Origin of the sequence: Pedobacter miscanthi, assembly GCF_003315595.1 — a bacterium.
GTDB classification, from domain to species: Bacteria; Bacteroidota; Bacteroidia; order Sphingobacteriales; family Sphingobacteriaceae; genus Pedobacter; species Pedobacter miscanthi.
Map to the genome: position 1 here is coordinate 1 of NZ_QNQU01000007.1, position 115,343 is coordinate 115,343.

Here is a 115,343-nt window from a genome sequence, read left to right on the forward strand (position 1 = left end):
CATTCCCCTTCAAACCCCGGAAATCTCAAATTTGGAACATTAGCTACGGTTTTTCTTTTTACTTTCATTTTAATATTTTATATCTTACCAGAATACATTGAGGATTGAGAAAGCTAAAAAACTAGGCCAAGCTCTTTAAAATATTCATTAATTTCCTTGTCCAATTCTGCACGTTTTGCCTCCAACAGTTTAATCTCGGACATTACTGTCTGTATATCGATTTCTTCTTCAGCTTCATAGGTATCAACATATCTTGGGATGTTTAAATTGTAATCATTTTCTTCAATCTCTGTTAACAATGCACAATAGCTATACTTTTCTATCACGGATCTGTTATGATAGGTATCCACGATCATATCAATATGTTCATCCCTGAGTACGTTTTGGGTTTTGACTTTCTCAAATCCTTTACTCGCATCAATAAACAAAACATTATCAGGATGTTCCTTACATTTTTTAAATACCAAAATACAAGTTGGAATGCTTGTACCATAAAAAATATTAGCAGGTAGCCCAATTACCGCATCGAGATAATTTTTCTGCTCAATTAGGTGCTTCCTGATATGAAGTTCAGCAGCCCCCCTAAACAGAACACCATGGGGCAATACAACAGCCATAATACCATTCTCAGCCAAGTGATAAATCATGTGCTGAACAAAGGCGAAATCAGCTTTACTAGAAGGTGCTAATTTACCATACTGGCTAAAACGGTCATCACTCAGGTGAAGTGGGTTTGCACTCCACTGTGCAGAAAACGGTGGATTGGCAACAATGGCTTCAAACTTGTGATCGATGTGCTGGGGATATTCCAAGGTATTCTCCTGTTTAATATCAAACTGCCTGTAATGAACGCCGTGAAGGATCATGTTCATCCGGGCAAGGTTGTAGGTTGTTCTATTCATTTCCTGTCCATAAAACATAGCAACATCCTTCACCTCCCTGGCCACACGGAGCAATAACGATCCGGACCCACATGTTGGATCGTAAACGGATTTTAGTTTATGTTTTCCTGTGGTTACGATTTTCGCAAGTATTTTGGAAACTTCCTGCGGAGTGTAAAATTCACCTGCTTTTTTCCCGGCACCACTGGCAAATTGTCCGATAAGATATTCGTATGCATCGCCAAGAACATCAAGTTCGGAATGATCAAGTTTGAAGTCAATTTTATCCAAATGACTTAACACTTTTGAAATGATAGTATTTCTAGCTTCTGCAGTCTTACCTAGCTTAGTACTGTTAAGGTCCATGTCTTCGAAGAGGTTGTCAAAATCCTCTTCACTATCTGTTCCCATAGTGCTCAATTGTATATTGATCAACACTTTCTGAAGATCACCAAGTATAAAAACAGCATTGGTTTCTTCGAAAATCTCATCCTCATATACTCCGCCCATGCCTCGTTTTGCCAATTGCCCGAACAGCTCTTCTGGTTTAAGAAAATAACCTAGCTTTGCTAACGCCTCTTCCTTTATCGCTTCTATATACTCATCATATTCCTTTAATTTTGAAGAAATATCCTTGAAAAAAATCTTATCCTCTTTTAAAATTTCATTGGCAAAGATCTCCATTTTCTCGCTCAGGTATTTATAGAAGATAAAACCTAAGATATAATCCCTGAATTCGTCAGCATCCATCTTTCCACGGAGTGTATTGGCAATATTCCAGAGCTGCTGTTCGAGTTGTTTCTTCTGATCCTCAGACATATATACGGTTAATATTATTAAAAATTATTTTAGCTAATATGCGACTTTTAATATCGATTAACATACTCTTTTATTCCAAAATCTTCCGGAAATATTTAAGACATTAAGTTTATAAATTAAATCTTCTTAAATAATTGGAAAAGCGCTCTGATCGTTATTCACCTGCTGCCACACCGATGATACAGGCCGCGATACGTTTGTCAATATCTTTACCAAGAACACAACGCTCAAGCATACCTAAAAGCTGTGGCACATCAAACTCCATATTCCTATATTCACCTTTTAGATTGGCAAGATTAAGAATCGTTCTCTTTCTCCTGTTATTTTCCCTTTTAAGTTTGAGCGCCGGTTGCAGAATCTGAATCCACTCCTCGGCCAGCCTTTCATAATCAACAGCCTCATCAGAACTGCCATTCATAGCACCGATCATTTCCTGATAGGCCGACCCTTCTTCACTGTCGATCTTCTTATTTTTCAGTTTCATGGTCAGAATATATTCCGCCACCTCCAGCGCACGCCTTTTTTTTGGTGGCAACAGTTCGCGCTCCTTACTTTGAAAAAGACTGACATAATGCTCCAAACTATTTTGATCCCACGATAACCCCTTAGATTCCCCCATAATATTGTCCCTGAGCTTCTGGCAGACATCAGGATAATCCGTATGGATATCACCCAGCTCGTCAATAAAGTACCATCGGGGACTTTTGTTTTTGTCCCCCCGTAATGCAATAAAACACCAGTTGCGCTCACCTTGGATAAAACTGACCTTTGTTTTAACCGCTGAAGATACATTCGTAAACTGATCATAAAGTTCTTCTTTAATAATTGCAGTTTTCCCTTCCTTTAAATTGATTACAAACTGGAAACTATCATGAATACCAGTCCAAGATTCGTCCTTATCAACAAATTCCTTGAATTCCTTTATTAATTCCTTCGTACTCGACAGCTTCTCAAATTTCCTTCCCTTAAGCTCCTCCGGCAGGTCAAAGTTTGCACCATATATCTGCTCAACAATATTATTGGTTTCAAAAAGCCGTTCATCTGTTTTCATGGCATATTCATCGGAATCTACCGCCCAGTAAATATCTATAAACTCATGCATGCTATCCATTCTATCCGCCCTGCCGATACGCTGCTCGACAACCCTTAGCACACTGGGCGTATCCAAAAGAAATACGCATGAAGCCCGTTGGAGGTCAACACTCTCCGACATTTTATCCGAACACAGTGCAATACATTTCCCGCCGACATCCGAGTCCAGTCTAAAAATATCAAGTACCTTGCCGCTACCAGCGTCTGTCTCACTCCCTGAGGCTACCAGAATCTTACTGGCCGGGTAATTTTCTTCAAACAGCTTCCTCAGATAGTATAGCGTAATTACCGCACTGTCAAAAGCCAGGATATTTTCATGGACGGCGGAAATACGGATCAGCTCTTCAACTTTCCCAAGCTCGCGGTTATTGGACAACCGCTTTGCCAATTGGGAGATTTTTTCATAAACACCATATTCCTGCCGGCACGCCAATTGATAACTTTCCATGTCGGTCAGCCATTCCGGAAAATATTCACTTTTGAATTTTTGATGCCGGAAGGGAAGCTTCCCAGACTCCATGATCCTTTCTATACTACCCAGTTTATCTCCCGAGTCATTGCTTTTTCCCTCAAAGCCAAATTCATCCATGGCCTTTTTTGTTCCCTCTATATGCTCGATCAATGCCACCTTCGATGACCTTAACCTCGCCCTTACCGTGTAGATTGATAATTGTTTACCACCGTGAAGCCTTTGATCTATTATAGACTTAAGGCTTTCATCACTTGACACCTCATAATTCGGAAGATGGAATTTAGTCAGATAAGTAATCCCTTTAATCTGTTTTGCCAGCTCATTTATCTCTTTTACTATTGCTTTATCCTTGTCGGACTCCTTGGTAAAATAGATTTTTTCCTGTTGGCGCGGAAACTTGCAGGTAGCTCCAAGCCTGTTGAGATATTTTTTTTCATCTTTTTCGATCTCCCTGTTCAATGCCTTTTTTGTTCTTCTGACCGTAAATTTGCTGATAAATTTCCTGAGGCTTTTGATGTTTTCAGGCCTGTTCCCCAGATAAGGCTTGAGAACCAATTGCTGATAGATTATAAAATCCTCATCTGTGAGATTATCAACATCCAGCAGGTCGATGAGCCTCAGGATATCTTCAACCTTCCTGCTTATCGGAGTTGCTGTCACCAATATTTTATAGTCCGCCTTATTATCTTTGATCAAATGCGTGCGGTTTGAATCAGCCGAAAGGTAGTTATGGGCCTCGTCTATGACCAAAATATTGGCCAGATTAAGATCTTCAATAAGTTTTTTCCTATTCTTTCCCGATGAGTTACTGAGTAAACCATGTGAAATCTGGGCGTGGTTGATCCTATTGAAAGCTTTGAATTCCGAAGCCCATTTATCCAACACCAATGGAGGACAGACAATCAGTGATTCAGTCCTGTAATTTCTTCCGATATCATATAGCCAATGTTGCAATGACAATACCAAAGAAGTACAAAGTTTGGTTTTCCCAGCCCCCGTTGGATCCGCGATAAGCACATTGGAATGGCTCTGAAGTATGGAAATTGCCTGGGCAAGCCCTTTCCACTGAGTCGGCCAAAGTTTGGTAAGCTCCAGCTTACTGATAATATCCTTGTATTCATTAAGCCAGCTGCCTTCCAAAACCTCAGCAATCGCGCGTGCCAATGCCTCCTGCCAGCTCACCTCGTTGATCAGATCTTTTAGCAGCTCTATTACTTTTTCATTATACGGCAACGAATCATCATAGTAGCTATCTGCGATCAGCTTGATATCACGATATTGCTGTTGTTCAAAAGGATTTTTATCATCATTTTTTACCCGTATGTTTGCTTCCTCCTGGGTTGTTAGTCCATTATGGCTAAAGTTCGATGAACCCAGCATGGCATAGTTATCACCTACATAAATCTTGGCGTGAAGTTTATCCCTAAAGCGGAATGCTATTAGCCCGCGGTTGATTTTATCAATAAGATGCATTACTGCACCTCCTTGCATAATGGAAAGGCCATGTTTTAACCAATAGTCTTTAATTTCTTTGTCAAGGCCAAGTCTCTGATATTTCTTGCGCCCCTTTATGTTCGGCTCAAATCCTATAAGTACTCTTACAAGACGGTTATTTTTGAAATCTTTGCTACCGAACAGGTCAATAAGATTTGAGAGGGAAGTGAATCCTGTAACAATGATATATTCCGCGCTGTCTTCAATATCTGGGTATATAACATTCCGCACAGTCCTTGACGGTGACTTAAGATTCAATGGAAATACATCCTGATCAGGCCATTTTGGCTTGTCAAAATCCATCGTAAACTGTAGGGTGTTTTGACTACCATCTAAACTCGGACACATACTTTGAGATTAATTATAGATATATAAATCTAATAAAAAACTTTAAATACACCTACGCACGCGAAGAAAAAGCGGGCACCATATGTTTGCACCAACAGTAACTTTCACCTAAATTTACAAAAGATAAAAATGCTCAAATCCAAATACACCAGGAAAGAAGTAGACAAAGTGTCCCAGTTCCTCCAAAACTACATGGCCCAATCAGCTATACATTCCTTAACTGCCGATCAGGCAGCAGAACTTCTCGCCAAAAACTCCGTCCTAAGAAACGATATCGGACCAAAACCGGGGTTTAACTTCAGAGAAATGCTCCGCCAGGGCCGCGAGGGGAAAATTGAAAAGGTTGCTGGAGCTTTCCAGCTTCGACCTAAAACTAAGTGGACAATCAATCTGATTGACAAGTCAACATTAAATAAAACAATTCCAACCAGATGACCTTTCCCCTCCCCCAACGTCCCGGACTTCCGATCGCTCTACTGGCTGCGAGTTTCAACAACACCTCCGCAACCTATAAATATTACTGGCTGTTATCCATCCTATCCGAACTGGAAGAAGGAAACACCGTAATACCAAAACACCGCCTTTTTGCAGGCATGGTTTCATCCGCTTGATATACAGTAAATTATTTTCATATATCTTTTGGCAAACAGGACCAGCTGCAGCGTGCCATCAGCCAGATCCGAGAGCTGGAAGGGATTACCATCGATGAAAAACAGCAGGCCGTTAAACGTAAAATTATCGGCAGCCTAAATCCATTAACAGCCAAAGCAATCCAATATTTTGACAACGAAGTTCCCCACCGGCACCTAAGTCCATGGTTTCCAGAATCCAAAGGAAACCGTTCAGAAATTCACCGACGTTCGACAAATTTCGAAAACAACTGCCCATACGCCCTGGATGAACAGCAACTAACAATAAACCCGCTCTGGCAAGCCTACCTCGTGGAACATGCAGGTATTTTAAAGGCATTCTGTTACTGGCACCTCAGCCTTTACCTCCAGAAACACAATCCCAATGTTCCAGACATCCCCAATAAACTGATCAAACCAGCAAAAAGGAACAGCCTATTGAACCAGCGCAGGTTCTGGAACATCGTTATTGACCATACCGGTCCCCTGAATTGCATCTATACACAAAAAAAGCTTATCCATGGCAACTTTGCCATCGAACATTTTGTTCCCTACGCTTTTGTTTCCCATGACCTCATCTGGAACCTGATCCCAGCCGATCCATCTTTCAACAGCCGCAAGAATGACAGGCTTCCAAGGATTGAAGATTACTTTGATGGATTTTATCAGCTACAAAAAACAGCAATCAAAGTGATGAGTAAAAATTATCCCAAAGAACCAATAATGGATGATTACCTAAGTATATTTCCAAAAGCCAATGCCCATCAATTGTCTGAAACAGATCTGAAAGGAAGATTTTTAGAGAATATCCAGCCGCTGCTTACCATAGCGAACAATAATGGTTTTGAGTACATGAGAATACATGTTTCTTAATTCGAGTAAGAATAAAAAATATATTTTCTCCCCATGTCAGGAAGAGCCGCGGCATCATTTTGGAACAAAAGGTACAGAAGGTGATCCGATCCATAGGGAACAGCTAAAACAAAAAAAAATCCATTTGAACTTATCTTTGCTAAACATTCTAAAGGAGTTGCAAGATTAAATTGCCCACCATCCCATGATCAACCCGGCATTACTATCATTGCCTTTCTATCTGGATGGTCTAATAGATCACGATCATTAGTGACTATAATCCATCCATTTTCATTACTCAATTCTAAAGTATGATTATCAAAAAATTCGGCATGGAAACAATTTTTCAATATGTTATTCAAATTAATTGTTTCAAATTTATCTTGTTGTGGAGTGGCTATCTCACAGATTTTACCAATAGTTGATGTTATAAATTCGATACTTTCCTTATATTCATTCGTAGGCCGATAATCTTTTTTGATCTTAAAGGTTGAAGAAGATTTTTGTTCCCTAACCCAATCATCAAAACTAAATCCTAGAGTAACATGAAAAAACTCCGCTACTATAAAAGATGTTATAACAAGCTTTGCATTTACCCTCTGACAATTTTCTATAAACTTCCCTATTGACTCCTGAAGTTTTAGCTGGGTAGAACCAATTGGTGAGAATAGATAAACCCACATATTAGTATCAATTATATATGAGTGGCTTCCCTTTGGTTCGAAATCTTTGAGAGCAGTAAAATTTTTAGCCATTTATTCTTTCGTTGATGTTTCCTTCAAAGTCTGCCGGATTAGCAAAATATATCTTGGCCGTATCCGTAACTTTTTTCAAAAGCACAGCATCACTTTGGGATATCCACTTAATCTTTAATTTGTCACGAAGAAGTTCGGTAGAAAACTCAGCATATAATTGTCCGATCGCTGAATTTAAAAATGCAGTAGTCATCAATTCCATGCCGGTAAAATCTAAAATCACTGTCTCCTGATCAATGAGCGCCTGTTTAATCTTTTCGTGAACACTTTCCCCCTTTGATGGCGCAATTGCTGTGTTGCCATCTATCACTTGACTAATCATTAAATCCATATCACTAACTTAGTTAAAAAATATCATTTATATCAATTTCACTTGATAATACGTAAAAATTAGAATCTTTGAGCCTAAGCTTGATTGTTACTATAGTTCCTGGGAAATAACCATCTAGCTCATACTCTTTATTATAGCCATCTAAAAACTCAACAAATCCATCTCCTGAGACAATTTGTAAGCTCCCATGATTGAGAACAACTAACGATTGTAATAGTTTTAGCCCAATCCCTCCTGTTGTATTAACTTTTGTAGTATTACCATCTTCCAGCGCCCATAAAATAGTTTTATTACCCGACAAGTCAGCTTTTAAAAACGCGTTCACATTTGCTCCTATTGTCCGTCCCATATCTGAAAATGTCACTGAAACTTCAGGTATCTCTTTATTCGGGAAAATCTGGCCACAAACATACACATTTTCACATTCTCCATGTGTCAACGCATTTACACAAACTTCAAAAAGAGCAACAAGAACTCTCTTTCTTGCTTCGTTGCTCATCAAGGGCATATCCGGTTTATTGAACAATTGATCGTTGAAAAAGTCTTTCGCTTCTTGTTCATTCTCATTAATACCTATTTTTTTATAGGGTATAGTTAATGAATCTTCAGATATTGGTATATCACCGAATGTGTCTAAAAATTTATTTTTTGTGAACGCCTGATGTACATGGCGTTGTAAATTGCGTAAAAAAACTGTGTTTCTGCGAGCTTTTACGTCGTCCAGTATGGTTCCTAAAGCGGAGCATAAATTTCCATCAAACCATTTTGTATCACTAAAGTCCAGTATTACACTGCTATCTTCAAGAAGATAGGTGTCCAAGGCTAAGTTAGATATGAAATCATAACCTAACGTATTACCACGAACCCGAATTGGTACCTTTATAACATACGGCTTATCAGTGATTTTCATTAATCTTTAATTTATCATTCATCTGAAACTTTCGCGTTCCGTCAATATATTTAATATATTAAAATGTTAGAACTTAATTATCTAAGTTCGCTAAAAACCGGAGGACAACATGAACATGATTAATGGTAGAAAATAATTATAATATTTCCTAAAGGAGAGTGATCTTCCAGCTCTATTTTGTTAATAAACTTCTACAAGTTCGTTACAAATCACGTTTATCTATGTATTAAAATGTCATCTTTTCGATGCTTATTACCGCTTTCTCTTTCATTGCTTTAGAATATTCAAAATCTAAACAACTACTAATCGATCTACATCTTAAAACCTTACTTCCGATATCACTACCCAAATTCTTTCCTACTTTTGATTTATTGCAAACTTATCTCCCCATACCTTTTGCCAATTTGTGTTGGATGTTGATTGTCTAGTGAACTTAAAGTAACTCTTTTGGAAATACTTTCTTAATAATATCCTTTGCCTTTTCGTTCGAAGCTAAATGTTTTAAACTATAATCGGTAAGACTCTGAATTTTCATATGCCGACTGGTCAACTTTTTCAGTCCCTTGTTGTTGTAAATACTGATGGCACGGGAATAATCCTTGCTTATTATGATATTCTCGATCAAAGACAGTCTTTCGCTAAACCATGCTTCTATCTCAATCTTAACCTTGAATTCTTCGTAGTTAGCATGCACCTCTTTCATATTCTTCCCATCGTGAATATGCGAATCTTTAAAATAATCATTTATCCTACTCGAAATATATTTTGACGCTTGCATAATTTTATCTTTTTCAAGTTCATTCAATACACTTTCCTTTAATCTTTCCAAATCTGCATTATCAACATAAAGTTTTTCAGAAATATCTTTTAGGAAATCCTCTTGCAGAAATATGTTTTCAATTTCTGCCATTTGAAAGCTATAGACATCGTATTTGGCGTATCTGCCTAGTACCTCTGGATCGTGGTAATCGGAATCAATAATCCCATATGCACGGGTATTGACAATGGGAATCTTATTATAAGCTTTAGTAAAATTTATTACGTTACGACAGCTCTCTACTGGTACTATTGTGTACTGAGGAAACAAAATCTTAAACACTTTTTCATCTATATGACCTTTTTCGCTTTCACAAAAAAGAATGTTCTTTCTACTGCCTAAGAGCTCAAAAAAAAGACTTTCCGGAATTTCATTATTTGGTATTTCCTGTATGTCCCATTTAGATGGATAAGCAAAAGATTTAAGCCAGACTTTTTTTGCATCTGTCCGGCTTGTTGCAAAGTCCAAGTCATGGGTCAGATAAATAAAAATGCAGTCCTTTCTACATGCTTCCAGTTGATCCCAAAGTTTTGTGATGACAGTTTTGTGAAGGTACATTTCAGGTTCATCAATAATCACAAAACCATCCTTTGGTGCTTGAATGACCTGACAAATTAAGTATAGAGAAGATTTTTCCCCCTCACTCATTTTGATTGGTTCATAGGTCTGATCATTTTTCACGTGTACCCTCAGATTAAGATCCTCACTCAATTCCAATGAACGGTAGTCAAATATTGTGTTCCAGATTTTAAGTGCTGTTTCTAGCTCAGAATGACATGAATTTACAAAACTTTGACCGCCAACCGAAGTTTGATAATAATTCAGCGCATTTTTGTAATGTTTTGCGATCAAGTTTCCTAACACGTATCCAAACTCTTCTTTGATTTCAAGGAAATCTTCGAAATCCTTAAAGGTTCTGGATTTTTTGTTCATAGCAACCCACTTCTCTTCAGCAACTTTATGGGATGGCAAACTGTCAAGCTCGGGAATAAACAGAACTCTTTGGGCGGAAATAACCAGGCCATTGTGATTCAGATTTTCTCTCAGGCTATTAGCAAGTGAAGTTTTACCGCTACCATTAGCGCCGATTGCTACAATGTTATCGCTAAAATAATTAAGTTGTCTAAAAAAATTCAGGTTGAATTCAAGTTTTTCAAACGCACTTTTGGCTTCACTGATGGTAGCGTTTAGGAGGCTATCGATGAAGGTCTGACTTTCCAATTGGTTTTCTGTCATCTGAGGCACTAGTTCGATAAACTCATGAAAACTAGACTGAATAGTCTTCATATAGTTATAGTTATTGCCCTGTTTATTTAAAACGATAAAGTAATCTACGCAGAGATTATTCCAGTTTTGTATATCTTCTAAGTATGCATGTAGTGGGTCGGCATGATATAACAGATCGTAATATTGTTTTATTCTATTGCGTGCGATGGTTAGGTCAATTGTCATATTGAGAGGTAATAATTGCTAACATACCGATTTTAATTCGCATAATCAAAGTCTTAAAAAGCGGACAAGAATTTTGAGTTTTTCTATTTTAATCTGTTGTTAAAATGTGCTTTATCGACAAAGAAGATGGATCATATGGCTTGATTTCCGCTTTGGTGTATTCGGTAAGCTCATATTCTCTTTTTTTTCTTTACTCAAAAAAGTATTTATATTATTCTATCAGAACTTTTATATGTCTCTTATAAATATTTCATTATGTTACTACAGCTTCATTCCCTCCAAACTTGATTTATCAAAGACTGCTATTCAAATTATCTTTTGAAATGACATCAAGCTTCCCTGTCAGGGACAGACGCGGCATCCTTTTGGAACAAAAGATATAGCAAATGGCCCGGCCCGCAGGGGACAGCCAAAAACAATCTAAATTCGTTCCTATTGGAACAAACCCAACTACTAATCCCATGAAACCCGCCAACCTAGTCCTCACCTCCCCCTATTCCTCCACCGCATAAAATCCTCAAACTCCTTCCTCCGCCTCCTCCCCTTATCCCTGTTCCAAAAGACAGCAACCACAAAAAGCACCCAGCACCCTTTAGCCATAAACACCAATAAAATCGAAACCGGGTACTTAGCCCCAAACGAACCGAGCATACAGCAGAAGCTAACAAAAACAGTCAATATAAATTTCCCGAACCAGTTCATAATAATATGAATTAAACAAAATCAATCAACAGGGAATCTATCCCATTTACTCCAGCCGAAGAAATTAACCAACCAAAACCAAAACCCCAAGTCAACGTGGTGAAACAGGTGATTACCGTGGTGAAATGGATTCCGGGCAGCATAAATAATTGCCATTTAATAAAAAAACTCTTTAACCCACAGTCTGGATACCCAACAAGGGCAAGCAGGCATTAAATGACCGCCCTTCAGGAAACCGATTGCATCAAATCAAACCAAATCCCGCAGTATGTGACAATGGCCACGGAAAGCAGGCCAAAACCCGCAGTAAACCTGTTAAACAAATAAAAATTAGCCGCAGTATCCTATATCTTCACCTAACAGATTACAAATGCTGAAAACACCAAACCAAATGAAAACAACCAACAGAAAAAAAAAATAACCCAAATAAAAACAAACCGGTTTGTTTTTATTTGGAAATAATTTAAATTGCATCGTCAAAACTTACGAACGCGACTGTTTAAGTTTACCAGGTTATCGATTTCGAAAATAAGGACCGGCTTTTTTAATATTACAGCCAAAGATTATTAATGAGCCACCTGCAATGCCGTAAGCCCGCTACCCACCTTTTTAGAAGGTCAAGGAAAAATAACGTACCGGCCGGTCACACTTTTCAAAATCATATCCCACCGGATAATCCCGAACAGCCCAGCGTAAGTAGAGATATTAAAACATTTACAAAAGATAACTACCTAAAAACATGAAAAAAAAGTTCCTTTATTACTCATCGCTATTGCTGCTGTTTACCTCCGGTTGTTATAAAGATGTACCGGTCGATGTTATTATAGATCCCCAGGGCGCGGCCCAGGGAGACGTTGTCGGAAAAGTAACCGTCGGGTACCAGGGATGGTTCTCTGCCCTGGGAGACTCATCACCTTTTAATCAATGGTACCATGGCAACCTGGAAATGTGGCCGGATACCCGGGAATACCAGAACCTGTACACCGGAACGTATTTTGGACAGGACGGGGTACAGGTCGGACCTTTTTACGGAAACCTCGGAAACGGCCAGCCCGCCAAGATGTTCTCCTCCTATGACCAGTCCACGCTGAACCTGCACTTCAAATGGATGCAGCAGTATGGGATCGACTGCGCAGCACTGCAGCGTTTTGGTAATGAAATCGCTCCCGGCGAAGTACTAAAAGCGCAGCGTGACGGCGTTGCCCTGCGCCTGAAAAATGCTGCCGAAACCTATGGACGTAAATTTTATATCAATTATGATCTCTCCGGAACCACGGACCTGGCCGCAATAAAAGCGGATTGGACAAACACCATAGTCGGCCAGCTGAAACTCACCGCTTCAAATGCCTATGCCCGTCAGAACGGCAAAATCGTGGTCTCCATCTATGGGCTCGGATATGCCAGGCACACCACGTCTCCGGCTGATGCGCTGGACCTGGTCAACTGGTTCAAAGCCAGGGGCTGCTATGTGATAGGCTCCTGCCCGGGACAGTGGCGGACCGGAACGGGTGACTCAAGAGGTGACTTCTTAAATGTTTACAAGGCATTCAACATGATATCGGCATGGCCTGTAGGCCGTGCGGTAGATGCCAGTTATGCACCCTGGGTAGAGGGTGACAGGGATTTCTGTAAGGCAAATGGGATAGATTACCAGCCCTGCGCCTACCCGGGCACCGCTTATTCGAACAGCAATGGACAGAACGTTTCACCAAGGAACGAGTTTGCGAGAAAACATGGGGATTTCATGTGGTCACAGTTTGCGGCCTTCAAAAAAGCAGGTGTTCCAAGTGTCTATGTTGCCATGTTCGATGAGCTGAATGAGGCCACCTCGATATTCAAGGTAGCCGAAGATGCATCGATGGCACCGGCCGGAAAATATTTTCTAAACCTGGATGCAGACGGTGTACATGTTTCCTCGGATTTCTATTTAAGGTTAACCAATGACGGTGTAAAAATGATCAAGGGCCAGATTCCCTATACCGAACATGAACCTACCCCTTTTACCGTAAACTAATCTACAGACGCTTAATAGAGCAATTTATCAAAAGCCTTTCAGTACCTGAGAGGCTTTTGATATTTCCACATTGCCCAGGCCCAACGATATTACCCCGGGCTGGCATGGGATCGCAGGAATTTAAAAACACAGCTAGCGGGATAATCCCTGAATGGCAATGCCCCGACCAAGGTCAGTCCCAGGGGGTATCAATCATTGCAGCCAAATTAAAAAAAGGGGCCATAGCAATCTAATATCCATAGCCATTGGCCATTTCCTCCCCGGGATATTTAAAATCACTTTGTCATTGGTGCAGGCGGTCTATCAGGCGATCGGCATGACAAAAAGCTCCCCATTTACACCCTCCGGTGGGATAAGTCCAAATCCTTTTGTTTCATTATCAACATTCACTTTACCCGGTGCCATAATAACTGCTTTCCACCAGGCTGCTGATTACGCAGGTTATTACAAGAAGATCTAAAGCCCCTTAGTGCTCTCTAAGGCGGCTTGATATGAACAGCTCCGCGGAATAATATGCCCTGAACCCATCCGATAGCAACCCTTCCCGTATACCAGTTTCCGGGCAATATTATAGGATATTCCTTAAAGGACAAATCTTCGCCGTTCCGCCATTTTGATTACAGGCTAAAGTATAAACTGTTCCCATACCCTGACCAAACACAAAAGCCCGTTCCAAATTAAAAGGCCAGGCGTTAAGGTAGCCATGCCGCAATTTCAATCGTTGTAAATCAACGCCAGGGGCGATTATACATTCTATCCATAAATGAGTATGATTAATAATACCATATTTAATATTTTTGACAACTTTTAGTCAAGTCAAGTCGTCTATTCATGGAAAAAAAACTGTCACTCTTAATGGGTGTACTGGTGTGCATATGCACATTTTACCCGGTCGAAGGATCCGCCCAGGGTTCAGCTACCGGATGTTATCTGTCATCTACTAAGCGCGTATACACGTTCAATGTTGCCGGAAGCGGATATTACCCGCAGAGTTTTAACACCCCTCTTAGTCCGGACTATTGCAGCTGGACACCTGCTACCGGACCCTCCTGCACAGTTTGCGGTACCGGCGTATCTGTTGTCAACGGGGTTGGATCCTGTACAGGCCCGTCCCCGCAGGTACTTGGGATCGGGGTAAGAAATACATTTACAATGGTACCCTGTCCAATAGATAGGGAAATCCCGCTTATCATGATTGCAGCAACACTTCTTGTAATTTCCCGAAAACGGATGTCCGTGGGAAAAAGGGATAAAAAATAAGGAGTTTTTATTCCAGATGGTTTATACCTACGGTAAACCAACAGGTACTGTAACCCTACAATCGGGTAAAGGAGGAGCACATTCCCTGGATGGCATTTTACCTGAATGAAACGTATGGGACAGAACTAAAAAAGTCCGGTCCGTAATGAATGTCGCGGAAGATAAGCCTGGTTCTGAGCTATACTGATAAAAAAAAGACATCATTCAAAGCCGGCTGCCAGCGAAAGAATGACCGGACAGCATTTTCTGTCCCGAAATAAAATAGTGCAGGAAGCTGAAACTTCCTGCACTATACCTTAAGCCCTGAAGGGATTATACCAATTTCACATTTACGGCGTTAGGCCCTTTTTTGCCATCCTGGACATCAAATGTCACTTCGTCGTTTTCCCTCACATCGTCTTTGAGACCTGAGATATGGACAAAAAACTCCTTGCCTGTTCCCTCTTCCACCACAAATCCGAATCCTTTTGATTCATTAAAAAATTTTACTTTACCTGATGCCATAATAACTGTTTTTCTTAAAGGTGTTTATTCTGCAAGTTATTAAAATAACTTGTAAGTACGTTCCCATTGCCCCAGATTACCTTAACGGGAGGTCAAATAAACAAGGAGGTGATGAGTGGGTGTCAAAATCACGTGACAACCGAAATAAAAGCCGGATTTAACCCAGCTTATTTTTTGAAATATTTAATTTCGTGTATGCTTAAACACGTTTTTTTAGCACTCCTTCTATTTTTCACATATATAAAGGCGGACGCGCAGCTGCGTTACAATAGATTGGCAGATAGCCTGTATGCTGCAAAGGCTTACGATCTGGCAGCACGCTATTACCAGCTTTCGGGAAAGGCAAGTGATTTTTCCCGGGCAAAACAAGAAGCTTTTTACAATGCGGCATGTTGTTATGCTTTGCAGGGAAAGGCAGATAGTGCAATGTTACTGTTGAAACTATCCGTCAAACTTGGCAATGATAATGCCGGGCATATCAAAGAAGATTCCGATTTGTACCAGCTGCACAAACGTGCCGATTGGCAAAAAGTGATTGCAGGTTTGCATCCACGGATAAAAAGCACCCATGATCCGGCCAAGGCCCGGTTAATCACCTCCGACATCCACCGTTTTTGGGATGCTTACGACCGTGCACAGAAATATACAGCCAACCGTTTAAACATCTACCGCAAATATTATATCCAGCCCGGCACACCAGGCCTGCAGGATTATTTTACCTATAAGATATTTGAACTGAAATATTTCGTTATGGGACATGATAAGCGCCCAAATTTCTATGCAGCCATCCGCAAAAACACCTATGCGGTAGAGCAACAGAAACCACAGATGATGGCCAGCTTCATCAAACTGAAAGAGGTCTACAGCAAAGCTACATTTCCCGATGTTTATTTTATTATCGGTGATTTTTCATCCGGCGGCACTTCTTCAGATAACGGTCTGCTCATTGGACTTGACCAGGGCGTACGTACACCGGATATCCCCACCAATGAGCTGAACCTATGGCAACGCAACAACTTCAATAACCTGGTTGATCTGCCCCATCTTATTGCACACGAGCTGATACACTTTAACCAGAATGGCATGGCCCGGGATACTACCCTGCTGCGCTCTGTTTTAATAGAAGGAATGGCCGATTTTCTAGGCGAACTGATTTCAGGGAAAACCGTCAATGAACGGCTCCACATTTGGGCCAAGGGTAAAGAGAAAAAAATCTGGACGGATTTTAAAAAGGAAATGTACTTAAACCGGGCCAAAAACTGGATTGCAAACTCCGACCAGGAGGCAGCCGATAAACCTGCTGACTTAGGCTATTGGGTAGGTTATCAGATATGCAAATCTTATTACGATCAGGCAACCGATAAAAAACAGGCAGTAGCTGACATGCTCAATATTAAAAATTACGCCGCGTTTTATGGCAAAAGTGGCGCTGGCAAAATGTATTAGTACAATGGAACAAAGGAGGAACCCTTGGAGAAATCATAAGGGGTTCAGGAGAATCAGGGTCACAACAAACACAGTAACATTACCCATAACATAAGACTGAAGAGAACGAAGAAAACATCCCTGGAGAAATTACAAGAGATTCCGGAGAATCAGGAACACAAGAAACACAGTAACATTACCAATATCAGTAGACCAAACAGAACGAAGAAAACATCCTTGGAGAAAGTATGAGGGATTCTGGAGAATCAAAGCCACAACAAACATGGGAACATTACCAATATCAGTAGAATAAAGGGAATGAAGAAACGATCCTTGGAGAAAGTGCGAAGAATTCTGGAGAATCAAAGACACAACAAAGATAGGAACATATTCTTCTGCCCATTAAAGAGATATGCCAAAAGCGCGTGAGCGGTTGCAGCGGCATCCTCCCGCAGGGAGATATAGCGGAAGACGCGACCCTTCAGGGGCACGCCAAGAGAAAAAACGTAAAGCGATAATTTTAGAAAACAACTTTAGCTGGGGATTTCGCTAAAAGTGTGCAGTGATTCTCATTCCAAACTGTACACCCCGTTTTTTACCATCTGGTCTTGATGGTATCCTAAAGACTGACCCAAATATATCCAATCCAGCCCAATCTGACTTGGTCATTTTTCAAACAGTATTCGTAATTGTTGGTCCACTAAGACTCCGCCTGATTCCTTAGAAGACAATAATCAGCGTCTAAAAGGACATTTTAGACTTGGACTAACAGAAAATTACCTTCGATAAAAAATACTCCAACAAAAGATTTATAAGTTTCGATTTTAAGGCCTTTACCGCATCGACAATTTAATTTCTCCATACAAAACAATCAATGAGTACGGTCAGGCTTTCGGAAAGCATAAAACCGGTTAAAATGAGCCGAGTGGGCATTTTGGAGCGAAATAGAGTGAACAATATAGACCGAAAAAGCTGGCCACTATGCGCGAAAACAGGTGGATACTATTGCCGAAATCCCCACTCAGATATTGCCCTGATGTTTCCTTTGTTGGAAATCTCTGGCTATGAGCGTACATTTGCCAATTTAGTACCAATTTACTTTTACAGGCTACATGAAAATAACGACTATTATATCAATAGGCAACTTCAGTACGATATCGAAATGGAAATAAGAAAAAAAACGCCCTTAAAACCCGCTATTTCTTTTAATTGATAATCAGGTTGCTCTTTCAGGGGATATACGACCCTATGATATTAAGCTTATTAACAATAATTTAAACAACCCGCTGGGTGATCAGTCTTCCATACAATTGCCAATAAATTGCCGCTTAATTCTCTTGGGTACCAAATATTATTTTATCATGACATGCAGCAATACCCCATTGGATTTTGGTAATGATTTTTAATTAAATAACAAACTAAGTCCTATTGGAATCAAAAATGCTTGATTCTATCAATATACATCATTTCTGCCCACTCCATCTTTCTCTAATAACCTGAAAAGCCTTTTTCAACACCAAATCTTCCCGATTTTCAATTGACTTCCTAGATTGACCAACATGAATATCCGGCAAAACCCCATTTAGGTGATGCTTGCTGCCATCAGAATTTTTAAACAACATCCCTGAGAAGTACACAATCAAGTTACCCGGGAGATACGCTATATTTACATCTCCATTTGTACCTGCTGTCTCTTCCCCTATAATTGTCCCGAGTTTAAAATCTTTTATCAGTCCCAATAAAGATTCCGATGCACTTATGGCTGATGCGTCGGTCAAAAATATTACTTGTTGTGTTAGTCTATTTTTAATGTTAGGAAGATATGTTTCGGGGCCCGGATGGAAACTTAGATGCTCAAGATCAGGATATAAGATTTTGGGGTTAAAGAACCGCACGGTACTGAGGGTATCCCTTAATAGCGCAGGAACCAGATCTGTACTGATTGTCTGATCGAAAACATATCCCCGGAGATCAAAAATTATTGACTTGGCAGTCTTTAAAAGCTCAAAATTCTGATCTGTCAAAGAATTTCTTGTGAGATCAAAATAATAAGTACCAGGTGCAGCCCAGCCATTTTCCTTTTGTAAATAACCTGCATTCCCTGCCGTATAATCTTGGGCCACCTTTGTCCTTTCAATTTCAATCTTATGTGTATCTTCATGCCGAAGTAAAGTAACCTCTACTTTCTCATTTTTTTTCCCATTAAGCAGGCGGTTCATCGTCAACAGATCTTTTTTTTGCTTTGATCCCGATACGTATTGAATTAAGGTATCAACCTGTTTGCCGACAGGAATTCCGTTGACCTTGAGAATAATGTCACCTGGAAAAATGCTATCCATGAGCCTTTTATCAGAAACATCCTTAACTACAATTTTATTATCTGCCCGAATTAGAGAAATTGGGATAGTATAAGAAGGTTCCATCCCCTTAATTGAAATAAACATATGTGCATCGTTATAAAATGAGCACATTCTCTCTATCACCTTTATATATGTTGTATGGGTTTTAGCTGAACTGGCTTCTTGAAGTATTTTGGCCAGAAGATGTTCCTGGTTAATTTTTACATCGTCCATATATGGAAAGGAATGTTTAAGTATGTTCCAGAGCATAATTACATCAGCAATCCTTATTTCATTATGTTCAAATGCCGAAATCCTGTTATAGTTTAGATCGGTGCTACCATTCACTTTACCCCCCGCAACAGGGTAAGTGGAAGACCTGTTACCCAATAGAACAAGAGGCATTACAATACTAACGCCCTTAACCACTTCTTTATCGAGGTACTCACCGAATTTAAGTTTTTGATCATAAAGGGCATAGTTTGGATCTATTATTTCAAAAGTAACCTTTCTTAGTTTGCCAGATGCTTTCTTGGTTGCAGTTGAAATTTCCTGAGGGCTTAAGGATTTTTCTCCATCAATAATCTTAAAAACAGGTTTATCCACCGAAAGTGGAATACTGGGATCTGCAGCGAGTTCAAATGCGATCAGTTCAGCTGAACTGTTTATAGTGCCCGTGAAATGATGAACCTCAGTTTCCGTGGTTTTAAGTTCTATCGAATCCTTTCCGCTTACTATTTTTAATTCGGTGGGTCCGCCATCTTTTCTCTTTACACGTGTTGTGAGGCTAAAGTCGTATTTCAGTCCGCGGTAAGCCGATACATCATACGTGCCGGTCAACGGAATCTGCATATTGCGATCATTTCCTACAACCGGAGTACGATTTAATCTAATGCTTTTATAAGGTCTTTCTGAGATACCGCTGTATAGATTAAACCCAAGATGCTGCCATGATATCTCTTTATAGCCATCAGAGATATCCGGCTTTAATCTATCTATACTAAAACTTTCTTTTTGACGGGTTAAAGTAATTCTGATAGTGGGAGCAATCGGAAGAAATATTTTTCTCAGTTCAACAATAAGTTCATCATCATTATCCACCTTCATCATGGATTTACTTCCGTTTATCGCCACCCCTTCCCATATTTCCAGTTTGTTTTCGTCTGAAGGATGAAAATATTGGACGTAGCCATAGATTTTGGCAAATGCCGTTAAATTCCTGATCTGGCGGTTATTCAACTGTCCTAGCACCAAAAGTGGGAACAGTAAAAGAAATAGGATTAGTGTTTTCTTTATGAGCATATAAATTTTAAAATAACGTTCTTTAACTTTTTTTCATCTTCTTCAATACTCTTGTTCATTGAAGGCATCGATTTTGTAACTCCTTCACTTGAAGCTGATAATATCGGTATCTGGTTTGGTTCACCTGTCCGATCATCAATTGAACTCCGGGTACTTATAGACTTGCTCCAACTTTTTTCCAGCTCTTCTGCGCTTTGATCGAAGTCCGAGATCAAGATACCTCCTTTTTTAATTAAACCGGCAATTTGCTCGTTTTTCAACCATGTTTCATTATTTCCATATATTACAAGATCAACGGCTAATCTGGGGATTTCGGTAATAGTAGACACCAGATTCCGTTCCAAACTGTGCACCCGGGGATTTACCCAATTTGGAGAAGGGCAAGCTAAGAAAAGGCCCAAATATATTTATTCCTGCTAAAACCTGGGAAATCCAGATCCCAAGTGTTTTTATCCTCCAAACTCCCAGGCTTTGGCCAAATTGAACTCCAAATCATGATTTGGAGCTGAAACAAGCTCCCGAATACCATATTCCACACCAGAAAACTGATTCTGAAAATCAGATTAACAACTCTGAAAAAAAATTCTAATTTAAGGTGCTTAGGGCTTCTTTAAATAGTTTATCCGACAGGAAACACCCATAGAATCCAGCCACCATTAAAAACGGCTTAAAACCACTTAAAATCAGCCGAGTGGCCATTTTGAAGCAAAAAAAGTGATCAGTTTAAGCCGAAAAAAGTGGCCATTTTAATGTAAAACAAGTGGCCACTTTTTGGATAATCTCCACATTAATGGTAGAACGATAAGTACTGATTGATTTTGGCCGGGTGCCCTTGGCAGCGTGATATTCCTCAAATTTGGCGAATCCCTCTTTCAGGCTAATACCAATAATTTCTTTCTTGAGTTTGATATTGGCATTTTGATCTAATAGGTTCCAACCGCTTTCTAGCGCTACCTTATAGGCCTCACAAAGGTTACTGAAGTGTCGTTGTTTTTCCTTTGGATCTTTTAATCGGTTAAGTTTTTTGGTCACCCGGATTCTTTCCATTCTCTCAGATAGCGGACTAAAATAAAAAAACTCCACGTACCAACGTTGCTTGGTCTCATTCTTCGGGGTCGCAGCAATACTTAAGGATTTTTTTCTGCCCTTTACAATGCGGGGTATTGTATAAGGTAACTCAGGAATCGCCATAACATCCAAAGTTATGGGAGCAATATTTTTTATAGCACTATCACGATAGGGCTCCTCAACGATTTTAACCTTATTATTATCTGAAGGATCCGTCTTTCTTCTTGCGTGACGGCGATTTTGATGGATAATTTTCTTATCCGGTGGCAGACTTTTGGCAGACTTTGCTGCTGACAAACAGCTATCTAGCTGTTTGTCAGACTGTTGAAAGTTTAGGTGGAGAATATCGGAATTTCACCAATATTTGGTTGAATTCTGCAAACCAAAAAGACACCCTGTCTGTTAACCATTCCTACCGATTGACTTAACTTAAAGGAAAAACATGGACCAAAATGAATTCAGCCTGATTGCAGACAAACATGCCAGTGCCCTCCATAACCATGCAATGAAATTCACCCATGATGAAGACGAAGCAAAGGATCTTGTACAGGATACCCTGCTAAAAGGGGTGCGTTTCTGCGCAAACTTCGATAGTGGCACCAATGTAAGGGGCTGGCTTTATGTAATTATGCGCAATACCTTCATCAATAACTACCGCAAAGACCAGAAGAAACAAAGCCTGATCGTGCAGGAAGAAGAACTCTCAAGTCCAAGGCTGATGAAAAGTTCCACCCGTAATGCATCAGGATCAACCTTTATGATGGAAGATATCCGAAAGGCACTTGCGAGCGTGCCCAAAGCCTATAGTTACCCCTTCCAACGTTATTTTGAAGGATATAAATACGAAGAGATTGCCGCTGAACTTGATATTCCACTCGGCACGGTAAAAACCCACATACACCAAGCAAGGCTTATGCTAAAAAAATACTTAAAAAATTATCAGGACGGAATTGGAGATTAATGGGGTCCATTACACGTGTCGCCATAAAAACAGCATTCGATCGATACCATTAATTTCAATTTAGCCATTTTTTTTTGTAAAAAAAAACAGAACAATATCAGCTTAAAACCTACAAGAGCGCCCCGAAAAATATGGCTGCCAGCGATGGAAGCTAACCAGAAACAGATCAACGGCACTCAGTCAAATATTGCAATTAAGCGCCCATAGAAAAACCTTTTATCGGATTTTTGCGTATAATTGTATTGTAGGGGGTGAGAGCCCTACATCCGGCGAGAGCCAGAGAGCGTTAATTTAGATTGAGGGTAACCATTAATTTGGTTACCCTTTTTGTATACTACAACTTTAGTAGTTATGTATTCTAAATCGCGCAAAAGATAACGTGCTTAAGCGAAATGTAACCTAAAATAGTTACAAATTCCAGGAACCAAATAACAGATTTCCAATCAATTTCCAGCAGAGAATGAAAATGAACTTGTTGATGTACCTTAAAATTTACCAATGGACCGCGGGTTTCAGTACTTCTTGGGTTAACTTATTTTGCATAGTTAAATAATTTCCCCAATCCAGATAACTATGGCAACTTTTCTTTCTGCCATTCGTGCAACAGGACTACTCAATACTGAGTAAAAACTACAGATCATATATCAATGTTATTACAAAGACATTCCTCTATAGAATAGTGAGTATCTTGATTATATCTAATCAAACATACCATGAAAAATCCCACCCCCTGTATCATCATAGATGATGAAACAGGAGCCATCCGTACCATCAGCGACTATGTCAGGCAGATGCCGTGCCTTTACCTGATTGAAACCTACACAGATCCTTTAAAAGCCCTGGCCGATATTTCCATTTTAAAGATTCCGCATCTGATCTATTGTGACATAGACATGCCCGGATTCACCGGCATCGATTTTGCTGAAAGTCTCAGGAGCGGCCCACACCACATTATATTCACAACCTCTTATGAGCGTTATGCGCTCAGTGCTTTTCCTTTACGTATACGAAATTACCTGTTGAAGCCATTCGGTCTTGCAGAATTTGTCAAAGGAACAGAAGTAGTACTCAAAGAGTTTTTTTCACAGCTCGAACTGGAATACGAAACAGAGGATTCTTTCTTTTTCCGTACAGACCCAGAAAAGTATGCCCTGACCAGGGTAATGAAAGGAGATATCAGCTATATCCAAGGTTCGAACAACCATATCCACATTTATACCCAACAAAATAACTATTCCGTTTACATGACTTTTACAGAGATAGAGGAAAAGCTATCCAGAAACACGAATTTCTTCCGTGTCCAGCGTTCCTATATCATCAACTCCAGCCATGTCAAGGGAATTGCGGGCAACATGGTCAACATCGGAAAATACGATGTGTTGATGTCCCCGAATTATAACTCCCTATTTATGAACTGGGTCAATAGCATGTGGCTAAAGACCAGCAGAAAGTAGTGCTACTGATTACCTGACTGGCTTGTATGGGAGGTTGTGATCAACGTGATCGTATCGGTTGTGGGGTCAGTAGTCAGATTACTCTTATTTGCTGAAGAGCGGAAGACAAATACCGTTTTCCTACTCAATTTGGGGCTTTTTTTCGTTTTCATGAAAGGAAACTAGCCCCAGAAAAAAACTAAAAAGACCGCCCGTGGCCAAATGCCAGATTACCGTGGCCAAACCTAAAACCGTCAAGGAAAAAAATGAAAAAATTTATCAAATATTACTGGTGGCACCTTATTCTCTGGTTTTCTTTCATTGTGTATGAAACCCTCGCAATCTGGACTGTCAGAGGGAAATTCTCAAATACGGAAAACTATCTTTTTCACTATCTCATCAATATCCCAATATCATATCTTGTTTCCGGAATGATACTTCCCTGTACGATCAAACCAGGCCGGCGGAACATCCCGCTACTGATGTTGCTGATCCTGTTGACCATTTTAATTTTCCTGATATTCAGCAATTTTGCAGACCGGCTGTTGGCAATGATTAACGGAAGAACCTTTTTTGGGGATTTTGAACTTGATCACATTTTTGTAGGCGCAACGATGTGGAGAGGTATATATTTTATGGGAATTGGTGTAACCTTATTCTTATACCAATATAGCAAAAGGAGCGACCAAAAATCTGCAAGACTTGAAAAACAAACCATAGAAAAAGACCTCCATCAATCCCAGCTGGCATTAGAACTGGCAGAGGCAAAGAATGCTTATCTCAGGGCACAGATCAATCCACATTTTATGCTTAGTACCCTTAGCTTCATACATGATAGTACAAGAATTACCGACCCAAAAGCTGGCCAGGCAGTACTTCAGCTTTCCAAGGTCCTTCGTTATGCACTGGATACAGAACGGGGTTCTGAAAAAACATTATTACGGGCAGAGATCGAGCAGGCAGAAATCCTGTTGAATATCACCCGGATCAGAAAAGAAAAGACATTTATTAACTTACTCTACGATGAAAAAGACTGGGGTATAAGGCTCATTCCTTTCATCCTCCCCTCACTGACAGAAAACATGCTTAAACATGGTAATCTCAGCATTTCCTCCGATCCGGGAGAAATAAATGTAGCAGTCCGCAATAATTGGCTTTTTATTGAAACCAGAAATCTTATCAGCACCGGAATAAACGATAGTGGATTGCACACTGGTCTGGTAAATATAGAACAAAGACTGCGGCACAGCTATGGTGAGCGGGCCAATATCTCCTATCGAAAACAGGAAGACAGACATTTCACGGTAAATGTATGCTTACCCATAGAATAAGACCTAAAGTCCATTCTGTTTTATTCCATGCATAACCTTATATCGTAAACATGCAATAAATTCCATGCATCCCAACTTATTTAAAACAAAACAGCAAAGAAACCCAAAATTTAATCTTTGAATTAAATATCATTTAAGGAATTCCTGCTTGTTTGTTCTTTTGGTGCAAAAAGATTTCAACCACTTCCATGGTAAGCATCGAATAAAAAATTTTCTGGCCTAACTTATATTCCTCTATCTTTGTATCAATGAGTCTACCCATGCGCATCAACTTTGAGAACAAAGATTATATCTATAATATTCTTACCAAGGCAATCAGCAAAGATACTATAGAAATAAAAGTCAGCTTACTGGGAGAAGAATTCACGCTGGTCCGTACGCTGGACAAGGAATGGGATGTCTTTGATAAGACAATAATGGATAACCCTGGCCTGCTCAGGGCTATTGGAAAAAATATCGCCTTACGCTACCGCCTTTGACTATGATCCACCGATACAGTCAGGTTTTCGATTACCCTATAGCAAATTCCCCCTATCCTCCGTGCGGACTATGTCAAAAATTTCACACAGATAGATAAATCTCCAGTTCCGGACTCAAATCCGGCAAAGCTGGAAAAAGTAGCCGGTATCCACTACTAATGGCTGAATTAAAAAGCGTATACTTTTCCCAGTAACCCCAGAAAAAATCTTGGCATCATTTTACCTAGAGTCCGATCTGGTACTGTAAAATCAATCGGATCAAATCCCCGTTCAATGCAGCTAAGATATCATACGGTTACTTACCCTTCCCAGGAAAGTTTTCATATTTCAGTTTTGGTTAGTGTTTTAAATATTAATAACTAGCTTTATCTCTAAAAAATACATTTAAATAAATAAGATCCATTAACGCTCAACAATAACCGATGAAAATCCGACAGACCGGTGTGAGGTCAAAAAGTAAAGAAAAAAAAATATCTTATTCAGATAAATTAAGGGCAAGGCTTGAAGGCCGGGTGGCAAATGATGAAAAAATGCTGTTATTTGATTATCACTCCCTACCATTTAACCATTACATGGAACTGATAAGGGATAGGCTTCTTAAGCCGCAATTATACAGGAAGGAATTTTGGGAAACCATCCCTAATGGCGTTTACAAACAAGAAAAAGGGTTACAACTTTTGAATGACTACCAACATTTTATTGAGGAGAAAATGAGGGTAATTATCGAAAAATATTCAATTGGTTATTGGTTACACCTTTCCAGAAGAATTGCCCCCTCTTCAATGGGAGAAGATACCAGGTATGCAACCATAATTTATTGCTCCAATATTCTGAATGCAGCGATACAAAAGTTTGCAAAAAAAAAGCAGAACAGTGAGCTGATAATGGTAAATGAAGATAATCTGGATAAAATTCTGAAAGGAATATACTTAACCGACACTTTTAAAAGTGCCCTGCCTCTTCTAAAAAAATGTAAGGATCAGATAATGCTTGGCGATTTTGACCACGAAAACCTTTGGGAATTTATTACTATCGGCATTCTTGCGTATGAAATATGGCTGTCCGGGGCGAAAAAAAGAATTGTATCCAAAGGAGCCGATCTTACCGTAAACCATCAGACTGAAGAGATCATAGATGACAACCGAAGTAAGGAGCTGGATGAACTTGTCCTGAATTTTGATAACCGGAAAAGAGGTATGCATTCTACAGCGACAGGTACGGTTTTTCAGGAAAAGACACGAGATACCGGAACGACCTTTATGACCCAGATATTTGATCGAAAAAATGCAACAGATTTTAAGGAGCCGATCGCGAAGCATCTGGAAATTGAATTTGAGGAAAATTTCAGTCCCAATTTCAGTTTTGCACTTTTTGATATCCGGGCCTTTACCCAGGCCCACCTTCCATTAAGTCAAGATTTTAGATTGAAAAACAATGTCAGTTTTGAATACGTAATGGGGGTTATTTCAGATGTCTGTTTATCTTTTGTTAATAGTTTTTTTGGCAAAAAGGATATCAAGACTTATTTTAACATGGTACAAAGAAGTTACCAGCTTTTTAAGATCGATGAATATCGTCCTTCAATCAAAGAAAACTGGACCACAGTGATGGAACAGACGGGTATCTCGGTACCTTATGATGAAGATGAGATTGATAAGGCTATTGCTTTCCTCACACTCGCTGAAGATAATGCCCGTAACATCCGCCTGGCAACGGCAGGTCCACTAAAGATATTTCTGCCATTGGACCAAAAAGGCGGCATCCTGATAGATCATTCGGTGACAATTTATTTACTATATAATCTTTTTCACAATGTATCAATGGGTGGCCACAATTTTAGAGGAAAAACCCTTGAAGATGCGCTAAATGGCCAGAAAAGTTATCTACCGGTAACGCCCTGTAAGGCAATTGATAATACCAGTAAACAGATTGATTTTTCGGTTGTAGTTGGAGATATCCTGGTAATCGCAGAATGTAAGGTAGTTGCCCATTCTTTTGGCATAAATAACGGCGATGTAAATGCAATTTCGCACCGGACGGAAAATGTAGTTGAAAAGGGCTTGTCTGAGGTCGATGAAAAAGCCCAATGGCTGGCATTGCATCCCAAAGGCACAAATTATGACCTTACGGGTATTTCCCATATTTTACCACTTGTAGTTTCGCCTTTTACAGAATATATACACACCTTCGAGCCGAGATACTGGCTGACTAAGGACTTGCCAAGGGTATTAAATATCGATGAATTTGAAGAATTTATCAAATCGGAATTAAAAGGTATAAGAAAAAGTGCCCTGCGTCCGTTATAAGCAAATAGTATATGACCCTAGCACAATTGTAATCCACAGAGGCGCACAAACATATAATCCATGCTGAAATTGATTGCATTGTAGGCAATAATGCGGTCGGCTTTTTTTAAACCTTGCTTAAATCCAAGGCCTCTTGATCCATGGATATACCATGTTCAGCAGGACATTAATTAAAAATAAAAGTGCGGTCAAATACAAATTTCCCGACCTGTGTTGCCAGTGGTATCTGCTCAAGGCCGATTCTAAATTTTCTTCGGAATCGATGCAATTCGGGAAATCCGAACCTTTTTTGGCGGCCCTTTTTTCGTCATCTTTGAGATATCCATCAAAGCATCCAGATATAGAAAAATCATTATGAAAGAAGAAAACAACCAGTACCAGGGACAGGCAACAGAAAAATACGACGTTGTCATTCTGGGAAGTGGCGCAGCCGGAAAATTAATTTCGTGGACCCTGGGCAAAAAAGGCATGAAAGTAGCCGTTATTGAAAGAGAATACATCGGTGGTGCCTGCCCCAATATCGCATGCTTGCCCAGCAAAAATATAATACATAGTGCAAAGGTTGCTTCCTTTTTCCGTAAAAGCGAGGAATTTGGAATTACCAAAGACAATTGGAAAATTAGTATGGAGGATGTCCGTGAGCGCAAACGAAAAATGGTCACCGAGCTTGTTGACATACATCTTGAACAATACAGGGACACCGGTGTAGATCTGATTATGGGGGAAGGCCGGTTTATATCCCCCAAAACATTGGAGGTTACAACTGCGGATGGAACCGCACGTATACTCCAGGGTGAACATGTAGTGATCAATACGGGGACACGTGCCGCTATCGGAAAAACGCCCGGCCTGGAAGCAGCGAATCCCATCACACATATAGGTGCCCTGGAACTGGACAAAATACCCGGACATCTGATTATACTGGGCGGTGGGTTTGTAGGGATCGAATTTGCCCAGGCGCTTAAGCGTCTTGGCGCTGAGGTGACACTGATTGAACGCAATTCAAAGCTTGTCCATAATGAGGATGAAGATGTTTCTGACGCCCTGCATCAATTATTTATATCAGAGAACATCGGACTAGTTACAGGTGCCCATATAACCAGCATCGAGGGATTTTCGGGTGAATCAGTAAAGGTAAACTTCAGACAGGACGGTAGGGATCACGTCCTGGAGGGATCACATCTAATGGTAGCCGCCGGACGCATTCCCAATACCTCAGGTATCAATCTTGAGCTTGCGGGTGTTGAAGTCACAAGCAGTGGGTATATAAAAGTAAATGAGCGGCTGGAAACAACTGCAGCCGGTGTCTGGGCAGCCGGTGAATGTGCAGGCAGCCCGCACTTCACCCACATCTCCGAGAATGATTTCCATGTGGTTGCAGATAACCTCCTTGGCGGGAACAGCATTACTACCGGAAGACAGGTTCCGTTCTGCATGTTCACCGATCCTGAGCTGGCGCGTATTGGCCTGAGTGAGAAAGAGGCGCGGAAGCAGGATATACCTTACCGCCTTGCCAAAATTCCATTCAGCGCTATCCTGCGCGCGAAGACGATTTCCGAAACCCAAGGTTTCATGAAAGCATTAGTTGATACCAAAAGTGACCGGATCCTGGGATTCACAGCGTTCGGTGCAGATGCAGGAGCTGTTATGGCCCCGGTCCAGGTTGCAATGCTTGCAGGACTGTCATATACATTATTAAGGGATATGATATTTCCGCACCCTACAATGGCGGAAGGCCTGATCACGCTTTTCAGTTCGGTACCGGACAGATAATATATCCGCGAAACATTAATATTGAACGAAAGAACATCTTTTTTCAGCCATATTTACCTTGTAAGGACAAATATGGCTGAAGCCAAACTGGTGGTTGTCCCGAGCGATGGGATGTCCCTACACGAATTAAACTAGCCCACTACTCAGGATATGCTATGCGTTTGTTAATATGCCTGCATTAAAAAAATTGCCATGGATATTGACCCTTCCTTTAACATTAAGCTGAAAGGAAAACCGGAAACCGGAATCATCGTCCAGTTAGTCCAAAAACAGATAGCAGCCAACATTTTTTTAATTTAATCCCGAGAATGTAGACTCGACATCAACCGGACATTTCAAATCCCAGGAAAGATTCCCGACTCATCTTGGGGTCTACTGGTTTTAGTTCGACCTTTGAAGCAAACCACGTAGTTTTAAGCCTGGGAATTGCAAGTCCCAGTATCATGCCCGGAAGGCCATTAAACCCTTCAGGACCTCCTCTGGCAAGAATCCTGTCTGTGTAAAAAGCAGCAACATAAACCGTATCGTTTATCTTGGTCAAAGCTTTCCTGCATTCATAACCTGCTATTTCCCTGACATCGGGAAGCAATTTCCACTTAAGATTCGGTATACTGTCTTCAACCAGGAAATATTCGTTCCCGATTTTTTTCTTCTTAATCCTTTTCTTACCGCCAAAGTCGAAAAAAAATTCATCTTTTAGGTTTTTATCAATAAGAGCACGGCTCATGGCTCCCTCATCATTTGTCGCAACGGATTTATAAAGGGTTATATCCCCGCTAAAGGTCAGCGACCAGGTTGAATTAAGCCCGGCAAGAAAACCCGCAAGTTTAGGATCATCAAACCCTTTCTCCGGCCTCACTTTTTTTTCATAGGTGACCGTTGCCTGTTTAACAAAAAGGTCCTGTGCCAGCACATCCTGGACCAAACAGTAATATAGTATCAAACTAATTATAATATATTTCATATCAATTGTTTTTTTTATCGGTGATAAAATTGCCAGCCAATTTAAACCTTACAGCTAAGAGGAAAAACCGCGGGATATAACTATAGGTCAGCTCAGAGGTTGAATAACCACTGACCGACCTTGTATAGCCGGTCTGTTGGTTAAGTATGTCATTCGCTGAGAATTTTATTTCCAGCAATTCCCCACGCATTAATTTTTTTGAAAGGTATCCATTTAACTGGTAGGTGTTGACCGAATTATTAAAAGCAGCATCCGAAGGCTGAAAATTGAGAGCGGCAGTTGCATTGAACTCGATTTTCAATGGTAGTTTCAAATTTGCCGCCAGTTGGTGGTTATGTGTGAAAGTGCGGCTGCTATTGACACTGCCAATGGATGAAACCCCTATGGATGTATTTAAAAATGATGAGATTGAGAGGTAAATGTCTTTAACGGAATATTTTAGGTTCCCACGCAATGAGTAATTATTGTTGGTAACCTTATTGTTTACCGTATTCAGAACGCTTACCCGGTTACTTAAACCATAATTCAGACCTGCATTGCCCAAAATAGCCGTATTTTTTATTTTAAAGTCATAACCGGCACTGATTCCCAGCCGGCTATTACCATTTAGATTCAGATATCCCGTTGTACGTTTATTGAACTGGTCTACCGTTTGGTTGACAGTAATTGCGTCCTTGACGAATGAATAATACATATTCAGGTAAAAAGAAGAACGCTGCACAGAAGATTTCCTGAACGATATACTAAAATCATTCTGGAAAGCGGGTTTCAGACCCGGATTACCAACGAACTCATATAAAGGGTTATCCAGTTCCCTGATAGGTTGTAATTGGGCGATGGTTGGCTGTACCGTTTTTCCATCATACTGTATGGCTAAGTCCGTCCCATTTTCTGTCCTGAAGTTAAAATAGGTATTTGGTGAGAAGTTGATGTAATTCCGGTCGAAATTTTTATGCGTATCAAGATCCTTAAGTCCAAAGCCTGTAAGTGTTACTTCAATCCCGGTAGAAGCAGTCACTTTCCCGGAGCGAAACTGCAGGACTGTGCGTTCAATATGGTTTGAACTATTATACCTGAAATCGTTGCTCAAAGAATCAATCCGTTTTGCCACTTTCTCTGCCCCATCATTATTGAAAGTCTCTTTAATACTTCTGGCATTCAACGCCTTAAAACTATATGCTGTCTGCAGGGATAGGCCAGCGAACAAAGGCTCGGTAAAAACGGCCCTTGCAGCCAAGGAGGTTTCAGTTCCCTTTTCTTCCTTTCTCAAGTTGAAATCCAAATTTTCAAGAAAATTACCATCTTCATCGTAATAGCTCGTATTGTTCAAATTGGACTGGGTCCCGTTACCATTTTTACTTTCCGGCTGCAGGTCAATAGTTATGGACCGGCCTTTTCTCCTGAATTTTTTTGAGTAATTGATGTTTCCGCTGAATATATCTGCATTCCCTGTCTCAAAACTTTTCTGGAAATTCTTACTGGACAAATGGTCCCCCTGCCTGAAACTTTCATTATGTATTTCGGCCTGGTTTTCATTGCGGTTCTGCTTGGCCCGGATGTCTATTTTTAGGGAGCTCAGGGAATCAAGGTTGAGAAAGAACTTGGTTTTGATATCCGTCCCCGAATTTCTGGACTCATTTGAATTATAGTTACTGCTTTTAAAAACGGAACCACCGGGTAAGAGCACTTCGGTAAGTGAGGACTGCAAATTTTTGCTACTATTGTCAAAATAGTTTGAATTTAAACTCGCTTCACTCTGGTTTTTCCATTTTCCTGAAAAATACCCACTCAAACTTAGGTTATCCGGCAAACCTGATCCCGGTGAGCTACCGAACATATTATTTCCGGCTCCCGGAATGCCTTCATCCCCAGCGTTTATGCGATAATAATCATCATAACCGGTAAATCCCTGAAAGGAGGATGCGCTGAAACTACCAATGTTCAGATTGGACTTTTGCCCAAAGACAGCCGCCTTGTATTTTCTCAGGTATATAGCTCCCAAAGCGGCATCATCATTATATTTGAAGAAGCTGGACTTTAGATCAACATCTCCGATGTACCCGTTTTTTGCATTTTCTTTGAGCTTTACATTAATTATTTTTTCCCTTTTACCGTCATCTATACCCGTCAAATCAGACTCTTTACTCTTTTTATCATAAACCTGAACTTCCGAGACGCCTTTTGCTTTTAGGTATTCCATAACCATTACCGGATCATCTCCAAAGAATTCATCCCCATCAACCAGAATTCTCCGCACATCTTTTCCCTGCGCAGTTATCTTGCCGTTGATATCAACCTCTATTCCCGGCAATCTCCTGAGTAATTCCTTCACATTGGCATGTTCTGCTACCTTGAAACTATCTGCCTGATAAACAATTGTATCCCCCTTTCGGCTGATCGCCTGCTTGGCTGCCAGGATGTGTACTTCTTCAAGCAAATTCGCCTTTAGATCCATTTTGACAACCCCCAATTCGATTTTTGATCCGTCCTTAATTATTACATCCTTTAGGTAATCCGCCATTTTGGGATAGGAAATGATCAGGCTATACCCCCCATTTTTAATAGCATTCAAGGTAAAGTGCCCCATGTGATCGACCCTGGTATTCCTTACAATTATCGAATCTGTTTTTCGGATAAGGACAACATTGCTAAACTGCAGGTTTTCCTTTTCCTGTAAGCTTTGGACAACTCCATGGATTTCACCTTCTTGTGCAAATGCGGTAACTGTCAAAATAAGCAGTAAAAAGGAAGTAAAAATTTTTCTTATAAATAGTTTTAAAAACATTTTAAAGCATCGGACTAAATAGTGTTTACCAGACATGATCAAAATAAAACTCGACAGCATTTGAGTAAATACCAGCGTATATATATACAATATTTGCCCTTATCCTAATTGCTGATCAATCTGAACCACGGCTTTTAATTCGCTGCCCCTGATATGCAGTCTTAATAATCAGCGGAAGCATATTCCCAGTATCCCTAAAATGTTGGTTTCTTGTATGAAGACAGTTGAGTACAGTCAAGGTAGTAACCGACCATAAAATATTTTCTCCTTCCATCCTCCGGATATCAAAAGGGGAATAACAAAGTCAGAATTGCTGTTGTTCAAAGACTGGCAGGACATTGTTGATTTGGTATTTATTTGCCATTCAGGCCGCACAAGAATATGTACCAGAGTGCTTGTTTTTAAAGGGCAGTTCCCAAAACGTCCCTGAATATGAGAAAAGGAGAATTAAGCTTAATGTGCAGTATCTTCCAGCCTTTGGGGCCTGGGAATAGCCAGCCTGCTCCAGTAGCTGCCGACCAACAATCCCATATCCCGAAATCTAAGTATCAGATCAAATGGCATTCACTATGTGGTTGATGAAAAATATAAGCAAACCCAGAATTGCGTTTCATGTCCGAAGCCATAAATAAAACCAGCATTCGAACCTTAGCAAACCTAACTTAAATAACAGGATGGATGTTTGTCCGTAACAAATCTTTGCCCTTATTGCAATTGTGGTCCTTACCATTCCGGTAAGGACCACAAATCAGTTAACCATAAATTTCAACCCCGTTTATCACAAATTTCCAGGTATTGATACACCCGATCCGTTATTGGATTTTGTTTACCACAAGGTTGTCAAAATAGATATAACTTGTCTGGCTTGAGCCCCAGACACCTACATCCTTTCCTCCCCTAAAATTATGGAAGGAAAGTCTTTTGATCAACCGTTGGGCATCATTGGTCGTCCATCTGATTGCCTGGTTAATAACATAGGTACCATTGATCTGCAATTGTATCCAACCGTCCTTATTGCTACCTGTATTACTTTTGGCATACATATGTACCGTGTAGGTCTGGCCTTTTACCAGGCTTCCGCTGGCCGGGTATGATTTGCCAAAATCATCACCACATGGCCCTGCCATATCTTTGTGATAAACATAGGGCTGAAAATAAACCCTCCCGTTATTATTGTACCACATCAGCCTGAAGCTACCACCATTACCGTCGCTTGCAATATCACAACCAGTATTGCCTTCTCCGATAAGAAATCCAAAACCCACTTTGCCACCCCTGCTCCAATCGAATGTACTATGGAACCTAACTGTATAAGTGGCTTCATAAGCCGATCCATCTGAAAGATCAAGTTCTGAAATCAATCCATTTGAGACAGAATTAGGCATCAGGGTTGCCCTCGCGCTATTTCCCGAAATCCATGCACGGTCGGAATTCCAGCCAGTAAGCGTACCACCGCCGAAGTCAGCACTTGCTTCATTATAATCATATGTACCATCAGGATGATTAAATTGTGTGTTTATGTTACTGGGCCAAACCTGGGCAGCAGCAGATGCGGACATGGTTTTGTTAACGGACAGCTTTTCAACTGAACCATTGTTTTCTGTTACTTCGGTCGAATCTTTGGAACAACCCGCGATCGAAAGGGAAATAAAGGTCATGCCTATCCCTAGTAATTTAGGAAAATTAAGTTTTTGGCTCATTTTTTTTTAAAATATTTAGTTTAAGAATTTGGTTAGCATTAAACCAGCTTTGTTTTTTAGACAATCTGTTGGTTTAAAAATGTTTTTTTGACAAAAGTTTAGTTCCGGTTAACTGATATACACAAAATACAAACTTGTTTGTTTTCTTTTTCAAACTCACAAGGTATTTTTGATAAAAATCAGGCATGGGAATATTTCTAACGATTGAAATAATAACCTGAATAAAGAATGACATCCATTAAAATGGATTACGATATTTGTACATTAAACCGGTTATGAGCAGAATGTAAGGCTGAATTCATTATCGATGATAAATCCTTTATGACATAAAGTAAGGATATTTACCGGCAATTAAATTGATATTTCCAGGGATGAAAAAATCAGAAATATGAACTATCGGGTTTCTTTTTTAAAGTTCTCTTCAAATAAGCCTTATCGCAATTTATAGCACTTCACAAATGCTGTTTCCTTGCTACCCAGGTAATACTGAGGAATATTTAACGGGTCAAGGTTAATTAATGCTGTTCCTTTCTAAACATGTCAGTCAACGGCCAAAGCATCTATCATTTGAAAAAAAGCTATGGGCAGTACCCATAGCTAGGGACATTTATTTACTGTTTTTTTTAGCTGTAATTTCCTGTCTGATTTCCTGTGCCAGATTCCTCACTTTCTGTATCCCTTTGCGCAGGCGCGTACCTGCCGCCCCGTTCCCAGCCTTATAAAACTTTTGTGCATCTGATTCGATTAAAACAATCAATTCTTTTATTTTACTGAATTTTTCCATAAAATTATCTTAAAGGTTCTCACATATCACCAACATCCCAAGACCTTTTCGGCTAATAAAGCTTGAAAAAGCTTATAATATTAATTATTCCATACCATTTAAATCCCAAAAATGCCAGTCCTGGCCAAGTTAAGTTCTTAAGCCAATAGCTTATGAGAAAGCGATTTACAATGAAGATATTTGTCTTATCATCTGATTCGTAAAGCCCCACTCATTATCATACCATGCCATAACTTTCACCAGATCACCATCAACAACGCGAGTCATCTCCAGGTCAATCGTAGCTGCGAACGGGCTTTTAATTATATCAGTGGAAACCAGGGGTTCATCGGTAACGGCAAGCACTAATTTATACCTTTCTGTATTTGATTCTTCAGTGAGGATCTGGTTGATTTCTTCCACGCTTGTTACTCGTTCCGCTATAAAAGTAATGTCAGATATTGAACCCACCGGAACAGGTACCCTTACCGCTATTCCGTCAAATTTCCCTGCATACTGTGGAAGCGCCTTCGTAGTTGCAATTGCAGCACCCGTCGCTGCAGGCGCCAGATTAATACCGGCTGCCCTCCCCATCCTCGGTTCCCGTTTTGAAGGCGCATCAACTAAGGTCTGGGAAGCAGTATAACCATGGGTAGTATTCAATATCGCTTTTTTGATACCCAGTCTCCTCCCCAGTATTTCAATTACAGGACTTATGCTATTAGTGGTACAGCTCGCACATGAGAACACCGCAACCTTACCATCTTCTGTGTTCACGCCGTGCACAACAGTTGGTGTATCTTTTGTAGGTCCGGAAATAACCACATTCCTCGCCCCTGCCATCAAATGCTTTTCAGCATCTGCATTGTTTGTAAAAAACCCCGTGCTTTCAATTACTACCTCAGCACCCAACGCCTTCCATGGCAGATTCTCGATCTCTCTGATACTTGTATACTTTATACTTTTGCCAGCTACGACAAGCATATTGCCGTCCACTTTAACATCCTTTTCATATTTCCCATAATTGCTATCATATTTTAACAGATAAGCGGCATTCTCAATACTCATCAGGTCATTGATCCCCACCAATTCCATATCTACGGAATCAAAAATTATTTTCAATGCTGCCCGGCCAATCCGTCCGAACCCATTTATGGCTACTTTTTTCATAAACTTATTTTATTTTTTTCTTGAATTCAAAGATGCCTAAAAAAAATAATACAGACAAGTCTGTACTGTAAATAATTTCCCCCTTTACCTTTCTATACGAACAAGTATAAGTTAAAAATTATAATAAAACAAGTCGGTCTGTTTTATTATATTTGTGTTATTAGCTGCTGAATCAACTGTGATTGACAAATTGGAGATTCAGCCCAAATGACAAATTAGTTAGTAATAGCCCAGCATCTCCAATAAGTGAGATAATGCCATGGTAAAAATTAAGGGTGGTGCCGGCGATTATGCTTAGGTATCACCCAACTGAAGGAAAGCCATGACTTGTTGGGAGAAAACAGTATAAAACGTATAACTAATCCATATACCATATTCAATAGAAATATAATCACCAATGAACCATAGATTAGAAATCAAAAATGATAAAGGCTACAAGCTCAATGCCTACCTAGATCTGCCCGCCAATCAGAAACCGGCTCATTACGCGATATTCGCCCATTGTTTCACCTGCAACAGTAATTTAAACGCAGTCCGGCACATCAGTGCGGAACTGGCAGCAAATGGATTCGGTGTCGTACGTTTCGATTTTACTGGGCTTGGAGAGAGTGAGGGAACATTTGCAGAAAGCCACTTTTCCGCAAACGTAAGTGATCTGATAGCAGTTTTTCAGCACATGAAAACTTATTATACGCCACCGGTACTATTGATAGGGCATTCACTTGGAGGTGCCGCAGTGATCGCCGCAGCCGAAAGGCTTCCTGAATTAAGGGCGGTCGCAACCATCGGTGCCCCCTCAAAAGTGGACCATGTAAGAAAACTTTTAACCTTGCAGGAACCAGCTGGGCAGGATGATCGGGATTGGGAGGTAAATATCGGGGGACGTCCTTTTCTTATCAATAAGACCTTTCTTGAAGAAATGGAAAAAACCGATTTGCAGGCGATACTTGGACGCCTCCATAAGCCGATATTATTTATGCATGCTCCGGGGGATAATATTGTATCGATTGATAACGCCCAGGTCTTATATTCCAGTGCTTCGCATCCCAAAAGTTTTATATCACTGGACAATGCCGACCATCTGCTTCGTCTTAGAAAAGACAGCCTGTATGCTGCAAAAATAATTGCAGCATGGGTGTCCAGGTATGTTCCTGAAATGCATAATCAAATGCTCACAACATCTGGAGAGCAACTTGTTGGCCATTTAAACCTTAAAGAAAATAAATTTACAACAGCCTTACAGACTGAACATCATTCTTTCATCTCAGATGAACCAGTTGTTATCGGTGGCGAGGACTTAGGTCCATCACCATATGATTATCTGAGCGCTGCACTTGCAGCATGTACGACAATGACCCTCAGGATGTATGCTGAAAGAAAATCATGGCCGCTTGAAGAAATCTACGTTTACATTACCTATGCAAGAAAACATGAGCAGGATATGGGTAATGGATCAGCTGCGCCCGCTCATCTGGAAACGTTTTCAAAAAAGCTTCTCTTTAAAGGTAACCTTGATGAGTCCCAAAAAAAACGTCTTTGTGAGATAGCTGCAAAGTGTCCGGTACACCAGACTTTAAGTCTACCCGTTCATATCGAAACATCATTACTAGCTTAATCAATTAAAACAATATCTTATTATGAACAGACATGAAGAACCCCTTCCCTTCGACGATCAGCAAGATGCGGATCAAGAGGATCAGCAGAGCCAGCAGGATATCCATTCAAATGGACTCGACGCACAGAACATAGCTCCCCAGGAGAGTAAAAGCCAACCCATAGACCTTTTAAACCAGGCCTACCGAGCAGCCGAGTCAGCTTATTTACCCGGCGAGCGGATCGGTTCGGATTATCGGATCACAAAAAAAAAGCCTGAATGAATTTAGTAAAAACCATCCAAATATAACTCAGTAGGTACTTAATCGGCCCGCCAGCGATCATATTTAATAATATTCAGAAGCTCGGGTATTTATCGCCTTAAAGTATTATTCATATCTAAATATAAAAACCGTTTTGATTATAATTCAAAACGGTTTTTAAAACTTGTTAATAATTAAATTTAATTGATAGCGAAATATTCCCAGCCCGATGCTGTTGCACGGGTACAGGTCATGGCCTGGGTACCATTTTCGCTCGAAATGTATTTTCCATTATTACCCCTTAAAGCAATTTTCCCATCTGCGGCAACAACCCAGTCGAATTTTTCCCAGTCGCCTATGGTTGCCCTGCTGCAGGTAATGGCCTGTGTTCCATTTTCTGATGATACATATTTGCCCATGCTTCTCAAGGCTACTTTACCACCACCCGCATCTATAACGGTAAACCTTTCGGTTGATGTGGCTGTGGTAGTGGTACAGGTCATGGCAGCAGTACCATTCTGTCCGCTTACATATTTGTTGTTGAAACCTTTTAGTGAAATCACTGTGCCGAACGGAATGTTCGATCCGCCGTTGTTTACGCGGTCAACAAGTGTTGTATAAATGGCGCTTAACAATGAATTACCGCCTGTTGCGTCTGCATTCAGATCCCAGATCATGATTCCGCCAGCACGGTCGTATGATAGATTTGCTTTACTTTTAATAGTGGGAATGCCGTTATAACCTACATTGCCGAAAGTATCGGAGTTAGGGCTTCCACCCTGGGCCAAGATATCTTTATAATCGACATAAGAATTAGACGAACGGCCATAAAAAGGTACGCCAAGCGTTGTTTTGGCAACAGAAAGTCCGCGGCCCTGCCAATAATCCAAAGAACCTACGGCATAATTATAGGTAGAGTGATTGGCACCACCACCATCATATGCCATTAGGTTAAGAAAATCTACAGCATTGAACACTGCATTTTGGATACTTGCGCCACCTTCAGAAACTACGGCTGCGGTAAGCAATTTCCCGTTATTATGAAGCTGGGTACTTAATTGCTGCATCAGGAGTGTGAAGTTATTGGCCGATGCACCTGTATTAGGGTATTCCCAGTCAATGTCTACCCCATCGAGGTTATACTGGTTTACCAACGCCATTATGTTATTAACGAAATTCGTGCGATAGGTTGAATTTGCGGCAAATGCTTCAAATGCACTATCGTCACTGTTATTCCATCCGCCAACAGCAATCGATACCTTAACACCTGCGGCATGGCCCGAGCTTACCAGACTTTGCAGTTTGGATGGATCAGGTAAAGCCTGCAATCCACCGGTTGAAGTTGGCAGTATAAAAGCATAATTTACATGGGTAAGTTTGCTGAACTGGATCTGGCTAACCGCACCAGCCCATGATGGCATATAGCCAACTACCCTAAATGATGAGCCTGGAATGAGCTCGGTAACGGCCTCTTGCCCCTTAGATAGATTAGGTAATTCATTTTCCGGATTCATCTCCGATTTTTTACAGGAATAAAGAACTGTTAAGGCCAGCAGCGTACCAAGCCAGGTTTTTGTTGCATTTCTCATAGATTTAATTAATTGGTTAGTGAATGATGTAATTATATATTTGCTAATGCTACGGATGAAGACTAGGTTGGACTTAGTTAAAGACCTAATTACTTTTTTAGGACCATACATATAGCGGCCTAATAGCTTATTTCCAGTAGCTTACCGCTCATCAAAGTAAGATTAATTTTCAAATTGCATAATATTAATACCACATAAATGTATCATTTAATTGGTTTATGAAGAATTCTAACGATTGAAATAATGCGTAAGTTTACGTTCACTCCGCATTTAAACTGACGCCTATTTCGCTGCAAACTGTTCAGTATTTTCCGGACCAAAATGTATGCACTGATCGAAGTATCAGACTTTTCTCTATTAATAGTTCTTTTTATTTTGTTTAAGCTCAGGCCAGAATAAGGGCTCAGGCGACTAAATCGTCTTTGATAAGATTTTGGTCTCTGTGGTAGGTTTTGAGCGTCTTAAGGTGTTCTTTTGAAGGTGTTCAGCTATGCTTTCATAATATGATGCTTTGCAGACGCAGTGAAAAGGATCTAATATCCTATTTAACTTGATTAAGCTGGGAGTTTTACAAAGGACAGAAATTTGAACTTGGTGATCCTATACGTTCAGAATGGAAGAAACAATTTAGGCAATTGTCCGGCAATCAAATTGGCGTATAGTTTGGTTCGAAATGGATTGACCAATTTCAGTGAAATATTCAGGGCTTTGTTCAAAAATGGTGCGAAATCAACTCGGAAAATCCTTGACAAAAAATCAAAGATTATTATATTCCACTTTTATTCCTAATTTCAAAACTCTTCTCGAAAGGTCAATTTGTGGAAGTTTGCCATTCCCATAAAAGAAATAACGCGACATAGATTTATAATTAAAAATCCAAAAAAACAAATTGTCTAAGCCAATCAACATGAAAGTGTTGATTTGTTTGTTAATGCTTTCTTTTCGGCCAACATGGTCGTAGAAGAAACCCGAAACAATGGTGGTTAATGCCCTGCCTAAATTATGTGTTCTTAAGCTCGTGGTAAGTTCACCTGCAAAATTATAACTGTTTACATTAAGGTCTTTACCTCACTTTGCATTATTGGCTACCATTTCCTTGACCCTGCCATCTTCATGGTAGTAGGTAACCGTAAACAGTATTGTGGCGCTGCATGAAAAAACCAGAAGGTATTGAGCCCATGTTACCAAAAATAAGAAAGCAATAACCTACTGGTTTATGTGACTTATCCACACCTCAAAATTAGAGAAACAAGGTCATTAAGTTAGTTTATCCACCATTACCACCAAAAGTTGGGAAGAATCACTTTCACAGAAATACACAGTTAAGTAATTCGTCAACAATTTATGTGATAATCCCTGCTAAATGTTTGTGCAGACCAAGCCTTTTTTGAAGTCCATTCCGCATCTTCAAATGCCCAAAACTCATCATTTGCTGGCAAGCCAAGTGGTAGAAAGGAAGTAGTGGCCATATATAAACTTCCGGTAGAAGTGTAATAATCGGCGATTTCTGGCTGGTGTCCACAAAAACCCAATTGTAACCAACCATTTTCATCGAAAGTGTGTTTTTTGTACATATTCTTTTTTACCAGCGTCAGTGCACATCTAACTTGGGCAGGATTGATTTCCTCTGGCAATTTCCCCATCAACACGATTTGGCTTAAAGCTTGAAAAGCACCTGTCCTGTAAGTTATTGAACGACCAATAGGTGGATAAGTACCCTCTGGAGAAATCATACGTTCTTGTCCTACCGCATATCTTTGCATCCTCTCCAAAGCAACCTCATATGCAGGCGCTTCAACCATTTTTTTGGCAAGCATAACACCTAAAGTATCTACCATCATTGGATGAATTACAAAAGAATTGTAATAGTCAAAAGTTAAATTTGGACCATCGCCATACCAACCGTCACCTTTATACCACTTATTGAGTCTCACAACTCCCTGCAAAAGCCTTGCTCTATCGATATCCTCACCAATTGACAAAAGAAAAGCTTCGGTTATCGAGCCAAATAACAACCAATTGTTGTAATACGGTTTTCTATCTCTAAGCAATTTGAACGCCGCTATGATTGCCTGCTTTGTTTGAGAATTTAAAGGATTCCATAAAGCATTGGGTGCTCTTAAAAAAGAATGGGCTAAATACGCTGAATCAACTATAGGTTGATGTTCTTTAGCAAATAATAACTGATCTGGACTGTTCTCGGCAAAACAATTTTCTAAGCCTTGCACGGCCTCCGTCTTCATTTTTTTTCTAAGTTTCCCTTCATGGGTATCATCATCCGGTAAGGTTAACCAGGGTGCGATTCCTGCAAAGGTACGCCCGACGGCTTCGAGGTAAGATACTTTAGGTGATCTGGAATCGTAAATAGGTGATTTGGCCAAGGGCATATTTTTAACGAGTGTGCCAAATGCCAGATTAGATATTACTGGATTTGCTATCTTATAAAGTAATTCATACCAGTACGTTCTATCATTATTTACTTCGTTTGTCATCATATTAACTTGTTCAAAAAAAAGTTTGACTGAAAATAATTATTAATTCCCAGGATATGTCATTTAAAATTCTCTTCCCATTGAATTGTTTTTGAATATCTATTGTTACCGAATAAGCAGTCTATTTTTTAATAGCATATTTGATGTTGTCAAAAAGCCGTTCAATTAGCCGCCTATCATTGGTTATGATTTCAGCACTTCCTTTAGCTTCGGCTCTAAAATCCAAACTAGCACCATAATTCGTCTTAAGTTGACTGGGAAAATCTACTAAAATTTGATAAGTTTCTACATCACTACGCTCCGTTTTTGTAATGTTGGTTGTTAATGAAATTGCCTTAATTACACCTTTAACCGAGCCATATTCCATGTAAGGATAGTTTTCTAATTTTACGATTACTTCCTGCCCAATCTTAATTTTACCACTGCCCTCGGCAGGAAGCATTACCTGCCCATAAGCCTTATCATCTTTTGGTATTATGGTGAATATCTGCTCTCCCGCTTGGACAAACTGATTTTCATTGTAAAATTTCAAAAACTGAACTTTACCTCGGAATGATGCTTTAAATACATATTTCTGCTGCCAGCTTTTTATGTTATCCATCAAATCGTTGTATGTTGACAATAATGCTATGCTCAATTCCTTTTCCTTTTCAGGAGTCTGTATTCCCAATTCCTGCAGTTTGCTTTCTGTTTGTTGCACAGTCTGTTTTGCGTTGATTAAATTATTCATCGCACTATGCAAAGCGTCCTTACTATTGAGATAGCCCATCTGTGTTTTGTCCCATTCGGCCTCACTGATAACCTTTTTCAAAAACAAGGTTGAGTCCCTTGAATAGAATTTATGAAAATAGTCTAGAGAATTACGTGCCATTTCTATCCGTGCTACAGCATTTGACACTCCATTTTGCTGTTCAAGTAACAAAGTTCTAAAGTTATTGCTTTGCTTATCCAATAACCTATCCTGTTTATAATTTATAAACTCTTGCAGGTTGTTCGTGAAACTATAATATTTACCATTCAATTCACCCAAAGAGACATTATGCGGAAGTTTACGCCTTAATTGTATAATTTCATTAGAATTTGGATTATAAAGTTTAAGTAAACTATCAATATATGTTACTTGACCGGGGTTAGTTGCATTTTCGATATATGCCAAAACTTCACCTTCTTGAACCTCATCCAATGAATGAATATTTGGATTCAGCTTTAGTTTACCGCTAACATTGGCGACAAGTTTTAAAGGAGCATTGTTGGCATTAATGGTAATTTGTCCATTTACAACGTCAGGATAGCGTATAATAACGCCGAAAACAAAAAGTGAGATAAAAATAAAAGTAACAATCATACTTATCCAAAGCCCGAATCGGGTTGGCATGCGCTCTATGATATGCTGCACCTCTTCAGTGCGCTGGTTGCGATAATATAATTTTTCTTCTTCGGTCATATGTAAAAAAAGAGACTAGATGAACGGAATAGTAGGACTATTTTCTAAAGCAACTGCACTACTTATCTCGACTTGTGATTGCACAAGTTCGTAGTACCTACCTTTTCTTTCCATTAAGCTATTGTGATTGCCAATTTCTACTACCATACCACTCTTCATTACAATAATCTGGTCGGCTTTTCTAATAGTGCTTAAACGATGTGCTACCACAATTACGGTTTTATCTTTAAATACATCATCTAGAGCCTGAACGATTTTCTGTTCATTTAAAGTATCCAAACTGTTAGTTGCTTCATCAAAAAACAGATAATCTGGATTTTTATACAAGGCCCGGGCGATTAAAATACGTTGTTTCTGTCCACCACTTAAACCACGCCCCTGCTCCCCCATTTTAGTTTGATAGCCCAATGGCAATGCTTCAATTTCAGCTGCAATATTAGCTGTATCTAATGCTTTTTTCAGTTTAAGGTAATCTATTTTTTCATCATCCAGAACTACATTATTTAAAATGGTATCATTAAAAATCTTACCATCTTGCATTACTGCCCCACATTTATCCCGCCATTGTTTCAAACCAATATTGTTCACATTCATATTGCCAATCAATATGTTTCCGAAACTCGGTTTATACAATCGTAAAAGTAATTTCAATAGGGTAGATTTACCGCTACCACTATCGCCAACGATAGCCGTAACTTTACCTTCAGGAATAACCAACCTTATGCCCTGCAAAACTATTGGGCCAGTAGGTGTGTATTGAAAAGCTACATCATTCAAAAACAAGCTTTTATTTTCAGGCAATTCTATCGGGTTATTTCCCACATCTTCATGCTCATCTTTTAACTGGTGGATTTCATTTAACCTGAGAAAGGAAAGCTGAGCGGATTGAAACGAGATAATAAATTGTATAAACTGCACCACCGGTGCATTTAACATGCCGATGATAAATTGCGTACTGATCATTACACCAAATGTCATTTGGCCGTTAATAACTGCCTTGGCACAAAAAAAAGTAATAAACAGGCTTTTCAAATTGTCTATGAACTGTGCGCCTAAATTTTGGGTATTGGTAATATTTAAAACTCTTAAGTTGACTTTATACAGTCGGGCCTGTATGTCTTCCCATTTCCAGCGTTTGGGTTTCTCGTAATTGTTAATTTTGATATCTTGTATACTGGCAATAGTTTCTACCCAATAGCTCTGGTTTCTACTGACTAGTTCAAAGTACTCCCAATCTAGCTTTTTCCGTACTTTCAGGAATGCCATTACCCAAACGATATAAAGTAAGCTTCCAGTTAAAAAAATACCAAAGATAACCATATTATAAAGAAGCAAAATGACACCAAACACCACAAAGGTAAGGGTGGAAAATATCATATTTAAGGAGTTGTTCATGATAAAACTACGTATCCTTTCATGGTCTTGTGCCCTCTGCAAAATATCACCTGTCATTTTGTTTTCAAAAAAAGTGATCGGCAACAACATCAACTTTATCAAATAATCAGAAATCAAGGCAATGTTTACCCTGGAGGTAATATGCAATAAAATCCAGTCCCGCACTAGGTTACTTAATAAGATGCTTAGGTAGATGGCAACATTTGCTATTAATACAATATTAATGAAATCCACATCATGTGTGCGTATGCCCACATCAATAACAGCCTTGCTTATGAAAGGCAAAAAACCCTGCAAGATGGTTACCATTAACATCACAAAAAACAGGTTGTAAAAGCTTTTTTTGTAGGGTCGAAAATAATTAATGAAATGTGTGAAAGTTTTGCCCCTCTTTACTTTTTCGCTTGCTTGGCGCTCAAAAAAATCTGCTTGAGGTTCAATTGCCATGAGGACACCTTTTTCCCTACCTCTCTTTAGCCATTTAGTAGCAAATTCTTTGTAGGTATATTTTACATAGCCTTTTGCTGGATCGGATATATATATTGCTCCATCGGGCTCCTTACCCTCCTGGATAGGCTTAAATGGAGCTGAGACTTTATAAACAACGACGAAATGGCTGTTGTTCCAATGAACAATGGCAGGCAAGGGTATTTTGAATAGGATATCATTAATGGTACATTTTAATGATAAGGTTCGTAGCCCAATACTTTCGGCAGCGTGGCTCATATCCAAAAAAGAAACCCCCTCTTTGGTAATACCACATTTGTCCCTCAAATATTGTAGTGAGTAAAATTTGCCATAATATTTGGCAATCATTTTAAGGCAGGCCGGACCGCAGTCCATTATATCCAGCTGCCTGTCGTTTGGGAATTTTTTTTTAAATGTCATTAGAGCGTTACAAAACTTTGCCAATGTATGTTTTTTTTCAGAAAAAATATACATTAAGACTTTATAGTCTTCATTTTTTATTTATGATATTAAAAATCAGATGATTAACATATTGTCGCAATCATAAAGTAAAATAATAAAACATACCTTCGGATTTGAGCAATTAAAAGCTTATATGATGTATGGGAGGAAAAAATGCGTTATACCAATTGCTCAACAATAACTATCATATTTTATTTTTTGATAACAAATTCCATTTCTATATATCTTTAATTTATCCCGTTGATATAATAGCGTCATTTATCATTAAATTTTAAGGTATCAATCTTGGCTGTTAATTCGGCAATAAATCTTTTTGATTATTGTTTTAACATGGGAATGGAACAAATAATTAAGATTATTGTTAAGATCATATTTGCTCCATTTTATCATTGTCGTTAAAAGTTCAGAAAGGATAACTGATTTAAAGATTAACCAATAGCTAGCTATTTCAGGAAGTATTGTTATTAAGAAATGTCTGTAGCAGGAAATGTGATTTTCCTAATGACCAGGTAGCGTAGACTCATGAGTATCATTTTTAGATTAACATAAGCCTGCAAAGAATAGATAAATCTGACTCTAAATATCTATCTGTATAAAAGAATTTTTAGGTTTATATGCTGACAAATCATTTATTTTTTTAAATAAAATAACATTTTGAAAAGTAATTTTTATTTTATTTCTTTATAAAACAAAAAAAATTAAATATCAAATTAACGTAATCGAAATGAAAAAAACTAAACAGATCATGGCTTTTGAACAATTGGAAGCCGAGATGGAAATGATTGAAAGAAATCAATTAATAAGCTTTAAAGGCGGCGGTGATCCTACTGGTGTTATTATAGATCCATCTGGAAATATTGATGCTGAAACGCTTTGGTCAATTGCCCACCCAATTGCTGCATTGTCATTTAGTGGTAATGCGTATACGGCACAGAATTTAGCGGCAACGCTCTTTAGCGGTAATGCTGAAAGCCTATGGAATGGTGCAGGTGATGCCTTTAGACATGCTTATTGGTCTGCATTAAACGCCCGCAGTCAAAATGCGACACTGGCTGGTGATTTCGGGCTGGCACATGAGAATAGTAGCCCAGATAACCCTGTTGCTGAAAGAAATATGGACATAAGGAATAATAATTATGGAATTGCTCTGGCCGCGGCCCATCCAACGTGGACTGAAGCACAACTTAGAAGTAATATTTTTAAAGCAGCTGTAAGTGGATTATTGGTGACTTTACGATGAAAGTCTTTCTCATATTATTGTTAAGCTTTTCCATTGCTAAAGCGCAGAAGTTAGATACATCCTATAAGGCTCCGACCCGAAAAGAAAATGTAATTGTAGTTCGTTCTAAGATCGATTCGGCCAACACTTTGTGTGTAAAAGGGGACATATCTTATGAAATGTCTTTATATGAAGAAGGTCTAAGTCAATTTATATCAGCTAACCGTATTGACGAAAACAATATTTATATATTACGCTCTATAGGTTTTGGATTCTTGAAGTTAAGGAAGTTGGATTCTTCAATCTTTTATTTGAATAAAGCCCTTCAGCTTTATAAGGACGATAAGGGGTCTCTGCATCACTTAATTTATTGTTATTTGTATAAATTGGATTACAATAAAAGTGAACATTTAGCCGAAAGCTATCGAGCCAAATATCCCGATGAAGGTGAATCGTATTACACGCTATTGTTGATAAACAGAAAGCTACTGCGATATGAAAAAGCCATAAAATATGCAAAAAAAGCAATTGATCTTTACACCAGAGAAAAAAACAACTTTTTGGGGGATGCATATTACATGTTGGGGATATTATATTATGAAAACAAACAACACGAGATAGCTAAAGATTACTTTAAAAAGGCCAAGGATTTTGGAGGGGTTTATGTAGATCCAAAGTATTTAATATAGCTGCTTTCACATTTTTTAAATTTGGCTGGCCTTAATTTACTTTTACAAGGCGGCTATATCAAGGCTTAAACTTGTCTGATTATAAAATTAGATAGGTTTAGGCATTGCTATAGTACGAAATGGTGTATTCTAATCAAAAACCTCCAGAACAACTTTGCAAGTCATATAAAATCCGGAAACAAAAGTTCCCCTTAAAAATAGCTAGCAGAAAAGCGGCATTGGAGCATTATAAGCAGTATACTACAATCGCAATCTAGAAATCCATTGATAAATAATTGATATCTGCGAGTAGGTATCATACTGAATTTGCTTGAAGAAAATTTGTTTATATTTTTTTGAAGTGTAGATTTTACACCACCATCCCTCAGTATTCTTATCCTATCAAATCTTCAAAGGTGGCTCTGCAACGAGTTAACCTAATCAACCATTTCAAATTATACAACAAAACAAATATATGCTAGTACACGTCTACCTTATAGATTATTATAAGGATGAAAGAGATAACGGATTGGACAGTTATGTTAATGAGCTATCAAAAGATCTACTAAATCGTAGTAATGTGCTCTTGTCGCATGTTTGGATCAATTGTAAAAATACAACTTTATTAAAAGAACAAAACAATAAAAAGAATGAACTTTTCGTGCCCACTTTTAATCCCTCTAGAGAAAAGGACTTATCTTTTGACCTTTTTTTGACTAACGTTTTGATAAACGATATTGGGGTTAAAGAAAACGTAATCATTCATTTAAATTGGATTAATCATTTAGGTTTAGCCTGGCATTTAAAACAAAAAACAGTTTACAGAATTATTTTAACCAAGCATTGTTTGCCTTGGAGAGATTTTTTATACATCAATTATAAAGATTTTTATAAGTTAAATGAGGCCTACACAAAAGTTAAACCAATAACAATCAGCAACTCAAAATTGATAAAAGAGCAATTAGGTTATGAAAATATAGATCATATAATAACAGTAACCGATTGTGCTAAATTTTCTCTAACCCATTTATTTAAAATATCGGCGCATAAAATAACGGTTGTTGCAAACGGTATAAATCCGAAAGGGCTCAAAACTCAACTTGACACGAAGGATAGTTTAAGGAAGAAAAACGGTTTCAGCTTAAATGACCAAATATTACTTTTCGCTGGCAATGTACACACAAGAAAGGGGATAATTGATGTAGTCAGGTTTTTTGATAAAGTAGCGGGTAGAAAAGGATTTGAAAATCTACGTTTGGTCATTGCAGGACCGGGTGATCATAGTTTGGTGTTAAGAACTGCAAAAAGAAGTTGGGCCAAAATAACCTTAACAGGCAGCTTAAACAAAAATATGCTGTATGAATTCTACAAATTAGCAGACATTGGGATCATACCTAGTTATGCAGAGCAATGTAGTTATACATGTATAGAGATGATGCACAGCGGCCTACCTATCATAGTAAGCAACGTAGATGGTTTAAAAGAAATGGTGAAGAACGAATGCGGATTAAAAGTTGAAGTTGATTATAGGAAAACCGGAGTGTCCATCAGTAGTAAAAATCTTAAGGAAAAAATCAACTTCTATCTAAAAAAACCAGCCGAAGCAAAACGTTTAGCCGACAATGCGAGAAATTATGCCCTTCAGCATTTTACAGCTGAGCGAATGGTTGAGGAAACTTCTGCAGTTTATAATAAAGTTATAGCCGAGCAAAATAATAATGAGATACAAAAGCAAAAATTAAATGCGATCGTTGATGAACCATTAGTTAGTATTATTTTACCGTGCCATAATGCAGAAAAATATTTAGGTGAAACTTTAAGCAGTATTTTTAACCATAATTATTCAAATTTTGAGGTAATTGTTGTTAATGATGGTTCAACGGATAATACAGCAAATCTCGTCCATTCCTTTCAAGATAAGCGACTAATCTACCTGAATAACAGGTCAAATAAAGGTATAACTTATAGTTTGAATAAAGCTATCAAACATGCAAATGGAAAATACATTGCACGTATAGATGCAGATGACAGGATGCTGGAAAACAGATTGAATTTACAGGTTGACTTTTTGGAAAATAATAAAGAATACGGCATGGTTGGTAGCTGGATCAGCATAATTGATTCTTTTGGTATGCCTGTAAATAGAACAGAATTGATGACTGAAAATGACGATTTAAAAATAGCGATGTTATTTCGTAACCCCTTTGCCCACCCCGCTGTAACTATGCGCACCGAAATTGTGAAACAACTCAAATACAGCACTCACTTTAAATACTGTGAAGATTATGATTTATGGTTTAGGATTGCCGCACAAAATAAGGTAAAAAACTTACCCATTATGCTAACTGAATATCGGGTTCATGAACTGAATAGTTCGTCTAAAAATAGTAGAATAATGAAACAGAGCGTTATTAAACTCATTTCCAGGGAACTAAACAAATTGAACATTAGACATTCGCAGGAAGAGTTGGTATTGCATGCTGCTATTACCTTTGGTCTGGAAGGCAGATTTTTTAACACCCCTGAGAAGATTGAAGGAATAAATAATTGGCTTGATAGAATATTTTCATCGCAAACTTTGAATGAAAAATGTAATAGAAAATCTCTGATGGCAATAAAGGATCAAATCATACAAAACTTATTGTAATTATGAATTTCTGATAAAATAATGGACATTTTCTATGGAATAAAATTACTAAGAACAGTTTATAGATTTTTATTACTGACCTAGGTCTAACATTTTACTGCTATTTTAAGAAATGAAAAATAATCGCCCGAGAATTTCTATAGTGATGCCGTGCTACAATGCTGCGAAGCATATCGCACAGTCTATTCAGAGTATTTTAGACCAAACCCTCACGGATTTCGAACTTATAATAATTGACGATGGTTCAAACGATAAAACAGAGATTGTTATAAGGTCATTTAAAGATGTGAGGATAAAATATCATAAATTAGGATTAAACCAAGGCAATTATTCCGCAAGAAATATAGGCATGAAGTTGGCCAGGGGTAAATACATAGCTATGTTAGATGCTGATGACATTGCGAAAATTGATCGGCTCGAAATTCAATTTAACTTTTTAGAGAAACATAAAAGCATAGGTTGTCTCGGCGGATTGTCTGAGGTCATTGACGATAACGGTGAACTTATTGGGAAAATAGATAGGCCGTTGAGTTATAAAGAAATTAAGGTTTCTTTCTTAAAAGATAATTACCTAACGCAAAGCACATTGATGTTTAGATCCACCCTAATCAAAAAGCATAATTTAAGGTATAATGAAAGATACATGTATGCTGGCGATTATGATTTTGTTGCCCGTATGATCCAATTGTTCAAAGTGGTGAACCTTGATAAGGTTTTAGTTCAATACCGCATTCATCCTAGTCAAATTTCATCGGCAAAAAAACGAGAACAACAGCGTTTTGCAAAAGAAATTAGGGGCAGGCAATTGGATATTTTTCAAATTAGATATACTAAAAAAGATCTTAAATTGTATTTGAGCGTGATATCCGAGCAGATTTTGACCCGTGAGAAAATAGATTCGGCAATCGTCTGGTTCAATAAGTTGCTCAATGCTAATGAAATTGTATGCGCATTTGATAAAAAGTTATTATTTAATTCATTTAACCAATTATTGATTAGGGTTATTTATCTACATAAAAATGATGTTAAACAAAACAATTTTAAGGCAATATTGGGTAACAATGCTAAAATAACTGCCAACATCATTAATTTAAAGAAACGGACAGAAAGATTGAACAATGTGTTAAAGCAGTTCGAAGGTAAAGAAGAATTTGATGTAAAAATATATAATGCTATCGAACATTCTGTAGGGGCTTATGGTTTATGGCAAAGTATCAGAGATATAATAATAAAAGCATCAGATGCAAATAAAGAATTTGTTTTGATATGTGAAGACGACTTAGAGTTTACAGCTCATTATAACAAACATTTGTTATATGATTGCATTAAAGTAGCGAGTATAAATGGGGCAGATATTTTATGCGGTGGGGTGAGCGGTGGATTTAAACTGCCAAAAATTTTAACCAAGCACCTAATTAAATTAGATGGTTATTGGTGTAATCACTTTATAATAGTTTTCAGGCCATTCTTCCAGAAAATAATTAAACATGATTTTGATTTAAGATCTAAAGTTGATTTGACCATGTCCACTTTGACCAATAATATTTTAGTAATCAATCCGTTCATTGCAGTTCAAAAATCATTTGGTTATTCAGATGTGACCTTGTATAACAATCAAAATGAAGATTGGGTTAACAATCGTTTTAAAAGTGTGGAAAAAAGCCTAGAGCGTTTCTTGCAAAAAGGTTTTTTTTAGAGCGAACAGATGAATAAAATTGTGTGTTGAGATTGCATATTGAATTTAATCCAGGTATTTCGGCAAAATTGCAGCCCGTTCCTCGTTTAAGGTGTCACTCCATTTCGCTTTGAAGTAGCTCCTTTCCACTTTTGGTGGTAGTAAAATGAAATATCCGGCTTTCCTTTGTGAGTGATTTTATAATGCCAGCAAAGTAATTTTCAATAATGCCAGTCAAATTAACATTGCAGTAGATAGCCTAACAGATAGCTTTATCATTTATATTTCAAGCAAGAATAAAAAGTCATTATATGCAAATTGCGAGAAAGCCTCATCGAGAGTTCATCGTTATGATACTAGAAAGTTTGCAGACCTTCCTGCGTCAGGATAGTTTTCACAAATCGTTTCGCGAGCGCGAAAATTTTATTTTACTACATTAGAATTCCTATTAAAAGTATTTACAGAGCGATATGTCGACGATTTCAGGCCTTATCAGAGAAGAACCAAAAAACTGTATAACAAGTTATTAAATGTAGTTATAGAATCTGGTGGATTTCCAACTGAACGGATCGAATTATAGGTCCATCCGTCCAATTGTGAAAGTTCGATTAATTAATTTCAATTACCAGTTTACCGACAGGCCCTCTGTCAACATGTGCAAATGCTTCAAGTGTTTCATCAAATGGATAAACTTTTTCGATAATCGGTTTGATATTGTGAGTTTCGATAAAATCGACCATTTTTTCAAATGCATCCAAGCCCCCGACCAGTATTCCGCGGATCTGAACCGCTTTAAATATTACCGGTAAAAGATCAATCGAAGCCGTGGTCCCGCCCAGAAAACCGATAATTGAGACCTGTCCTCCATTCGCAACCGCCTGTACTGACCTACTGATACTTTCTCCGCCCACAATATCAATCACATTATCAGCACCAATCCCGTCTGTCAATTCCAGTATTTTATTTTGCCATTCTGGATTTAGATTATAATTTATAACCTCATCCGCACCAAGCTTTCTTAGAAGTTCTAATTTATCATCACTACCAGAAAGTGCAATAACCTTTGCTCCGATAGCCTTTGCGAATTGCACTGCAAAAAGTGCTACCCCACCGGTTCCCAAGGTTACCACTGTCTGTCCACTTCTCAGCGGACTGTGGGCGAAAAGAGCTGTCCAGGCCGTAAGCGCTGCAATAGGAAGCGTTGAAGCCTCTATGTCGGTAAGTGAATCAGGAGATCTTACCGCTGCATTTTCATCCAGCACAATATATTCTGCCAAGCCACCATCCACTGGACCTCCTAATGCATTTTCAGATACATCGGTCGGATGGCGTACGCCACTTTTCCATGTTGGAAACAAGTGTGACATGACCCGGTCTCCCACGTTGTACTTAGTAACCCCATCACCTAATTCGACCACCGTACCAGCTATATCGGACAGTGGGATTATCGGCATTTTCATCAGGTGCGGAAGATACATTTCGGCAATTATTGCCTTGTCCCTAAAGTTCAAAGAGGCCGCAGCCACTTTTACCAATATCTGCCCTTTTCCGGGTCTAGGTATCTCCCTGTCGGACCGTTTGAGGTTGTGTAGCCCAAAGCCCTGAATTTCCCATGTTTTCATAACATTCTGATTAATAAAGTTTACCACAGAAGCAAGGCTTGTTTTAATATTGCCAAATAAAGATTTGGCTTACCCCCTTCTGATAGTCAAAGCTATTGTATAGCTTTACTTCAATCAAGTAGTTACCTTGTGGTGTACTACTGACAAATAAGTTACTTTTGCAGTATTTCAAGCATTTAAAAATGAAAGAAAATGAAAAAAAATATGGGGCCGCCGAGGAATGCCCCATCACTTTGGCCATACAGGTCATAGGGGGCAAATGGAAACCGATAATTATCTGGGGATTGATCAGCGGGCCCAAGCGGTTCGGAGAAATCCACAGGAATATCGCTGGCATGTCGCTGAAAGTATTATCCAGGCAACTTAAAGACCTAGAAAGCGATGGAATAATCATCAGGACTTCATATGGTGAGGTGCCACCGCGGGTAGAGTACTCATTGAGCGGAAAGGGAAAATCGCTTATCTTAATTATGGAGTCGCTATCAACCTGGAGCAAGGAGAATATTAAACAGGCAACAGCCTAAGATATTTTTTCTGACGTTAGCCTTTAAAAATTTGAATAGGAGTCATCATGCAATAACCTGTTTTATACTACTTGCTGTTCATAGTCACATCCGTTCTGTCCGGAGAACACGTATCTTGCATTTTCAATATTATGGCTGGTTAGCATCTTTCCATCATCGGAAAGTTCTAGTAAGGCCACCACATACGCCCTGGCCAGAATTTTGAGTCTGTTGGTATGATATCTCACCTCCCTCTCTTTGTCTTCTGATAAACCGATATAAAATTCAAGTCTGTTTATAATCAGCTCAAGCTTAAAATGGTGCCTGATCCGATGGATATAATTTGTTATATCTACCGAAGAGTTTTCATCCCAAGCCAAATAAAAGAGATGATGGATCCGTTCATTCCAGTCTGTAAGCGACTGTTTAACTCCTGTATCTTCCATAGTCTACATTTTGATCGAATACAAATATAACACAATACAATAAACAGACCAGTTTGTTTTTATAACTGGTAATTCTCATTATTGTTACATCATCTTTCATTCCCATTGGCAGTGCAACCGGGAATGGGTAAAACACAGATCCTACAAGGCTTTAAAGTCTGTAGAGTCAATTTGGGGGAATATTTATGAGACTAATTTCTGTAAATGTAGGCCTGCCGCAGGAAATTGAATGGCGTGGCCAAACCGTAAGGACGTCAATTTTTAAAAAACCGGTTAGCGGACAAATTTTTGCGGGTAGATTAAACTTGGAGGGTGATGGGCAGGCAGATCTCATCGGCCATGGAGGTGAACACCGCGCCCTGATGGTTTACCAGAAAGAAGCATATAATTTTTGGAAAAGTTTATTGGGCCGTGACAACATAGTGTACGGGCAGTTTGGAGAGAACCTTACGGTTGAAGATCTCCCTGACAACGAGGTTTGTATAGGGGACCGTTATAGGATTGGTACTGCATTATTTGAAGTCACCCAGCCCAGGGTAACCTGTTATAAGGTAGGGATCAGTCTTGGAGCCGACGATTTGCCATTCCTGATGGTAAAACATAAGCGTCCAGGTTTTTACCTCCGGGTACTCATTGAGGGATATGTGCAGGCGGGAGATACCATCCATAAAATCCAACCAGGAGCTGAAGGAATGACCGTAGCGCAGATCAGTGACCTACTTTACTTAAATGATCATCCACAAGAGTTACTTTTAAGGGCCTTGAAAATCCCGGCGTTGAGCTGGGGTTGGCAGGATTCATTCCGAAAACTTTTACAAACAGCTATTCAGCCTGATATAAACGAGAATGATGGAAAGGCTGGCCTTTCGGTTCCTAAAACCGAATGGTCGGGATTCAGGGATTTTAAAATTTCCAAAACAGAGCGGATAACGGAAACTATCCGTGCTTTTGAACTTGAGCCTAAGGAAGTTTCCGCACCGATATCTTTTATTCCAGGGCAATATATTGCTGCCCTGATCTATGTAAAAGGGGAAAATCTCGGGCTAATCCGTAGCTATTCATTGTGTGGATCCAGTGATAATCCGGTATTACGTATTGCGGTGAAAAAGATAGATAACGGAAAGGTAAGCCGCCATATGCATGAAGAACTAAAAATCGGGGACACGATAGGTATCAGCATGCCCAGAGGAACATTTACCATGGACCCCATGCAGCGGCATATTGCCTTTTTTAGTGCAGGAGTGGGCGTGACACCTTTTTTACCGATGCTTTACAAAATAGCCTCTTCTAAAGGTCCTGAAAAAATCTGGTGGGTCCATTCATGCAGGAACAGTGATAATGAAGCCTTTCGAACGGAAATCAAGTCATTGAACGATCAAATTCCCAATCTCCAGCGCCTCATGATTTATAGTTCACCCTTGGAGAAAGACATTCTGGGCAGTGATTATGATTTAAAAGGACGCATAAATACTGAGGCAATAAATGATCTGCAGCTGCCTGGAGACACTGAAATTTATATCTGCGGGCCATTAGGTTATAATGACAAGGTAACAGAAGCACTCAGCCCGAATGTGATATCCCCCTCACAGATCCATTCAGAGCAGTTTATCCCCCTTAAAGAAACAAAGAGAAATCACAGTGACCTGATAGCCCAGCCAAATAACTCACCAGCTAAGAATATCAGTTTTCTGAAAAGCAACCTTAGAATAGCATGGGAGGATAGCTTTAAAAGTATACTTGAATTGGCAGAAAACTATGGGATACCGGTAAACTGGTCCTGTAGGGCCGGGATTTGCCGAAGATGCCAGACATCGATTTTAAGTGGAGAAACAAGTTATGCAATTGAGCCGCTCAGCCCCCTTCCGGAGAGTCAGGTTTTGATATGCTGTTCGAGGCCAGTGACAGATATCGTACTCGATCTCTAATAAAACCTATGTATAACTGGTATTAATTTTTTTTGCAAAAAAAACAGACTTGTTTGTTTTTAATTTCTTTTTTATATTTGAGTAACACAGATGTACTGTTAAACCATCCAACTTCCCAGCCTACAGCCTACACTATTTAAAGACGGAGTATACAGAACAGCTGGAACCCTAAATGAACTTTAGACATTAACATAAAACAAAATGAAAGAACAATATCTAATGCTTACGGCATTCTTTTTCAATCCCCAAGGAGACAACAGGATGTCCTGGAGATACCCTTCAGCTGCGGGAAAAGAGATTTATAGTCTCGATTATTATAAAAAACTCGCACAGGCGGCAGAAGGGGCATGTCTGGATGCTATTTTCCTGGCTGACCATGTCGGAATATGGGACTCCTATCCCAGTAATATCACGCACTACGCAAACTCACGCCTGGAGCCAATTACCCTTCTCTCCGCACTTTCTGCTGTGACCAGTAAAATCGGTCTGTTATCCACAATATCTGCTTCATTTTCCGAACCATATAACCTTGCCCGGGCCCTCGCTTCCCTGGACCATCTGAGTAATGGGCGTTCAGGATGGAATGTAGTTACATCAGGGATGAAAGAAGAGGCAATGAACTATGGAAGGGACGAAACCATTGAGCATGCCAACAGGTACCAAAGGGCAGAAGAATACATCAGGCTGGCAAAATCGCTTTGGGACAGTTGGGAAGATGAGGCGTTGGTGATGGACAAAGCCAGTGGCATCTTTGCGAATAAGGACCTGGTACACCATGTTGACCATAATGGGGATTTTTTTAAAGTGAGGGGGCCACTCAATGTTCCGCGACCAGTTCAGGGCCACCCGATAATCATTCAGGCGGGAGGATCAGAAGATGGAAGAAACCTTGCAGCCAAACATGCCGACCTGAATTTCGCGTTATTACGCTCGATTAAGGAGGGTATTCTGTACCGTGAGGATTTTGACAGGCGCCTGGCTAAATTTGGCAGGGAACCCTCATCATTAAAAATCCTACCCGGTATCCTGCCAATAGTCACTGATTCAAAAGATGAATTAGCGGAAAAACAGGCATTGTTGGAGAACCTTGTGCCAGAACAGGTTGGTATTGATCTGGTCTCGAGCTGGGTGGGAATGGATCTATCTGGATACCCATTGGATGGACCCATTCCAGAATTACCGGAGGAAACCAATTTCAATGGTCAGCGGACAAATCTGGTTAAGATAAAACAATATAAATCAGAGGGCCTGACACTCAAAGAGGTAGCCCGTATTGTTTCAAGTGCGGGAAGCGCTCCTACAGTGGGCGGAAACGCAAAAGAGATTGCCGATCAGCTCGAAGAGTGGTTTAAGGTGCGCGCCGCCGACGGCTTTGCATTGATGTTTCCGACAATCCCGGAAGATTGGATGCGTTTCATGAAAGAGGTTATGCCAGAATTGCAAAGAAGAGGTTTAGTCCGCAAGGAATATGGCCCCGGGACACTTCGTGATCGTCTCAACCTGCCAAGACCAGTAAACCAGTTTGCAGCAAAATAGAGGTATGTATAAACCTATAATTAGATAAAAAAATGATCCTAAAAGATAATTCAGCCTTAAGTCAGGTATCGCCTATTAATTTCCGTCAGGCAATGCGGGAGCTAACAGGGGCAGTATGTGTTATTACAGTCGGTAAGGGAGATAGCAAAACCGGCTTTGTTGCTACCTCTGTATCATCTTTTTCTGCCGAGCCACCGGTGTTGATCTTATGCATTGATAAGTCATCCTCATCCTGGAACAGTTTGCGTGAAACGGCCCGGTTTGGTGTAAATTTTATGCGTGATGAAGACTGGGCAGTTGCTGATAGGTTTGCAGGTTTTGGGGGTATAAAAGGGAAAGACCGGTATGAAGGTACAAAGTGGATGGAGCTCCCTTCAGGAACACAGGTACTGGAGAATGCGCTTGCTACCATTGACTGTTCGGTAGAGGAAACCATAGACCGCCATGACCATATAATTGTCTTAGGCAGGGTTGAACATATACGCCAGTGCGCCAACAGTAAACCACTACTTTGGTTCCGCTCAAAGTACCATATTCTAGGAAACGAGCTGGAGAAACCAGAAACTTAGTGAGGATATACAAAACTGTTCAAGAGTAATAGCCCCCATTAATGAATTAACCAGCCATTACCGTTATCATGGAGAGTCAGCATTAGCAGGCCTGTCCCAATGTAAAAGGGCATTACAAAAAATTTAAAACAGGGTGCGGTTTTTATCTATAAGAACCGCACCCTATGACTTCAACACTTTTGAGTGCGCAATTTCCTGAAGCCAGGCAAGCCGTTACACAAATAGATGACTTATTCGGCCACAGTGTGAAGTTTCCGATAACATAAGTTCTACCATGATTTCTATGTTAGGGCAAAATAAACAGTTTATTAGGTTTCTCATTTCCTCTTGAGGATTAAGCGTGTTTCCACCGCCCCCGACCTTGCCCTGAGCCCGGAAATAGCCCTTCGCCATATCTGCCTTATCCTTTCATGGGAAATATTATTCCTCTGGCTGATTTCATCCATAGACAAGGGAAGCGCCTCTCCGAAACCATAAATTTCCATAACGATCTTACGGTCCCTATGGGGTAAACTGCCAAGGAGGCTTTTTGCAAGGAAATTATCTGATTCTGTCATCAACAATGCATCTGTTTCAGGAAAACTGTAATCAGGAAGGCTACCGGACAAAGTGAGGTTTTCCCCGTCCAGGGCCGGGGCATCAAGTGAAGAAAGAGGTTTATCAAATGCAAATTGAAATGCCAGATCATCTATTTCAATCCCTGAAAGTCCTGCAAGCTCTTCAACGGTTGGTTCCCGTTCCAAGTCCTGCTCGAGTTTTAATGAAATTGCCCTGACCTTCATTATATTGCTCACCTGGTTCATTGGAAGCCTGATCATCCTCACCTGTTCGGCAAGCCCCGCAAGTATTGACTGCCGGATCCACCATACCGCATAAGAAATAAACTTGAATCCCCTTGTGGGATCAAATAACCTTGCAGCCTTTATCAATCCAATATTACCTTCATTTACCAGATCGTTCAATGGAAGCCCCATACGCTGATATTTTTTGGCACAGCTGATAACAAACCGCAGATTTCCACGTACAATCCGTTCAAGTGCCTGTTCATCGCCCTGCCGGATTTTTAAAAAAAGTTCAGTTTCCTCTTCAGGGGCGATGAGTTCAATCCGGGCAACCTCCACAAGGTATCTGTTGAGCGAATCCTCATCGCGTCTTGTTATGGCTGTATCCAGCTTCAATGCTCTCATCCCCTGCGACCCCTCCCATTATTTCCCTGTTTTAAGTGGACCAAAGCGCCTAAAGGGACTTTAGGTTCTATCCAAGTCGATTTCGGAGGCAGGAGAACATTACTGTCTGCCCTGGTAAATAATTCATGACTGCTGATGGGGTACAATGTAAATCCTGCACAATGGCCGGATCCGGACAGCCTATGGATATACTGGTCCCAAAATGTATCAGAGAACACCTCAAGCCGACAGTCATCTTCGGACTTCTTTAAGCCAAAAATCCCGTTAAGGACTTTATCCTGTAAAAAACATGCATCTGGCAGGTTCATTTCACTGAAAGCCGGCTTTAATTCTATCCTGAACCAGGTATGATCAATGAAAAAGCCAAAGACGTTTTTTTTCTCCGGCCTATATGGAAGATTACCCTGAACCTGCGAAATATTAAAATAAACCTGAAGTTTATCCAGAATTCCAGTAAAATCTACCGTCCCTGCCAATGCAAGCAGTCTATGGTACGGAGCTATTTCCATCTCATCATCCGGTACATAGATCGTAGATATCCATTTATCATCTATACCGGTATTTAAAGCCGCAGCTAAACGATGATGACCATCTGCTATATAAACCCTATTGATCTCCCGAAAAGCAGATTGAAACCTTTCAACAGTTTCGCGATCTTTAACCTTCCATACCCTCAAACCCCAATGCCATTCAAAATCCTCATCAGGAAGGTCCCCAAACCTTCCATATTCCAGTAGTTCACTTATTTTCCTGTTAGCTCTATAACAGAGAACAACTGGGGAAATCTCCTTATCTTCTACCAGCCTCCTATTGATCATCGGCCGCACCCTGTCAGCAATTATTGATTCATGGGGAATTATACATCCTCTCTTCAGGTCTTCAAGATCTGTTAATGCCCACAGGCACATATGTTTTTTCTTTCTACCCGGAATCTCGCAGATCCAAAGTGCGCTGCACTCGGTCCCCAGCTGTTTAAGTCCTAGGGGAAATATTGTTTCCTCATCGCTGGCAGCTATGGGAGCGCGATCAAGATCAGTAAGGCTATTTGCCAACCTTACTGCATTAACTGTGTTTATCCTGGCCATGATCAAAAACTGAAACGTTTACGGAAAAACTTCGCTGGTAAGCAGAAAGAGCTGCAAGCAGATAAAACGGCTTCGTTTTCTTTCCCATCTGTATGGGAATACGCTCACCAATTACAACATCGGGCTGTCGGTACCCGAATAATGCGACGTTTTTTAGATTTTTGGACAGCGCACATCTGTCATCATTGCCCTGGGGAAATGCCGTGCAAGAGCAGGCCCCGAAATTTTGTTCCTTGATTAGATTCATTAGCATGAAAGTTGGTTGTGTCGATAATTTACTTAGATAAAGTTCAAGCCTTTGGCTATGAGTTTGAGCCTGCAACCTTAAAAAAGATAAAATTTGCTCTTTTTAAATCTATCCGCGAAACAATATTCGGTTTTCACAAAAAGCAACAGGGCATGCCGGAATTAAATTTTTCATAAAATTAAAACCGAGTTCCAGCTTCAAAATATTCAAAATGGGCTATTGGTTTTTAAGCCGAAGAAATTTTGCCCTTATGATCTGCTTTGAATTAATATATTTGTACATCGACAATTATATACCAACAATCACTAAAACAACCAACATGTATGAAAGCCTATCAGCTAGATCAGACCGATTTCGCTCTCCTAAACCTCTTGCAGCAAGATGGACTAATGACATACAAAGAACTTTCGGGTAAAACCAGAAAAAGTATGACCAATGTTGCTGAACGCGTCAGAAATCTTAAGGAGATGGGCTACATTTCTTCAACAGTAGCCCTTGTTGATTTAAAAAAGATCAGGACCCTTTTCGTTGCGTTTCCCCATGTCCAACTCATCAGTCACGCTGAAGATGTGCTGAGAAAATTCCAGAATGAGGTAACCCAGTTTCCTGAGGTACTGGAATGTTATCACCTAACAGGCCATTATGACTATATGCTCAAGATTGCAATGCCTGATATGGTTTCCTTTAACGCCTTTATCAGGGAAAAACTTGGTGCACTGGAAAATGTGGGAAGTGTAGAAAGTTTTCTTGTACTTTCTCAAACCAAACATTCGACAGCTTACCATCTTTAATTCCTATCCCATTATGGCTGTCCGGTCTTCACCGGATAGCCATACAACGGCCTAATTCTTCTAAAAAGAAGCATCTGAAAATTTATAGCCCCTTATATAGTTTCCTTGCTTTCTATTCATGTCCTGATGCTTCTCCTCATTGAACATCTATTATCCTTCAGCGTCTTTATATCCATACTGTATATTTGCGACAATGAATTACATTAAGTCATGATGTCACAGCCCTGTGAAACTAAATAACAAGGTTTCCAAATGCAATTTAATTGTAAATGCTGTCCACTGGGAAGATATAGCTAGAAACCACACTGTATAACTTCCGCCAGCGGATCTACCCCTCCAATTCTGCATACCCATCTGAACTGAACTAGAATCTCAGAATATTCTGGCATTTCATTGCTGAGAATGGTTGTAGGAACTTGAAAATAGTCAAAAAAATTTATCATGAAAAAAAAATCAAACAGACTTGTCTGTTTGAAAATTATTTCTACCTTTGTCATATGCGAAAAAATTCCATCAGACAGGCATTGATTGATACTGCGGCAAGACTGTTTTACAAACAGGGGTATGCCAATACCGGGATAAACCAGATTATCGAAGAATCCGGTATTGCCAAATCATCCTTATACCAAAATTTCAGAAGTAAAGAAGATCTGTTAATGGTTTATCTGGAAACAGCGGGACGGGATACGGATGAGGCACTCCGCGAGGCGAGCATTAAATCCAGTCAGCCTGTAGATCAGATTTTGGCGATTTTTGATTTTTTAGCAGATTTGGTTCAGCGCAAGGACTATTATGGATGTAACTTTCTTAACATTATATCAGAAATGCCAAGAGAAGCAGAACGTGTAAATAAACAGATTAAAAAGCAGAAAGATGGGGTAAGAAATTTATTTAAGAGAATCCTTGAGCCAATTGGAAAGGAAGCGATGGCAGACGAGATCTACATACTATTTGAAGGTGCACTTATAGCCAACAAAGTTCACAACGAGGTGTGGCCTGTTGAAAGTGCAAAAATGATTGCTAAAAAACTGCTGGCATAACAACAGCATTTTTTTTTTAAAAAAAGTCAAAACAGACTTGTCTGTTTTAAATATTTATATCTTATATTTACAATATGAAAAAGTCAGCGCTTAGGGAAAGAATAATTTTAACTGCGTCATTGCTGTTCTATAAACAGGGATATAGCAATACCGGGATCAATCAGATAATTGAAGAGGCAGATATTGCCAAATCCTCATTATATCAATATTTTAGATCCAAAGAGGATTTATTAATTGCCTATCTCTCTGAGACCGGTGAAAGCACAATCCAGGCCCTAACTGCAGCAGCACAAGAGCATTCATTGCCTGAGAGCAAGATATTGGGAATTTTTGAATACCTGGAAGAACTCATGCATAGGAAAGACTTTTACGGTTGTCACTTTTTGAATATGGTATATGAGCTTCCCCATGATGCAGAGAGAATCAGAAAGGAAGTTACCCATCAAAAAGATCAACTGCGAATATTATTCCGTGAAATATTAGACCCCGTCGGAAAGGCAGATGTTGCCAACGAGGTTTACACCCTTTTTGAAGGAGCATTAGTCGGCCATAAAATATATAACGAGAACTGGCCGATAACGGCTGCTAAAAACGTAATTAGAAAATTGCTATAAATTTTTTTTAAATAAAAACAGACTTGTCAGTTCTAATAAAGTTGATATATCGAATAGACAATATGATGAAGTCGAGTGATAGTAAACATCATGAAAAGTTATCTCAAAGCAGTTAATTAACCACTAAAGGAAATAAAATAAATATCCAATAAATACATATCAGTCACAATTAAAAAATAATAAAATGAAAACACAGACAGTAAAGTACCACAAAACCAAAGTTGATGACCTTAATATCTTTTACCGTGAATCTGGACCGGTTGATGCACCGGTTATATTATTGCTTCATGGTTATCCTACATCGTCACACATGTTCAGAAATCTAATTCCAATCCTAAGCGAAAAATACCGCGTAATCGCGCCAGATTTACCTGGCTTTGGATATTCAGATGCACCAGCTAATACCGAGTTTAGTTATACGTTCGACAACCTGACAAAATATATCCAGGGTTTGATCAATATACTTTCGCTAAAACGCTTTGCGGTATATGTATTTGATTATGGGGCACCTGTAGGATATAGAATTGCGTTAGCAAATAAAGAGAAGATCACTGCAATCATTTCACAGAATGGAAATGCTTATGAAGTTGGTTTAAGCGGCGGGTGGGAACCGATACAAAAATACTGGGCAGACCCGAGCGAAGAAAATAGAAATGCATTAAGGACCATGTCTACAGCTGATACCACGCGCTGGCAATATTTAACTGGTGTTGAGGATGAAAGCCTCGTAGCACCGGAATCTTATACACTTGACCAGTTCTTTCTGGACCGCCCCGGCAATGAAGAAATACAACTGGATCTATTTAAAGATTATGCCACAAATGTCGCCTTATATCCTACTTTTCACGAATATTTTAGGGAATCGCAACCACCATTGCTTGCCGTTTGGGGAAGTAAAGACCCGTTTTTTTTACCACCGGGAGCCGAAGCATTTAAGAATGATATTCCGGGGGCAAGAGTGAAGTTTTTTGATACGGGACATTTCGCCCTGGAAACACATGTAAGTGAAATCGGAGATGAAATCCTCGGTTTTTTGGGAGAGCTGAACCTAGGTAATTAATGCAAATATCTGCCATAAAGGAGCGATGCAACTTTATGGCAGATAAAAAAGAATATGCCGAATGAGCAATTTTAACATTGACAGGGAAGACTTAATCGACCTATATAAAAGAATAAGGCGCAGTTCAATAGAAATCTGCCGTCCATTACAGACAGAGGATTATGTGGTGCAGCCGGCCGATCAGGTCAGCCCACCAAAATGGCATCTGGGACATACCACCTGGTTTTTTGAAACCTTTATTTTAAAACAGTTTGTGAAAGGTTATAGGGAATTTGACCCAAACTATAATTATGTTTTTAATAGTTATTACGAAAGTGTCGGAACAAGAGTACTCAGAACAGACAGGGGAAATCTGAGCAGGCCAACTGCTGGGGATGTAATGAGATACAGGGTGAATGTGGATTCGGATATGTTCGAGTTTTTAAATGGGGAAATGGAAGAACACGTTAAAGAACTGATTATTTTGGGACTTAATCACGAAGAGCAGCATCAAGAACTGTTAATGAGTGACATCAAATACATCCTGGGGCATAACCCGTTATTTCCGCCTTACCTAAAAGATTACCGGTCACCAAGAATTGCCACAGATCGTAATGAAAAGTACCTGCATTATCAAAACGGAAACAATGAAGCTTACAAATACAGAAGTACTGGAGAATTCAAAACTGAAAATGAATTTCTCAATAAAAATATTAAAAAACAGGAAGGGATATATGAGATAGGCGCTACCGGAGTAGGTTTCCATTGGGACAACGAAATGGGCAGGCATAAAGTTTACCTTGAAGAATATAGTATAGCCCCCAGGTTGGTGACCAACGGGGAGTATCTACAGTTCATGGCCGATGGCGGATATAAAGATTTCAGATACTGGCATGCCCAAGGATGGGAATGGGTAAATAAAGAAAACATATCCAGCCCGCTTTATTGGCACATGATGGATAATGGATGGAATACATATACTTTCAGGGGAATCGAAAAGCTTGATTTAAATGAAGCCGTGGCCCACGTGAGTTACTTTGAGGCATATGCATACGCACAATATGCAGGAAAAAGGCTTCCGACGGAGTTTGAATGGGAAGCAGCCTCTGAGCAATTTCATTGGGGATTACGCTGGGAATGGACTGAAAGTGCATACCTACCCTATCCAAGGTTTAAAAAAGCGGCCGGGGCGATCGGGGAATATAACGGAAAATTCATGGTCGGGCAGCAGGTACTGCGGGGCGGCTCAGAGGTGACACCGCCGGGACATAGCCGCAAAACATACAGAAATTTTTTCCAGCCTGAACAACGCTGGCAATTTACCGGAATCCGACTTGTGGAAAACTGAAAATAGAATCAATAAAAACATAATGATCAAATCAATCAAGATCGATAATAATAGCCGGCTATATATAATCGGCATCGTATTAATCGCAATGGCACTAAGACCTGCTCTGGTGTCGGTAGGCCCGTCCATCAACGCAGTAAAGGACAGTTTTGGCCTAAGTCATGCACTTGTAGCCATGCTGATATCTATCCCTGACTTTCTGATGGGTGCACTAGCGTTGCCTATGCCCTATTTGGCACAGAAAATCGGGCGCGACAAAATGATACTTGTCGGGCTTGCAATGATCGGAATGGCAACTGCGTTCAGGGGGATGGCTACAAATGTAGCTGGATTATTTATATCTACAGCTATAATAGGTGCAGGTATTGCAATAGTTGGAACACTGTTATCGGGCTTTATCAAGGAAAAGTTTCCTAACCGGACTTCCCTGATAATCGGTATATATTCCACTACACTTTCGATTGGTAGCACAGTCGCTGCGGTATCAACCACCCCAATCGCAGAGTATGCTGGGAGCTGGCGGATCTCGCTTGGAATATGGGGGATAATTGCCATACCCGGCATAGTAATGTGGCAATTGATATCTAGGAGGGAATTAGGCAATCCCCCATCAGAAACTCCTGGAAAGAGGGCCTTATTACCCTGGAAAAACGGTAGTGCCTGGAAAATTGCGGTCTACTTTGCCGGAGTAAACCTAATTTTCTACTCCCTACTGGCCTGGACAGTAGCAACTTTGACCGAGAGAGGTATTTCGGCTGAAAGTGCGGGGTGGCTTTTGGGATGTTTTACGCTGTGTTTCATGCTGGCAAGTCCTATTATCGGTCTGGTAAGTAGAGGTGCTGATCGGAGAAAATGGTTAGTTGGTTCTGCCCTGTTAGCAGCCTGTGGATTATTGGGAATAGGACATCTGTGGATTGATGCTGCACTTTTGTGGATATCACTGACTGCGATCGGTTTAGGAGCAGCATTCACCCTAGGCATGACATTACCTCTTGATTTTACGGTAACTCCGGCCCAGACGAACAGCTGGGCGGCTTTTGTAATGGCGGTTGGTTATCTGGTAGCCTCTATCGGCCCATTTTTATTGGGCAGTCTGAGAGATGCGACGGGGAATTTTACACTACCAATTGATGTATTGATTGGCGCGGCATTGGTAATGGCAATAGCCGGTTTTTTCCTGGTGCCCAGCCAAAGGGAACGCATATTAGGAACAGTAGGATAATTGATCGGTGTTGCTAAATACAATATAGAAAGAAGAAAAAAATAGATATGGGAAATATAGATTTTAATAAACAGGGAACGGTCATGCCACTCCCCCCGCAGAAGGGAATTGAGGAGAAATTTTTAATAGATGTGTTGCAGGGGCTGGCATCCAGCCCTAAATATCTTCAGAGCAAGTATTTTTATGATCCCAAGGGAGATAAACTTTTTCAGGATATTATGAACTGTGAGGAATACTACCCATTTGATTGTGAACTGGAAATATTCAGTGAGCGAACTGCCGAGATTGCAGGGGCGATTCTCCGGGAACCCGGCGCTTTTGACTTAATAGAACTGGGTGCAGGAGATTGTACAAAATCCAGTTATCTGTTAGAATATCTGGTTGGGGAAAAGGTTGATTTCACTTATATGCCTATAGATATATCCTATAACACCATAGCCTATTTAAATAAAATTCTACCTGAACGCATTCAGGGGCTTAACGTGACTGGACTAAACGGCGAATATTTCGACATGTTAAAAAAAGCCGCGAAGGCATCTTCACGAAGGAAAGTGGTACTTTTTATGGGATCAAACTTAGGAAATATGCCACCTGCCGATGCCAGGCTTTTCTGCAAAGAATTGAGGGCCCATTTGAATCCGGGGGATCTGGCACTGATAGGAATTGATCTAAAAAAGAACCCGCATACGGTGCTAGCAGCTTACAACGATAAAAAAGGCATCACTGCAGCTTTTAACCTAAACCTGCTAAGCAGGATAAACAGAGAACTCGCAGGGGATTTTAAAATCGGGAATTTCAGTCACTACGCGACTTATGACCCTGAGTCGGGCGGCTGTAAAAGTTTTTTGGTCAGCAAAGTGGATCAGCAGGTGACCCTGAGTGGGGAGTATGAGTTCAAGTTTGCAAAAGATGAATGTATTTACATGGAAATCTCCCAGAAATATGATCTGAAAGAAATCGGCAGAATGGGCGAACTGGCAGGATTTAAAACTGAAGAAAATTTCCTGTGCCGAAAAAAATGGTTTGTAGATACTGTATGGTCGGCCATTTAGCAGAAGATTTTGAGCATGACGATGAAAAATAAAAAGGAAAAAAAAGAAACCGACAATTCGTTGGAACGGGTAAATTTCTTTTCAGATGGGATTTTTGCCATATTGATTACCATAATGGTTCTCGAGCTTAAAAAGCCCGAAAGTCCGACATTTCACGCACTGTTCAGATTGTGGCCGACCTGGATCAGTTATGCCGTGAGTTACCTGTTCATTGCCATTGTATGGATAAACCACCATTACCTTATGAAAAATGCAAAGGAAGCATCCGTAAGATTAATGTGGGCAAATTTCGCACACCTGTTTGCGGTATCATTGATCCCATTTTTCACGGCCTGGATCGCAGAAACCGAGCTGGCAGCAATCCCGGTAACAGTATATGCATTTATATTTCTGATAGTAAATATAACCTATCTTTTTATCGTGTATGAGACAATATGTGATAAGCATGAGGTGAAAATTATACGCAAAGGGAGCCCACTGTTACATGTAAGGTCAATCGCTACAGTGATGATGTTCACAATATCAATTCCAATATCGTTTTTTTCACCTCTTTCGGGGTTGACAATGATTGTGTGTAGTCTGATGCTTTATGTACGCCCCGAACTCCCATTAAAAGAGGGCAAAATAGACAAAGAAATAAATGTGGATTCTGAAAAAGAAATAAAAACAAATTAGTTAATAAATAAATCATGAAAAATAAAATTGCAATTATTACCGGCGCGAGTCAGGGAATCGGGAGAGCTACAGCTCTTAGGCTGGCAGAAGACTTTAAAGGTTTGGTCCTTGTAGCCAGAAATATGGAAGAACTTGAAAAAACCGCAGGTATGATCGGGGATCAGACAGAACTGGAACTCATATCCGCAGATTTGAGGGAAAGTGATGCAGCTTTACAGGTTGTAGGTCAGGCAGTGCAAAGATTTGGAAGGATCGATGCACTGATTAATATAGCTGGTGCAGTACCTCAGATATCCGTATTCGACATGACAGATGCACAGTGGAATGATGGTGCAGAAATGAAATTACATGGGGCCAGAAGACTTACAATAGCGGCTTGGCCATTTTTAAAGCAAAGCGGAGGTTCAGTGGTCTTCACATCGGGAAGTTCGGCAGCAGAGCCAAAAGCAGCTTTTGCTGCTGTGGCAGTTATTAATGCTGCCATAGTAGCGCTCGCGAAAGCATTTGCAGATACTGGAAAAGCGGAAGGGATTCAGGTAAACAGCCTTCTTCCTGGTGCGGTAATGAGTAATAGGCGTAAAAACTTTTTGAACAAACTTGCGGAGACCAACCAGATATCCGTGGAGGAGGCATCACAGAAATTCCTCAGAGAATCCGGAATTCCACGGTATGGTGAACCTGCCGAAATTGCAAACCTGATTGCCTTTATGGTCTCTGCAGATGCACAATGGATGACAGGTTCGGCGATCAGGATGGATGGTGGAGAAATCCGGGGTATATAAGGCAAAAATGTGCAACATTAAAATTTAACAAACTACCGTGACCTATGGAAAAACGCAGATATAGCCCTTAAACACTATTAAAGAATAAATTATGATCCTGACCGAATTGATGAAGGACGAGGAATTGGTTGCCCGCTTAAAAGCGGGCGACCATAAGGCGTTTGGGACCATCTACAATAGATATAAAGGCCCGCTTTTTCGGCACGCCCTGCGTATGCTGAGAAATGAAGAGGAAGCAGAGGATATACTGCACGAACTCTTCGCTGCACTTTGGACAAAAGCAAACCAATATGATTCTTCGGTTCCCCTGGCATCTTTTCTCTACCGTGCGCTTAGAAACAGGATATATAATCATATGGCATATTCCAAGGTACGGGCCAGGTATGTGGAATCACTCCAAAACCACATCCAGTCCGGAAAGAATATAACCGATGAGCAATTAAGGGAGCGTGAGCTTTCTGAACTTATTGAACGTGAGGTCGCATCGTTGCCTCCGCAAATGAGAAGGATCTTTGAGCTGAGCCGGAAAGCTAATCTAAGTCACCGTGAGATTGCCGAACTGATGAACCTCGCTGACAACACCGTCAAAAAACAGATCAGTTTAGCGATCGGGGTTTTAAGAAAAAAACTCCAATATATTATTTTGTTCTTCTCTGTTCTTTAAAATGTCAAATTGAGGATTTCGCTAAAGTGTGCAACGGATTTCATTCCAAACCATGAACTCCGGCTATTTACCATCCGGTTTTGATGAGGCAGCATAGACGAAACTCAATGTCCCAATTTGCCCGGATTCTTTATCTTCATTCTAAGATTTATTATTCCTGCTTTTGATTTGTCACTCTTTAAGAAGATCATCTCGCAGGAAAAGCGCTCTTCCAGGACATGGTTTATCATAAATTAGCCCGTCTTAGCAGACCAGAACACAAATATATTTCTGATTCGGAAGCAATTAGGACATCCATTTGGATTTCTTCGGGCACAGTTCATATTTGAATCCAGCACCATTTTTCAGGAACTAAAACTGCTTAATGACTTGAATAAGCACTCTTGAACGAAATCAAATGACCAAAAAGGAGGCTTAAGATGGATGGGAACGAATGGCCGTTTTTAGCGGCCGACCATTGCCCCTATTGATCTTCTAAGAATCCGGATACCACCATTTCCGCCAAAGAAACAAAATATTCCCATTATTTAATTTTATGATTTCCAACAGGCCAGGTTTCATTGAAAATTTTGTCAAGTCAAAATACACAAGCCAGATTAATCCTGGATTTTCATAAATAAATTATTAAGGGATTCAGAATATGTAGGATGGGCAAATACGTAACTTCTGATCCGGTCATAGGTAATACCGCCCTCAATTGCCATCTGAAGGACTGAAATTACCTCACCACCCTGCTCTGCAAGGATGGCCGCCCCAAGTATTTTTTTTGTAACGGGGTCCACAAGAGCTTTCATGAGTCCAAGAGTTTCCCCCGTTTCTATACCACGGGCTACATTCGCCATCGGTAGGGTAACAACTTTAAAGTTTAAACCGGAGGATTTAGCCTGTTGTTCTGAAATCCCAACACGACCCAATTGCGGATCTGTAAACATACAATATGGCAAAGTTCTCCCTTTTGTTGAGTATTTGGATCCGTTCATAAGATTCTCATAAACGATAATATGGTCGTTGTATGAGATATGGGTAAATGCCGGTCCCCCGTTAACATCGCCCAATGCCCAGATTCCGGCAACATTAGTTTCAAGCCTCTCGTTGACCTGAACATATCCCCTACTATCCAAGATTACCCCGCATTGGTCCAGCGCTAATGTACCGGTCTGAGGTTGTCGCCCAATGGCAACCAAAACGTGGCTACATGCTATAGTTTGCATGGTACCGGCAGCAAGAATTTCTACTTTTATCCCGCCATCATGATCCCTTGTAAATTTCTCGGCCCTGGCTTCGGTAATTATTCCAAGCCCCTCATTTTCAAGTATTTTTCTCAACTCCAAGGAAATATCTGCATCTTCCTTTGACATGATACGTTCCGACCTTTCCAAAATCGTCACCCTGCTTCCAAAACGATGAAACATCTGGCCAAATTCGAGTGCTATATAACTCCCCCCTATAATCAAGAGATGTTCAGGAATTTCCTCCAGATCCAGTATTGAAGTTGATGTTAGATATCCGACATCACTCAACCCACTGATCTCTGGAACTGCACTAGAGGTTCCGGTATTTATGAAAATCCACTCCGCCGAAACCGTTTCCCGGCTTCCATCCGTTTTCATTACCAATACATCCTTTTTACCGGAGAACTGCGCATCACCAAAAATTAATGTGAGATTTTCGATTGTTTCGAGCGATTTTTGCGATCCTGTCCTAAATTGTTCCACGATTTTATCCTTCCTTGCTTTAATAGCTTTGAAATCGACCAAAACAGGCCCGGTTTCTATTCCTAATTGCTTTGCTTTGATTGGCTGATGAGCAGCCCTCGCGGATACAATCATAGTCTTTGTTGGAGTACATCCATCATTTATACAGGTTCCACCGACAAATCTTTTTTCTATCAAACATGTTTTTTTGCCAGCTTTCGCAAGTTTTCTGGCCAGTGGTAGTCCTGCCTGTCCGGCGCCGATTATAATTACATCATAATGAGTCATAAACATACATTTAAAGTTACCATCCCAAAATTGAAATGCCTGCATACAAGATAAACAATAAAGGAATCCACCTAAAGCTTATGGATCGAAAAAATTTATTTTGATCCCGTTAGCCTTATCTTCCCTTAAATCCAAAATGGGTAAAACATCTGCCGGATCAATACCGATCTACCGTATCATCCATCCCTTAGCAATTAAGCCCGATTGCCACCTATTAATTTGTGGACAATAAATAAATGTCATTAAAAAACAATAAAACAAAACAGACCAGTCTGTTTTGTTTTATTGTTTTAAATTTGGTCTGTCCGGATTAATAGAAGGATACATATAAATTGTAATAAGAGTGCAGTAATACTGCGTAAGAAATTTGTCGATTATGAAAAAACAACAGTTAAGTTACAAGTCAGTAATTGTTAAGGGGGTCAAAATATTTTACAGGGAGGCTGGGGACAAAAATGCTCCCCATTTGATATTGCTCAACGGAGTGCCGAATTCATCGAGCGCGTTTGACCAACTGATGCAAAATCTGCAGGAGGATCTATATATGATAGCTCCGGATTTTCCCGGCTTTGGGAACAGCGGAACACCTAAGCCAAATGAATTTGAATATAGCTTTGAAAATCTGTCCAAAGTAATCGAGCTGTTAATAAACCAGCTTGGAATGAGTGATGTCAGCGTTTATGCCCTCGGTTATGGAGGACCGATAGCCTTTAGGATAGCGCAACGCCAACCCGCTATATTCAAAAAATATATTTTGCAGAACACCAACGCATACGAGGAAGGCTTAGGTCCTGCCATGGTGGCCGCAGCACCGTTTTTGACAGATAGGAATCTGGAAACCGAAAAACTCGTGGCCCCCTTACTTGAACGTGAAGGGATGGAAATGTTTTTTTTAAACGGGATAAGCGATGAGAAAGCTGTAAATCCTGATCATATTAATACAGCCATTTATCATCTGTCACGCCCCGGCCAAAAGGAAATTCAATTGGATCTCCTGTATGATTATAGAAACAATATTGCAGAATATCCAAAATGGCAGAATTTTTTAAAACGTTATCAGCCTGAAATGTTACTGGTTTGGGGTAAAAACGATGTTTTCTTTCCATTGGATGCAGCAGAGGCCTTTAAGAAGGATGTCCCGAATGCGGAATTATGGGTTTATGATACTTCGCACCTGGCTCTGGAAGAATACCATCAGGATATTGCGGAAAAAATAAAGGCTTTTATGATCGGTTAAAAAATATTATGCAATGTACCTATAGGCCGCCGTAAAAAAACTAGGTATGGGGAAAGAAAAGAAGTACTCTTAGATGTTTTCAAAAACGCTAAGAGTATTTTATAATGCATTATTGAGAAAACCGCGCGATATCAGGCTGGCTTATTTTCGAAACCAGTCCCAAAGTAGAATACAACAATGATGCACGCGGATGCTGAATTATTATCAGTGATTATCGATGTTGGTACCGGGCGAACCAATGTACCGATGCGATTCGGGAAATTTGGGCCATTATTCGGGAAAAGGAACCATTTTTAACTCACCTGTCAAATTGGATCTTTACATTATCAAAACACAGCGCGATGATCCTAAACATCCCAATTTTAACGGCTATGAACTATCGATCGGAATTCTTTTTAACAGCTACCAAGGAATCATTTATCCGGGCCATACCTTTTGTGCCTACGAGTCTTATAATGGTCAGCTTAGCAGTAACCCATGATCAGTTGGGTATGGCTTTTTTCGGGGCTGCCTCCATTCTAACCCAGATTATCACAACAAAACTATCATTTATTTTGGCAAGGAAAAAAATTAACGCGACCGGATTGAACATATTGGTTATCCTAATTTCTACAATTAGCACAATCACCCTCGCAATTCACTATCTGAACGCGGATAAGGCGGAATTACTCCACTTCTCAAGGATTCAAACACAATGTTTATGCATAATTCTTGCGGGAATTCATACAACTTTCATATCTAATGTCCGTCTCCCGCATCTCCAAAAACAAATATCAGATTTGAAATGCAATCAATTTTTGTTAAACCAGAAAGGTACGGTGTATTACATTGCTGGTGTAGTGTTTGGAACTGCAATGGGATTGGCAGTTTATGTTTCTATCGGTTATATCCTTTCATTGCCTTTGTTATCATCATATACTTGTATTAATTTTCTGATCGGGATGATGTTAATAACAGTTGTTATCAAACGTCTTTGGACTGTTGTAAGTTCAATTGAAATTTCATGCACCCAATGTGCAGGAAGAAAAACTGAAAAATAGATAGGATAAACGGCCCCTTATTAAAATGGTCACAACCACCGCTGGCACGTGCTTATGCCAATGGGGCGTATCCCCTGATCTCTGGAACCAGATTGCGCAAAACGGTAGTCAATGAATTTCACCAGATCAAATCTTAATCAGGTGAGAGCCGTAATTTAAAAGACCGGCCTCATCCAAGCACCGATCTTTTTACCAAATCTAAACCTAAATTTAGTAGTCTAAAGCTCTTTTAAAATTGACAATCTGATCAATATTGCCATAATCATCAACACAACCTTTAATTATCCGTTCTCCCACCGCAGTAGTAACAACTATCATATTTTGCTTATTGTGGACCCCAGCAAAAAAATCAGGATATCATTCAAATGATTTTTAGAGCAAACCCATGCTTTGTCCTCAATCACTTTGATTTGCTAACCAAATCTGATTTTCAATTTGAGGATATCCTTAATCTGCTATTAATATTTAGTGGAAATTACTTCTAGTCTTTAAATTATAACCAAGTGAAATCCTGATTGTATTAGCAAGAGGACTCTTCTGCTGAGAAGCCTGAAGATAACAGAAATCAAGATTAAGCTGGCGATAGCAGAAGCCAGTACCAAGGGTAAAATAACCTTTATTACCTTTATTCGGGTTCTCATAAAAATAACCGGCCCGTAAAGCGAACCTATTATCATAACAGTATTCCAGTCCTGTAGAAAAGCTTATTTCATCGAGCTCTTCCTTTAATCCTCCCGGAGCATCGCCGAATGATTTAAAAATACCTTCCACCAATGTTTTATCATCATCATGTCCTTTAATTATCCTATTTTCTGCATCCCTAATAGGTGGGGTAGGCACTAGCAATTTATTAATATCGAAAGCTAATGTAATAGCACTGTAACCATCGGTAAACCAGGTATTTGCTGTCCCAAGTTTCAAATTGGTCGGTAAAAAATATTTTTTACCATCCTGATTGTAACTTATTCTGCTGCCAATGTTTGAGATATTTAATCCGATAGCAAACAAAGACTCTTTACCAAAAATCAGCGTATTTTTTTTAAAATAAAATGAGGCATCAGCGGCAAAAACCTTATTTCCCTGACTATAGGCACCCTGATTAGTTACAGTTCCTTCCAATGAGGAATAAATGTAACGCAATGATAGACCCGCTGAGAAATTTTCTCCAAAGCTACGGGCATAAGAGCCATCTACAGAAAATTCATAAGGGCGTATACTGCCCTGTGAATTCCTCTCATTATCATATAAATCTACGCTACCAAGATTGAAATACCTGAAGGATGCACCGAATGCGCTGTGCTGATCCAACGGCTGCACATAGCTGCCGTAAGAAAGAAATACATTCGGCACCTGGCTTCTAAGCCATGGGCTGTAAGAAACCGACAGGCCTCCATGATCAAGGAATGCAATTTTTGAGGGATTCCAATATAGGGCGTTCGCATCAGGCGATATGGCAACGCCCGCATCGCCCAACGCACCAGATCTTGAATCCGGGGAAACGCTTAAGAACGGTACTGCTGTGACGATTTCGTTCGACGACCTTCCACTGCTCCTCCCACCGGTATCCTGAGCAAAAACATCAATTGTAAAAAAATTGATCAATAGTACTGTTATAGCAAGCGAGTAGCCTTTCATGGAGTATGGTTTGGTTTTATCATCTAAAAAAATAGATCCGATGTATATGTTGCTACTTCATTGGTTCATGTAAACAACATATACAACTTATTTTAAATTATTTCACATTAAGGTACTTTTAGTGCAGAGTCCATTTCAAACAGAAATTCAGGCTGACTTGAGGTGAAGTGACCTGTAAACTGCCAGTTGCCACTACCCTGAATCACCTTGACCACCAGCTGGTTCCAGCCCTGATGAAGTTTAAGTGCGTGCGCAACGGCTTTCCCTCCCTCTAATGGCCCTGTCCTTATGTTTTTAGCAACTTCTTTTCCATTGAGCCAAACTTTAACTGCATCATCTGCAGACACTTCCAGATCTACAACCGGCATATTTGGTTCAATGAGCAGGTTATCCAAAGGACGTGGGCTAAACATCCAAAAACTGATGTAAGCTTCAGCATCCTGTTTAGATCCCTCAAAATTCATTTTCTTAAAATCAAAAATCCCATTTTCACTATTAACCCTGCTCCATGTTTTTGACAGACTTTTTGCACCATCCAAAGCTTTGCCGAACTCACTCGGATCTAAGCTATCCTTTTCACCAGCATCATTTATTGAGGTAATCGGAAAACTTCCCAGCATCAATCCTGAAACGATGGTTCCCGTTTTGAGAACGGGTTTATCCGTTTGGTTAATTTTTTCTATGGTTAACCCGAGGTTACCAAGGAAAGTACCGATTGCCTCCTCTGCTTTTGAGGTGCGTGGTTCTACTGAAAGTGTGGTTACAAATAATTTGCCTTTGCCCATATTTTTCCTGATCAGTACTGCTCCAGAAGGTTTGGCTTCGAGCTCAGACCTTAAAACCATCGCTGTCTTTGCGTATTCGTCCTGTTTATTCCATTTCAACCAATCGGTATTATTAGCCCTCAATAAAACAGCACTTTGCTCAGTAAGTGGGCCCGCTAAACAATTATTTACCGCATCAGATGGTCTTAACTCTGAAAAATAAAGACTTTTGGCATCCAGCCCGGCAGTCACGGGATCTTTGACAACAGGTAACAGCGAAGAAGCTGATCTGTTGTTTAGTTCAAGTTTCGCAGGCAGAAGAGCACTCAGTTCCCTCTGTTTGGAAACAACAGGGTTCAGCACAAGCACAGTACCTCCGTTTGTGTATACGCTGTTGATTAAAGGTAGGTTCTCAATCCCCGGAGGATAAGCTCCGTCTATGATCAGCAGATCCGGAACACCAGACTCAGTGGAAGTTGTTTTTAAGCCGATTAATTTGAGTTTTAATGCCAATGTGCTTCCCTTTGAACCAATTATACTAACAGATTTGAGCGGCTCTGGCGCCATTTTCGGTGCCATCGCATTACTCAGGTAAGCCAATTTTGCCGGTTTTGCCGGCTCGGCACTGGCATCCCTTATCGCATCGAACAGTGGCCAGGTCTGGTATAAGGGTAAGGAGCTGTCATATCCGGGGTTTAGTGTAGTACTATAAGGTCCTAATCTTTCCGGCTGCACGCCTGGCTTACCTTCAATGAAAGAAGTAAAGAAAATTCCATCATTCAATGTCGGTGCCTTTGTTTTATCATTTAAACCTAATGGAAGCGGCTTAAGCCCATACCAGGCAAGGTTAAATACACTCCTATAGGCAGCATTGTATTTCGCCTGTGTAACCAGGGAGTTATAAGATGACGCTGCTACCCCTTCCATCCTACCTTCAAAAGATTCATAGGCCCGATTACCGTTAGTCTGGGAAACCTGCTCCGGTGTTCCATAATAAGCATTACCCGCTTCCCCTACTCCCCATGGCTTTGCGCTTTTACTCCCGCGCTCCATCGCTGCATTTCCGCCATAATGCACAAGATATACAGGCAGATTACCTTCACCATCGTCTTCACCGTCAGCAGAGATCCATGAACGTGTGGGATCTGTTTTCCTGCAAATATCCGCCCATATTTTATAGTATTTAACCAGATTTTCTTTCATTCCGGGCGGATTGCGCATTACACCACGGACTATGGGCATTACCTCATTAGAAATACTCCACCCGATTACACTTGGATGGTTTCGGTCTCTAAGTATTAGTTCGGTAAGATGGTTTTCAGAATCCCTCCAATAAGCAGGGTCGTCCAATTTTGGTCCACCATCGCTCGCCCAGACCGCTGTTTCGTCTAAAACAAGGATCCCCATCTCATCTGCCACATCCATATAAAATGATGGATAAGGCTGGGCATGAAGACGTACAGCGTTTAAATTTGCAGCTTTCATTGCGGTGTACCAGGCATATGGATACCTGCGTGTCATTTGCGGAATCCCCATAAAATGCCATGAATCTCCTTTCATCACAAACGGTTTTCCGTTTAGCAAAAACTCATTCCCCTTAAGACCAGTCTGCCTCCATCCAAAGCGGCTGTATTTACTATCCAATATTTTGTTGTCAGCACTGGTTTTTATGACCAGGCCATATAGATTAGGTGCCGAGGGTGTCCAGGATTTTAGTTCATTGTTCACCTGAGCAGATAAAATAATCTTTGCATTTCCCTTAGCGGGTACTTCTACCGAAACAGTTGGAATGGTGAGCGCAGGTTTGCGTTCTAAAGCTGAACTTGGAACCATAATTGTCAGCGGGTCTTTACCTGTATTTGAAATCCATTTAAACACATCTGCATTTAACGTTACTCTCTTTTTCTGGTCAGTATTATTCATCAATGTTACCTCTGCTTCAAGCTTCCTCTGATCTAACAGCGGCTTGATATATACATCTGTTACCCTGATTTCAGGTACAGCCAAAAGATATACATCCTGCCAAATCCCTGCAATATGCTGCCCCCAAAAAGAGCCAGCCTGGTAAGTCCTTCTTCCAAAACCACTTCGTTTATCAAATAATGAGGGTTTTCTTATGCCTATCATCAATTCATTTTCTTTACCTGATAATACCGCCTGGGTAACGTCAATGTCAAATGGAAGAAAGATACCGAAGTGTCCTCCTACTTCTTTTCCATTTAATAATATCCTTGCATCACCAGCTACTGCTTCAAAGTGAAGGATAATCCGTTGCCCTTTCCAGGCAGCAGGAACATTAACTTTCCTGCGCACCCAGCCCATTTTTACTTTTTCCCAGTTTGCCGGATAGCTTGGGAAGGTTCTGAAATCCCCGCCCTGTCCGTTCTTATCAGCGAAACTGTTCACATTCCAGGGGGAAGGGATCCTGATTACTGCTTTTTCCCACTCACCGTTCTTAGGAGCAGTAAGCTCCGGAGGGGCATCGATCCCCTCTTCAAAATCCGCTGGCAGTGCTATAGGCTGAAATTGCCAGGAGCCGTTTAAACACAACTCCTGCCTATATGGTTTCTCAACTGTCTTCACCCAATTGTCGCTTGGTGCAAACTCAGCAGAGAAGGTTTTAGGTTTCTGTTGCCCCTCACTTGTAAATGGTAATAAGAGTGCAGCTATGCCCCATACCAGAGTATTCTTAATGCTATTCATTAGTTTAAATCTAAAAATCAATGCCCATCAAAACATTGGCTGTCTACACTCTCGAAAACTTCTTACCTTCTCAGTCCATAGTCATCCGAAGGGTACATATCAAGTTAATCACCGATAAGTCTTTTAAAGAGACTTCTTTTTTCGTGGATATACCTACGCGGTATAAGTTCCAGCATATATGTTGGGCATATTCCCGTTGCTTACTGCTGCTGATACTTAATCACACAGTATAAATTAAGATCCGAAGTTCCATCGTTTGGCGCCTTAAGAGCTACCAACACTCCATTTATCAGAACTGATTTTGGAAGCGTCCTGATCAGTCCCCGTTTGCCGTCACTGGTTACAAAACCATATACCTGGTCCCAACTCATTGGTCCTGCAACCGTATTCTGTTCTTCCTTGATTCCCTGTAAAAAGACATCAAACTCATTATCATGGGTTAGCAGGTCAAAGTCGGTAGCAGTAATCTTGTTCTTCCCTGTTACATTGTCCAATCTGCGGAAATAAGTGGTTTTAAGCGATTTGCCGGGAAGAGACTTTGCTGCCTGCCACATCTGGCGGATACCTTGCCTAAGATCTAATACTTTACGGAATGTCAGCGCTCCTTCACCCGCACCCCAATAAGGATTAGCCATTAGCGTACCTGTTAGGTTGGTAAATGTAGCAGGATCAGAATATGCTCCCTTAACCGATGCTACCCAAAGCAGGTTATTGGTGGTGCTTGTAAGGACAAGCCCCTTGGCTGCAAACTCTGCCCTATTTGCGTTTACAAAGTTAGTCGCTGTTACTGTGGTATTGGTTGCATAGGTAACCGTTTTTGTTATCCCTGCGACCGTAATTGTTCCGGTTCCACTGGTTCCAAGCAGGGCTAAACCAGCTTGTCTGGAACCTATATAGGAGTATCCCAAAACAGTTGTATCTGCAGGAGATACCAGATAGTAATTAGCCGCAAGCATTGCTGATTTTGGATCTGTCGAAGCCGCTCTTGGAAAATAACCGGCAAAGTCAAATTTATCGGCATTTATCAGTGCATCAGTTAAGATCCCCACGTCTGCCCGCAGGTCCAAAGAATAAAATGTACCTCTTTTATTCTGGTAACGCACATTATTGTCAGGCCTCCCATTACTGATAATATCGAAGCTTTCCTGATTGCCGATTCCGTTCAGATCCTGTTTTAACCAGGAAAGATTAGCCACTTTGAGCAACTTACCATTGGTACTCCCCTTTTTTATCACCTGAAAGTTGTCATAACTCTGTCCTGCATAATTGCTCTCATTTTGAAAGGTGAAGACTGGATTTACCGTTGTTAGCGGAATAATGGAGTCATCAATCCGATAGGCATAATAAACGACGACTTTTTTGATGTCCGCTCTGAAATTACCGGCCTCATCTATTGCATTCTCCGGTTCTGTCCTTATTACATGCGACAAAAGTGAAAAAACATCAGTATTGGTTGTTACAGTGAATTTAGTGAGCGGTAATTCTGATGAAACTGTCAGTTGGTAGACCACATCGCTGCCCTGCTCATAATCTTTCAAAGGACCTGTCTGAATGGACTGTCCGCCAACTACGACAGTGTTTTTTTCGGCATACCGGAATACCTGTGGCTGTAAGGAAACTGAAGACTTTTCTTCCTTTTTACATGCACCGAAAAGTAAAATGAACAAAAGAATACCAAGGTTAATTAATCTCCTTTTCATATCTTATATTTTAATTATTTTATCTGAAATAAATGTCAATTATTGGTTTATACCAGCGTTATATACCGGAAAGTACCAACTGGCAGGATTACGGTATTTTGCTATTATCGAAGCCCGCATCCCTTCGGGATATTTCCTGGCAACCAGTTTCCCGAGAAAATCCGGATCTGTACTCCGTTTGGCAAATCTTACCAGGTCAAACCAGCGGCGCCCCTCAAAAGCGAGTTCCAGTGCACCCTCATCGAGTATCAGTCTATCAACCTGCTTTACCATATCCCCCCCTTTAGGATCCAGGCTTAATGGATATACACCTACCCGGTACCGCGTTCCTTTTGCCACATAAGCATAGTTCGCAAAGCCATTAAAATTTAGAAGTGCTTGTGATGGCAGGCCGATATTGTTTAATATCTCTGAAATTAAAAGGCATAATGTGCCATCGCGGTAAAGGATATAATACATATCATTGTTACTATAAGCATCATTTATGAGCAGATCTTTCATGGTTGATACCCCATTTACCCGGTTTTTGGTCAAAAACTTAAAAATAAGGGTATCCTGCCCGGATACAAAGTAAGATCCTCCCGCTCCTCTGATATAATCTCCATATCCACCGATGATCAGGCTGCCATCCGCATTTACTGCGTCCTGTGGGCCATTTCCAAAGGTGTAACTTGGATTTATGAAATATCCAGCCTGCGTATTTTGGTAGGTCTGTAATATCGAGGGGGCACGCTTCCAACCTTCAATAGCATTAGTGCTAGGTTTTAAAGCATATACGGCACCATTTTTATTACCTGTCCATTTGATCAGGCTATTAAACTGGTTTCTTGAACCATCGAAATTTATGGTCAGTCCTACCATTCTCCCATAAACGTTTACATCGACCCTGTCGAATGCCTGATGCCAGTTCTGCCACTGCCCCGCGAACATATTGAAAGGCGCGGACTCTATCGCCGTAGTTCTAGTGGGATTTGCCAGATCTGCCCCCGAATAGTAAGGCTGTATGGTGATCCATGCCTGGTTATAGTTTCCGGCATAGACATAAAGTTCAGCCAAAAGGATCCGTGAATTCCGCTGGTTGAACTGTCCTGCAAGATTTGCCTGATCTCCTCCTCCATAACCCGTCTCCTGACTCAGAAGTTGCATTTTCGAAAGGTTTGCCTCACATTGGGCTGCAACTTTTCTCATGATATCGTCTCCATTCATTTTTGCAACACTTTTTATCTGTGTTGCATCAATGACACCCTCCTCTATATACGGAACGTCCCCCCAGATTTTTACCAGTTGAAGATAGGTCCATGCCCTGATATAGGTGACTTCCGCAATATTTAGGGAATACACGTTTGTGTTGTAAACCGGATCTATTTTTGCAACCTCTCCAAAATCATTGATTGCCTGATTGCAGGCAATAATTAACCTATAGAATTTCGAATAGTCCGTATATGGATTCGAAGCGGTTACCCTGTTCTCTGCAATTTCACGCACATATTTATCCGCCCCACGGGCCGCAACAACCAGATCGGCCTGAGCTTCCCCAGCCAGATACATCTGGTCAACAAGCGGTTGCATCAAAGAATAAAGTCCATTGATGACATTGATTGCGTCGGTCGAATTTTTCATACTGTTACTTTTAAGTACAGCATCGCCCGGTTCCACCGTCATAAATTTTTTGCATGAGAAAGATGCAAGTATGATGAAGGCAACAACCAGAAATAATATTTTATTTGTTTTCATCTTTTAAAATTTAAAATTTTGAGCTTCGGTTTATAATCCCAGTTTGATGCCCAGCATAAAAGTTTTCGACTGTGGTACATTTCCAAAATCATATCCTCTCGAAAAGACATCCTGCCCCACAGTTACCTCGGGATCCCATCCCGAGTAATTTGTCCACCTCAACAGGTTGTATCCCGTCAGGTAAAGCTGTGCACTTCTTATAAAATGGTAAGGTTGCCTGATATTGTAAGCAAGCGTTAAGGCACGCATTTTTAGGTAAGAGCCGTCCTCGACAAAATATGATGATGCCCTTCTGTTATTAAGGGGGTCGCCATAAGCGGTTGCCGGAATACCTGCAATATCACCTTCGGCAGACCATCTGCTAAGCGCGGTAACCGATTGGTTTTCGTATGCCGCACCATTCTCCAGTTTTGAACGCAATACATTGAATACATCATTTCCGTAGGAAAAAGAAAATATGGTACTCAGATCAAAGTTTTTGTAGGAAACCGATCCGTTAAACCCACCAAATAATTTGGGATTAGGGTTTCCGATCACCTGTCTGTCTGCATTGCTGATCTTTCCGTCATGGTTGATATCCTCATATTCCACATCGCCTGCTTTTGCCACAGTTCCCATATCTGATACCAGTCCGGAAGCTGCTGCCTGTTGTGAGGTCGAAAACACTCCAAGGTATTTATAACCATAAAAAAGTCCTACGGCGCTACCTGTTTTGGCAATTGACTGATAACCATTAACCCCATCAATCACTGCTCCGTTGGGTAGGCTCAGAACCTTATTATTATATTTTGCAAGATTTACCCCGAGTGTCCAACGGACTTTTCTAAAATAACCGATCGTACCGAGCCCAAGTTCGAAACCTCGGTTATTTATAGAACCTTCATTTCCCCAATAAAATCCCTGTCCGTAAGCACCATCGACAAGCTTTCTCACCAGCACATTATCTGTAGTGGTATTAAAATAATCAAAGTTTACAGTAAGCGCTTTTTTGAACAAGGAAATATCCAATCCACCGTTGTAACTATTAGTGGTCTCCCACCTAACCTGGCTATTGCCCATAGACGTAGGTGCAAGACCCGGAAAGGCGCCATAAAATGCCTTATTGTAAAGAGAATACCTGGCATTTACCGGGATGTCCTGATTTGCTGTCTTACCGGCAGATGACCGTAGCGTCAGCTCATCAATAAAAGTATAAGCGTTCATCCATGGCTCTGACTTTAATTTCCAGCTAATATTTACATAAGGAAGTACTGCAAATGGAGTAGACCCAATGGTTAGTCCACCTGCATTTTCCCCGAATTTCGATGAAGCATCAAAACGGATCCCCGCCTTAAGAAATAATTTTTCTCTAAAACCATACTCTGCATTGGCAAAAACTGCCATATTATGGTACTTGTCATCCGAACCGTTCGCCAATACCCTTGTACCGTCTCCAAGCGACTGGAAGGCATCATCTGTTGAGTGCCTTGAATAGCCATAAATGCTGCTAGCGCTTGCCAGCTCAGCGTTATAGCCGGCCAAAGCAGTCACACGGTGTTCTGCACTTAACTGTTTATTATAGCTTAGGGTATGTTCAAACCTGAGTACCTGATAACCGATAATCTGCTGTACAGAAGTACGGTCAAACCTTGGGTCAGAATTTAAGGGCACAAGGCCAATTGCGGGCGTAAAGCGGTCTTCTTCGAGCGACCTGTGATCTAAGGAAATCACAGCTTTGGTACTTAAAGAATTGTTAAAACTGTAATCCCCGTAAACACTTCCCATGATCCAAAAGTTCTTTTGGTTATTTTTGACACCTTTCACTACAGCCATGGGATTACTTAAATTATCAAATGTAGGCTCCGTAAAAAACTCACTGTTCACCCCTGTGCTCTTTTGGATATATGGGGAGGTAATCGGCGGCTTTACCAAACTGAGATAAAGTGGATTAACACCTTCATCAAAACCCTGATCCATTAAATTTTTCTCTGTCCTGCTAAAGGAAATATGGGTTCCTGCCTTAAAATTCTTCAATATCTTAAAATCGAGATTAAACCTGGAAGTAAAGCGATTGGCCGACACTTCCCGGATATTTCCCTGTGCATCATTGTACCCTACCTGAAAAGAATATTTAGAGGTTGCATCTCCACCCCGTAAGTTGATATAAAAATCATTTGTAAGTGCATTCTGGGTGATCTCCCGCTGCCAGTTGGTGTTATTGCCATACTTCAGGTATTCTGAACTGGTGGGATTCAGATTAAAAAATGGAAACCTGGCCTGGATATCCTGGGCAGTGAGGCCCTGGGCATATAACCTTCCTGACAAGAATGGTAGGTACTCCGATGAACTCATCATTGGCAGTTCATTAAAACGGGTAGTTATTCCAGCCTGCACTGAAACATCCAGAAATGTCTTTCCGTTTGTTCCACCTTTTGTGGTAATTACAATGGCACCATTGGCCGCCCTGCTTCCATAAATACCTGCCGCTGAAACATCTTTTAAAATAGTCACGGATTCAACATCTTTGACATTGACATCAGAAAGGCTGTTGTAAATATTGCCCGAAGATACCGATGCCTTAAAGATGGGATTATAAACCGGAACGCCATCCAATATGATCAGAGGCTCATTGGTGGTATATAAGGAACGTATTCCCCGAAGATTATACTTCACGCCTTCCCCAGGCGTTCCTGAATAGGCATTAGATTCCAGCCCTGCCACTTTCCCCTGGAGCAACTCCCCTAAATCCCGGGCTCGGTCATTGGTATTAAATACGACCCCATAAGCCCCGTGCAGGTCTTTTTCGTTAACGTTACCATAGGGCAGGTTAACAGTAGATTCACCTATATAAACATTCTCGGGAACTATTGTTATAGCAACTTTTTGCTGCCCCCCGAGTGGAAATTCCTTAAGCTGATAACCAGGATAGGAAATTATCAATGTCCCGTATGCCGAGGGTACTTCAATTGAAAATGTACCGTCCGCTTTCGTATTCACATTTTTCAGGACAGAGCCCTTAATGGATACGTTAGCATCCTTTAGTGGCTTCGATGAAAGGTAATCGATCACCAGACCCTCAATCTTCTGTCGGCTCTGGGCAGAAGAACTGCCGCAAACGAAGACCAATGAGATCAAAATGTATAAATATTTTAACATGTGTATTTTTTTAAATAATCAATATTGTTAGCAATCACCTTTATTCTTTCAATTTGCTTTTGGCTTACCTTAGATCGGCACAAACTTGATGTTGCACATAATCAGTCCAAAGTTGGCATTGCCCAAAGGTCCCGTTCCAGCACATTTCAAAGTGATTGTGGCGGCACCGTCAGCCGGCTGGGTAATATTTCCGAGTTCTACATCGGCAAAGGGGTGATTGATGGGGTCTCCTCCAAGTGTAAACTGGGTGGAAGCATTGATCATCTGTTTGAGCTGCACGTTACCAAAACTGGCATTCAGATATGTTCCTGTAACAAGAGGCACCTGCTGGAGGATAACCCGGTAACTTCCTTTTGTCAGCAGAGGGAGGGTGAAATCGATACGTCCTCCTACATTGGTAAAATTGAATTGTCTTCCCCGTTCATGTCTGGGAAAACCTGAGGTAGCATTCCCAACCGGTACTGCTGTCGTGGTTGGTGAGGCTCCCATTGTAAAAGTCATATTAGGGTTGACAACGATCTGATTAGGATCGGTTGGATGCTGTAAATTAGGATCGAAGATGAATGTTTTGCGGTAGACTTTTTCTGGAAGTGTAATACTGTTCAGTGTATAATAAATACCATTACTTGCAACAGCACCGGTAATACTACCGACCTGAACTGAACCAATCGAGAACTGCCCTCCGGTCACATTTGGAAAAGAATTATTTCCATTTGCCAGTATGGGTGCCTTGGACCGGGTGATGATGTTTTTAAATAGGTAATCCATCAATATCGCTGTATCACCCGCATACTTAACATTTTTGGGAATAAAAAAGTAACCTATGGTCGTATCCCTGCGAGTGTTGTATACTTTAGGCACAATCAGGCCATTTTGGTTTGCCCTGGCTGTCAATAGACGGGAAAGAACATCCTTTATCACCTGATTGGTAGGGATAAAAAGTGTGGAGACCGTTTTTTCATCGTCGAGCCTAACCGTATCCATATAAGTTGAGGCGATCTTATAAATAATAGGAAGCTGGTAAACTGGCTGGTTATTGGCGTTATATCCGGTGATTACATTTTTAGGGATATCAACCGTGCTTATATAACTGGAGGAAATATATGCATCGAATATTGAAAAGTCGGAATTCGAAGTTATTACTTCCCTCAGCGTCTTCGTCGGGCGGATAACCCCTCCAAGAATATATACTACCCCATTCACCGCTTTGAACTTATCAGCTTCAAGCGCTATACCATTAGCGGTTATCGCTGTGGTATTTTTGGAAAAGTTAATATGTTTACCATTGACAGCTACATAACGGCTACCATCCATATTCTCCTGCTGGATGGCAGATTGCAGGATATGCATACCGATTAGCTTTTTCAATTCCGGTGTGTTGGAACCTGTATCAATTGAACCAAATGCACCATTTCTCACCGCCAGCACAGTAAACAGATCCGTACGTCTCAGGACCGAATCATAACCCGTTTTCCTGACCAGCCCCATAAATTCAGAGAATTCAGGTTTTTGGCTTAAAAGATTGAAAATACTTCCCTCTTTAAGGTATTCCGGTTTTTTTTCATACATGTCCCATTTATTGTCTTTACAGGAGAGCACCGAAAAAATCAGCATTAAGCCCAGAAACGCAGATGGAATGTTTTTTATATTTTTTATCATCTTACTCATTTTTAATTTCTTACCGGTACCAGTTCCATGCTGTACCAAGATGTAACATTATTGGCTATGCCATCAATCCTCATCACGTGAGTCGAATTTATCGGCAGCACTACCGTACCCAACTTTCGGCGGTAGATATTATCAATCCCACCGGCTACTACATTTCCAAATGCATCTTTCGCGTCTGCCAGGTTTGTAATATCCCCCAACTGCTGCCCATCCCAGGTAAATATGGCATTTGTGACCGCCGACCCCCTCCGAAGCCCAACGTAGTTGACATAGATATCATACTCGCCTTTGAACACAAGCTTGGTGGTGAGTTCATACCAATATCCAGCGGTACCGGATGAAAGGAGAACTACATTGTCTCCAGCAAAGGCACTATTGGTAGGAGCTGTTGGTACAAAACCGGTAGAATATCCCCATTTAAGCCAGGGGATAATTTTCTGTGCCTCGGGATTATTCCCCATTAGCGGGAACTGTGCGATGAATGTCGAAACTGTACCGTTAGGCAATTTTAAACCTCTCTCACTGGGAAGACCGGCAAATAATACTTTTACCGCCACCGGTTTAACAGTATAAGTCTGGATCAGGGCGTTAACAGAATTTATGATCCCATTTTTGGTAATGATATTGCTCCTGTCAAGGTTGACTCCCACTTTAACTTCTGTTCTCACCGTGTCGGTACCCGAGAGTGATTCCACAATATGCTTATTTACAGAAAGGCCACCCGTCGTTGAGAATACCAAAAAGTTATTTTTACTTGCCGACTCCAGGTAGGTATCGGTAAAGTCGGAAATGAAATATTTTTGCTCCAGGGTATGGTAACGGACAAATACATTGAGCGAGTCTGTAGGATCGGCGTAATTTTTTGTTGTATTATAATTCTGGGAAAACCTGGCTGCTAGAGCCTCAAAAGAGGTTATATTTTCCTTTTTCAGGACAGCGTCCGGTTCCAGAAAAATAGTACGCCATTTTATTGCTGGCTTTCCGTAAACAATAGTATTCGGATCATATTCAACATTTTTCAACAGCAGGGCAGCATTTCCTGTTTTTTCAAATGCTTCCAGCATGATCGAATAGTCAGGCTGTGTTCTGAGCCAGTCGTACATGGTCAATGGAGATGGTTCCAGCACATCATCAATTGCATGAAGGACGCCATTGGCAGCCGGGATATCAAGGGTCACGATTTTAGCTGTACCGTTCAATATCGTCTGCCGTAAACCTTTTGATATATCAAACTTAATAAAAGCCCCGTTGACCGTAACAGTAGGCAATGATCCCTGTACGAACAATGAAGACATGTATTTTTCATTATAAATATGATATTTTAGCAGATTTCTGAGGGTATCCGGATTCACTTCGCTGATATTTGCAATACCCTTTCTTTTGAAATACTTTTCGAAGGCCTCATTAGTAGGGGCAAATAAAGTCATCGTGCCATATATCCTCAGGGTTTGGGATAGTTTTGTTATTTCCAGGGCCTCAGTCAGAATCGAATACGATGGCTTCCCGCTCAGGTAAACCATAATTGTGTTACCATTGGTCTCCAGGGTAAGGTTGATCGGCGCCTCTTCTTTTTTGCAGGAAAGCGCTAGCAATACGATCATTCCCAAAAGAATTTTCTTAAAAGTTGTTATTAACTTATTCATCATTTGTGAGGTTAATTATTTGTAATAAGAATTTTGGACAAGGTTCGGGTTGGCAGCTAAATCAGCCGCGTTCAGCGGGAAATACCAGCTATCGGGATTATTGATCCTCGCACCGATCAGTAACTGGTCAGATCCTGACCGGGAAGCCAATATCCTTTCGGTAAGTAGCTCTGGATGTGCGGTGTTGTCACGTAAACCGAAACGGACCAGATCAAACCAGCGTTTTCCTTCAGCAATAAACTCACGCGCCCTTTCATCAAGTATTGCATTATCCATTTCCACGGTTGTACTTACGGTTGCCATTTGCGAATCATCCACCCCAAAAGCACGGCGTCTGACCTGATTGACGAATCCGGCCGCAAGATCAAGCTGGGTCCGGTCATCCCTGTAGCGATGCGATAGTGCCTCGGCTTTCATCAGCAGGACATCTGCATAACGGTAAAATATCCATGTAGCATTGGCGTTGAAATACTTTTTCACCAAGCGTGTCGTAGGATCGTAGCTTACGAAATCGCCACCTGTTGCTGGGATTGGCCCCGGAGGTTTAATAGATGATCTATAATCAGGACTACCGATAGGATCAAAAAGATTATCTACGGTGGTATTAACAACCCAGTATTTGGCATTGTTAAAAAACCACGCATACATGCTCGTACTCTGGCCATTCAATGAACCATCAGCAAAAGTTTCGAAGATTGACTCGGAGGTTTCTCCAACGTTAAAAAGATCTCCGTATTTTGGCCCCGGCAAAAGGAAATACCTGCCTGAGGAGATTACCGCATCGCAGTTTTCGATCGCTTTGTCATAAAAGCCATTCGCAAGGTTAGAATCTTTTGCAGTCGCCCCCATCCACAGGTACACATCTGCCAAAACCGTCATGGCAGCGCCACGGGTAGCCCTAACATGCTGATAAGAGGTATTTGCATAAATCGTGGGAAGCGTATTCTTTGCAATGGTCAGGTCGCTTACAATCTGGGTCAGAATCTGTTCCTGTGTTGATTTTGCAATGTTATAGGTCTGATCGTCCCTTTCAGAAGGATTCAGAACAAGCGGTACTTCCTTAAATGTCCTGGTCAACCAGAAATAGCAAAATGCCCTAATAAAGTAAGCCTCTGCAACAAATTGCTGGGCTTCTATAACCGTGAAGTTGGGATCTTTATCCGGAATGCCGGGTATATTCTTAATAGCTTGATTTGCTTCATTAATAATCCGGTAAAAAGAAGTATAGCTGGTGGTAACATCAGTCTCTGACACCAAATAACTGTCAACATTTTCTTTGAAAACTTCTTCGGCCCTAATTACGCCAACATTGGTGGTCAATAACTCTCCCCTGATTTCCCCCCAATATATATAGGCTTCCATTGGCGCAAGTTTTGTAGCAGAGGCCGGACTAACGGCTCCAGCGGTCCAGTTGTCCCTGCTACAGCCCAAATTTGAGTACAATCCACCGATGGCACCCAATGCCTGGGATCTGTTTTTCCAAAAATTTGCGGCAATGATCCTCCCTTCCGGGGGAACATCCAGGAATTTCTTACACGAGATATCAGCAAAAGCGCAAAGTGCAAGCAACAAAAAAAAGGTCTTTTTATATTTTGTTTTCATAACTATTCCATTAAAATCATTAAAAAGTTATCAGAGCTGCCAGTGTAAAAACCAGTGGATTCGGTGTCTGGCTTCTGTCACGCCCTGTACTGAACGGATCATTTCCATTCATGCTCACCGTCGGATCCACCCCTGTATATTTGGTGAGCAGAAAAGGATTCGAAGAGGTGAAAGTAAGCCTTGCAGTCCTTAAAGAAAGTCTGGCTAAAAGCTTCTTAGGGATATTGTAGGTGAGAGAAAGTGTATTCATCCGCACATAGGAACCATCTTCTACAAAGCGGTCACTGCCTACCCAGTTATGTCCAGCACCCAGCAAAGCCCTTGGGATATCGGTAACATCCCCTTGCTTTCTCCATCTCCGCATTACTGCCGACGACTGGTTATTGTTATTATACATATTAGTTGAATTCATCTGTGCCTCATTTACAATATCTACCCCATAGCGGTAGGTGAATGTGGACATCAGTTCCCAATCCGAGTAACCTAAGCGGAACATAAATCCACCATAAACTTTAGGGACAGCATTTCCAATTGCAGTAACATCCTGTTTATTGATAATACCGTCCTTGTTGAGATCTTCATAGTTTGCATCACCTCCCGTAAAAATTTCACCTGTAGAGTTCAGCCACCTGATCGGAATTTTTTGGCCGTTAAAATCGGTGACATATTTACCCGCATCGTCTTTAACAAATGCATCTTCATCCCTTGAATAAACCCCTTTGTATTTTAGGCCGTAAATTGTTCCTATCCTGTCACCAACATTTACCAATGACATGAATTTCCCATTGTCAAAGGCGCTCGCATTAATAACCGGAAGATTGTTTGGTAAAGCAGTGATCCTGGTATTGCTCGAAGCAATATTAAAAGAAGCCTGAAGCCTCCATTTTTTTCCGCGGATAGCGTTTGTAAAAACTTCAAGTTCATAAACTTTACCCTCCATATCACCAAAATTCGTCTGTATGCTTTCAAATCCGGAAGTTCCGGTTATTGGCTGATTGAGCAATAAATCCCTGGTCTTGATATTGCTCCAGTCAGCAGAAACACTTAATTTTCCATTGAAGAAGAGTATATCAGAGCCAATATTAACAGAAGTTGATTTTTCCCATCTTAGGTTGGTAAGCTCAATATTATCAGGCACAACTCCCTGTATATCCGCGAAAGCTGCATTTGCCGAATAGGTTAGCAGATTGGACTGTCCATTTTGTGGTGCACGTCCGGTAATGCCCCAGCTTCCACGAAATTTTAAGTCGGTAAGCCAATTTTTGGTTCCCTTCATGAACGCTTCAGAAGTAGGTCTCCAAAATGCTGACACAGAAGGAAACGTACCATACATATTATTTTTTCCGAAAGTAGAACTTCCTTCACGATTGATCGATCCCATTACCGAAAACTTATCAGCGTACTGATAGACAGCCTGCCCAATGAGCTTGGTCTCACGCCTGGTAAATTTATACGAACCAATATTATTGATGTAATCAGTAGAGTAGCCTGCTTCCAGATATTCTGAGGGTGTATTCCTTCCATTTATAGTGATACTGGTCGTAGTTTCACTGCTGATGATCGAGGAAAATAAACCCTGAAAAGTGTGTTTGCCACTCGAATAGCTATAATTCAGATCGTTTTTTATATTGATCCGGGAATAATTCTGGGGAATAACACTTCCTGTATTAACCTGATCACTAGCGCTCAGCAACAGATTTGTCCGTCTGAAATAATCTGCTCCAGAGGCGGTTAGAGGTAAAAATTTATCACTTCTCCCACCCTGAAAAGAGTTGGCGACCTGACTGATAATCTGCAAGCCCTTAATTGGGTTATAGCGAAGAAAAACACTCGCGTCCAAACGGTCTGCCTTATTGGTACTGATTCCGTTATCAACGAGAGCCAGCGGGTTTTTTAAATCATTCTGAAATCCTGATGTTCCCGGGACAAAATAAGTGGCTAGGGGATTCCCATATTGATCCTGGGTATAAACCGGCAATACCGGGGCTTTTCTGACTACGATATCACCAACATTTTCTATCGTACTTGCCTTGTTCTCATTTAGATAAGAAAAATTGCTACTGAACCTAAGTTTATTCGAGATTTTATAATCAAAGTTAAAGCGGCCCGTGAGTCTTTTATAATTGGTGTTAATTACCGGGCCAGTATCATTTAAATATCCCATACTGACGCTATAACTGGTAGCTTCCCCCCCACCCAGAATGCTGGCCGTTGTACTCTGGGAAAAACCCCGCTTCATGTTGATCACATCCGGCCAGTAGGTATTGTTATTATAATTCTCATAATCTATGGCCCCACGTTCTAAAAATAATTTCCCGATTGCACTGGAAACCAGATCAATACCCGTGGTTCCGTACTTATTTTGATAAGCCTCCAGCATCATTGTTTTATATTCATCGCCGTTTAATAGGGGAAAAGGCCTTTGGGGAATCTTGATCTGGGTAATAGAATTAATGGATATGGATGGGGCATAATTGTTTCCTCTTTTGGTTCTGATTACAATAACACCATTGGCACCATCTGAGCCATATACTGCGGTAGCTGCTGCATCCTTTAGAATATCTATTGATGCGATATCTGAGGGGGAAATCCCTACCAGATCACTAAGACCCTGGGGATTATTTGCATCTACATCTGTGCCCGCAGGGGATTTATACGGAACATCATCTACCACAACCAATGGCTGGGAATTCAGGCCAAGCGAAGTTGCCCCCCTGATCTGTATAGAAGAACCCGACCCGGGACTTCCATCGTTCATCGAAATGAGTAATCCGGATGCTTTTCCTTCCAATAATGCATCGATAGAAGTTGCAGGCACATTTTCAAGATCTTTCATATCAATCCTGGAGGAAGCACTGGTCCGGTTCTTTCGTTCTATATTTAAAAAGCCACCGCTATTGGTCTTAACATTGCCAGTAATTTCGACAATGCCCAAAGAATTTTCGCTGTCCTCAAGGGAGACATTGATTACTTCTCCCCTTATGGCCCTTGATACGGATTTGAGTCCGACCATTGCAAAATGCAGGGAATCTTTCGTGTCGTTTATTTTGATCTGGTAATTCCCGTTCTGATCGGAAACAACACCGTTTACCAATCGGTTATCCTTGTTTTTTTCGGTTATCGTAGCACCTGGAAGTGGTTTTCCGGTTGCTTTTTCTGTAATCTTACCTCTTACGATTGTTATCTGTACTGCGGAACTTTGCGCACTTAACTTTTGTGCCATCATCAATAACGCAATGAAGGCCACCGCTCTAAAAAAATACTTTTTTAAAATCATTATCCCTATCGTTAGTATTGTGAAGTAAATGCGTTATCTATAATCTGGACGATCCCGTCCCTGGCAATACGGTTCTGGGGATAAAGCATTGGATCGGTCTTAATTACTGTAGCAGAAACTGTCCCGTTAGAGGTTACTCTTAAAAAACCAGAATAGGAAATATTCAATTTGAGATAATTAATGTTTGCCGGCGTTGAGTTTGGCGACTGCTTTCTGGTATTATAAATTCCCGTAATCTTTCCGTCAGTAAAAATTTGCTGGTCGGACACAAAAAAGTAGCTGATGTACTGGGCGATCCTTTTCCTTTCAGCTTCTGTCAAAACCACTCCCGCCGGGAGCGGTGTAACCGGGAGAAGTCCCGAATTCTGGGCAGCGGTAATAGCTTCATTAGAGGGAACAAATAGAGTCAGCTTTTTATTGGCATCTACCTGTGTAATGGTTCCTCCAAAATCTTTTGTAAGAATGCCGGCAGCAGTGCATAGCTCCTTGAACTTACGGTATTGGGGATTAACCTGTGGAAATGCGGTAATCAGACTACTTGCTGAATTGATCAGTTCGAAAATAGACTGTCTTGGATTATATATCAGTTTGTCAACCCCGTGAAAATAACCGTTAACCTGCTTCAAGTCTTTATCGATATTCACATTTACAAGAGTATCTGCCTCACTACCATGTAATGAACCATTTTGGATTGCAAGAAAGCTGCCATTCTGAGTAGCATAAAAATGATCCTGCCCATCCCCTATGACACTTGTCCTGATTTCATTATTGGGAATGATCCCGTTACCGATGATGGCTGATAATTCTGTTAAAGAAACCAGTTCCTCAACATTCGATGTATTTTTCCTGTAGAAGCCCGGTTTTGCACCTGCCGCCAGTGGAGTAGTTGTATAGTAGATCCCACGTTTTAAAAAAGCCTCGTTTGTCGGTGCAAAAACAGTGAACTTTGCTGTTGGGGAAAGCAACTGATTTATTAAATTGGTAGTCACCAGTGCTTCTGCGAAATACCAATACTTTGGTGCAAAAAATGATGGGCCTCCAACTGTAGTAAAAGCGGCAGGTTCAACGACTTTATTTGTCGTATAGAAAATCCCGTTACTTTTCATTTGGATGGATTTGATATCTCCCTTTTCAAGAACAATCTTATCCCCAAGCGCACTAAGCGCTTGTCCGCTAGCAATCTTTGACGGCCAGTAGGCAGTCGAGGATACCTGTGACTTGTACAACAACTGTAAGGTGTGCATCGGAATAGAATCTTCCTGGTTGTAAAAATTCTTCAGTAACTTATTCTGCAGGTATTCTGTGAACGCGCTCTTCGAAGGGATATAAGCTGTCAGTGCCAAAGGCTTTTTTGCAGCATCAACCGGATTCTCCTGGTCAAGATTGGCATCAGTTGCATAGTTGCGCGTCCATAAAGAATCTGTGATACCGTCTCCGTTTATATCCCCGCGGTTACCCTGTGCAATTGTTGCCGCGTTATTGTAAGTATAGCTGGTAAAGTATCTTTTTAGAAATTTATTGTATGCGCTGAATTCAGGATTGCTATCGAGTTCCTGCGCAATATTATTGGGAGGGCTGAGTACCCTGTCCAGCACATGTATAACCCCATTCCCGGAAGATACATCTCTTTTTATTACAGAGGCTGCCATTACATTCATTCCCGACGCTGCGTCTACCGCAGATCCCGGGCCATATACCTCGGCATAATCCTGGGCAGTGACATTATAATAGGAAAAAAACTGCGGGGTGTAAACCTGGAGCATCTTGCTGGGATAAAAGATCATCTTTTTTGCAGCAGCATCATAATAGGTACTGCTTGCCTTGGTTTCATATTTATAGATCTCGTAATTCGTCTTAGTAATTCCCGGATTAAGAAAATTACCCTGAAATAACATCCATTTCATGATATGATAATTAACAAGATCCTTTACCGTTTCGGCAGGCATCTCCTCTATTGACTTATAGGTCGTTTGCGTTTCAAAATATTTTGCAAAGGCAGCATTGTCAGGTGCCATTATGGTAAATAGACCAGAAGAGTTTAATTCTTCCTTCAAGCCCGGCACACGATCAATTGCCGAAACGAAAATCGAAAGTGTAGGATCTTGGGATAATTGGAGATAAAGCTGAGCTGCCTGTCCGGGTGGCGGGTCGTAGAATTTCCCATATTCCTTTTTACATCCGTTTAGGATTATACAAAAAAAGTACAATAATAGTAGTTGTTTCCTCATAATTATTATTTGGTTAAATTGAGACAATAGATATCGACTGTCGATCCATACAGGTGGTATGGAACTCCGGTTTTATTTTCACCTAAAGCGTAAAGCTTTCAGTGTAAGAGTATCTGCTTTGGTCATTTTAGTTTGTTTGATCTGGTTAGAATCTGAACACAAATCAATTATTATTCCTTAAAAAAAGCTTAAAATTGTCTTAACTCTGATTTTTTTTTACCTCTTTTTAACTGCAGAAAATAGTCTTCAGGTGGTTTTCATAAAAAAGTGGCCTGTTAATATCAGGGCGCATTTTTTTAAAAAAAATAACGTATTTACAATTTTGAAAATTTTATATTTTTTTTCATTAGTGATGCCATTATGAAGGCTCAATACGGTAAAAAATACAAATTTTTCCAATTTGGACTGAGAAGAAAGACAAAAACATACAATTATCGAACAGTTGGCAACCACAATTCAAGCTTATCCGGGAGAGAAATCTTTTTTAGAACCAACCCTGGTTAAAGGCTTGGTACTGGCCGGGCAAAGTCCTGATCAGGAATCCCCTAAACAGATACGGATTGACAATAACTATCTTCCCATTAAGTGGAGAATTGGTTATTAGAGGATTTAAACAAGCAAGCCTGGGAACCAATGTGGTTCCCAGGCTTGCTGTGTAGATAAGCACACTTTCTGGAGAATCAGCCAATGCAGGCCTTATCGAAGTTGTATCCTATTGATCACTATTGATGTGAAGTGGGATGGGTCGCAGTATAGGGAATCTGTCCCTTTATCATTTTGCCTCCATCATTTGTCAGTCTTAGATAGAAATCAGATGAAAGGGCAACACCATCCGCGTCTAAATTAAGAAAATATTTACCTGCTGGTGCCATTGAAGCATTTTCTGCGGTCTTAAAAATTTGTGTTGCCTCATTTAACTCATCGAACATCGAAATGTAAACACTTTTTACATTTGCATTTTTTGCCGCTGCAAACTGGGACCACATAAAGTCTCCATGCAATCTTTTAATTTCATTTTTCGGTTTAGAGGGATTGTCGCTGTTAAATGAAAATCCAGGATAGATATCCGCCTGATAATCTTTTCCATTTGCATTGCACCAAGCTACATCAGCGCTATAGGCGGGCGGAAAGTTTCCTGTTCTTCCGACGTACCAGGCCATGATCATATCGCAGGCCAGATAAGCAGGAGCATCCGCAGTATCCGTAGAGAAATCACCCATTGTACCTCCGATTACGTAACAACCGTGGGCTTTGAACCAGTTGATTTTATTTACCCACTCGCTTGTGATTCCACGCCCATCCTTTCCTACTCCCCAGAAACATACGACCGGTTTGCCATTCTGTTTGGCATATGCTGAGGATGCGGTATGCTGCTGCATTGAATTCGTCCAGTCAGCCTCACACGGTGTATTGCTGTTGCAATCATACATGATATAAAATTTACGGCCATAGACTTCCGCCGAATTCCTCACTTTGGCAACGATCTGATCGAATTGATTTTTTTTGGCTCCGGCATCAAGATAACTACCAAACCGTTGTAAAGCGACACAGTCGATGCCATATTGTTGCATCCATTGCAAATGTTTTGCAATGGTCTGCGAACTCCATGAAGAGAACATTTTGGCAGGAGTTCCGTTGCCGAGATTTCCGGTATACCCCGGCTGGGTTACCCCGTTCTGCTTAAATGGCGTTCCCGAATAGGTATAAAGATATTCCCTCACATCGGGCCAGGCCTCTAGATTCATGTGCTGCCAAGAGTTCAATGGTGCCCCGTCACCAGCGGCACCAAACCATCCCTGATACCCCGTCGTTACTTTTCCAACTACGTCACCTACGGGAGAGGCAAGGGTTGTCGGGCCACCACCGCTGAGGCTTACTTTACCAGGCCCCTGGACAACATCAACTCCTGCTTTTTTCTGACAGGCCACCAAGCCTATAAAAAGTGTGGAGCAAAATGCAAATTTCTTTGCTGCACCAATAAAACTTCCACCGGGAAGTTTTGAATACTGCTCATTGTTTTTCATAAAGATTAATTTAAGTTATAAAATAGGATAATTGAATATTTTTAACGTACATGGAACAATAGGATTTTTGCCGGACCGTCACAATTGGGAGTTAATCCTTTTTCCCAAGGGTTTATGGTTATGATGTAAATATGGCTGCCGAAATATATAATTCTAGCAATGTCGGTAAAGGCCAGTAATATGTTAAGGTCCAAGGATATCTGAAAGCACCTCAATTAATCAACGTGATAGTTTTACTACCCATTTTCCTTACTAGTCCTTGATAAATTTTATTCCTTTATCTTTACCAATATTGATAAAATAATACCCTGATGATAATTTACTAACATCCACAGCGCCAGAAGTCTTTGCTTTGAGCACCACATTGCCCGTGCGGAAATCCCTGATGACCACGTTACTGCTTTCCTTTAATCCCCATATATTCAATGTAGCGCTAACCGGATTTGGGTAAATCATGATTCCTGTTCCCGTTACCGTTTCAGGCGGTGTAATACGCTCTGCGTTACTGTTCGCTGCAAATGTATTAAAGGCGAGTTGTGAGGGGGCAGTCTCCACTTTGCAAGAAGACATCTGGTCGTTTGCATTTGGACTCAGGTTCAAAAATACCGGCGTGTCATATGTCAGTATCCAAGAGGTGCCCGTAAAGTTATCTCCTGAATACATAATTACCCTGCGCCCGCTCGGCACTCTTGCCGAGGAAGCCCAGTCGTTAGCAACCCCCTTTGATGCCAACTGCGCCTGGGTATAATTTCCTACCGGCATTGCCTGACCTGCAGTGCCGCCATAATTGGTATTCTGGAAAAAACTCACTTCGGTTGCCGTTTGTTGCCAACTATTACCCGTAAGGGACGGGGATGGAAAAGTAGCCGTACCATCATTTTTAAAAGCGGTCTGGCCAGATTTAAGTTGCGTTACCGTATTGTAATTAATTACCGCACTTCCCGTGGCACCGGACATGATATAAAAACCGGTCGCCGCTGGATTAATAACGATGTTGCTTGTTAGGGTAACATTAAATTTTTTGATTGCTATTGCTTTATTCGCAAAACAATCAATAATCGTATTCTCCTGAACCACACCAGTCGTGCCATCATTGATAAATATAGCCCCCTGTGCAGCGCTCCTAAATCCCCCGCACCGGATCAATAGATTATTTTTGACCGTCACCGATTCACAGGGATTTGCATCAACCCCAAAAGTTGAGAGAACAATACCTGAAAGATCCGCGTTATCGGTGATCAGGTTATTCTGCAAAAGTGAATTTCTTCCACCCGCGACGCGGATACCATTGGCATAGATAGTGGCTATGGAAGAGTTGTTGAGAATTTTGGTATCTACCATATTTCCGGCAGTACCACCACCGTTGCCTGCATTAATTGCAATGCCATCATCAGCACAGCCCCTCACATAGTTGTTCTGGCAGGTCAATCTCAACCCTGCATTATTAGCTTGTACCGATGAGCCGTTATTTAAATTAATTCCATCCGCCCAGTCATTTGATGCCCTACAATCCTTGATAGTTCCATCTGTACCACTGCACCAGAATCCAGCACCTACATTATGAACCCAGACCCTTTCTACAAGCCAGCCCGCAGATCCCTGCACGGTCATACCATAGTCGTGGCCATGGGCAAGGTCGCGGCCGGTCTCATTACCGAAGATATAAACATCACGTATCGTGCAATTGGTCAGGCTCCATTTATGACGTCCCCCTATTATCCGTTGCAGGGTTGTATACCACATACCCGCACCACTAATGGTAATTTCGGAAGCATCAATGGCTTTACTCGTTTTAAAATTGCCAACAGGTATCCACATGCCTTTCTTTAGTCTTTCGCAGTCATCGATGCATGCCAGGAAGGCATCCGAATCATCGGTAGCATCACCGGATGTAGCACCGTAGTCCATCACAGAGAGTGTATTTGCAGGCTGGGTCCGCGGAGCACCAACATTCTCCAGATCGAACATATCGATATAGTAAAACGCGGCAGTGTTAGCAGCGTCTTTTTTAAGGGTAATCGTGCTCCCGGGAGCAATGGCTGCCCCGGTGATCCAGGCGCGGAATTCATCATAGAAGCGATGTGGCGTACCTGCCGATGGATCATTAATGTTCCAATTCTGAGCTACCCCATATTGCCAGCTATATTTGGAAGTCATGGTGATTGCCTGACGAAATACACCATCAATATAGAGATTCACCGAAGCATCAATTCCAAACCCGGTAGGCGCATCCGGAATGGATCCCCGGATAACGATTGTATTTGCACTGATCCCAGTGTCGTTCACCCAGCTTACCGACTCCCCTGTAGAATTGAGTTCAACGAATGACCGCCCTGATGCCTCCAGTTCGGGGGTAGGCTGGCTGGGAAGCGTTGTCATTGTACGTATGGTTGCTCCTCCCGCCAGGGTACCGGATTCAGCTTCGATTGATTTAAAAGGTGTAGTCGCACCTTGGGCTGAAACCCTGGTTGCCATGCTTATGAGCAACAGCAGCCCAAATATGAAAATTAATGCTAAATAGTTTTTTTTCATGTGATTGAATTAATTAGTTGCAGGAAAGCTTGTGTTTATTAAAAATTTACCAGGTTAAAATAGTTTATCGCTAAGGAGCCAGACATAATTTTCAACCTCACAGTATGTGCGCTATTGGTTGTTATAGATTTCGTCCCAGCATCGACCGTGGTATATACCCCGCTACCAGAAACCGGTAGGTTAACTATCGGCAAATCTATACCATCGACATTAAACCGAATTGTAGCAGCCTGGTTTGAAGAATACCTGAGCTGAAATTTCGAATTACCTGCTCTAAAAGGTATCTCTCTCCATTCCATCCATTCATTGGCCTGCGCGGCGGTTACATGCCAGCCCCCCAAGACATCACCTGTCTTGACTACATCAATATCACCATCACGGAAAGTTCCTCCACTATTCCCGGGAGTAACATCACTATAAAAGTCGCAACCCTCCGCTTCCACCTTTAAAGTTGTCGGAAAGGGATCATTGGAATAACCCCGGACGATATTGATTCGCTGGTTTGGATAATCATAATAAGTAACATCCTTGTTCCTGAAGATCGCCGCGTTCTCCGAAACATCGGTAAACCCTTCCAGTAATGTCAATACTGCTCCAGCACCTTTAGTACCATTTAGTGTGGTAATGAAGCGTTGACCGTGATTGGCGTCGATAAACATATTGGTAGCACCTTGGACCACCCGAAAACCAGGAACTCCTGACCCTACTTTTACCCCATTAAAAGTATAGAGCGTATGGGGGTTTGCCATCGTAAACCAATTGTGCACCGCATCTGTTACAGCGGGATCATTAACCGTAGGATCACGGTCAATCCATGACTTGTCAATAACCAGATAGGGGTTCTGACTGAAAGTCGCCTGAAACTGAGCCCGTATATATTGTAAGATCTTTTTTAAATTACCATTACCATAATTATCGGCCCAATTTGTAGTTACACTCCAGAAAAATACGACAGGTCTGCCATTATATTTAAACCGTTTGGCATCAGGTATATTTTGGAAAGCAGTTTTAATATTAAGATCCCAGATGTATTTGTAGTTGACAGTATTGCCGCAATCAAATTTTGGACTGGTTGGCTGGTAGCCCTGACCGTTATCCACATTCCGGTTTGCGGCCCATGAAGATGGGCAATCATCAAAAATTGCCAGCTTAAATTTGTTTGCAACACCACGGCGATCCATTGCCTGGACCAGATTGACAAGCTTTCTGGGATCACCATGATCAACCGTGGGAACATTGGGGCTATACCCACGACAATTCGCCGCCAGAAAATCCTGTCCACTATAAGCGAATTCTTCAACCAGATTATCCCACCAGTCATTCTCTGTTGCCGAGGACTTATACAAAGGGAGGTTATAAAGTATATTACCGGCGGGACTTGGATTTTGGCCTCCACCAGAACGTACCGTCCCGTTAAAACCAACAACAGATCCTATAAATTGGGTGGCGACAACATCTTTGTCCACATCGCCAGATGATTCTTCGGCTAACTTCAAATCGGACGATGGTCCCGCACTAATTTCTTTTTCTTGTTGAGTTTTGGCACAGCCTGCCAGTAAAGAAAAAATAGCTGATAAAACGAAGATGTTGAATGGTCTCATTTTTCAAACTCTAAATTTATAAATGGTTAGACAGATATGTAACGGGTGGAATAAGCTCTGGTTGTGGTGGCAGATTAATTCTGGTAAAAAATCAAACCACAGATTAGAATTACCTTATCTATAAAGGATGAACGGATAACTCCGCCCATCCTAACCATTAACCAATAAACCTAATCCGATATATAACCGATAAATATCAATAGGCCCTTAAGGTGCCTGAAAAGCCCATTGTTGGCTATTGGTACCTGCATCACTCCATATCTGGATAAGGGCGCCTGTAACTGTTGAATTACTGGCTACCTCCATCAATTTATTGCTTTGAACACCTTTAACGGTGTAATAACCTCCTGAAGTTGGTGTAATAATCCATTTTTGATTATTACCGCTTGTAGAAGTATAAAGCTGAAGTTTTGCACCATCCGCAGAAGATTGACCAGAAACATCAAGTGACTTTCCACTTTGCAGCCCTACAATCCTATATTGTCCACCTCCAAGGTCTGTCACCGTCCAGCGTTGATTATTCTGACCATTATACGTCCATTGCTGAATCGATGTTCCGTTAATTATTCCCTGTGCCTGGGCATCGATTGCCAGACCGCTGTTCCGGTTTATTATTTTGTAAGTTCCATTGGCAAGCGCAGGGCTTCCACCTAAATAAGGCGCCAGAATCGGTTTCAGCAAGTTGGCTGCTTTAATATGACCACTGACGTTAGGATGCAGCCCATCTGAATAATCCGTTGAAGTTAACCAGCCAGTGGTATTTATGTAATGGACTTTAGTGTCCCCTGCTGCAATTCTTGCATTCACAGCCGCTAGTGTCGGGGTAGCTTTTACGCCAATAAAAGTTCTCATCACAAATATCTCTGCGTTGACGAATTTAGCACGGATATTTGCCAAAAAGGTAGTATAATTATTTTGAAAGATGTTATCAGGCACAGATTGGTTATTATCGTTTGTACCTAGATTTACAACAATCAATTTTGGAGTATATTTTGTGAAATCCCAGTTTGAAGAAGATGGATATGAAGGATTTTGCAATTTAAAATACTGAACATCCATACCTGGATTCGTAGTATAACCACTTACAAGGGTGACACCCGGATAAGCAATCTGTGTATGCTCGGCACCCAAGGCTTCTGAACACACCCAGCCATAGGCTGACACATTAGCCTGACCGCCCGAACCTGCAGCGTATCCCGCTGTAATTGAATCGCCGATATATTCGATAATATTTCCAGAGACATCGGGAACACTTGTAGTTGCACCCGCATCCAATATGAATCCTTGAAAATTAAACACATAGTTGTAGTCTTTTCCCTGGGCAACAGTGACCGTATGTGTACCATTAACCAGTGGACTGGGTGTCAGGTTAATCGTACCATTGGCATTCAGGTAGCTTATCCAGGCACCATTGTCAATTTTAGCGTAATAATTAGTGGCCGTACCTACTTTTATTTTAACAGTCGTACCCGTGAATTTTACCCGAACATATGCTCCGCCCCAATAACTTACATATTGAGACGAATTGCTCGAATCCCATCTTCCAAAATATCTGATATTTGAATCACTAGGATCTCCAGATCCGGCCAGGGCAGATAAAGCTTGCTTGGTACTGCTTTCTGAAATAGATTTTATCCCAGGGGAAGCCATTGACGGCTCTTGAGAGATTTTACTACAGTTACATAATAAAGTGACCATAGAGAGGCATGCGAATAATTGAAAGACCATTTGTTTGACAACTTGAATTGGTCTGGAACAGAGATGTCCGAATCCAGGAAACAGCAATTGCCATCCCCCATGTGGTTTTGTAATTTTGTCTATCATATTTGGTTATGTTTTAAAGGCAATGAACCGTATTGCCAAAACACAAAACTAATTTCAAGTCTTAAAAAAAGCTTAAAAAAAAAATAATCGGCATTTAATCATAGATTTTTATGCTCTTAATTTTATTTTTCCCCTTTTCAGCTTATCCCAGCATAGAAATATTATTTGTTTTTATTAAAAAAACAGGAAACGATTTTACTACAAAAAGGATTTTTTGCGATAAAAAATGCTATTCTCCGAGTAATTAGGCCATTTTTAAGTTGTAATTAATGGTTCAGCATATACTTGCACTTTAGATAGAGTGCGGGTTCTTTTAACGCTGATCTTGATAATGTGAAAAGTTTAATCTCATTGCCTAAAATGATAAAAGTCTAATAAAAAATAATTCTCATGATTAAAACACCATCCCAGCAACGATATGAATCGATGCAATACCGCCGTTGTGGTAACAGCGGAATTAAACTGCCGTCAATTTCCCTAGGACTCTGGCATAATTTCGGACATGTCAACCAAATTGAAAAAGCTAAACAGATCATCACCTCTGCATTTGACCAAGGTATAACCCATTTTGACCTTGCAAATAACTATGGCCCGCCGCCAGGCTCTGCAGAAGAGGTTTTCGGAAAGATTCTCCATTCAGAATTTAAAGACTACAGAGATGAAATGATAATTTCCAGTAAAGCAGGCTATACTATGTGGGATGGGCCATATGGGGACTGGGGATCAAAAAAATACCTTGTCTCCAGCTTAGACCAAAGCCTAAAAAGAATGGGATTGGATTATGTGGATATATTCTATCACCACAGGCCCGATCCGCAGACACCTTTAGAGGAAACGATGGCTACACTCAGTCTTTTGGTAAGGCAGGGTAAGGCACTTTATGTTGGGATTTCAAATTATGGTCCAAGTGAAACCCAAGACGCTATTTCCATGTTACGGGAAATGGGAACTCCGTGCCTGATCCATCAAGTGAAATATTCCATGTTGGAAAGGTCGGCTGAGAAGGGATTGTTGGAGGTGCTAGAGAAAGAACGCACTGGTTGTATTGCCTTTTCGCCACTTGCACAGGGCCTATTAACAGACAAATATTTTAATGGTATCCCAGCGGAATCAAGGATTGCAAATAGCGGGATTTTTCTCAAACAATCTGACCTTAACCAGTCGAACATGAGAAAGGCGGAACAACTCAACCAGCTTGCATTATCGAGGGATCAGAAACTTTCACAGATGGCCCTCTCTTGGTTACTGAAAGATCAAAGGGTCACCTCGGTACTTATTGGTGCCTCCAGTACCCAACAAATTGATGAAGCAGTCGGGGCTGTTAAAAATAGTTATTTCGACAATGACGAACTTAACCGGATCAACCAGATACTGGATTCAAACAAAAATGTCGCTTTATAATACCTCATGTGTAGGCGCTATTCAACTAGTGGCCGGTCAAAACCGACTTTTCCCTAAAATAATTTCGTTTAAATTTTCTTTAGCGGGAGCGATTGCTCTCGCCAAAGAAGATTATTGCCTTCCCTATCGATTCGCCAAATTTGTCAGTATAAGGGGCTCCTTATAACTTTAATAGCCAAATAAAATTATCTTGAGTGGGCGGGTGCTGATTTTAATCCAACAGTGTTTACGGTAATTACGGAATATATATGATTAACATTATCCTTGGGCCAAAAATCCACAAAGCGCATTTCGGGAACAGGATTTGCAGGTGCATCGTTATACGAATTTGTCCATCCAGCCTGAAACATAGGACGTACAGCAAACCTCACCAGGTTTACTGAAGGGAGATTTGCTAATTCCTGTCCATCTTTCATTATAATGAAATGATGGATACCGCTTTCCAAATCGGCTTCCGCGCTCCAGGTGATTTCGGTTCCCTTATCGCCAAGATCCTTTATCTTTAGGTCAAATGGTGCTGGAGGGGGGGTAGTGTCACTAACTCCGCCAGTTTTGATAAATTCATCCCAAAGCTTGCCCACTGTCTGGCTTGGCAACCAAATAGCAGAGACTGGGTCACCTTTAAAACTGGAATTCAAAATAACGTCTCCACCATTAACGGGAGCAAGCCAGGATTTTTCCATCACAATTGGCTTAAGTGTCTGGTTTATATCACCAGGGCCAGCAAGACGGAGCTTCATAACAGCATCCAAAAACGGAATAGCCAGATAACGGCTATTTCCTGTCCAGTGCCCTGTGAGGGGATCGCTGATAAAAGCAATGGGCGCATTTCTTTTACGGTAATCGATAAACTTCTGCATCTGGCTGGCACCGATACCAGCTTTTTCCTGTATTCCTGAGTTGCAGACTGTAGGAACAGCATAGGCGGCGGCGGGTATGCTCACCTCGGGAAATTCAGTCCAGTTTGTTCCCATAGATGCTGCACCCGACCGGAGCCAAAGGGCGGCCACTCTATCCGGATGTAGCATGGTCATTACGTCAGACCAAATTGCCCCTCCCGAATGTCCCCATAATACCCAAGGTATTCTATCCAGTTCAGGATGACCTGATTTTGCGGCAAATTCCTTGAGCGCAGTTAAAAAAGTTTTTTCGGATCCCCTTCTAGGATCGAACCAAAGCATTGCGCCTCCATTAGCAACACCGGTTTCATTGCTGAGCACATGATAGGTCGGTACCAAAAATGCACAATCCCATTTTTTTGCCAGTGCCTGCCAATGAAGGTCATGGACGCCATCTTCAGAAGTCTTTGCAGCGATGGTTCCAGCCCCATGCTGATGCACAACAATACCACGGATAGTTTTAACCCCTTCCGGAATCCACAAGGCATAGCTAACAGCCAGCTTCATTGTATTTTCTTTGCTCAATGCCGGATATTCTATGCGAAGATATTGCGCACAAACAGGATTATTCATTAACCCAAGCACACATGTGATAAGGATAATGCCTACTATGGGAGACAAAAAGACCCTATATATCATTTTTACTATTTTAATTTCTTACCAAGACTAAAAATCGGGATGGATTTCTTTTTGTAACACATAAAATTGAGGGAAATATTAGAATTGCAAAATTTCACGCTATCCGTCCCACACAATTGGTTGTTTTTTTAACGAGCCGACTTAATTATAGTTCAAAAAAGATTTGGGATCAGCCATGATCCCAAATCTTAATCTAATTATGGTACTGTAACTGTTTTTACAGTGGTATAATTATACTTTTTAAAAGTATCATTTACCCTCATTCCAACCCTTATATAATAGGTTGTAGAATATTTCATTGGGGAATTTGTAGTTAATGTGATTTCAGTATTCTCAGCAGGAAGGACTGTAACCAAAGAATTTCCGGGATCAAAATTATTGTTCCCCACATATTGTGTAGTCGATACGAATAACCTATAATCAGTAGCAGCTGGCTTGGTAACTCCATTAGGTGCTTCATTTCTTACATACTTAAACTTCACCGATATTTTTTTATCTGTTGTAAGGGTCGGTTCCCCAATCCAATCAAGATCTACATAGGGCGTTACCTGAAAATTATGGGTTGTTGTTCCGTTTATTTCAACTTCTTGCGCAACTGTCGGATAAAATGGGCCTTCAATGACATTGAGACGATATCTACCTGCAAATAGTTTGTTATTGATGTAAGATCCATCCTGCTTGATATTTAGATCCTGCGGCACTGGTGCACTACTCCAACTCAGCTCTTCCAGCCTGACCTTGGTATTTCCCTGCCCTTGTTCTGCTTGCATGTTTCTCCCCTTGTTATCAAGAATTGTTCCTTGCAAAGTTGCAGCCGGAGCCTCGAAATCATCAATTTTGCATGAATGCAGTAATGACATCCCAGCAAAAAACAGCAGCATAATTAATATCTTTTTCATACCTGATTTTCGTAATGGTTAATATTGTTCGTTTTGTTTCAATTTAGGATTTGAGGCGATTTCCGCGCTTGGGATCATCTCATAATAATACTTGGTTGCAACCGTAAACCTTGCATTCCGTTCATCATACCTGGCATCGAAAATATATTTACCCTGGATGTAATCAGGTGCAAGTGGCGCAGATCCCTTCGCAAAAAGGAAAGGATTTAGTTTTCTCCAGATCCTCTGGTTAACCTCCAAATCGATGGTTCTCCAACGAAGCATGTCCCACCATAGGCCGTGTTCAAAAGCAAGCTCCTTTCTCCGCTCAATTCTGATAATCTGCAAGCCACGTGTCGGTGCAAGTACATAAGATCCTACCCCCGTCCCAGGAGCCAAGGGTGCTGATGATGACAATTCCCCAGCTGAAGTTAATAAAACAGCCCCAGCCCTGTCCCGAATTGCATTAATCTGAAGGTAAGCATCGTTTAAAAGATCAACACCATCTACATTAGATACTCCATTCTGGTAAAGTTCCAATGCAGCTTCTGCACGGTTAAGCAATATTTCCGCATACCTAATTTCGATCCAGGGCGTTGTTGAAAAATGCAACTTAGTATCCGCAGCCAGCATTTTCGGATCCAGATATTTACGTCCATGAAACCCGGTAACCGTGGCATTGTTGGCCGAGGTTGGTCCGTCAAGGCCTGTAGGATTTATTGACTGGCCTGTTGAAAGTACAATCGGAGTCTGGCTGTTCCAGGTTCCGGCCTGTTTTACATTATTATAAAAAGGATTTGAGGTGTAGGCGGCCGTAGAACCCTCCGGTACCAGTTTTTGTATCGGTACAGCAGGATCAACGCTCTCAATGAATGTACCGCGGCGGAGATCAGTGCGCAGGCCTTTAAATGGTTGGCCAGGCAATAGTACCGTACCTCTTAAACGGGGCTCACAATTTTCGAAAAGCGCCTCTACAGAATTATAGACGATATAACTTCCGTCAGGCTTTGTGGTTTGGATTTCGCCCTTGGCATTTTTGGGTAAACCATCAAAAAGCTCCACGAAATCAAGGGTCGGATTATACCTGTCTCCGTAGGTTGAGGTCATATGAGGGGGAGAATAAACCGCATCGAAACTATGTACATTTTCAAGAACAGAATATCCCTTTGAAAAAATTGTCTCGGGACTCGAAGCATCGAGAAAAAGAGACGCAAAATTATCTGCAGTTGCCACTTTATCTGTAGGTGACCAGGTTTTCTTATAAAGGGAATATTTGCCCTCGATCATTTTAGCAGCCTGGTAGCTCAATTTAAAGTAATCATTCGCTTTTGCGGCCGGAATCCCATTGAGCATTACCCCATCTACAATATACTGTTTTCCGTAACGGGCTTTTGATCCGGCAAAAAGAGCTACCCTTGATTTGAACGCAGCAGCAATATTTTTATTAACACGGCCTTTCTGCTCACTCGTTTCACCCATATTTGCAATCGTATAATCAAGATCAGAAAGAATCTGGTCGTAAACCTGCTGTTCGCTACTGCGTGGAATCTGCAGTTCTTCGACACTGGCATTCAAAGATTGTACCTGGGTAGTAATGGGTACCCCGCCATAACGTCTTACCAATGCAAAATAGGTGTAAGCACGGATAAAACGAGCTTCAGCAATCCATCTGTCTACCTTGGGCTGCGTCAGTGTTGCGGCGTATTTTGGCAATTGTTCTATCAAATAGTTTGAATATCGGATAACCAAATAGCCATTTTTCCAGTAAGCTTTAGCAGGATTTACAAAACCACCATTATTCCTGTTGGCATTTTCACCGGTGTTTAGCATCGGCAAAGCAATTTGGTCCCAGGTATTGAATCCATCGTCACCTGTAAGGGCGCTATATTTAAAATCCTCTATAGGCATGCGGCTATAAAGTGAGGCCATATAGGCCTGCATACCCGCATCATTAAACAAATCTTTATCCTGAATAATATTTACAGGATCTATATCCAGTTTATTACAAGCGCACATCACTCCAACAAGGAGCATTACCGCGATATATTTTAATTGTTTCATATTCTTTTGTCCAAATCTTATTAAAAACTAATACTTGTTCCAAAATTGATTGTCCGGTTTATCGGATACATGTATCCATAAAGTTCAGAAGGGCGCTCAGGGTCTAAACCCTTAACTTTGGTCAGGGTAAACAAGTTATATCCATTCACATAAACCCGTACCGCCTGTACCCCAATTTTCTGAAGCATCGCTTTAGGAAGTGAATATCCAAGTTCTGCGCTCTTTAAACGCAGATAAGCACCATTCTGGATACTCCTTCTTGAATTTTCATTTATCACCGTACCGGTATATGCATAATATCCTTGTATCCATTGGTTAGCAGGATTGTAAGGATCAGCCTTAGGGTCAACAGGATGCCATCTGTCCAGGAACAATTCAAGTGCATTACCATCAAATGCAAGCGGCTCTTTTAAAGCTTCGGGAAAAGAAACATAAGACATTGCTGCGCCCTGGAATAACAAATTAAGGTCAAAACCTTTATAATCAAGGCCAATATTCAATCCAAAATTCAATAGTGGGTAATTGTGCCTTGCACCATCCCCATCAGCACTTGTACTGTTTGGATTGATTGCCGTTGCTATAGGATGTCGGTCAGCATCATCGAACGTGCCGTCTCCGTTCCAATCTTCATAAATATAATCTCCTGGAAGCGTACCACGACCTGTGAACTGGTTGTAGGTAGCGATTTGCTGGAAAGACTGAAACTGTCCCAAATAACCAAATCCGAACCAGACATCATTATACCTGTTTAGGGTACTATTTCTCCAATTTAGCTGAGAATTTCCCGCTCTTGCCTGCTCATCATAAATAATCCTTGTCCTTGTAAGCCCTACGTTCCCACTGATATTGTATCCGAGTGCTCCTATTTTATTCTTGTGGGTTAAGGCAAGTTCCAGGCCCCTTGTTTCATCACTGTTTAGATTTTCCTGGGGCATATTTGCTCCAAAAGATCCTGGCACAGTTACAAGACGGTTGTCCAACAGTCCAGTTCGGCTGCGTTTAAAAGCCTCAAATGTGATTCCGAGTTTTCCCTTCCATAAATCTGCATCTAAACCTATATTGGTTGTATTAACTTCTACCCATGTTAAATCCGGATTGGGTACTGCTCTAAAGCCAACAGAATTGATAAATTCATCGTTAAATATGTAACCTCCGCCCAATGCCTGCAAATTTCCAGCAAAGGGATAATTATAACCTGAAAGAAACTGATATGCAACACTGCCATCATCCCCCATTTTTCCGTAAGAAGCACGGATCTTAAGGTTATTGATAAAAGCTAATGAAGAACTGTTTTTCATAAATGGCTCCTCAGATATACGCCATCCCACAGACCCGCCCGGAAAAAACCCAAATTGATCTTTTTTAGAGAATCTTGAAGAGCCGTCGTATCGGAAACTGAATTCCCCAAGATATTTTCCGGCATAGTCATAATTCAACCTGCCTACCAGTGCTTTTGTAGCAAACTTGGAAACTCCATTTTGGTTTGTATTGGCCAATTGGTTTTTAGACTTTCCTGCAAACAGATATTCCAAAGGCAGGGCCAATTCACGCTGCGCGAAAAAATTATCAGCTGTAGAATTACTTTCTTCATAAAGAACGAGTGCATTTACATTATGCTTTTGAATACTTTTAACATAATTCAGCGAAAGCTGCATTAAAGAATTAGGTGTCGTATTGAAACTTCTGCGTAGCTGGTCAGGTCCATTTTTAGTAGTTGCGGCGTATGTATTACTCGCGGCATTATAGTCATAAACACTATATGATTTCGCATAATCGGTGTTATTGTTAATTTTTGCATCATACGAAAACATTCCCCTAGCAGTTAGCCCTTCAATAAAGGGCACCTGGTAATCCAATGAAAATTGACTTTGAAGCCAGTTGTTCTCATCCTTTTGGTAGCCTGAAATTTCACTATCCGAATTGGCTGTAGGATGTTCGAATGCCAGCTTATTGAGATAATCAGGATTATTATTGGCAAAGAATAGTTCATTTGGTTGCGCTCTCCAAAGTTGGGAAAAAAGCTGCCATGATGGTACTTTTGGATTCATTTTTTTCTCCAGGATACCATTTAATTTAAGGGAAGCTTTCAACCGTTTTGAAATCTGGGCATTTAGATTTGACCGGAGGTTATACCTGTCATAATTTAACGAATTACTTTTCCATATCCCCCCCTGCTTGGCATATCCCAAATTAATGAAATAATCTATTGAGCGATCAGCTGAACTACCGCTCACACTAAGGTTTTGCTGATATTGGGGCGAATAATCACGCATGGTTGCATCATACCAGTCCGTACCTATTTTGGTTCCATTAAGGTATGGGGCAAAGTCATCATCATTATAGGTAAGTATAGGGCCGTCAACTTTATGCATACTTTTTTCGTTCATTAGGGTAAACCGGTCTATCACTCCTACAGGTTTTGGCAGGCCAATCGGGGTCTGGGTACCATAAAAACCTGAATAAGTGATCTCGGGCCGTCCGCTTTTTCCTTTTTTTGTTGTTACCAAAACCACACCATTAGCAGCCCTTACACCATATACGGCCGCGGCTGCATCCTTAAGGACAGAAACGCTTTCAATTTCATTGGGATCAAGGCGGGTAATATTATCGCGAGGTACACCATCAATAATAACCAATGGATTACCAAATCCCCGGATGTCAAACTGATTGTTAAAAACACCGGGTTCGGATGTTCTTTGGACTACCCGCAGTCCGGGAATTTTACCGGTAAGCATATTTTGGAGGTTCTGGGTTTTCGTAGTTGAAATCTCAGCGTTGGAAACAGAAGATACAGAGCCCGTTAAAGTCGCTTTTTTCTGTGTTCCATACCCGACCACGACCACTTCCCCAAGGGCATTGTTGTTTTCGGACAATGTAATGTTCACAGATCCATTTCCGGGAACCTTGATTTCTTTACTTTCGAATCCGACATAGGAAAATATCAAAATTGCCCCATTCGGCGCTGAAATGGAAAAACCACCATCGGTTCCTGACGAGGTTCCTCCGGTACTTCCTTTTACCTTTACCACCACTCCGATAAGTGGCCCACCTTTGGCATCAGTCACTTTACCCTTTACAGCGATATTCTGCGCATATGTAAATGTCGCGATACAGCATGCGAGCAGGAGAAATAATTGTTTCTTCATACTTGTATTGATTTATACTTGGTTAATTGATTTGGCTAAATAAAAATTTTTGATTAAAAAAGACTTAAAAAAGCCTTAATAATATAGGAATGCATATTTTTTTTCAATAATTAGCATATAGATCGCTTTCCGGAATCCACCAAAACATCGGCTTACATCAATTTCCAGTTAGAACCGTAATAAGCACGTTCAAGCTTTTGTATATTCTGTTTCCCATCTTCCCTCAAAAACAAATCCTTCAAATCTCGATAAATATAGAATTGGAGCCAATACCCATTGTTGTATTTTTGACTCAAGGATACAGCCACCATCCATTTTGCATACCAGCTTAAATTCAGTCCATACTTTTTTGCTACAGATATTGCCAACTGCGCATTATTCCACATTCCTTCTGAAACGTTTTTTTGCATTTGTACATAATCTTCATATTTAAATTTCGAAATATCGATTACCTGTGAAGAATCGGATAGTCCCAATACACTCAGTTCAATTGAATCTTCAAATACTTTATCTCCATCGAGATCAAAGAGCATTTTATCCATGAAACCATTATTATCAGTATCTTCATATTTAACGGTAGCGAATTTCCCAGCTTCC

At 40.7% G+C, this 115,343-nt stretch carries 79 protein-coding genes (1 of these 79 running past the window's edge); 36 read left to right on the forward strand and 43 right to left on the reverse strand.

Going from position 1 to position 115,343, the window contains the following annotated elements; translation table 11 throughout:
* Positions 1 to 113: 113 nt before the first annotated feature.
* Entirely contained in the window at positions 114 to 1,700 is a 1,587-nt protein-coding gene (locus DRW42_RS09380; RefSeq protein ID WP_113948567.1) for a type I restriction-modification system subunit M, read from the reverse strand.
* A gap of 154 nt (positions 1,701 to 1,854) precedes the next feature.
* Positions 1,855 to 5,061, reverse strand: coding sequence for an SNF2-related protein (locus DRW42_RS09385; protein WP_158544304.1), 3,207 nt, complete (start codon positions 5,059 to 5,061; stop codon positions 1,855 to 1,857).
* 174 nt (positions 5,062 to 5,235) lie between these two features.
* Here DRW42_RS09385 and DRW42_RS09390 point away from each other — a divergent pair, with 174 nt between their 5' ends.
* From DRW42_RS09390 to DRW42_RS29225, 3 genes are all read left to right on the forward strand, one after another.
* Entirely contained in the window at positions 5,236 to 5,541 is a 306-nt protein-coding gene (locus DRW42_RS09390; RefSeq protein ID WP_113948569.1) for a hypothetical protein, read from the forward strand.
* Positions 5,538 to 5,717 carry a hypothetical protein gene (locus tag DRW42_RS29220; protein ID WP_244215232.1) on the forward strand — a complete coding sequence of 60 codons (180 nt, stop codon included), beginning with the start codon at positions 5,538 to 5,540 and terminating at the stop codon, positions 5,715 to 5,717. Before DRW42_RS09390 ends, DRW42_RS29220 begins: the two co-directional genes overlap by 4 nt.
* A gap of 330 nt (positions 5,718 to 6,047) precedes the next feature.
* Entirely contained in the window at positions 6,048 to 6,608 is a 561-nt protein-coding gene (locus tag DRW42_RS29225) for an HNH endonuclease domain-containing protein (protein WP_244215233.1), read from the forward strand.
* Positions 6,609 to 6,796: 188 nt separating this feature from the next.
* Here DRW42_RS29225 and DRW42_RS09405 read toward each other — a convergent pair whose 3' ends face one another.
* The 4 genes from DRW42_RS09405 to DRW42_RS09420 form a co-directional block, all read right to left on the reverse strand.
* On the reverse strand, positions 6,797 to 7,342 hold the full coding sequence (locus DRW42_RS09405) for a hypothetical protein (RefSeq protein WP_113948571.1): 546 nt from the start codon (positions 7,340 to 7,342) through the stop codon (positions 6,797 to 6,799).
* On the reverse strand, positions 7,335 to 7,673 hold the full coding sequence (locus DRW42_RS09410; protein WP_113948572.1) for an STAS-like domain-containing protein: 339 nt from the start codon (positions 7,671 to 7,673) through the stop codon (positions 7,335 to 7,337). Before DRW42_RS09410 ends, DRW42_RS09405 begins: the two co-directional genes overlap by 8 nt.
* 13 nt (positions 7,674 to 7,686) lie before the next feature.
* A complete protein-coding gene (locus DRW42_RS09415) occupies positions 7,687 to 8,583 on the reverse strand; it encodes an ATP-binding protein (RefSeq protein WP_113948573.1) in 897 nt (298 codons plus the stop codon).
* Between the two features lie 433 nt (positions 8,584 to 9,016).
* On the reverse strand, positions 9,017 to 10,852 hold the full coding sequence (locus DRW42_RS09420; RefSeq protein WP_113948574.1) for an AAA family ATPase: 1,836 nt from the start codon (positions 10,850 to 10,852) through the stop codon (positions 9,017 to 9,019).
* Positions 10,853 to 12,293: 1,441 nt separating this feature from the next.
* Here DRW42_RS09420 and DRW42_RS09430 point away from each other — a divergent pair.
* Positions 12,294 to 13,568 carry a glycoside hydrolase family 99 protein gene (locus tag DRW42_RS09430; protein ID WP_113948576.1) on the forward strand — a complete coding sequence of 425 codons (1,275 nt, stop codon included), beginning with the start codon at positions 12,294 to 12,296 and terminating at the stop codon, positions 13,566 to 13,568.
* 1,572 nt (positions 13,569 to 15,140) lie between these two features.
* Here DRW42_RS09430 and DRW42_RS09445 read toward each other — a convergent pair.
* Entirely contained in the window at positions 15,141 to 15,332 is a 192-nt protein-coding gene (locus DRW42_RS09445) for a cold-shock protein (protein WP_113946820.1), read from the reverse strand.
* A gap of 195 nt (positions 15,333 to 15,527) precedes the next feature.
* On the opposite strand from DRW42_RS09445, the gene DRW42_RS09450 reads away from it, so the two are divergent.
* Together DRW42_RS09450 and DRW42_RS28730 are read left to right on the forward strand one after the other, a co-directional pair.
* Positions 15,528 to 16,778 (forward strand): gliding motility protein GldB-related protein, encoded by a 1,251-nt coding sequence (locus tag DRW42_RS09450; protein WP_113948579.1) that lies wholly within the window; start codon positions 15,528 to 15,530, stop codon positions 16,776 to 16,778.
* Between the two features lie 853 nt (positions 16,779 to 17,631).
* On the forward strand, positions 17,632 to 17,970 hold the full coding sequence (locus tag DRW42_RS28730) for a hypothetical protein (protein ID WP_158544305.1): 339 nt from the start codon (positions 17,632 to 17,634) through the stop codon (positions 17,968 to 17,970).
* 250 nt (positions 17,971 to 18,220) lie between these two features.
* Here DRW42_RS28730 and DRW42_RS09455 read toward each other — a convergent pair whose 3' ends face one another.
* The 3 genes from DRW42_RS09455 to DRW42_RS09465 all read right to left on the reverse strand — a co-directional run bounded on the left by DRW42_RS09455 (position 18,221) and on the right by DRW42_RS09465 (position 21,763).
* The gene (locus tag DRW42_RS09455; protein ID WP_113948580.1) at positions 18,221 to 20,398 is read right to left on the reverse strand and encodes a S41 family peptidase; all 2,178 of its coding nucleotides are present in this window, start codon (positions 20,396 to 20,398) and stop codon (positions 18,221 to 18,223) included.
* Entirely contained in the window at positions 20,389 to 20,742 is a 354-nt protein-coding gene (locus DRW42_RS09460) for a hypothetical protein (RefSeq protein WP_147243702.1), read from the reverse strand. The genes DRW42_RS09455 and DRW42_RS09460 overlap by 10 nt, the downstream gene beginning before the upstream one ends.
* Positions 20,743 to 21,121: 379 nt before the next feature.
* Positions 21,122 to 21,763: a hypothetical protein gene (locus DRW42_RS09465; protein WP_113948582.1), complete on the reverse strand. Its 642-nt coding sequence runs from the start codon at positions 21,761 to 21,763 to the stop codon at positions 21,122 to 21,124.
* Between the two features lie 145 nt (positions 21,764 to 21,908).
* On the opposite strand from DRW42_RS09465, the gene DRW42_RS09470 reads away from it, so the two are divergent.
* The 6 genes from DRW42_RS09470 (at position 21,909) to DRW42_RS09500 (ending at position 29,749) form a co-directional block, all read left to right on the forward strand.
* The gene (locus DRW42_RS09470; RefSeq protein WP_113948583.1) at positions 21,909 to 22,427 is read left to right on the forward strand and encodes a sigma-70 family RNA polymerase sigma factor; all 519 of its coding nucleotides are present in this window, start codon (positions 21,909 to 21,911) and stop codon (positions 22,425 to 22,427) included.
* Positions 22,428 to 23,140: 713 nt separating this feature from the next.
* Positions 23,141 to 23,881, forward strand: a complete 741-nt coding sequence (locus DRW42_RS09475) for a LytR/AlgR family response regulator transcription factor (RefSeq protein ID WP_113948584.1) — start codon at positions 23,141 to 23,143, stop codon at positions 23,879 to 23,881.
* Positions 23,882 to 24,126: 245 nt separating this feature from the next.
* Complete coding sequence (locus DRW42_RS09480) at positions 24,127 to 25,191, forward strand: sensor histidine kinase (protein WP_113948585.1); 1,065 nt, start codon at positions 24,127 to 24,129, stop codon at positions 25,189 to 25,191.
* A gap of 260 nt (positions 25,192 to 25,451) precedes the next feature.
* Complete coding sequence (locus tag DRW42_RS09485; protein ID WP_113948586.1) at positions 25,452 to 25,670, forward strand: hypothetical protein; 219 nt, start codon at positions 25,452 to 25,454, stop codon at positions 25,668 to 25,670.
* Between the two features lie 422 nt (positions 25,671 to 26,092).
* Positions 26,093 to 27,976 carry a hypothetical protein gene (locus DRW42_RS09490; protein ID WP_113948587.1) on the forward strand — a complete coding sequence of 628 codons (1,884 nt, stop codon included), beginning with the start codon at positions 26,093 to 26,095 and terminating at the stop codon, positions 27,974 to 27,976.
* 354 nt (positions 27,977 to 28,330) lie between these two features.
* Positions 28,331 to 29,749: a dihydrolipoyl dehydrogenase family protein gene (locus DRW42_RS09500; RefSeq protein ID WP_113948589.1), complete on the forward strand. Its 1,419-nt coding sequence runs from the start codon at positions 28,331 to 28,333 to the stop codon at positions 29,747 to 29,749.
* A 322-nt stretch (positions 29,750 to 30,071) separates the two neighbouring features.
* Here DRW42_RS09500 and DRW42_RS09505 read toward each other — a convergent pair whose 3' ends face one another.
* From DRW42_RS09505 to DRW42_RS09525, 5 genes are all read right to left on the reverse strand, one after another.
* Positions 30,072 to 30,713, reverse strand: coding sequence for a GLPGLI family protein (locus DRW42_RS09505; RefSeq protein ID WP_113948590.1), 642 nt, complete (start codon positions 30,711 to 30,713; stop codon positions 30,072 to 30,074).
* Between the two features lies 1 nt (position 30,714).
* Positions 30,715 to 33,444: an outer membrane beta-barrel protein gene (locus DRW42_RS09510; protein WP_158544306.1), complete on the reverse strand. Its 2,730-nt coding sequence runs from the start codon at positions 33,442 to 33,444 to the stop codon at positions 30,715 to 30,717.
* Positions 33,445 to 34,310: 866 nt separating this feature from the next.
* Complete coding sequence (locus tag DRW42_RS09515) at positions 34,311 to 35,198, reverse strand: polysaccharide lyase (protein WP_147243703.1); 888 nt, start codon at positions 35,196 to 35,198, stop codon at positions 34,311 to 34,313.
* Positions 35,199 to 35,805: 607 nt separating this feature from the next.
* Positions 35,806 to 35,982: a histone H1 gene (locus tag DRW42_RS09520; protein WP_113948593.1), complete on the reverse strand. Its 177-nt coding sequence runs from the start codon at positions 35,980 to 35,982 to the stop codon at positions 35,806 to 35,808.
* Between the two features lie 165 nt (positions 35,983 to 36,147).
* Positions 36,148 to 37,131 carry a type I glyceraldehyde-3-phosphate dehydrogenase gene (locus DRW42_RS09525; protein ID WP_113948594.1) on the reverse strand — a complete coding sequence of 328 codons (984 nt, stop codon included), beginning with the start codon at positions 37,129 to 37,131 and terminating at the stop codon, positions 36,148 to 36,150.
* 397 nt (positions 37,132 to 37,528) lie between these two features.
* On the opposite strand from DRW42_RS09525, the gene DRW42_RS09530 reads away from it, so the two are divergent.
* Together DRW42_RS09530 and DRW42_RS09535 are read left to right on the forward strand one after the other, a co-directional pair.
* Positions 37,529 to 38,746 carry a bifunctional alpha/beta hydrolase/OsmC family protein gene (locus tag DRW42_RS09530; protein WP_113948595.1) on the forward strand — a complete coding sequence of 406 codons (1,218 nt, stop codon included), beginning with the start codon at positions 37,529 to 37,531 and terminating at the stop codon, positions 38,744 to 38,746.
* Positions 38,747 to 38,768: 22 nt separating this feature from the next.
* The gene (locus DRW42_RS09535; RefSeq protein WP_113948596.1) at positions 38,769 to 39,008 is read left to right on the forward strand and encodes a hypothetical protein; all 240 of its coding nucleotides are present in this window, start codon (positions 38,769 to 38,771) and stop codon (positions 39,006 to 39,008) included.
* 179 nt (positions 39,009 to 39,187) lie between these two features.
* Here the strand turns inward: DRW42_RS09535 and DRW42_RS09540 are convergent, their stop codons facing one another.
* The 4 genes from DRW42_RS09540 to DRW42_RS09555 all read right to left on the reverse strand — a co-directional run bounded on the left by DRW42_RS09540 (position 39,188) and on the right by DRW42_RS09555 (position 46,795).
* Complete coding sequence (locus DRW42_RS09540) at positions 39,188 to 40,576, reverse strand: glycosyl hydrolase family 18 protein (protein WP_208643533.1); 1,389 nt, start codon at positions 40,574 to 40,576, stop codon at positions 39,188 to 39,190.
* A gap of 1,334 nt (positions 40,577 to 41,910) precedes the next feature.
* On the reverse strand, positions 41,911 to 43,071 hold the full coding sequence (locus tag DRW42_RS09545; protein WP_113948598.1) for a DUF2264 domain-containing protein: 1,161 nt from the start codon (positions 43,069 to 43,071) through the stop codon (positions 41,911 to 41,913).
* A gap of 118 nt (positions 43,072 to 43,189) precedes the next feature.
* Entirely contained in the window at positions 43,190 to 44,512 is a 1,323-nt protein-coding gene (locus DRW42_RS09550; RefSeq protein ID WP_113948599.1) for a putative HlyD family type I secretion protein, read from the reverse strand.
* Between the two features lie 15 nt (positions 44,513 to 44,527).
* Complete coding sequence (locus DRW42_RS09555; RefSeq protein WP_113948600.1) at positions 44,528 to 46,795, reverse strand: peptidase domain-containing ABC transporter; 2,268 nt, start codon at positions 46,793 to 46,795, stop codon at positions 44,528 to 44,530.
* Positions 46,796 to 47,561: 766 nt separating this feature from the next.
* Between DRW42_RS09555 and DRW42_RS09560 the strand changes: the two genes are divergently transcribed.
* From DRW42_RS09560 to DRW42_RS09575, 4 genes are all read left to right on the forward strand, one after another.
* Positions 47,562 to 48,077 (forward strand): DUF6973 domain-containing protein, encoded by a 516-nt coding sequence (locus DRW42_RS09560; RefSeq protein WP_113948601.1) that lies wholly within the window; start codon positions 47,562 to 47,564, stop codon positions 48,075 to 48,077.
* Positions 48,074 to 48,745, forward strand: a complete 672-nt coding sequence (locus tag DRW42_RS09565) for a tetratricopeptide repeat protein (protein ID WP_113948602.1) — start codon at positions 48,074 to 48,076, stop codon at positions 48,743 to 48,745. The genes DRW42_RS09560 and DRW42_RS09565 overlap by 4 nt, the downstream gene beginning before the upstream one ends.
* A 454-nt stretch (positions 48,746 to 49,199) precedes the next feature.
* The gene (locus tag DRW42_RS09570) at positions 49,200 to 51,371 is read left to right on the forward strand and encodes a glycosyltransferase (RefSeq protein ID WP_113948603.1); all 2,172 of its coding nucleotides are present in this window, start codon (positions 49,200 to 49,202) and stop codon (positions 51,369 to 51,371) included.
* 112 nt (positions 51,372 to 51,483) lie between these two features.
* Positions 51,484 to 53,067 carry a glycosyltransferase gene (locus tag DRW42_RS09575; protein ID WP_113948604.1) on the forward strand — a complete coding sequence of 528 codons (1,584 nt, stop codon included), beginning with the start codon at positions 51,484 to 51,486 and terminating at the stop codon, positions 53,065 to 53,067.
* A 587-nt stretch (positions 53,068 to 53,654) separates the two neighbouring features.
* On the opposite strand, the gene DRW42_RS09580 is transcribed toward DRW42_RS09575, so the two are convergent.
* Positions 53,655 to 54,668: a zinc-dependent alcohol dehydrogenase family protein gene (locus DRW42_RS09580; protein ID WP_113948605.1), complete on the reverse strand. Its 1,014-nt coding sequence runs from the start codon at positions 54,666 to 54,668 to the stop codon at positions 53,655 to 53,657.
* Between the two features lie 182 nt (positions 54,669 to 54,850).
* Between DRW42_RS09580 and DRW42_RS09585 the strand changes: the two genes are divergently transcribed.
* Complete coding sequence (locus DRW42_RS09585; RefSeq protein ID WP_113948606.1) at positions 54,851 to 55,192, forward strand: winged helix-turn-helix transcriptional regulator; 342 nt, start codon at positions 54,851 to 54,853, stop codon at positions 55,190 to 55,192.
* Positions 55,193 to 55,254: 62 nt separating this feature from the next.
* Here the strand turns inward: DRW42_RS09585 and DRW42_RS09590 are convergent, their stop codons facing one another.
* Entirely contained in the window at positions 55,255 to 55,617 is a 363-nt protein-coding gene (locus tag DRW42_RS09590; protein ID WP_113948607.1) for a hypothetical protein, read from the reverse strand.
* Between the two features lie 185 nt (positions 55,618 to 55,802).
* Between DRW42_RS09590 and DRW42_RS09595 the strand changes: the two genes are divergently transcribed.
* The 3 genes from DRW42_RS09595 (at position 55,803) to DRW42_RS09605 (ending at position 59,647) form a co-directional block, all read left to right on the forward strand.
* Positions 55,803 to 57,542: an MOSC and FAD-binding oxidoreductase domain-containing protein gene (locus DRW42_RS09595; protein ID WP_113948608.1), complete on the forward strand. Its 1,740-nt coding sequence runs from the start codon at positions 55,803 to 55,805 to the stop codon at positions 57,540 to 57,542.
* Between the two features lie 201 nt (positions 57,543 to 57,743).
* The gene (locus DRW42_RS09600) at positions 57,744 to 59,078 is read left to right on the forward strand and encodes an LLM class flavin-dependent oxidoreductase (RefSeq protein WP_113948609.1); all 1,335 of its coding nucleotides are present in this window, start codon (positions 57,744 to 57,746) and stop codon (positions 59,076 to 59,078) included.
* Positions 59,079 to 59,110: 32 nt separating this feature from the next.
* Positions 59,111 to 59,647 (forward strand): flavin reductase family protein, encoded by a 537-nt coding sequence (locus tag DRW42_RS09605; RefSeq protein WP_113948610.1) that lies wholly within the window; start codon positions 59,111 to 59,113, stop codon positions 59,645 to 59,647.
* 317 nt (positions 59,648 to 59,964) lie between these two features.
* On the opposite strand, the gene DRW42_RS09610 is transcribed toward DRW42_RS09605, so the two are convergent.
* Both DRW42_RS09610 and DRW42_RS09615 read right to left on the reverse strand, forming a co-directional pair.
* Entirely contained in the window at positions 59,965 to 60,834 is an 870-nt protein-coding gene (locus tag DRW42_RS09610) for a sigma-70 family RNA polymerase sigma factor (RefSeq protein WP_113948611.1), read from the reverse strand.
* Positions 60,831 to 61,919 (reverse strand): DUF1015 family protein, encoded by a 1,089-nt coding sequence (locus DRW42_RS09615; protein WP_113948612.1) that lies wholly within the window; start codon positions 61,917 to 61,919, stop codon positions 60,831 to 60,833. Before DRW42_RS09615 ends, DRW42_RS09610 begins: the two co-directional genes overlap by 4 nt.
* A 570-nt stretch (positions 61,920 to 62,489) precedes the next feature.
* Here DRW42_RS09615 and DRW42_RS09625 point away from each other — a divergent pair.
* The 10 genes from DRW42_RS09625 (at position 62,490) to DRW42_RS09675 (ending at position 71,393) form a co-directional block, all read left to right on the forward strand.
* A complete protein-coding gene (locus DRW42_RS09625; protein WP_113948614.1) occupies positions 62,490 to 62,957 on the forward strand; it encodes an Lrp/AsnC family transcriptional regulator in 468 nt (155 codons plus the stop codon).
* A gap of 497 nt (positions 62,958 to 63,454) precedes the next feature.
* A complete protein-coding gene (locus DRW42_RS09635) occupies positions 63,455 to 63,997 on the forward strand; it encodes a TetR/AcrR family transcriptional regulator (protein ID WP_113948616.1) in 543 nt (180 codons plus the stop codon).
* Positions 63,998 to 64,071: 74 nt separating this feature from the next.
* On the forward strand, positions 64,072 to 64,611 hold the full coding sequence (locus tag DRW42_RS09640; RefSeq protein ID WP_113948617.1) for a TetR/AcrR family transcriptional regulator: 540 nt from the start codon (positions 64,072 to 64,074) through the stop codon (positions 64,609 to 64,611).
* Between the two features lie 184 nt (positions 64,612 to 64,795).
* Positions 64,796 to 65,671 carry an alpha/beta fold hydrolase gene (locus DRW42_RS09645; protein WP_113948618.1) on the forward strand — a complete coding sequence of 292 codons (876 nt, stop codon included), beginning with the start codon at positions 64,796 to 64,798 and terminating at the stop codon, positions 65,669 to 65,671.
* A 61-nt stretch (positions 65,672 to 65,732) separates the two neighbouring features.
* Positions 65,733 to 66,998, forward strand: coding sequence for an ergothioneine biosynthesis protein EgtB (egtB, locus tag DRW42_RS09650; protein ID WP_113948619.1), 1,266 nt, complete (start codon positions 65,733 to 65,735; stop codon positions 66,996 to 66,998).
* A gap of 22 nt (positions 66,999 to 67,020) precedes the next feature.
* Positions 67,021 to 68,220, forward strand: a complete 1,200-nt coding sequence (locus DRW42_RS09655; RefSeq protein WP_113948738.1) for an MFS transporter — start codon at positions 67,021 to 67,023, stop codon at positions 68,218 to 68,220.
* A gap of 47 nt (positions 68,221 to 68,267) precedes the next feature.
* The gene (locus tag DRW42_RS09660) at positions 68,268 to 69,272 is read left to right on the forward strand and encodes an L-histidine N(alpha)-methyltransferase (RefSeq protein ID WP_244215234.1); all 1,005 of its coding nucleotides are present in this window, start codon (positions 68,268 to 68,270) and stop codon (positions 69,270 to 69,272) included.
* Between the two features lie 21 nt (positions 69,273 to 69,293).
* Complete coding sequence (locus DRW42_RS09665) at positions 69,294 to 69,947, forward strand: TMEM175 family protein (RefSeq protein ID WP_113948620.1); 654 nt, start codon at positions 69,294 to 69,296, stop codon at positions 69,945 to 69,947.
* A gap of 14 nt (positions 69,948 to 69,961) precedes the next feature.
* Positions 69,962 to 70,729, forward strand: coding sequence for an SDR family oxidoreductase (locus tag DRW42_RS09670; RefSeq protein WP_113948621.1), 768 nt, complete (start codon positions 69,962 to 69,964; stop codon positions 70,727 to 70,729).
* A gap of 91 nt (positions 70,730 to 70,820) precedes the next feature.
* The gene (locus tag DRW42_RS09675; protein ID WP_113948622.1) at positions 70,821 to 71,393 is read left to right on the forward strand and encodes an RNA polymerase sigma factor; all 573 of its coding nucleotides are present in this window, start codon (positions 70,821 to 70,823) and stop codon (positions 71,391 to 71,393) included.
* 596 nt (positions 71,394 to 71,989) lie between these two features.
* Here DRW42_RS09675 and DRW42_RS09680 read toward each other — a convergent pair.
* A complete protein-coding gene (locus DRW42_RS09680) occupies positions 71,990 to 73,375 on the reverse strand; it encodes a mercuric reductase (RefSeq protein WP_113948740.1) in 1,386 nt (461 codons plus the stop codon).
* 376 nt (positions 73,376 to 73,751) lie between these two features.
* Here DRW42_RS09680 and DRW42_RS09685 point away from each other — a divergent pair, with 376 nt between their 5' ends.
* Positions 73,752 to 74,612, forward strand: a complete 861-nt coding sequence (locus DRW42_RS09685; RefSeq protein ID WP_113948623.1) for an alpha/beta fold hydrolase — start codon at positions 73,752 to 73,754, stop codon at positions 74,610 to 74,612.
* A gap of 341 nt (positions 74,613 to 74,953) precedes the next feature.
* On the forward strand, positions 74,954 to 75,652 hold the full coding sequence (locus tag DRW42_RS09695) for a hypothetical protein (RefSeq protein WP_147243704.1): 699 nt from the start codon (positions 74,954 to 74,956) through the stop codon (positions 75,650 to 75,652).
* Between the two features lie 465 nt (positions 75,653 to 76,117).
* Here DRW42_RS09695 and porV read toward each other — a convergent pair whose 3' ends face one another.
* The 10 genes from porV to DRW42_RS09745 all read right to left on the reverse strand — a co-directional run bounded on the left by porV (position 76,118) and on the right by DRW42_RS09745 (position 97,741).
* Entirely contained in the window at positions 76,118 to 77,287 is a 1,170-nt protein-coding gene (porV, locus tag DRW42_RS09700) for a type IX secretion system outer membrane channel protein PorV (RefSeq protein WP_113948626.1), read from the reverse strand.
* A 107-nt stretch (positions 77,288 to 77,394) separates the two neighbouring features.
* Entirely contained in the window at positions 77,395 to 80,754 is a 3,360-nt protein-coding gene (locus DRW42_RS09705; protein ID WP_113948627.1) for a glycoside hydrolase family 2 protein, read from the reverse strand.
* A gap of 200 nt (positions 80,755 to 80,954) precedes the next feature.
* On the reverse strand, positions 80,955 to 82,454 hold the full coding sequence (locus DRW42_RS09710) for a hypothetical protein (RefSeq protein ID WP_113948628.1): 1,500 nt from the start codon (positions 82,452 to 82,454) through the stop codon (positions 80,955 to 80,957).
* Between the two features lie 39 nt (positions 82,455 to 82,493).
* On the reverse strand, positions 82,494 to 84,188 hold the full coding sequence (locus DRW42_RS09715) for a RagB/SusD family nutrient uptake outer membrane protein (protein ID WP_113948629.1): 1,695 nt from the start codon (positions 84,186 to 84,188) through the stop codon (positions 82,494 to 82,496).
* Between the two features lie 30 nt (positions 84,189 to 84,218).
* Positions 84,219 to 87,323, reverse strand: a complete 3,105-nt coding sequence (locus tag DRW42_RS09720) for a SusC/RagA family TonB-linked outer membrane protein (RefSeq protein WP_113948630.1) — start codon at positions 87,321 to 87,323, stop codon at positions 84,219 to 84,221.
* A gap of 69 nt (positions 87,324 to 87,392) precedes the next feature.
* Positions 87,393 to 88,982 carry a fasciclin domain-containing protein gene (locus tag DRW42_RS09725; protein ID WP_158544307.1) on the reverse strand — a complete coding sequence of 530 codons (1,590 nt, stop codon included), beginning with the start codon at positions 88,980 to 88,982 and terminating at the stop codon, positions 87,393 to 87,395.
* 11 nt (positions 88,983 to 88,993) lie between these two features.
* Positions 88,994 to 90,634, reverse strand: a complete 1,641-nt coding sequence (locus DRW42_RS09730; RefSeq protein ID WP_158544308.1) for a fasciclin domain-containing protein — start codon at positions 90,632 to 90,634, stop codon at positions 88,994 to 88,996.
* A gap of 15 nt (positions 90,635 to 90,649) precedes the next feature.
* On the reverse strand, positions 90,650 to 92,236 hold the full coding sequence (locus DRW42_RS09735; RefSeq protein ID WP_113948633.1) for a RagB/SusD family nutrient uptake outer membrane protein: 1,587 nt from the start codon (positions 92,234 to 92,236) through the stop codon (positions 90,650 to 90,652).
* Positions 92,237 to 92,255: 19 nt separating this feature from the next.
* Entirely contained in the window at positions 92,256 to 95,513 is a 3,258-nt protein-coding gene (locus DRW42_RS09740) for a SusC/RagA family TonB-linked outer membrane protein (protein ID WP_113948634.1), read from the reverse strand.
* Between the two features lie 11 nt (positions 95,514 to 95,524).
* Positions 95,525 to 97,741, reverse strand: a complete 2,217-nt coding sequence (locus DRW42_RS09745; RefSeq protein WP_113948635.1) for a fasciclin domain-containing protein — start codon at positions 97,739 to 97,741, stop codon at positions 95,525 to 95,527.
* Between the two features lie 442 nt (positions 97,742 to 98,183).
* Between DRW42_RS09745 and DRW42_RS28735 the strand changes: the two genes are divergently transcribed.
* The gene (locus DRW42_RS28735) at positions 98,184 to 98,345 is read left to right on the forward strand and encodes a hypothetical protein (protein WP_158544309.1); all 162 of its coding nucleotides are present in this window, start codon (positions 98,184 to 98,186) and stop codon (positions 98,343 to 98,345) included.
* A gap of 118 nt (positions 98,346 to 98,463) precedes the next feature.
* Here DRW42_RS28735 and DRW42_RS09750 read toward each other — a convergent pair whose 3' ends face one another.
* The 4 genes from DRW42_RS09750 to DRW42_RS09765 all read right to left on the reverse strand — a co-directional run bounded on the left by DRW42_RS09750 (position 98,464) and on the right by DRW42_RS09765 (position 105,548).
* Complete coding sequence (locus DRW42_RS09750) at positions 98,464 to 99,765, reverse strand: glycoside hydrolase family 99 protein (protein WP_113948636.1); 1,302 nt, start codon at positions 99,763 to 99,765, stop codon at positions 98,464 to 98,466.
* Positions 99,766 to 100,017: 252 nt separating this feature from the next.
* Entirely contained in the window at positions 100,018 to 102,240 is a 2,223-nt protein-coding gene (locus DRW42_RS09755) for a right-handed parallel beta-helix repeat-containing protein (RefSeq protein WP_147243706.1), read from the reverse strand.
* A gap of 95 nt (positions 102,241 to 102,335) precedes the next feature.
* Entirely contained in the window at positions 102,336 to 103,898 is a 1,563-nt protein-coding gene (locus DRW42_RS09760) for a DUF5010 domain-containing protein (RefSeq protein ID WP_113948638.1), read from the reverse strand.
* A 207-nt stretch (positions 103,899 to 104,105) separates the two neighbouring features.
* Positions 104,106 to 105,548: an RICIN domain-containing protein gene (locus DRW42_RS09765; RefSeq protein WP_158544310.1), complete on the reverse strand. Its 1,443-nt coding sequence runs from the start codon at positions 105,546 to 105,548 to the stop codon at positions 104,106 to 104,108.
* 564 nt (positions 105,549 to 106,112) lie between these two features.
* Here DRW42_RS09765 and mgrA point away from each other — a divergent pair.
* The gene (gene mgrA, locus DRW42_RS09770; RefSeq protein WP_113948640.1) at positions 106,113 to 107,123 is read left to right on the forward strand and encodes an L-glyceraldehyde 3-phosphate reductase; all 1,011 of its coding nucleotides are present in this window, start codon (positions 106,113 to 106,115) and stop codon (positions 107,121 to 107,123) included.
* Positions 107,124 to 107,308: 185 nt separating this feature from the next.
* On the opposite strand, the gene DRW42_RS09775 is transcribed toward mgrA, so the two are convergent.
* The 5 genes from DRW42_RS09775 to DRW42_RS09795 all read right to left on the reverse strand — a co-directional run.
* On the reverse strand, positions 107,309 to 108,595 hold the full coding sequence (locus tag DRW42_RS09775) for an alpha/beta hydrolase family protein (RefSeq protein ID WP_147243707.1): 1,287 nt from the start codon (positions 108,593 to 108,595) through the stop codon (positions 107,309 to 107,311).
* Positions 108,596 to 108,858: 263 nt separating this feature from the next.
* A complete protein-coding gene (locus DRW42_RS09780; RefSeq protein WP_113948642.1) occupies positions 108,859 to 109,560 on the reverse strand; it encodes a DUF3823 domain-containing protein in 702 nt (233 codons plus the stop codon).
* A gap of 18 nt (positions 109,561 to 109,578) precedes the next feature.
* Positions 109,579 to 111,600, reverse strand: coding sequence for a RagB/SusD family nutrient uptake outer membrane protein (locus DRW42_RS09785; RefSeq protein WP_113948643.1), 2,022 nt, complete (start codon positions 111,598 to 111,600; stop codon positions 109,579 to 109,581).
* Between the two features lie 20 nt (positions 111,601 to 111,620).
* Positions 111,621 to 114,746, reverse strand: coding sequence for a SusC/RagA family TonB-linked outer membrane protein (locus DRW42_RS09790; RefSeq protein WP_113948644.1), 3,126 nt, complete (start codon positions 114,744 to 114,746; stop codon positions 111,621 to 111,623).
* A gap of 152 nt (positions 114,747 to 114,898) precedes the next feature.
* A protein-coding gene (locus DRW42_RS09795) for a hypothetical protein (protein ID WP_208643534.1) crosses the window boundary here: on the reverse strand, positions 114,899 to 115,343 show its end. 1,370 nt of this gene lie beyond the right edge of the window; the window shows 445 of its 1,815 coding nt (coding positions 1,371-1,815); the start codon falls outside the window, past its right edge — the gene reads right to left on this strand; its stop codon occupies positions 114,899 to 114,901.

What these genes read in the sequence shown, in the direction of transcription:
- DRW42_RS09380 (WP_113948567.1), bottom strand. Translation starts at nt 1,700, where the DNA reads ATGTCTGAGGATCAGAAGAAACAACTCGAACAGCAGCTCTGGAATATT.
- DRW42_RS09385 (WP_158544304.1), bottom strand. Translation starts at nt 5,061, where the DNA reads ATGGATTTTGACAAGCCAAAATGGCCTGATCAGGATGTATTTCCATTG.
- DRW42_RS09390 (WP_113948569.1), top strand. Translation starts at nt 5,236, where the DNA reads ATGCTCAAATCCAAATACACCAGGAAAGAAGTAGACAAAGTGTCCCAG.
- DRW42_RS29220 (WP_244215232.1), top strand. Translation starts at nt 5,538, where the DNA reads ATGACCTTTCCCCTCCCCCAACGTCCCGGACTTCCGATCGCTCTACTG.
- DRW42_RS09405 (WP_113948571.1), bottom strand. Translation starts at nt 7,342, where the DNA reads ATGGCTAAAAATTTTACTGCTCTCAAAGATTTCGAACCAAAGGGAAGC.
- DRW42_RS09410 (WP_113948572.1), bottom strand. Translation starts at nt 7,673, where the DNA reads ATGGATTTAATGATTAGTCAAGTGATAGATGGCAACACAGCAATTGCG.
- DRW42_RS09415 (WP_113948573.1), bottom strand. Translation starts at nt 8,583, where the DNA reads ATGAAAATCACTGATAAGCCGTATGTTATAAAGGTACCAATTCGGGTT.
- DRW42_RS09420 (WP_113948574.1), bottom strand. Translation starts at nt 10,852, where the DNA reads ATGACAATTGACCTAACCATCGCACGCAATAGAATAAAACAATATTAC.
- DRW42_RS09430 (WP_113948576.1), top strand. Translation starts at nt 12,294, where the DNA reads ATGAAAAAAAAGTTCCTTTATTACTCATCGCTATTGCTGCTGTTTACC.
- DRW42_RS09445 (WP_113946820.1), bottom strand. Translation starts at nt 15,332, where the DNA reads ATGGCATCAGGTAAAGTAAAATTTTTTAATGAATCAAAAGGATTCGGA.
- DRW42_RS09450 (WP_113948579.1), top strand. Translation starts at nt 15,528, where the DNA reads ATGCTTAAACACGTTTTTTTAGCACTCCTTCTATTTTTCACATATATA.
- DRW42_RS28730 (WP_158544305.1), top strand. Translation starts at nt 17,632, where the DNA reads ATGAGTACGGTCAGGCTTTCGGAAAGCATAAAACCGGTTAAAATGAGC.
- DRW42_RS09455 (WP_113948580.1), bottom strand. Translation starts at nt 20,398, where the DNA reads ATGCTCATAAAGAAAACACTAATCCTATTTCTTTTACTGTTCCCACTT.
- DRW42_RS09470 (WP_113948583.1), top strand. Translation starts at nt 21,909, where the DNA reads ATGGACCAAAATGAATTCAGCCTGATTGCAGACAAACATGCCAGTGCC.
- DRW42_RS09475 (WP_113948584.1), top strand. Translation starts at nt 23,141, where the DNA reads ATGAAAAATCCCACCCCCTGTATCATCATAGATGATGAAACAGGAGCC.
- DRW42_RS09480 (WP_113948585.1), top strand. Translation starts at nt 24,127, where the DNA reads ATGAAAAAATTTATCAAATATTACTGGTGGCACCTTATTCTCTGGTTT.
- DRW42_RS09485 (WP_113948586.1), top strand. Translation starts at nt 25,452, where the DNA reads ATGCGCATCAACTTTGAGAACAAAGATTATATCTATAATATTCTTACC.
- DRW42_RS09490 (WP_113948587.1), top strand. Translation starts at nt 26,093, where the DNA reads ATGAAAATCCGACAGACCGGTGTGAGGTCAAAAAGTAAAGAAAAAAAA.
- DRW42_RS09500 (WP_113948589.1), top strand. Translation starts at nt 28,331, where the DNA reads ATGAAAGAAGAAAACAACCAGTACCAGGGACAGGCAACAGAAAAATAC.
- DRW42_RS09505 (WP_113948590.1), bottom strand. Translation starts at nt 30,713, where the DNA reads ATGAAATATATTATAATTAGTTTGATACTATATTACTGTTTGGTCCAG.
- DRW42_RS09515 (WP_147243703.1), bottom strand. Translation starts at nt 35,198, where the DNA reads ATGAGCCAAAAACTTAATTTTCCTAAATTACTAGGGATAGGCATGACC.
- DRW42_RS09520 (WP_113948593.1), bottom strand. Translation starts at nt 35,982, where the DNA reads ATGGAAAAATTCAGTAAAATAAAAGAATTGATTGTTTTAATCGAATCA.
- DRW42_RS09525 (WP_113948594.1), bottom strand. Translation starts at nt 37,131, where the DNA reads ATGAAAAAAGTAGCCATAAATGGGTTCGGACGGATTGGCCGGGCAGCA.
- DRW42_RS09530 (WP_113948595.1), top strand. Translation starts at nt 37,529, where the DNA reads ATGAACCATAGATTAGAAATCAAAAATGATAAAGGCTACAAGCTCAAT.
- DRW42_RS09535 (WP_113948596.1), top strand. Translation starts at nt 38,769, where the DNA reads ATGAACAGACATGAAGAACCCCTTCCCTTCGACGATCAGCAAGATGCG.
- DRW42_RS09540 (WP_208643533.1), bottom strand. Translation starts at nt 40,576, where the DNA reads ATGAGAAATGCAACAAAAACCTGGCTTGGTACGCTGCTGGCCTTAACA.
- DRW42_RS09545 (WP_113948598.1), bottom strand. Translation starts at nt 43,071, where the DNA reads ATGATGACAAACGAAGTAAATAATGATAGAACGTACTGGTATGAATTA.
- DRW42_RS09550 (WP_113948599.1), bottom strand. Translation starts at nt 44,512, where the DNA reads ATGACCGAAGAAGAAAAATTATATTATCGCAACCAGCGCACTGAAGAG.
- DRW42_RS09555 (WP_113948600.1), bottom strand. Translation starts at nt 46,795, where the DNA reads ATGACATTTAAAAAAAAATTCCCAAACGACAGGCAGCTGGATATAATG.
- DRW42_RS09560 (WP_113948601.1), top strand. Translation starts at nt 47,562, where the DNA reads ATGAAAAAAACTAAACAGATCATGGCTTTTGAACAATTGGAAGCCGAG.
- DRW42_RS09565 (WP_113948602.1), top strand. Translation starts at nt 48,074, where the DNA reads ATGAAAGTCTTTCTCATATTATTGTTAAGCTTTTCCATTGCTAAAGCG.
- DRW42_RS09570 (WP_113948603.1), top strand. Translation starts at nt 49,200, where the DNA reads ATGCTAGTACACGTCTACCTTATAGATTATTATAAGGATGAAAGAGAT.
- DRW42_RS09575 (WP_113948604.1), top strand. Translation starts at nt 51,484, where the DNA reads ATGAAAAATAATCGCCCGAGAATTTCTATAGTGATGCCGTGCTACAAT.
- DRW42_RS09580 (WP_113948605.1), bottom strand. Translation starts at nt 54,668, where the DNA reads ATGAAAACATGGGAAATTCAGGGCTTTGGGCTACACAACCTCAAACGG.
- DRW42_RS09585 (WP_113948606.1), top strand. Translation starts at nt 54,851, where the DNA reads ATGAAAGAAAATGAAAAAAAATATGGGGCCGCCGAGGAATGCCCCATC.
- DRW42_RS09590 (WP_113948607.1), bottom strand. Translation starts at nt 55,617, where the DNA reads ATGGAAGATACAGGAGTTAAACAGTCGCTTACAGACTGGAATGAACGG.
- DRW42_RS09595 (WP_113948608.1), top strand. Translation starts at nt 55,803, where the DNA reads ATGAGACTAATTTCTGTAAATGTAGGCCTGCCGCAGGAAATTGAATGG.
- DRW42_RS09600 (WP_113948609.1), top strand. Translation starts at nt 57,744, where the DNA reads ATGAAAGAACAATATCTAATGCTTACGGCATTCTTTTTCAATCCCCAA.
- DRW42_RS09605 (WP_113948610.1), top strand. Translation starts at nt 59,111, where the DNA reads ATGATCCTAAAAGATAATTCAGCCTTAAGTCAGGTATCGCCTATTAAT.
- DRW42_RS09610 (WP_113948611.1), bottom strand. Translation starts at nt 60,834, where the DNA reads ATGAGAGCATTGAAGCTGGATACAGCCATAACAAGACGCGATGAGGAT.
- DRW42_RS09615 (WP_113948612.1), bottom strand. Translation starts at nt 61,919, where the DNA reads ATGGCCAGGATAAACACAGTTAATGCAGTAAGGTTGGCAAATAGCCTT.
- DRW42_RS09625 (WP_113948614.1), top strand. Translation starts at nt 62,490, where the DNA reads ATGAAAGCCTATCAGCTAGATCAGACCGATTTCGCTCTCCTAAACCTC.
- DRW42_RS09635 (WP_113948616.1), top strand. Translation starts at nt 63,455, where the DNA reads ATGCGAAAAAATTCCATCAGACAGGCATTGATTGATACTGCGGCAAGA.
- DRW42_RS09640 (WP_113948617.1), top strand. Translation starts at nt 64,072, where the DNA reads ATGAAAAAGTCAGCGCTTAGGGAAAGAATAATTTTAACTGCGTCATTG.
- DRW42_RS09645 (WP_113948618.1), top strand. Translation starts at nt 64,796, where the DNA reads ATGAAAACACAGACAGTAAAGTACCACAAAACCAAAGTTGATGACCTT.
- egtB (WP_113948619.1), top strand. Translation starts at nt 65,733, where the DNA reads ATGAGCAATTTTAACATTGACAGGGAAGACTTAATCGACCTATATAAA.
- DRW42_RS09655 (WP_113948738.1), top strand. Translation starts at nt 67,021, where the DNA reads ATGATCAAATCAATCAAGATCGATAATAATAGCCGGCTATATATAATC.
- DRW42_RS09660 (WP_244215234.1), top strand. Translation starts at nt 68,268, where the DNA reads ATGGGAAATATAGATTTTAATAAACAGGGAACGGTCATGCCACTCCCC.
- DRW42_RS09665 (WP_113948620.1), top strand. Translation starts at nt 69,294, where the DNA reads ATGAAAAATAAAAAGGAAAAAAAAGAAACCGACAATTCGTTGGAACGG.
- DRW42_RS09670 (WP_113948621.1), top strand. Translation starts at nt 69,962, where the DNA reads ATGAAAAATAAAATTGCAATTATTACCGGCGCGAGTCAGGGAATCGGG.
- DRW42_RS09675 (WP_113948622.1), top strand. Translation starts at nt 70,821, where the DNA reads ATGATCCTGACCGAATTGATGAAGGACGAGGAATTGGTTGCCCGCTTA.
- DRW42_RS09680 (WP_113948740.1), bottom strand. Translation starts at nt 73,375, where the DNA reads ATGACTCATTATGATGTAATTATAATCGGCGCCGGACAGGCAGGACTA.
- DRW42_RS09685 (WP_113948623.1), top strand. Translation starts at nt 73,752, where the DNA reads ATGAAAAAACAACAGTTAAGTTACAAGTCAGTAATTGTTAAGGGGGTC.
- DRW42_RS09695 (WP_147243704.1), top strand. Translation starts at nt 74,954, where the DNA reads ATGATCCTAAACATCCCAATTTTAACGGCTATGAACTATCGATCGGAA.
- porV (WP_113948626.1), bottom strand. Translation starts at nt 77,287, where the DNA reads ATGAAAGGCTACTCGCTTGCTATAACAGTACTATTGATCAATTTTTTT.
- DRW42_RS09705 (WP_113948627.1), bottom strand. Translation starts at nt 80,754, where the DNA reads ATGAATAGCATTAAGAATACTCTGGTATGGGGCATAGCTGCACTCTTA.
- DRW42_RS09710 (WP_113948628.1), bottom strand. Translation starts at nt 82,454, where the DNA reads ATGAAAAGGAGATTAATTAACCTTGGTATTCTTTTGTTCATTTTACTT.
- DRW42_RS09715 (WP_113948629.1), bottom strand. Translation starts at nt 84,188, where the DNA reads ATGAAAACAAATAAAATATTATTTCTGGTTGTTGCCTTCATCATACTT.
- DRW42_RS09720 (WP_113948630.1), bottom strand. Translation starts at nt 87,323, where the DNA reads ATGTTAAAATATTTATACATTTTGATCTCATTGGTCTTCGTTTGCGGC.
- DRW42_RS09725 (WP_158544307.1), bottom strand. Translation starts at nt 88,982, where the DNA reads ATGATAAAAAATATAAAAAACATTCCATCTGCGTTTCTGGGCTTAATG.
- DRW42_RS09730 (WP_158544308.1), bottom strand. Translation starts at nt 90,634, where the DNA reads ATGAATAAGTTAATAACAACTTTTAAGAAAATTCTTTTGGGAATGATC.
- DRW42_RS09735 (WP_113948633.1), bottom strand. Translation starts at nt 92,236, where the DNA reads ATGAAAACAAAATATAAAAAGACCTTTTTTTTGTTGCTTGCACTTTGC.
- DRW42_RS09740 (WP_113948634.1), bottom strand. Translation starts at nt 95,513, where the DNA reads ATGATTTTAAAAAAGTATTTTTTTAGAGCGGTGGCCTTCATTGCGTTA.
- DRW42_RS09745 (WP_113948635.1), bottom strand. Translation starts at nt 97,741, where the DNA reads ATGAGGAAACAACTACTATTATTGTACTTTTTTTGTATAATCCTAAAC.
- DRW42_RS09750 (WP_113948636.1), bottom strand. Translation starts at nt 99,765, where the DNA reads ATGAAAAACAATGAGCAGTATTCAAAACTTCCCGGTGGAAGTTTTATT.
- DRW42_RS09755 (WP_147243706.1), bottom strand. Translation starts at nt 102,240, where the DNA reads ATGGCAACCAGGGTTTCAGCCCAAGGTGCGACTACACCTTTTAAATCA.
- DRW42_RS09760 (WP_113948638.1), bottom strand. Translation starts at nt 103,898, where the DNA reads ATGAGACCATTCAACATCTTCGTTTTATCAGCTATTTTTTCTTTACTG.
- DRW42_RS09765 (WP_158544310.1), bottom strand. Translation starts at nt 105,548, where the DNA reads ATGGCTTCCCCTGGGATAAAATCTATTTCAGAAAGCAGTACCAAGCAA.
- mgrA (WP_113948640.1), top strand. Translation starts at nt 106,113, where the DNA reads ATGATTAAAACACCATCCCAGCAACGATATGAATCGATGCAATACCGC.
- DRW42_RS09775 (WP_147243707.1), bottom strand. Translation starts at nt 108,595, where the DNA reads ATGAATAATCCTGTTTGTGCGCAATATCTTCGCATAGAATATCCGGCA.
- DRW42_RS09780 (WP_113948642.1), bottom strand. Translation starts at nt 109,560, where the DNA reads ATGAAAAAGATATTAATTATGCTGCTGTTTTTTGCTGGGATGTCATTA.
- DRW42_RS09785 (WP_113948643.1), bottom strand. Translation starts at nt 111,600, where the DNA reads ATGAAACAATTAAAATATATCGCGGTAATGCTCCTTGTTGGAGTGATG.
- DRW42_RS09790 (WP_113948644.1), bottom strand. Translation starts at nt 114,746, where the DNA reads ATGAAGAAACAATTATTTCTCCTGCTCGCATGCTGTATCGCGACATTT.